This is a genomic window from Mesorhizobium sp. WSM4849 (assembly GCF_055811385.1).
Genome location: NZ_JBVVPW010000004.1, coordinates 53,592 through 156,703, shown reverse-complemented (window position 1 = coordinate 156,703; position 103,112 = coordinate 53,592). Strand labels below are relative to the sequence as shown.

Below are 103,112 nucleotides of genomic sequence, written 5' to 3'. Positions count from 1 at the left end.
CCGACACCTTCGTCTACACCATCATGGACGGCGACGGCGACCTGTCGACGACGACGCTGACCATCACCCTGTCGGACAGCGGCCTGGCGGCCGCCAATGACGACGCCACGGTCAACGAAGCAGCACTTGCGATCGGCAGCAATCCGGCCAGCCCGGCCGAGACGGTGACCGGCACGGTCGCCGACAACGTCTCCGGCGGCAGCGGCCCCTACACCTATGCGCTGCTGAGCAGCGCGACCGGCTCGCACGGCACGCTGACCTTCAATGCCGACGGCAGCTACAGCTACACGCTGACCGCACCGGTCGACGGCGCCGATGCCAACAACGGCACCAACACGGTCGACAACGTCGAGAGCTTCACCTACCAGGCGACCGACGCCAACGGCAACACGATCACCAGCACCATCACCATCGACGTCGTCGACGACGTGCCGACGGCGAACGCCAACACCAACAGCGTGGCCGAGGGCGCCATCGCCACCGGCAACGTGCTGAGCGACGGCACCGACGACGTGTTCGGCGCCGACGCTGCAGCCGCCGGTGGCGGCGTTGTCGGCGTGGCCGCCGGCAGCAACACCGCCAGCCCGGTGAGCGGCGGGCTCGGCGGCGCCGGCATTGCCGGCACTTACGGCACGCTGACGCTGAACGCCAACGGCTCCTACAGCTATGACGGCTTTGCCAACGTCGTGCCGGCCGGCGGTGCCACCGACACCTTCGTCTACACCATCATGGACGGCGACGGCGACCTGTCGACGACGACGCTGACCATCACCCTGTCGGACGTCAACAATGCGCCTGTTGCGGCCAACACCCAGAACTGGATGTCGAGCGACCCGGCACAGCAAACTTTGAGCACGCCGAGCTATCCCGACGGATATCCCTTGCTGGTGACTGTCCCGACCGATGCGGATGGCGATAACCTCATCGTCACCGCGACGGGGACGATCCCCACAGGCACGTTCTATTTCGATGGCGCCACCTACGTCGCCCTGACGGCCGGCACTGTGCTCTACGATCCGGCCGGCGGCATCAACCTGCTGGACGACCTGGTCTACAGGCCGACCACAACGGTAACCGACACCGTCAACGTCAATCTATCGCTGGACGTCTTCGACGGCACCGCCCACGCCACTCAGACCGTTGGCATCCACGAAGTCCCGCCGACCAGCTTGCCCAGCGATACCGCACAGGTGGGTAATGGTAACAGCCCGCTCACGTCAGGAAACGACCAGACCCAGAACCTGAGCCTCTCCCAAGCCACGGTAAGCGCCATAACGGCCGATCCTCATGGCTCGACGCTAGTAGTCTACACCGATTTCCAGGAGTCGCCCTTCGTAACTCCGATCCCGCTAGGGGAACGCAATCCAGGCGTCTTCGGAGACGACAGTGCGGGATCGCATCGCGAAGAGGAAGTTCAAGTCGAGATCAGGATCGGAGCGAACCGTTTTGCAGTTGTTGAAGACGATTTGACTGCCGGAACATTTGAGCAGAGTTGGACCTACGACCCGGCCACCGGACTGATGAAGGCGACCGTCGACTACGACCATATCTTCCTTCTCGACGGCGCCGGGGTCGCAACGACGACAACGCTCGCGGACTATCTGATCGCAAATCCACCGGCCGCCGGCGACACATGGACAGTTTCCTATTTCGACAATGATGGCGGCAACTACCAGGCCCGCGCAGTCAGATTCGAATTCTTCTCCCATGATCCAGGCGATCCTGGAATAACGGTGAATGGCGATGCCACCTTGGCCGACCAGATCTATGGCACATCCGGTATCGACCACCTCAATGGCAATGGTGGCAATGACGTCATCATAGGCAGGGGAGGCAATGATTTCCTCAGCGGCGGTGGTGGCAGCGATCTTATCAGCGGTGGCGACGGCAACGATCTCCTTGTTGGAGGTTTCGGCCAAGACACGATGACTGGAGGAAACGGCGCTGATACGTTCAAACTCGACCAGCTGGACATCAAGGATCTCATCCCCGACTACAGCGGCGCCGGCGGCCAGGGCGACGTGATCGACCTGACGTCGTTGTTCGACACAGCCCCGGGGGGAGCCAATATCGGCGAGTTCGTGAACTACGACGCGGGGACCGGCACGCTAAGCGTCGATGCCGACGGTACGGCCAACGGCACCAATTTCGTCGACGTGGCCACGCTAACGAACGTGCCGGTGTCCAGCACGATCACGCTGCTTTATGACGACGGAATAACCCAGCATACGACCGCGGCCAATGCGGTTTAGGGGGAATAGTGCACGGGCTAGGTGCTATGCTATACATTCGAATGGTAGAGGGGAATTCATCATGAAAAAGTCTGCAAGACTTCTGGTTGCCGGTGCAACACTGTTCCTGGCTGTTGGATCGACGGGGTATGCCGCCGACATCATCGAAGCTCCGTCGGTCGATTATTGTCGCGTCGTCGGCACGTCCAACCTGGTGCAGACCGACAACATCGTCGATCTCAAGAACCAGGTAGTGCAACTGATGGACGAGTCTGTCGCCGTCGCCAACAGTTCGGAATGGATCCATTCGTCACGGCCTGTCTTCGTCTGGGCCTCCGAGGCCAAGGTCGCCTGCGGCAAGGCTTACGGCTATTTGAAGACAAATTATCGCGACGAAGACTACCTGAACAAATGCGAGTGTTTCCACGACCGCATGGTCGAGTACATGAACTGATCAAAAAGGCGGCGACGCGCCGGCTGGCTGACAATGATGGCCGCCCGAACACTGCTGCGGGCGATCGCCGGAACGATCGCCTTGGTAGGTTCTTGCCATGCTGCCGGCGCAGGGTGAGTCGGAACAATCCACTAGAGCACAAAATGCTTTGCCCGAGCGGTTGCGGCCGACGCGCCGCGATGCCACCCAGGAATGGACGAGAGAAACGCTGAAGGCATTTGCGACCTGCCAGTCGTCGATCTACGGCCTGGAGCCGCGGCTCGCACACGCCATGATCAAGGCGCTCAGAGCCCGGCTTTTGCAGGCTAAAGAACCACAAGACGGCGCAACTCAGCCGTGACATGACTGGAAGATCAGACCGGGAAGTGATCCGGCGGCACGCAGGGTGGAAAATCATGGAAGCTGGCCGACAGGTCCTTTGGCTGCGGACGAGGGCAATTGCCTTTGCGCTCGCCGTGATATTGTCAGGTTGCCAGTCGAAGGGCAGCGTTTCCAAAGCGCTCGATCCGGCTGCAATCGCCGCACCCGCAGTGCAGAATGACGCCGCAGTTGCGGGCCGAGCCCAGGCGACGCAATCGATCGGCAGTGGTTCGGCGAAGATCACGATGCTGCTGCCCTTGTCCGCCCCTGGAGCCGCGGGGGAAACCGGCAGGAAGATGCTCGATGCCGCAAAACTCGCAATGGCGGATCTTGGCAATGGATTGCTCACACTGACGGTCGAGGACACGCAGGGCGACAGTGCACACGCCAGCCAATTGTCGATAAAGGCGATCACGACGGGGGCGAAAGTCGTCATCGGTCCGACCGAACTACCCGCGGCACAGCACATTGCCAAATTGTCGGGACCGAAACGGCCGCCAGTGTTGGCACTTGCCAACAATTTCACAGGCGGTCCCGGCGTTTATGCCGTGCGCCTCAGCGAGGCAGACAGCGCGGCGGCGGGCGCCGCAGGCATCGCGGCGAAAGGCAGCAAGAAGTTCGTATTGCTTGTCGCAGCTGGCTCCAACAGCAGTGCCGTCGAAAAGCGGGTCGCGAACAGCCTAAGCATCTATGGCGCAACGCTGGCGGTCACTATCCCGTACTCGGCAGGCGACGGCGGCACCAAAGCGGTCACCGACATGAGCTCACTCGTGGATGCTCCGGACGCCGTCATTGTCGCCAGCGGAGACGACAGCCCGCTGCAAATCCTTGCCGCCCTGAAATCGAAGGGTATCCCGGGAAGAACAATCGCTGTGGTGGGAACAAACCGCTGGCTGGAACGCCCGATCGAACCGCTGTTTGAAGGGGCCCATATCGCCACGCTCGATCCGCGCGAAACCGGACCAATCGCCGACCGCTTCAAGACTACCTATAACTATCAGCCCGACGTCAATGTCGCCTACGCCTATGATATGGTTGCGCTGACTGCTGGGATCGCCAGCGCAGTTGGACCCGATGGCTTCAGCAAACAGGTACTCGAAAATCCGAGCGGGTTTCGCGGATCCACAGGTCTGTTCCGGTTTCGCGCCGACGGATCCAGCCAGCGATCGATGCCGTTCTATCGAGTTGAAAAGGGTGCGCTCAAATTGGTTGCCAGATCGACGTCGGGTTTTTGACCCGGCGCGAGCCCGTAGGACCTTCTCGACCTGATGGACAGGCCGAGCCGCATCCGCTTGGCTGTCGCGCTCGCAAGCCTGGAGCTTCTGGCCGGGCTCCTCCTGATCATCCAGGGCGGGGCTTTGCTTTCGGTCGACCGACCTGTTGCTGCGCCGTCTCATGATATTCGCGGCAAGCAGCCAACCCGACCGGGCGCAACCGTTCTCGACGCTCAACGGCGAGAGCCGGCACGCAAGATTGCTCAGGACCTCATCGCTCCGCCACAACTTGATTCCTGGGAAGTCGAACGGATCGAGCCCCGTCCGCCACTCAGCGAACTCGGTCTCGCCGTGCCCCCGAAAACGCCGATGCCGCAAGACTGGCGGGAGGTCCTGCTCTACGCTCCGATTGCGAGTTCGTCCGCGATCTTCGAATCGATGGGACGGACGGTGGTCATCAGCGGGGTCCAGAGCATTGCCACTGACAAGACCTGTTCCTTTGATGACGTCGTCTGGCCTTGCGGCCAACGCGCGCGCGCAACCTTCAACTCCTGGTTGCGCGGACGCGCGCTGAAATGTTTCGTGCCACCGGAAATTGATCGTTTCGCTATCGCCGCGCCATGCAGCCTCGGCAGGCAGGATGTCGGCGCCTGGCTGGTTTCCAATGGCTGGGCCCTGTCATTGCCGAGCGGTATCTACGGCATGGCGGAGGTGACAGCTATGAATACGGAGATGGGTATATTCGGCCCGCCTCGATAGTCAGCTCGTCGTTTGAGCCCTCAGGGAACCGTACTTGCCGACGCTGGAGCATGATCCGAAAGTGGAATCCGGTTTTCGGAAAGATCATGCTCAAACAAAAAGATAGAGCACCATCCCGATTTTATCGGGGCAGGCTCTAGCGCAGCATGCTGATACAGGCGGTTGCCTGCGCTGCTGGTTGTTCAGCCTGCGCCGACACTTAGTTTGTTAACTGTTGTCTTCCATCTTTCTCGCGGGCAACTCCAGCTTCATCTGTGGTCAGCCAGAGCTCGTTCAGTCAGATCGATCAAATTGTATTGGCTTTTGAGACGGAATTTGTAACTTGCCGGCCTTATGCCAGCCTATCTGACAGGAGATCGGTTAGTGACAAAATCGATGGCGAACAGCTCTGCCCAGGCGTGGAAGAGTATCGCATGGCTGACGCTTCTGGGAACCGCCGGGAGTTTGGGCTTTTCGCTGGCCCTCAACTATCTGCTCCTGTTCGCCGATGGGCTCACGCCGTTCGGACGCGGCGTTGTCACGGCAACGCTCGTCCCCCTCGCCATTGGGCTACCGCTTTTCCTGTTGATCGGCTGGGGTCGGGTTGAGATCCACCGCTATCGGCAAGAGCTGAACAAGTCAGCGACCTACGACGGCCTGACGGGCTGCTTGAACGGAACGGTTTTTACTTCGATCATCGAACGGAGAGTAAAGAAGCCATCTGAGCATGGCTCTCGTTCGGGCGCCTTCCTGGTCATCCATCCCGAACACCTTCGATCCATCAACCTGCGATTTGGTATTGAATGGGGCGACGAGGCCTTGCGGCTCATAGCCTCGACCATAAAGTCATCAGTGCGCGAGGAGGATCTGATCGGCCGCATAGGGACATCCATCTTTGGGGTATTTCTACCTGGTGCCACCGAAGAAGACGCCAAGGAGGTCGGTGAGCGTATCCGGGCGCGCGTTGCGAAAGTCTATTTCGCGCCAAAAGGGGCGGAGGATGTCCTGAGCATAGGCGTCGGAGGGGTAGTCTTCGAGAATGAACTCGCGTTCGACGACATGTTCCGGTCCGCCGAGCAGCTGCTATCCAGAAATGGAACCGACTTCGAGCTGTCTCGTCTGCCCAGTTGACGATCACAGAGGGGCTAGGACGCCAATCGGAATTTTTGGTCTATGGATCTCCTCTAACCAGATATCTGCACCTGCTTTGGACCGCGGCCGATTGGAAGGTTAATGCATGTCGCGCAAAAGTGTGCAGCGGTTTTGCGACAACGACATGCATAAAAACAACAACCTAAAGCGCGTCGCATGAGGCCGGGCAAACGCGACGCGCTTTAGATCATCCGCTGGGATGATGGGAGGCTGACCGATCTGCCCAGACCGTGCAGCCGTCCTGGCCAATCGGCTTCCCCGCTTGCAGGGCGGCAACTTGCTCCGCCTGCGGTGTGAATCGCCTGAAGGACAGGCCAAGGCGGACGACAATGAGGATACACCCGATCGCCCCAGGCGGAGCCATCCGCGAGAGTCGCCTCCACCAGCTTTTACACCCTTCGTTGGCAGCCGACAGACCGCCGGAATCAACAATTTTAAACTGAAGGTTGCATGTCGCAGCCGCTACCCGACATGGTACTTGCGCAACCTCTAAAATAATGGGATGTTGGTTCGGGGTATTGAGTACCGAGTATTGGGTTGGGGGAGCCTCTCGGCTGTTGTCAGTTCCGGGACGCTTTGAAAAAACAGATGAATGTTCTGCAGGTCCTGGTGGGGATACTCACTACGTCGTGCCTTGTGTCGATCTCGACGTATTGGGCAACGGGTTCAATCGGCTGGGCGGTCATTAGCCCGATAGTTTTGCAGGTCGGGTATTTTGTCTACATGCTGTGGGCGGTCTACGGCGCAGAAGCCGCAGAAGCTGATCCGGGACCCGAGAGCGTTGGCCCGCTCGACCGTAAAGATGGTATCTGGCTCTAGAGCATGACCCAGATCTGTAGTCTTAATCTGTAGGTCACAGGTTCTATTCCTGTCGGGATCACCATGTTTTTCAACCACTTAAAAAACGAGGCCGCCGTACTTTTCGCGGCAATTTAGTACGGCTTTTTTGCCGGCCGGCTCAGACTCGTATGGATTTGCTGATGATCAACGCCGGCGGCGACCGTGGTTGCTGCGAAGCAGTCCGAGTGCTTGCCGACGATCTCGTCAGCATGCGCCAACCCGAATGCGACGGCGATCTCGTCACGATAGTCTGGGATTGTTGCCGCGGCCCGAAGGAGTAAGTCAGCGCGCTCCTGAGGCTCAGGGGTAGGCCAACGGTGACAACTGCCCGGACGCGTTTGTCGTCCATGATTCTCTACCCAAATGGGTCATGCGCGGCCCAGGAAAACCACTCTATTATCGAGATGAGCTGGCAGCTATTGGTGGGGCAGGGAAAACTACGATCATTCTACTGCGTAGGGAGTACCCTATGCGCCGTATATTGCGGACCAACCGGTGGAGAGCGTTGTGGGGAAGCATCTGTGGTTAGGCTTGGCGTTAGCCTGCTCGGGAATACTGTTGAACCCGACGATCGCCGAAGCAAAAGCTTTCAAAGATTTCCAGGGCAAGCAATGCAACCGTGATTACAGACGGCTCTGCCCAATGATGCCGATCGGCAAATGCGATCTCGAAAGCAAGATCGAGCAGTTGTCACTCCCCTGCAAGGCATTCGTCGAGCAGCACCGATAAAGTCGCTATTGTATTTGCCACACTGACCGCATTCATCCCGCCGGGTGATGCGACGCCAGCTACGACCGGGATGATGTCCAAGCTCAGCGGTGGCGAGAGAATGCCTCAGGGCCTGCTGCATGATGGAGGGCAACATGCACGCTTCTTTCCGACGTATGTTCATCAATCTGGATCGAGTGCTCTTTAAGCTCGCGTCAGCTGTATTTCTCTTTTGCGCGTGGAGCGGAGATATCCATGCGGGAGAGTTCAAGAAAACGAATTGTTGGTTCGAGATTCCGCGCGACCGTGGAATGACGTGCGGGACTCTCAATGTCCCTGAAAACCGCAAAAAAGCTTCTGAGACTGAAATCACTCTATCGGTGGTGGTCTTCGAACCCGACCGCGAGCGGCATGAGCCCATCGTGTTTCTCACGGGCGGGCCTGGCCAGCCCACCGATATTGGCGACAGGGAAGACATCGAGGCATGGTGGCAGTTCATAAGTGATCAAAATTGGATGATCGGGCGCCGAGTGGTCGTGGTCGACCAACGAGGGATAGGAAAGTCGATCCCCAGGCTCAGCTGTTCGCGATACTTCAAGGCCGATCATTGGAACTCCATTTCGCTAAGTGTCGATGCTGAGATCAGCTTTGACAAGCTCATGAGAGATGAGGTGGTCGCGTGCCGAAGCGCGCTGATAGCAAAGGACATTGACCTCTTCGCCTACAACACCGCCGAAAATGCAGCAGACGTCAACGACGTTCGGAAGGCTCTTGGCATAAGGAAGTGGGTACTCTACGGCGTCTCTTACGGCACAAGACTTGCCTTGGAAGTGATGAACGAGCATCCAGAGGGCATCTCAGCGAGCATTCTGGATTCCGTTCTTCCCCTTGATATCGACTACCTCAAGGAAGATGGGCGAAATCTGGATCGTTCTTTGCGACTGCTGGAACGAGATTGCCAAAAATCAAAAAATTGCATGCGCGGATTGGGAGACGCGCTGCGAGCGATCGTAAAGCAGCTGGACAAACAGCCGGTGCTTTTGCGGAGCGATGACAGAGAAAACGCTCCCGCTCAGTACAGATATGTCTCCGGCGCGGATTTTCTTGAGCTTATATTCGGGTTGCTATATGATCGTTACGCTATCGAAGATCTTCCAAAGCTAGTCGAAAAAACGTACGAAAACGATTTCAGACCGCTTGCGGATATGATCTTTGAACATGACGATACCGAGATTGCCCAGGGCATGGATTTTTCGATCACTTGCTCTGAGACCAACCGATCCGCGCTGCCGGACAAGCGCCTCGAATACTGGACGAAGTGGATCGGAGAGGCCGACTATACCTGGGTTTGCCCGCTTTGGTTTCCTGAAGGAACGACGGTTTCGCAAAAGCATCCCCGCCGCTTGGACATCCCGACCCTGCTGTTGTCGGGAGAGTATGATCCGGCAACACCAACTCACTGGGCATATCGTGCGGCCAAAAGCCTTCCTTTTGGGCAGGTGGTCGTTCTTCGCGGGATTGGGCACGATGTGATCGATTCCGACCCTTGCGGATCGGAGGTTGTCGCCGATTTCCTGGCGAACCCCAGACGCAAGCTGAAGACTGGGTGCATCGGGCGGATGCAGGCTCCGCAGTTTACCGCCGCGGCGGAGGAGCAGCGGCAAGGGCCAGTAAGGCAGCGGGCTAAGGCGGCGATAAGGTCACCAAAGCAGATGAGGTCGCCGTTCCGGTTCAGGCATCGCTTTTCAACATCGCCCAAAAACACTAGTTCCGGCCCTCCTGGCGGCAGCACCGCCAAGCCGCATCACCATCGCGGGCGGCCCTGAGGGCGGCCTGACTCGCTATTCAAGCTTCGCGTCAGCGAACCCGCCGCGCAACCGCGCCGGGTCACAGGCGCCGGCCGGTTTTCGCGTCGAACAGGTGGGCACAGGCGCGGTCTACCTCGATCCGTATCTGGGCGCCCTGCTTGAGCGGCGGCCGCTCGCGGAACAGGCACGAAATTTCCTCGCCGGCACAGTCGACCTTGGCAAAGATTTCCGAACCTGTGGCTTCCTAAAAGTCAGTGTTGACCGGGGTCATATCGGTTGGTGACCTCTACTCCCGAAACGCCCTGTGAACCTGGTCCGACAAAGGCTTCATCACGTAGGACCAAACGTTGCGTTCGCCCGTCTGGATGTGGACCTCCGCGGGCATGCCTGGCTGGAGCCGCCTGCTGCCACGCAGGCATGACTTCTGGTCGTCGAGCGTCGTCCTCGCTACGAAATAGGAAATCTGCCGCTGTGGATCCTTGATCAGGTCGGCAGAGACTCTCTGCACGGTGCCCTTGCATTCCGGGGTCGTATTCGCGTCGAACGCCGAGAAGCGTATCGAAACGGGCTGTCCAGGCTCGACGTCATCGATGCTGGCGGGCGTAACCATGGCATCGACCACGAGCCTGTCCTGTTCTGGAACGATCAGCATGATGGTTTCCCCGGGACTGATCACGCCGCCGACGGTATGCACGGCAAGCTCCTGCACGAGTCCTGCCTGTGGAGCCCGGATTTCGGTCCGCGCAAGCTGATCCTGCGCCACTGTCTTCCGCTCGACGAGTTCGACCTCCTTGCCGTCGAGTTCGCGCAATTCCTCGTTAACTTCCTTGCGCATCTCCTCGTCGACCTGCAGGGCCTGCAGCCTGGTTTCGCTGATTTTGCCTTCGGTTTCGGCGATAGCGGCCGCGAGGCGTCCGGACTCGCCGCGCAGCCGCGACAGCTCGAGCTGAAGCTGGCTCACCCTTTCCAGCGACACCAACTTTTTGTCGTAGAGCGTTTTCAGGCTGTTGTAGTCCCTTTCGACCAGCGCCGCCGATTCGTCCATGGACTTTCGCTGCGCGGCTAGGCCCTCGATCTGCCTTGCCAGCTGCCCAGACCGGGCCTCAAGCTGCGACTTCAGCCCGGCAGCAGCCTTGGTCCGGCTTTCGAACAGCGCTTTCTCCCCGGCAACCAGGAGGTCCACATCAGGCTCCGCCATCCGTTCCACGAGGCTTTCCGGAAACTCGATAGATGGAAGCCCCAGCCGTTCGGCCTGCAGCCGCGCCTGGCGCGCGATCGTGCGGTCGTACTGCTGGGCGATGATCTGGAGGTTCGCGCGCGTCAGGGTCTCGTCGAGCCGGACGATCACGTCGCCCGCTGCCACGCGGTCGCCTTCGCGGACGTTGATGGCTCCGACAATGCCTCCGGTCTGGTGCTGCACTTTTTTGGCGCTGCTTTCGACGACCACGGTGCCCGATGCGATCACTGCTCCGGCAAGCGATGTCGTTGCGGCCCAAGCGCCGACGCCGCCGACAAGCACAACGGAGACTGTCAGTCCCAGCAAGATGTTCGCCCGGATGCCTTCGCCGGATTTCTCGGGAGCGTACACCGAGCTGGAACCCGGAAGCCTGAAGGGCGAGATCAATTCGGACAAGGAAGACCTCCGTCTCTGGAACCTTGCGGCACGCATTCCTCAGACATGGCGCTCGCTCGACGGATGCAACGGAACGACCGTGGAACCACGGCGTTTGGCGGCTGGCTCCTCAGGGCGCTGGGCTGCCGCGGCGCCCGTGACAGCGGCGAGCACGCTTTCCTTGGGACCGAAAGCCTGGACGGTTCCGGCCGCCATGACCATGAGCTGGTCGACATTTGACAGTGCCGACGGGCGATGTGCGACGACGATGACGACCCCTCTCCTCTGGCGCACTCCCTGGATCGCGGTTGCCAGCGAGTCGTCGCCGTCGGAATCGAGGTTCGAATTGGGTTCATCGAGCACGACAAGGAAAGGCTCGCCATATAGAGCCCGCGCCAGTCCGACGAGCTGCCGCTGCCCGGCAGAGAGGGCGGTGCCGCGCTCCCCCACACGCGTCTGGAACCCGTCCGGCAGCAAGAGGATCATCTTGTCCACCCCGGCAGCCTGCGCCGCCGCCAGGATATCCTTCGGCGACGCGTTCCCGTCGAAGCGGCTGATGTTTTCGGCGACCGTCCCGTCGAACAGTTCGATGTCCTGGGGAAGATAACCGATGTCACGCCCGAGTGCCTCGCGGTCCCATTGGTCAAGGGCCGCATGGTCGAGACGAACGGTACCGCGCAGCGAAGGCCACGCTCCGACCAGAGCGCGAACCAACGTGGATTTTCCTGACGCGCTCGGCCCGATCACGCCAAGGGCCGCGCCCGCGCGGAGAACGAACGTCACGTTCTGTATTACAGGCTTCTGCTGGCCGGGCGCGGCTACCGCCAGGCTGTCCACCGAAAGCACGTTGCGCGGACGCGGCAGCGCCATCGGCCGACCGTGGTCGACAAATGCCTTGAGCGTCCTCGAGAGCTGGCCGTAGCTCTGGCGGGCGGAGATGAAGCCGCGCCAGTTCGCGATCGCAACGTCCACGGGCGCCAGCGAACGGCCCAGCATGATCGAAGAGGCAATGATCACGCCCGATGTCGCTTCTCCTGCGATCGCAAGGTAGGCCCCGAGACCCAGCATGAGCGATTGGAGGATCATCCTGAGAGTCCGCGACATGGCACCGGTGAAGCCGACAATGTCGGAAAGCCGCCGCTGGTCCGCTAGGAAGCGGGAGCTCTGTTCGCTCCAGAACGCCGCGAACCGCCCCGAAAGGCCCATCGCCCGGATGATCTCGGCATTGCGGCGGCCCGCGTCGGAGAAGGCCGAGCGCGCGATGACCGATTCAGTCGCCCTGCGGCCCGGACCCCTGCCCAATGCCTCGGCAACGAGCGTGAGCAGCACGATCACCGCTGCCCCGGCCGTGGCGAGGACGCCTAGCCATGGATGCAGCATGAAGATGAACGCGATGTAGACGGGAATCCACGGCATGTCGAAGAAAGCCGTGGGGCCAGTTCCCGACACGAACGAGCGTATCTGGTCGAGATCGCGGACGGGCTGGACGCGCGCTCCATCGTGTCCCGTCCTGAGGGGCAGCAGGAGCGATGCCTCGAAGGCCTGCCGGCGAAGCCTGTGATCGAGCGTGTTGCCTATCCGTACCAGAAGCCGGAGGCGGACGAAATCGAGTAGACCGTAGGCTGCGTAGAGCCAGACCATGATGACGGTGATACCGACCAGCGTCTGGATGCTCCGCGATGGCATCACGCGGTCGTAGACCTGCAGCATGTAGAGCGATCCGGTTAGGCCGAGAATGTTGACCATGGCCGAGAAAGCGCCGACGCAGAGCAGCGCACCCTTGCACTGCGAGAATGCTGCTCTCAGTTCGTTCCCTGGTGTCATTGCGATCTGCCCCGCCCCATGGTGTTGCCCCGCTTCGTCTACGCCACCATGAAATCGGCGTTGGTCAGCGCGAGTCCGGCACCGACATCTGCGAACTGGACCGCTCCGCCTGCCGCGCTGCCGTTGGTGTCGTAGGTGAGCGTTCCTGTCGTGGCGTTGTAGATGATACGGTCGTCAGCGTCGGCCGCTGCCGTTCCTATGTGAAATGACCCGGCCGTCAAAATTCCTGGCCCGCCGAGCGCCGTGAATACAGTGTGGTCAAGCGCGAGCGTGTCGTCGGCAACGTTGAAGTCCGTGACGACGTCGTTGTTGTTTTTGGCGTTGAGGGCCGTGCTGAAGCGGAATGTGTCGGCTCCGAGGCCGCCCGTGAGCGTGTCGTTTCCGGCACCGCCGTCCAGCACGTTCGCCCCGCCGTTGCCCGTCAGCACGTTGTTGGCGGTGTTGCCCGTACCGTCGATGTCAGCGCTGCCCGTCAATGACAGGTTCTCGAAGACGCCGAGGACACGGGCGGAGTTCAGCAGGCTGAACGAAATCGACGCCTGGACAATGTCCGTTCCCGTCGAATTCGCGATGCTTTCGTCGACGGTGTCGTTGGCGCTGTCGACGATGTAGGTGTCATTTCCGGCCCCGCCGCGCATGGTGTCGTTGCCTGCGCCGCCGTCCAGGGTATCGTTTCCGCCTCCGCCATCGAGCAGGTTGTCGCTCGTGTTGCCTGTCAGTACGTTGCTGGTGCCGTTTCCGGTCGCGCTGGTGTTGCCTGATCCGGTCAGCGTGAGGTTCTCGACCGTTCCGATCGCCTGAGCGGAATTGGACAGGTTGAAACTGACCGACGAAAGAACAGTGTCGATGCCTTTCGAGCCTGACTCGTCGACGACGTCGCCGGCGCTGTCGACAATATACGTGTCGTTGCCGCCCCCGCCGCGCATTGTGTCGTCGCCGGCTGCGCCGTCGAGCACGTTCGCCGCATTGTTGCCGACCAGGACGTTGGAGAGGCCGTTGCCCGACGCATCGATGGTTGCCGATCCGGTCAGCGTCAGGTTTTCGATGTCGCCGAAGGAGGCCGCGAGGGCGAACGTGACCGACGACCGGACGATGTCCGTGCCGTCCGATCCTGCCGCTACCTCGTCGATCGTGTCGTTGCTGTTGTCGACGATGTAGATGTCGTCGCCGCCGCCGCCCCGCATTGTGTCGGCGCCTGCTCCGCCGTCCAGGACATTGGCCCCGCTGTTGCCAACAAGAACATTGGCGAGCGTGTTGCCCGTCGCGTTGATGCTGGCTGTTCCGGTCAAGGTCAGGTTTTCGACGGCCCCGAGCACTCGGCTGGCGTTGGCCAGGCTGAACGTCACCGATGAACGCACCGTATCGGTTCCGCCAGAGCCCGCGACGCTCTCGTCGACGGTATCGCTTGTCCTTTCCACGACGTACGTGTCGTCGCCCGCGCCCCCGCGCATGGTGTCGGCTCCGGCCCCGCCGTCGAGGATGTTTGCGCCATCGTTGCCTGTCAGGATGTTCGCCAGCGCGTTGCCCGTGGCGTTGATAGCGCCTGATCCCGTCAGGGTAAGGTTCTCGACCGCGCCAAGAACGTGTACGGGATCGGCCAGGCTGAAGCTGATCGACGACTGGACCGTGTCGGTGCCGCCTGATCCGCCCACGCTCTCGTCCGCGGTGTCGCCAGCGTCATCAACGACATAGATGTCGTTTCCGGCTCCGCCGCGCATGGTGTCGGCGCCAGCGCCCCCGTTCAGCGTGTCGTTGCCCGCGCCTCCATTGAGGATATCGGCGCCGCCAAGTCCGTTGAGGATATCGTCGCTCCCCAATCCGTTGATCGTGTCCGCGCCGGCCGTGCCGTTCAACGTGTCGGGGCCGGGTGTGCCGTTGATCACGCTGACCTCGACAACGTCCGTCACCGTGATGGCGACAGCCCCGTTGGACGACAGGGCGCCGTCGGAAGCAGTGACGACGATGTCGTAGACGTTGTTGCCGCCGGCGTCGGTCGGTGCCTCGAAATCCGGCGCAATTTTAAAGGTGACCGCCCCGGTCGCGGCGTCGACATTGAACAGTGCCGCGTCAGCGCCCGACAGCGAGTAGGTCAGCGCCCCGAGATTGTCTGCATCGGTGGCTTCGGCGTCGTACGCAACGCCGATTCCGTTTTCGGCAAACGTTGCCGCGGCTCCCGAAGTGAACACGGGGCCATTGTCGTTCTGGTTGGTGACCGTGATGGCGACATTGCGGTTCGTGCTCAGCGTTCCGTCAGAAGCCGTCACGACAATATCATAGACATTATTGCCCCCGGCGTCGGCCGCGGCTTCGAAATCAGGGGCCGCCTTGAAGGTGACCGCCCCGGTCGCCGCGTCGATGTCGAATAGCGCTGCGTCAGAGCCGGAGAGCGTGTAGACCAGCGCCCCGAGGTTGTCGGGGTCGAGAGCATCTGCATCGTAGACGGTTCCGACCCCGTTCTCTGCAAAGATTGCCGTCGTTCCGGAAGTGAACGCGGGCGCGTTGTCGTTGGCGTTGGTTACCGTCACCAAAAGTGTCTGGGTGTCGAAACCGCCGTGGCCGTCGGCGACCTGGACCTGCACCTCATAGACATTGTCGCTATCGGCATCGGCGGGAGCTTCGAAATCCGGTGCTGAAAGGAAGGTGAGCACGCCTGTAGAAGCGCCGATGGTGAACAGATCGGCGTCGGCCCCACCGGCTTTCGAGTAGGCCAGGGTGTCCCCGGCATTCGGGTCGGTGGCCACCACGGTAGTCACCGTTGCCGTGTTCTCGGCTACGGACACTGCTGCCGTATCGCCGCCGCCGTCCGATGTTATCGCGGGAGCGTCGTTCAAAAGGTCCCCGGGGGCGAATGTCCCGTCGTCGAACTTGAGGAATTCGATACCGTAAATCGTGTCGATCCCGTCCGGTCCCGACACCAGGTAACTGGCCACCGGGCCGCCTGGATTCACAGTAGTCACTGAGTATTGCGACCGCAGTCCGCTGAAAACCGCTGTGTCGATGCCCATCCCGCCGTTGATCGTGTCGTCACCTGCGCCTCCGATCAAGGTGTCGTCATCCACGCGGTCGGGGCCTGCTTGCAGGTAGTCGTTGCCTGCCCCGCCATCGAGGAGGTCGCCGCCGCCAGTGCTGAGGACCTGGTCGTCGCCGTCACCACCGATCAGGATATCGTGGTTATAGCTGTCCTGAGGTAGGCCGCCTTGGATCGTTCCGTCGCCAACGTTATCGGAATCGTAGACGGTGTCGTTTCCGGCCCCGCCGTCCAGGTAGTCGTTGATCCCTTGCCCGCGTAGGGCGTCATCTCCTTCGCCGCCGTAAATTTCGTTCGTGTGGCGGAACGCGCCAAAAAGCGAGTCGTTTCCGTCACTTCCGTGCATCAGCGTGTTGGTTTCCATATAGGACGCTTCGAAATCGTCGACCCCGGCCGAGCCGTTAAGGACGATCCGGTCGAGGTCGGCGACGAACTGGCCGAACGGCCCGAGAGGCGGCAATGGGGCGTTTGGGCTGCCATGGATTCCGAGGAGCCATCCGCCGTTGCCGTCCGGCTGGGCGAAGTCGCCGCCGGAAAGAGTAGATTCATAGTAGAATGGCGGCATCGAGCCGGTCGCCACGGTGACATGCTCCCCGTTGGGACCAAGCTTGAACATCGTAAACGAGCCATCCAGTGAGGCGGAGAATGAGACAACATTCCCGTCAGCGTCCGTCTGGACATCCGTAGCGCCTGAGAAGCTGACGCCGTACCCGCCGAAGAACGCGCCCCACCCCGCCCCGGCTTGTCCGTTGTACTCGAGTGGCAACCCCCAGTATTGGCCGTACCCACGGACGTCCATGAGGCCGTTCGAGTCGATCACCATTTCCCTGGGTTGGTTGGCATCGGTCACCGCGATTGCGACATTGCGGTTGGTGCTTAACGTGCCGTCCGAGGCGGTGACGAGTATGTCGTAGACATTGTTGCCGTCGGCATCGAGCGGACTGTCGAAATTGGGGGCCGTTTTGAAGGTGGCTACACCCGTCAGCGTATTGATGTTGAATAGGGCGGCATCGGCGCCTGATATCGAATAGTTCATGCTTGCGAGATGGTCAGGGTCATTCGCGTCGGCGTCGTAGGCGATGCCCGTTCCATTTTCCGCAAAGCTTGCCGTGGTCCCGGAAGTGAACACGGGGGCGTTGTCGTTGGCGTTGGTTACCGTCACCAAAAGTGTCTGGGTGTCGAAACCGCCGCTGCCGTCGGCGACCTGGACCTGCATCTCATAGACGTTGTCGCTATCGGCATCAGCGGGAGCTTCGAAATCGGGGGCCGAAAGGAAGCTCACAGCACCCGATGCACCATCGATCGTGAACAGATTCTCATCCGCGCCGCCGATTTTGGAGTAAACCAACGTCTGACCAACATCGGGATCGGTCGCCAACACTGTAGTCACGGCCAAGCCGTTTTCAGCAATCGAGATAGCCGCTGGGTTGTCGCCACCGATAGTGGGGGCGGTGTTGCCGATATCCGCAAGCACAATGTCGCCATCGGCGAATCGGAAAAGTTCCACATTCGTTACAGTGTCGATGCCTTCGGGCGCGCCAGCCCGCAAATCGGTAATGGTTAGGCTGCCGTCTGGGTTCTGGTCGACTTGGTAATCTGCCCGAATCCCCTCGTAGATCGCGATATCGGAACCTGCGCCGCCGTCGAGAACATCATTGTCCGCCCCACCCTTCAGAATATCGTCGCCTGCGCCGGCAAATAGCGTGTTGGCATGGGTGCCGCCGTAAATCTCGTCGTTGAATTGCGTGCCAATGGCGTTTCGAACGTTGGCGACGGAATCGGTGTAGCCAAACGAGTCGATTGCGGTATCAGCAGCGAGACCAGCCTGGGCAGCGTTGCCTAAGAGATTGATCTTAACGCCCATCGTCGCGCCGGACTGCACATCCCGGCTGTAATCCACGGTGTCGAGGCCGGATCCGCCGTCCATTATGTCACTGCCCGCGCCGCCAATGAATGTGTCGTCGCCGCCGTTTCCAATCAGCGTGTCGTCGCCAGCTTCTCCGATCAAGAGATTATCGGCGGAGTTGCCAAAGAGATAATCGGCAAAATCCGATCCGCGGGCGTCCTCTATGTTGGTCAGAGAGTCGGTGTCGCCAAAGAGATCGATCGCGCTATGAGGTCCGACAGTTCCGAGGAAGGACGTCTGCGTCGTCCCCGAAAGATTGACGAACACGCCGTGGCTGGCTGTTCCATCATTGTCCCGCGAATAGTCAATCATGTCCTCGCCGTCGCCGCCGTCGACGAAATCGCTGCCTGCACCCATCTGGAACTGGTTGAAGGATTGGTCGCCGTAGGCCGTGTCGCCGAACATGGTGCCGCGAACGTCTTCGATACTTGTCAACGTGTCGGTGTCGCCGAATCCGTCGACAGCGCTGCCTGTGCCCAGATTGACGGTTATCCCCTGGTTGCCGCCGTACCGCGCGTCTTGGCTGTAATCCGCCATGTCGCGGCCGCCGGCGCCATCGATCAAATCGGCGCCTGCGATGCCCCGGATTGTGTTGCTTCCGCCGTCGCCCGTGAGTGAATCGCCACCGAGGCTTCCTCGGATCCGCTCCATCCCGGCGAGCGTATCGGTGGACGTGCCATCCCCATAGAACTCCACCGCCGTGCCGGTGGTCAGGTTCACTGTCACGGAGATGAGATTCTGGTCGTTGGTATAGTGCGCTTCGTCGCTGCCGTCGCGTCCGTCGATGATGTCATTGCCGCGGAAGGAACGGATAATGTTGTTTTCGCTATCACCGAGAAGCGTGTCCGCGAGATCGGAGCCGGCAATGCCGGAAATGCTGGTCAGAGTATCAGCGTCACCGAACGTGTCCGTCGCGGTGCCTGCAGCCAGATCGACGGTAACCCCAAGCAGGCCACCCTCACCGGCGTACCAGACGTCGTCGAAATCGCCCTGGCCGTCAAAAGTGTCATTGCCCGCCCCGCCGTGGAACACGTCCGAACCATCGCCGCCGAGCATCGTGTCGTTGCCGGCGTCCCCAATCAGCGTGTCGTTGCCGCCGAAGCCAGAGATGGTGTCTGCTTCGGCCGTTCCCACTAGGTAGTCCTCGAAAGGAGTGCCGTTTATGAAGTTTGCCTCATTTACGTTGGCCACTGTCACCGCGATGGCCTGGGTGTCGCTCAGGGTGCCGTCGGAGGCCTGCACGACGATGTCATAGACGTTGTCTGCCCCGGCATCGCCGGGCACCTCGAAGTCGGGCGCGGCGACAAAGCTCAGCGCGCCTGTCGTGGAGTCGATAGTGAACAAGTCGCCGTCCAAGACGTCGACAATGGAATACGTCAGTGTGTCGCCCAGATCCGGATCGGACGCCGTCACTGTCGTGACGGTGGTCGTGTTCTCCGCGAGCGAGATCGCGGCCGTGTCGCCACCACCATCCGAGTTGATCGCGGGCGCACCGTTGAGCGAGGCGAGCTGCAGGATTCGCGCGTCTATTGACAACGCTTCATTGCCGACGAATGACGACCATGCTGCGACGACATTCCCGTCGGCCAGCGCGGCGAGGCTGGGGTTTACCTGATCGCCCGATAAGGTCGAATTGACGACTAGCTCTGGTTCGGTCGCTACCCCATTTGCGTCGAACGCCAAGGCATGGATGTCCATGCCTGATGCACCTCCTTCAGTCGTGGTCCAAGCCGCGATGAAGCCGCCGTTCGGCAGGGCTACGAGACTTGACTGAAATTGTGTCCCGCCTGTCGAGGTATTGATCGTGAGATCGCCGGTTCGGGCGGTTCCATCCGACTCGAAAACGCGACCGAGAATGTCGTAGGTCGATGTTGCCGGGTTTATGGCGGTCCAGGTCACGACGAATGCGCCGTCAGCCAGCGCTGTAATCGCAGGATCGCCCTGCTCACCGATGAAGCTGCTGATGGTAAGCTCGGCGCCGACTCTCGTTCCGTCCTCAGCGAACACCTGTCCGAGAACACTTGCCTGACCAGTTGTCGTGTAAGTTGTCCAGGTCACGATGAAGCGCTCATTCAAAAGCGCTGTCACGGCGGGATTGACCTGCTCCCCTATGACATCGGAGTTGACGATAAAGTCGTTACCTGCGGGCGTCCCGTCCGCGTTAAATATCCGCGCGCTCACATCTCCGTAGCCATTCGGCGTGGCTGAGCTTGACCGCCATGTCACGACGAACTTACTGTCGGAGAGCGCCTCAACCTGCGGCTCGACCTGCGTGAATGCAGTTGGCGAGTTGATAATAAAGTCTGAGCCCGTTGGAACGCCGGTGGCGTCCAGAAGTCGCGCTCGGATTGCGTAAGTGGTGCCACCGCTACCCGCGAACTCGTCGGATTGCCACACCACGACAAGGCGGCCGTCCGACAGGGTCGTGACGCCTGGGAGCGCCTGATGCTCGGTCGTCGTCGTGTTGATTGTGAAATCGGCGCCATTGGGCGACCCGTCCGCATTGAACAGTCGCGCGCGGATATCGTCGTCGACAGAGGGCGCGTTCTCACGCGAGGCCCAAATGACAAGGAAGCCCCCGTCTGACAAGTTCGTTATCGACGGATTGCGCTGAGCGTTAGTGGTCGTCGTGTTGATCTGGATCTCGGGGCCAACGGGTTGAAGGACAGCGGGGTCCTCGTTGACATTGGTCACCGCAATGGCGACGGCCTGGCCGGTACTGAACGCGCCATCAGAGGCTATCACTATGACGTCGTAGACGTTGTCGCCGCCGGCATCGGCGGGGGCCTCGAAGTTCGGCGCCGCCTTGAACGTGACCTCGCCCGTCGACGCGTCGATGTCGAACAGCGCCGCGTCTGTGCCGCCCAGTGAAAAGGTCAGTCCGCCGAGATTGTCCGCATCGGTGGCATTCGCGTCATAGGCGACGCCGATGCCGTTCTCCGCGAAGCTTGCGGTCGTTCCTGAACTGAACGCCGGGGCGTTGTCGTTGACGTTGGTCACAGTGATGGCGACACTGCGGTTCGTCGAAAGCGTGCCGTCCGAAGCGGTGACTACGATGTCGTAGACATTGTTGGCGCCGGCATCGAGCGGGTTCTCAAAGTCGGGCGCGTTCTTGAACGTGATCACGCCGGTCGAGGCATCTATGTCGAACAGGGCGGAGTCCGCCTCCGACAGCGTGTAGGTCAGCGCTGCGAGATTGTCGGCATCGCTGGCATTGGCGTCGTAGACCATGCCGGTAGCGTTCTCGGTGAAGTTCGCCGTCGCGCCTGATGTGAACACTGGCGCGTTGTCGTTCTGGTTGGTCACCGTCACCGCGATCGTCTGGGTGTCGGTGAGGCTGCCGTCGGAAGCGGAGACGACGACGTCATAGACGTTGTTTCCCCCGGCATCGCCTGGCGCCTCGAAGTTAGGCGCATTGACGAAGCTCAGCACCCCGGTTGTAGCATTGATGCTGAACAGCGCGGCATCGGCGCCACCCGTGATGGAATAGGCCAGCGTCGCTCCCGCATCGGGATCGGAAGCGGTGACCGTTGTCACCTCTGTCGAGTTTTCCTCGACCGAAACCGATGCCGTGTCGCCACCACCGTCCGAAGTGATGGTCGGCGATTGATTGACCGCCTCGTCGACATCGCTAACGGTGATCGCGAACACCTTAGAGTAATAGTTGCCCGTGCTATCGAGGACGCGAATGGTGACTTGGTGTTCAGGGGCACTCTCGAAATCGAGCGCGCCGTTGACCACCAAGTGATCGCCGACGATCGCAAACAGACCTCCGGCATCCTCGAGAATTGAATATGTGAAGGTGTCACTTGCATCCGGGTCTGTTGCAGAAATCGTGGCGATCACGGTACCAGACGGGCTGTTTTCCGCCACGGTCGAATCCGACAAGGCAAGACCTGTTGGCGAATGGATAACTGCATCGAAACTACGCGACCCGTCGCTGAACTCAAGGAATTCAGTCCTGACGATGCTAGTTATTTGCCCGAATGTCGCAGCGCGTTGGTCGACAAGCTGGATGAATTCCGGAGTCAGGACGGTAACAGCATAATCGCTGAGCATGCCTGAAAGCACGGCTGTGTCGATGCCGTCGCCACCATCGAGAGAGTTTGTGCCCTCGCCGCCGACGAGCCTGTCGTTACCCGCTTCTCCCAAAAGCCAATCGTCACCTGAGCCTCCGTCCAGCAGATCGTTACCAGCATCGCCCCGGAGATCGTCTGCGCCGTCGCCGCCTGACAGGATGTCGTCACCCAGATATCCGAACAGGTTATCGTTGCCGTCGCCGCCCATCAACGTGTCGTCACCTGCCCCTCCATTGAGGTAGTCGTTTCCGCCAAGACCGTCGATCGCGTCGGTTTCGTCAGTTCCGAATAGCGTATCGTTTCCCGGTGTCCCTGTGATTGTCCCTCCTACGTTCGTGACCGTGATTTCGACATGGCGGTCCGTCGAAAGCGTGCCGTCCGAAGCGGTGACTACGATGTCGTAAACATTGTTGGCGCCGGCATCGAGCGCGTTCTCAAAGTCGGGCGCGTTCTCGAACGTGACCACGCCTGTCGAGGCATCTATGTCGAACAGGGCAGAGTCTGCCCCCGACAGCGTGTAGGTCAGCGCTGCGAGATTGTCTGCATCGCTGGCATTGGCGTCGTAGACCATGCCGGTAGCGTTCTCGGTGAAGTTCGCCGTCGCGCCTGATGTGAACACTGGCGCGTTGTCGTTCTGGTTGGTCACCGTCACCGCGATCGTCTGGGTGTCGGTGAGGCTGCCGTCGGAAGCGGAGACGACGACGTCATAGACATTGTTTCCCCCGGCATCGCCTGGCGCCTCGAAGTTAGGCGCATTGACGAAGCTCAGTGCTCCGGTAGCGGCATTGATGCTGAACAGCGCGGCGTCGGCGCCGCCGGCAATCGCATAGGCCAGCGTCGTCCCGGCATCGGGATCGGAGGCCGTCACGGTCGTCACCGCCGTTGTGTTCTCGCCCAAACTGATCGTCGCTGTCGCCCCGCCGCCGTTGGAGGTGATGACCGGCGCTGTGTTCTGGTTGGTCACCGTCACAGCGATGGCCTGGGTGTCGGTGAGGCTGCCGTCGGAAGCCTGCACGATGACGTCATAGACATTGTTGCCGCCTGCGTCGCCGGGCGCCTCGAAGTTCGGCGCATTGATGAAGCTCAGCGCCCCGGTCGTCGCATTGATGCTGAACAGCGCGGCATCGGCGCCGCCGGCAATCGCGTAGGCCAGCGTCGTCCCGGCGTCGGGATCGGAAGCGGCAACCGTCGTCACTGCAGTTGTGTTTTCGGCAGCCGAGGTTTGAGCCGTGTCTCCGCCACCGTTGGAGATGATGACTGGCGCTTCATTCTGGTTGGTTACCGTCACCGCAATCGATTGGGTGTCGGTGAGGTTGCCGTCAAAAGTCTGCACGATGACGTCATAGACATTGTTGCCGCCTGCGTCGCCGGGCGCCTCGAAGTTCGACGCATTGACGAAACTCAGCGCCCCGGTCGTCGCATTGATGCTGAACAGGGCGGCATCGGCGCCGCCCGCGATGGAATAGGCCAGCGTCGTTCCCGCATCAGGATCGTTAGCCGACACCGTCGTCACCGCCGGCGTGTTCTCGCCCAGACTGATCGTCGCCGTCGCACCGCCGCCGTTGGAGACGACGACCGGTGCCTCATTCTGGTTGGTTACCGTCACCGCGATGGACTGCGTGTCGGTGAGAGTGCCATCCGAGGCGGAGACGATCACGTCATAGACATTGTTGCCATCTGCATCGTCGGGCGATTCGAAGTTTGGTGCGGTGACGAAGCTCAGCGCTCCGGTCGTCGCATTGACACTAAACAGGGCGACATCGGCTCCCCCGGCGATCGCATAGGCCAGCGTCGTTCCCGCATCGGGATCGGCCGCTGTTACCGTCATTACTGCAGTTGTGTTCTCGGCAACCGAACCGCCACCGTTGGAGGTGATGACTGGCGCTTCGTTTTGGTTGGTCACCGTCACCGCGATGGCCTGGGTATCGGTGAGGCTGCCGTCGGAAGCCTGCACGATGACGTCGTAGACATTGTTGCCACCGGCATCACCGGGCGCCTCGAAGTTCGGCGCATTGGCGAAGGTAAGCGCCCCGGTCGTCGCATTGATGCTGAACAGGGCGGCATCGGCGCCGCCGGCGATCGCATAGGCCAACGTCGTCCCGGCATCGGGATCGGAAGCCGACACCGTCGTCACCGCGGTGGTGTTCTCTACTACCGAGATGGCAGCGATATTGCCGCCGCCATTCGAGGTGATGACTGGCGCCTCGTTCTGGTTGGTCACCGTCACTGCGATGGCTTGGGTGTCGGTGAGGGTTCCGTCCGAGGCGGAGACGATAACGTCATAGACATTGTTGCCGCCTGCGTCGCCGGGCGCCTCGAAGTTCGACGCATTGATGAAGGTGAGCGCCCCGGTCGTCGCATTGATGCTGAACAGCGCGGCATCGGCGCCGCCGGCAATTGCATAGGCCAACGTCGTCCCGGCATCGGGATCGGAGGCCGTCACTGTCATCACCGCCGTTGTATTCTCGGTCAGGTTGATCGTCGCCGTCGCCCCACCGCTATTCGAAGTGATGACCGGCGCCTCGTTCACATTGCTGACATTGATGGTGAAGGTCTCGTCATATGTGTGGCTCTGACTGTCGGTGACCCGTACCGTCACCAGACGGGTCGGACCCGCCTCGAAGTCGATCGGACCGCTGACGACAAGATCGTTGCCGGAGATTGCGAATGTGCCGCCGGCGTCGTCGGGTAACGTGAAGGTTAGCGTCTCCCCCGGGTCGGAGTCTGTCGCTACGAGTGCGCCGATGACTGTGCCGGGCGCGCTGTTTTCAGCGACAGCATTCGCTGAAAGCGAAATATCTGTCGGTGCCTGATTCGCAGTATCATCGACGTCAGTGACGCCGATCGTAAAGATTCGGTCACTGGTGTTTCCAGCAGTATCGGCGACACGCACGCGGATCTGATGGTAAGTCGCCGCTTCGAAATCCAGCGGCCCATTGACCAACAATTGATCGCCGGAAAGTGCAAAAAGGCCGCCCGCGTCATCAACAAGACTGTAGGTCAGCGCATCGCCAGCATCAGGATCGATCGCCGACAGAGTGCCTATGACAGTGCCATTTGTGCTGTTTTCCGCAATTGTTGCACTAGAGAGGGCCAGACTGGCCGGCGAATGGCTCAACGCATCGAATGTTCGCGTTCCATCGGAAAACACAAATGCTTCGACCGCATAGGCGGTTGTATAGGTGGCTGTCCTGAGGTCGAGAAGCTGAACATCGGTGCCTGAAAAGGCGGTGATCTGATAGTCTCCGAGCATGCCCGAAAGCTGGATGGTGTCGTGACCTTCCCCGCCCAGGGCGGTGCCGCCATCCGCGCCGACGTCCAGCGTGTCGTCGCCCGCGCCACCGTCGAGATAGTCCTGGCCAGCGCCGCCGCTCAGCGTGTCGTTGCCTTCGCCGCCCAAGAGTTGGTCGCTACCAGCGCCTCCGCTCAAAGTGTCGTCGCCGGCGCCGCCCGTGAGCTGGTCGTTGCCGTCAAGCGCCGTGACGACATCGTCGCCCGCGCCCCCGGTGAAGTTCAATGTCTCGACATTGACGAAGCTTGTTCCGTCCCCCACCGTGGTCGGGCTGGTGGTGCTGGTCATGTCGATGTTGAATGCCGTCACCGCCGTCGAGCGGTCGATCGTTGACGTGTCGTTGCCATCGCCGCCGTTGATCGTGTCGGCGCCGCCATAGGAATAAATGGTGTCGTCGCCGGCTTCGCCGTTCAGTATGTCGTTGCCCGTCGAACCCAGACCATTGTCATCGATCAGGGTGTCGTTGCCGGCTCCGGCATTGATCGTGTCATTGCCGTCGCCACCAGCGAGATAGTCGTCGCCGTCACCGCCGGTCAGCGTGTCGTCGCCGTCGCCTCCATACGCCTGGCCGCTGCCTGAGCCTGTGTCGAGACTGTCGTTGCCGATCCCCCCGTCGAGAAAGTCATAGCCGGCGCCGCCGATCAGCGTGTCGTCGCCCGCTTCGCCGTAAGCTTGACCACCATCGGCACCGGTGTCGATGGTGTCGTTGCCTTCCCCACCATAGAGGTAGTCGTAACCTGCATCGCCAGACAGCGTGTCATTGCCTTCGCCGCCCACCAGTGAGTCGCCGCCGTCGCCGCCGTTCAGCGTGTCGTTGCCCGCGCCGCCGGACAGGGAGTCATTGCCGCCGAGTGCGGTAATGATGTCGTCGCCGGAACCGCCGGTGAAGTTCAGGTTTTCAATGTTGACGAACGTCGTCCCGTCGCCGAGGGCGGTCGGGACAGACGTGTCCGTCATCACCACGGTCATGCCTGCGACAGATGTCGACCGGTCGATATAGGCCGTATCGTTGCCGTCACCGCCATCGATGGTGTCCGCTCCGCCGTAACTATAGATGGTGTCGTCGCCGGAGCCGCCGTTCAGGATGTCGTTCCCCGTCGAGCCGATGCTGTCGTCACCCAGGAGGGTGTCGTTTCCCGCCCCAGCGTTGATGGTGTCGTTGCCAGCGCCACCGGACAGGTAGTCATCGCCATCCCCACCCGTCAGTTGATCGTCGCCGTCGCCTCCATACGCCTGGCCCCCGCCCGAGCCCGTGTCGAGACTGTCGTTGTCGATTCCCCCGTCGAGAAAGTCATAGCCGGCGCCGCCGATCAGCGTGTCGTCGCCCGCTTCGCCATAGGCTTGACCACCGTCGGCTCCGGTATCGAGAATGTCGTTGCCTTCGCCACCGTAGAGATAGTCGTAACCTGCACCGCCGCTCAACGTGTCGTTGCCGCCAAGCCCAAGGATGGTGTCGTTGCCACCATCGCCATTGATTTCGTCGTCGCCGACCTCGAGCGCCGGGTCCCCGCCCTCGGGGCCGCCAGAGATGAAATCGTCGTCAGCCGTGCCGTTGATGACATCGTCGCCAATCGTTCCGAATTTGTCGGCCATTTCACCCTCCCAACGACCTTAGCGGTCGGCTTGTACATTCGGGGACATGCATGACGTGGCGGAAGCCGACTCTTCACCCTGCCAAGGTGAAGTCTCGATTGCCCCTCTCCGATCTCCCTGGCCTTAGCGGTCAGGTGATTTTTTTGCCCCAGCGTTTCTTCGCTCACGGCACTTTTCAGGAGACTGGAACGCCGCGAAACCCCCATTTGGGTAGTTTCAGCACACGATGGGGCATCATCTCGGAAAACGACATCGCCAGCCCGCAGAAATCGCCCCGCAGGTCTTGGAAAAGCGGTAAAATTCAATGGACGGTATCGGCAAACTCGCCCAAAGGTCGCGCCTACCCCTTTCGGCGATCCATAATTGGTCGAACAGTCAGTTGAAAGTGGGTGGCATCAGCCCGGGGCGCCGCCGGCTTCCTTCTCACAGATCTGAGCAGCCACGCTCGATCCCAGTGAAAATAGAATAAAAAGCGCGACCCTTCTCGAATAGAGAAATATACAATGATACCGCAACGCAGAGAAGATAGTGGTTCTCACGTGCACCTATGCGCGCTTCACGTAACCACACGTCTTTGTGTCAACAGTAACATTGACGCGGAGGTTACTAAAGCGGCTTCCCCACGAGATCGCACGTTTTCCGATGCCAAATCCAACAATGATAGTTGACGCATCAGAAAACCTCGGAGCCTCGGTGGACATTCGTATCGAGGGCGGCCCGACTCGCTAATCAAACTTCATTGTGTTTAAATAGTTATCTACCAAGGGGCTAGGGGTGGGCGCAGCTTTTGATTTTGACGCGATCGGTATCGCCTTTGCCGAGGCAGCAGTCGATCCTTCGCGCTGGGATGCCGCTATGGAGGTCGCGGAAAAGGCCACGGGTAGCGCCGGGGCTCTACTCTTCGATCTGAGGGGACATCTGCCGCTCGTACCATGCAGCCGCGCTATGGCCCCCGTTTTGGAGACCTACGTCCGCGATGGCTGGATTTATCGCGACGAGCGGTATCGCGGCCTCAACGTCCTTGAGCGGCAAGGGGTCACCACGGAATTCGACTTCGTGACAACCGACGAGATTGCCAGGCATCCATATTACCAGGAATTCCTCGCCCCCTTCGGCCTTCAGCGTTACGCAGGAGTGAAGATTGCTGCCGGCGATGATTTCTGGGCACTGTCGCTGCAACGGTCGATCCAACAGGGTCCGTTCACGCCAGACGAAATGAGACAGCTGGCGGAACTTTCAAAACAGCTGGGTTCTGCAGCCGCAGTTGCGCGAGCAATCGGTTTCGGGAAGGCCGACGCGGCACTGGATGCCTTTAGCGCAACCGAAACGCCCGCTATCATGCTGGACAGGAGCGGCAATGTACTCCGGGCAAACGCTTCGGCGGAAAGGCTTCTGGGACGAGGCCTGCAGATCACGCGCCGACGTCTGGCCTCCTTTGACCGAACCGCGACAGACGCTCTCGACCGATCGCTGAAGGCGCTCCTGTATTCCTCGGATACTGCCGCATCGATGCCACCCGTGCCGCTGCCCAGACTCGAAGGGCGCCCGCTCCTTGCCTATCCGTTGCGACTTCCGAAGGTCTCCTACAACGCGCTCGCGCCGTGCCAGGCGATCGTCGTTCTCATTGATCCGGACGCGAGACCTCCTCCTCCTGAAGCCGTGCTGCAGTCCTGCTTCAGGCTGACAGCGTCCGAAGCGAGGCTGGCGAGAAAGATTTGCTCGGGACACGGCGTTGAAGCGGCAGCCGACGAACTTGGCGTTTCCTATGAGACTGGGCGCAACCAGCTGAAATCGGTCTTCGCGAAGACGCAGACGCATCGGCAGTCGGAGCTGGTCGCGCTTCTCACAAGGCTCTCGAACGGCCGATAGTTCGCGTGAATATCGTCTTCACGTCAGCCACCCCCGCGCAGGCCACACCGTCACGCACGCTGGCCGGTTTTCGCGTCGAACAGGTGGGCGCAGGCGCGATCGACTTCGATCCGCACCTGCGCGCCCTGCCTGAGCGGCAGCCGCTCGCGGAACAGGCAGGAAATTTCCTCGCCGGCGCAGTCGACCTTGGCGAAGATTTCCGAACCCGTGGCTTCCAGAAGCGTGACCGTGCCCGGCATGCCCTGGGCAGTTGCGCGGATGTGCTCGGGACGGATGCCGTAGACAAGTTCGCGTCCTGCAGCGTCGGTCGGGCGGGCGCCTTCCGGCAGCGGCAGGATCAGCCCGCCGGCGCTGCGGAACACGCCTTCCTCGATGCGGCCGGCAATAAAGTTCATGGCGGGCGAGCCGATAAAGCCGGCGACGAAGAGATTGGCCGGCTGGTCGTAGAGGTCGAGCGGCGCGCCGATCTGTTCGACCAGGCCGTCATGCAGCACGACGATCTTGTCGGCCATGGTCATCGCTTCGATCTGGTCATGCGTGACGTAGATGGTGGTGGTGCCCAGCCGCTGGTGCAGCGCCTTGATCTCGCCGCGCATCTGGACGCGCAGCTTGGCGTCGAGATTGGAAAGCGGCTCGTCGAACAGGAAGACCTGCGGGTCGCGCACGATGGCGCGGCCCATGGCGACGCGCTGGCGCTGCCCGCCGGAGAGCTGACGCGGATAGCGCTCAAGCAGCTTTTCAAGGCCGAGGATGCTGGCGGCATTCCTGACGCGGCCAGCGGTATCGGCAGGATCGGCTTTCTTGATCTTGAGCGCAAAGCCCATATTGTCGGCCACCGTCATATGCGGATAGAGCGCATAGTTCTGGAACACCATGGCGATGTTCCGGTCCCGCGCCCGCAGATTGTTGACCATGCGTTCGCCAATGGCGATCTTTCCGCCCGAGATCGTTTCAAGTCCGGCGATCATGCGCAGCAGCGTCGACTTTCCGCATCCCGACGGTCCGACCAGGATGACGAACTCGCCGTCGGCGATGTCGACGCTGACGTCGTGAATGATCTTGGTGGCTCCGAAAGCCTTCTGCACGTTATTGATGGTTACCGATGCCATTGGATTTCTCCGGGGAAAAAGAGTGATGTCCAGCTGGAATGCGGCCTCAGCCGCCCTTGACCGCGCCGGCGGTCAGCCCGGCGACGATCTGTTTTTGCGCGAACATGGTCAGGACCAGCACCGGCAGCGTCACCACCAGCGCCGCGGCGGCGAGCGGCCCCCAGCTCACCTGCTCATAGGAAAGCATGTTGTAGACGGCGACCGGCAATGTGCGCGTCTCACGACTGGCGAGCACCACGCCGAAGACGAAATTGTTCCACGAAAAGATGACTGACAGGATGAAGGCGACAACGATGCCCGGCTTGGCGATGGGCAGGGCGACCAGCCGAAATATCTGCCAGGAACTGGCGCCGTCGATGTTGGCCGCCTCTTCCAGTTCCATCGGCGTGGTCTCGAAATAGCCGATCATCACCCAGACCACGATCGGCACCGTCACCACCAGATGGATAATGATCTGCGGCCAGAGCGTTCCGAGGATCCCGATCCATTGGAACAGCAAAAACAGCGGGATGAGATACGATAGCCCCGGCGTCATCCGGGCGATCATGATGACGATCGCCGATCTTTCAGCCTTGAGCCGCGCTATGCCATAGCCGGCCGGTACGCCGATCAGCAGCGCCAGCAGCGTCGCCGTGCCGGTCACCAGAACCGAATTCCAGAGATAGAGCAGGAAATTGTTCTCCTCGAACACCTTCACATAGTTCGACCAAGCGAAACGTTCGGGGATCAGGATCGGCGGATAGGCGCCGTTGTCGATCTCGAATTTCAGCGAAAGCGAGATCATCCAGAGGAAGAACAGGATTGCTGGCGAGACGATGACCAGAGCCGCGAAAAACAGGCCGATCTGGTTGAGCAGACGTGAGCTCATCTATTTGCCTCCGCATCGTTCCACTGCGAGCGCTGGCGCAGCATCAGGAGAATGAAGGACAGCGCCACGATGACGATGAAGAACACCACGGCCATGGCCGAGCCATAGCCGATGTCGTAGTAGGAAAAGGCGGTGTTGTAGAGATAGATGTTGATGGTTTCCGACGCCGTGCCCGGCCCGCCCTGGGTCATCGCATAGATGATGTCGAAGCTCTTCAGCGCATCGATGGTGCGGATGATCAACGCAATCATCAGGAAAGGCGCGATCATCGGCAGGGTGAGGTAGCGGAATTGCTGCCAGGCATTGGCACCGTCGATCTCGGCGCTCTCGAACGGCTCGCGCGGTACCGAGGCCAGCCCACCGAGCACGATCAACATCACCAGCGGCGTCCACTGCCAGGTCTCGACCGCGACCAGCGAAGGGATGACCGTGTTGGCGTTGAATATCCATTCCTGCGCCGGGATGCTGACCAGCGATAGAAGGTAGTTAAGCACGCCGAGCTGGGGGTGGAACATCATGGTCCAGACCAGCGCCACGGCAACTGGCGTTGCCATCATCGGCATGACGAAGACGCCGCGCAGCAGGCCGCGCAGCGGAAACCTGGCGTCGAAGATCAGGGCGGCGACAGTGCCCAAGAACATCGGCGCTGCCACCGACAGCGAGGTGTAGGTCAACGTATGAACAAGCGATTCCCAGAATCGCGGGTCGCTGGCCAGACGGAGATAGTTTTCCATCCCGGCAAAGCTCCGCGACTGGCCGAGCGTCCAGCGGTTGACGCTCATCCAGAGCGTGAAAGCCCAGGGAAAGACGATCACGGCGCCAACGACGACGAGAGCCGGAACGACGAAAGGCCAGTAGTTGGGAGCCAGCCGGATCGTCTGGCTCCCTTCGATGGCCTGTTCAGTCGTCACCCCGGTGCGTTCTGGGGCGATGGCGGACATCAGCCCTGCTCGCTCCTGTCGAGAACCGGCTGGAACTGCGCGGTGGCCTTCTTCAGCTCTTCGGCAGGATCAGCGCCGGCAATCATGTTGGTCAGCGCCACGCCATAGATGTCGCGGAACTCGGTGACCGGGATGATCACCGGCAGCGCCAGCCTGCTGATGTTGCCGGACTGAACCACTGCATCGAGCCAGCTTGCCGGCATGGTGACGCCTTCGCGCACCTTGGGGTCTTCCAGCACCGACTTGCGGAAAGGCACGCCGGCGCCGGCCTGGAGCAGGCGCGCGCCCATCGCCGGGGAAACCGCCCACTGACAGAACAGATAGGCAGCTTCCTTCTTTTCGCTGGAGGCGGTCACGCCGAGGCCGTCGCCAAACGTCCCGGAGGCATGCGCCTTGGGCCCCTTGGGCATGACGCCATAGCCGACCTTGCCGACCACGCGCGACTTTTCGGGATTTTCCATCGGCGGGGCAAATCCGACGCCATCGAACCACATGCCGATCTTGCCTTGCAGGAAGGCGGACTGCGCTTCAGCCCAATTGAAGCCGGTGACGCCCGGAGGGGCGGACTTGGTCATCAGCCTCTGGTAGAGGGCAGCGGCCTCGATCGCCTCGGGCGTTTCGGTGCGCAGCTTGCCCTTGTCATCGAGCGGCGTCATGTCGTAGCCGAGCATCAGCGATGTCCACACCGGCGTGTTGGCATTCTTGAGGCCGCGGGCAACGAAACCGAACGTGCCGGCCGATGGATCGGTCAGCGCTTCGGCGGCGGCCACCAGCTGGTCGAAAGTCTCGGGATAGTTGAGGCCCTTGGCCGCGAACAGCTCCTTGTTCCAGTAGACGATCCAGTAGTCCACCGAGAAAGGCAGCGAACGCAGCACGCCCTGGTTGTCCTTGGCGAAAAGCATGCCGGCCTCGGCGAAATCGCTTTCGACCAGGCCGGGGTCGGTCAGGGTCGGATCGGCGAGATAGCCGGCGATGTCGGCCAGCCAGCCACCCTTTTCGAACTGGCGCTTCTGCACGTGATAGCTCAAATGCACGACATCGAAGCTCGGCTTGCCGGAGCTGAGCTCGATCACCGTCTTCTGCCGCTGCTGTTGTTCCGGCGTCGCCTCGGCATTGACCTTGATGCCGGTCAGCTCCTCGAATTCGGCGATATATTTCAGGATGGTGTCGCTGCGCGGGCTTTTCACCAGATTGACGTCGAGCGTGGTGCCGGCAAAGCGCTTCCAGTCGATGCTGGCGGAAAAGCTCGGGCGAAGGCCCGCCAGGCCCGCGGCGGCGAGCGCCGTGGTTCCTGCAAGGACTTGCCTTCTTGTTGGCTTAAACGGATTGGACGACATTTCTTCCTCCCTGGGTTGCTGTCGTTGTGGCTAGTGTCGCGGCAGCCGCGAACCGTACGTCCTCAGATCTGGAGCGCCAACCGGCGCGCGTTGTCGATATGCCGGCTGATCGCCTCGACTGCTTTTTGCGGATCGCGGCTCTCGAGCGCTTCAATCACCGTCAGGTGCTCCTGCATTACCGGCACGACGCGCCCGTCGATACGGAAACGCTCCTGGTGGATTAGCCTGATCTTTACCGAATTGACCAGATACGCCTTGGCGATGATCTCATTGCCCAGCGCATCGATAAAGGTGTCGTGCATGGCCCAATCGATGTTCTGGGCCCTGGCTTCCATTTCCGGCGTCGGCGCCTGCGCCAGCGCTTGAGCCAGCATGTCCTCATGCTCGTGCCGCAGGCGCGCGAGCTCGGCGTCGGAGGCGTTGACGGTGAACAGCGCCACCGCCTCGCGCTCCAGGAACAGGCGAAACTGGAAGGCCTCGCGGATCAGGTTGATGTCGATATGGGCGATCTGCATGCCGCGCTGCGGGATGGTCGTCAAAAGCCCCTCGGCCTCGAGACGCGGCACGATCTCGCGGATGGCGCCAAGCGGCAGCCCGGTAAAGGCAACCAGTTCACGCTGCGACACGAACTGTCCCGGCCTGAGATCGCGGGCCAGCAAATGCCGCGTGAAACTGGCATAAGCTCTTTCCCTGAGGGTTGCCGGTTCGCTGCTGTCGTCCATTTCAACGCACTTCCCTTGCCGGTCAGGCCGGCTCTGTCGCAAACAGCCTGTCATAGGCGGCAGCAAGCTGTTGCCGCCCCTGCGAAGCGATCGGCTCCAGCGGCGGACGGACAGCCAGCCAGCGCTCGTCGCCGGTCTGGCGCGCCACCATGACCTTCACCGCCGGGGTGACCGGATATTTGAGCAATTCGAGCACGAAGCTCTCGACACGGGAATCGTCGCGCCCATCCTCGGCCATGGCACGGATTTCGCCGGTGACGAAATTGGCCATGCCGGAAATGGCGCCCTGCCCGCCCTGGTGCACACTTCTGGCCAGGTGCCGCTCGTCGCCGATCAGGATCACCAGGTCGCCATGAGCTCTTAGCAGCGCCTCGCTGTAACTCCAGTCGCCACCCGAATCCTTGACGCCGGCGACCACGCTGGGGAAGGCCGCACGCAGTCGACCGATCAGGGCAAGCGGGAGCGGCACCATGGTGACAGAAGGGATGTTGTAGAGGAGGACGCCGCGGGCCAGTGGGCCGAGCGCAGCGAAGACGGCGGAAAACCATCCGAACAACCCGTCCTCGCTGACATTCTTGAAGTAGCTCGGTGGAGCCAGCAGAATGTTGCGGACGCCGCACTGCAAGGCGTGCCGCGCCTGTTCGGCAGCGTCTTCGGCCGCATCGACCAGCACGCTGGCGATGAGCTGATGTGCCGGAATGCCGGCGGCCAGCATGGCCTCGGTAACAATCCGCCGCTCTCCCGTGCCCACCGAGGCGCCTTCCCCGGTGGTGCCGAAGAGCGTTGCGCTGCTGCAGCCGGCGCCAAGGCAAGCCCTGGCCTGCGTGATCATGGGAGAGATGGCGATTTGCCCGGAAGCCTCGAAAGGCGTGGTGAGGGCAACCGAAAGACCAAAGCGCGAGGCCACTGCTATTCTCTCCAGATATCAATGTGCACGCAGCACTAGCACACTAACATGTTAGTTGTAAATTGCGGCGTCGCCCTTTTCGAAACAACGTCGACATCGGACGGATATGAGGCGGATTTGGGCGGCTGCCGTCTTTCCGACAAACGATCCCTACTGTCCCGTCGCGTCCGCGTAGATATCGAGGACACGGGTGATGCTGCCGATCAGGAGGTCGTGCGCGACGGGCTTGACCCGGCCTGCCGCAACCTCGGCGTCGAGTTGCCCCAGATACTGGCTGATCAGTGGCCGGGGAATGTCCTTCTCGCTCAGCACGTCCAGCAGCGTCTGTGTCGTGCGCTGCGCCGACGGCGTCGGCCAGTAATAGCGGATGCGGTCGCTGAACGAGAAATGCCGCTGCACGCGCTGCTCTTCCGTGTTCCCCGGATAGTATTTCTGCCAGTTGTCCGGCGACGCCAGCATGATGCGTTCCATCGCGGCAGGCAGGCTTTCGCGCGAGGGGTCCGGCGCGAGCACATCGGCGATATGGCCGAGCCCATACAGCGCTTCGCGAAGCGCGAAGGTCAGCCAGGGGCCGACCTTGAGGATGGCAAAACCGTCGCGAACGAGAGCGTTAAGCGCTTCGGCCGGCTGGTAGTCGGTCGAATGCGCTTCAAAAACGACTTTTGGCATGCGGTCGAGCACGCCCACCAGTTCGGTCGCCTTGGCTGGCGCATAGGGCATGATCTCGATGTTGCCGAATTCGACGCCGGGCTGAACGACGACGCCGAGCGTACGGCCAAAAGCGGCCTCGAGGCCGGCGCGGGAAAACGCTCGGGCGTGTACCTCTACCGTTCGCAAGGCATCGTCCGGCGCAGTCACATGCAAGTGGTCGAGCGCCTCCAGTGCACCGCCCGGCACCGGCACTTCGGTGCCGATGACGTAGACGGGTTTCTCGCTGCCGGCGCGCTCGACCGCCGCCTCGGCGATTGCAGCAAGTTCGGCCGCGCGTGCGGCGATGATCTCATCGGCAAGCACGGCTGGATCGTCGGCGCAGGCCATGCTCGTGTCCAGATGCATCTTGGTGAAGCCGGCGCTCGCATAGGCGTCGATCATCGCCCCCGCCTTCTTCATCGCGGTAGCTGCTGCCATGTGCTTCCACGGATTGGGTCCGAGATGATCGCCGCCAAGGATCAGGCGATCGACTGGGAAACCCGCTTTCAGCGCATGCGCCTCGACGAAGCTGCGGAAGTCGGCGGGCGTCATCCCGGTGTAGCCGCCCTCGTGGTTGACCTGGTTGCAGGTGGCCTCGATCAGCACATCCGCGTGCCGCGCGGCGCCGTGGCGCAGGGCAGCCTCGATGACCAGCGGATGCGCCGAGCAGACCGAGGCGATGCCGCTTCTCTCGCCTGCGGCGCGCCTGGCCGCAATGTTCGCAAACCTTCGCGTCGCGTCACTCACTGGGTGTTGCCCGTGGCGATGAATGCCTCGACCGCTTCAAGCGGGAAAATGCCTTCCATCGGCCCCTTGCGGGTGACGGCAAGCGCACCGCAGGCATTGCCGATCCGCAGGGCTTCGGCAGGAGCCGCCCCGCGCAGCCAGAACGAGACGAAGGCAGCACCGAAACAATCGCCCGCGCCGGTCGGATCGACCTCGTCGACGGCAAAGCCGGACGAGGCGACCGCACCGTGTCGATCATGATAAACGGCGCCGGCGGCGCCTTTCTTCAGGACGATGCAGGACAGGCCACGGGCCAGCAGTTCGTCGACTGCGCCCTTCTCGTCCGTGGCTGATGAAAACAGGAAGAGTTCCTCGCCGCTCGGCAGGAAGATGTCGGCTTGCGCCAGCACTTGGTCGAGTGCTGCGCGCATGCCGGATGCCTGCATGATCTCGCGGCGGATGTTCGGATCGAACGACACGGTTCCACCTTTGGCCTTGACCGTCTCGATCGCCGATAGCGCCACCGCGATGGCGCGGTCGGAAAACAGCGACGAGCCCATGACATGGACATGATCGGCGCCGGCGAGCAGCTTTGTCGCCGCCGCGTTTGTCTCGATCAGGCCGGCGGCGCTGTTGCGGATGTTGAAGACGAAATGCCGGCTGGCGTCGGCCCGGTAGGTGACGAAAGCGGTGCCCGTTGCATGTCCCTTGTGCACCGCGATCGCCGACACGTCGGCGCCCAGTGCCCGCAGCCGCTCTATATTCAGCCTGCCGAAATCGTCATCGCCGACGGCGCCTATGAGACCGGCCGGCTGGCCAAGCGCCGCCGCCTGGCCGATGAAGATGGCAGGCGCTCCGGACGGGTAGGGTCCAAGCAGCGGACCAGGCTCGAGAAAGCTCTGGCCGATCCGCTCGGCCATGATCTCGACCAGAATCTCGCCGGCACTGACCAGCTTCCTCATCTCGCGGAATCCCTCCCGGCGTTTCGCCTCGGCCTCGCTTCTGATGAACCGCGCGAGCACTTTCCGGGTGACATGAATTTCGAATTCGCCCACGAGGTGAATACGGCTTGTGCTTTTTCGCGTCAATTAATAAATTGACGCATGAAAACTATCAAAATTGTCTGTAAAGTTTCGCCTTGCAGTTGCGCGCTGGCGCACCGTATGTAGAGACCGGGCAGCGCTCGTAGCCGCGCGGGGGGCTTTGATGTCGATGACACACAAGACGATGGAGGATTTTGCTCGCTCTTGCGGCGTCTCCAGGCCGACACTGTCGAAATATTTCGACGATCCGACCAGCGTCAAGCCGGCGACACGTCAGCGGATCGAGGTGGCGCTGCGTTCGTCCGATTACCAGCCCAATCTCTTTGCGCGAAACCTGAACCGCAAACGGACCCGCAGCATCGGCATTGTCGTGCCGACGGTCGCCGATCCCTTCTATTCGGAAATGGTCAGCCGAATCGAGCTCAGGCTGCGCGACGAAGGCTACTGGCCGATCGTGATCTCATCGCACGGCTCTCGCGAGCTCGAAGTGGAAGCAGCGCGAACCATTCTTTCCCTAAAGGTTTCCGGCGCGCTGATTGCGCCGCTCGGCCTGCGCTCAGACCACCGCACGCTGGAGAAGCTGACACAGACCATACCGATCGTCTATTTCGACACTTATCTCGAGGGCGACACGCCATTCGTCGGCAACAACAACAGCCAGAGCGTCTCGACCATCGTCGATTATCTATGCCGTTCCGGCGATGCCCCGGTCTATTTCGACATCCCGCACGTCAACCACAATTCGCGCGAACGCCTGAACAGCTATGTCGGCGCCATGCAGCGGCTTGGGCATGAGCCGGTGCTCATCGGCAACACCTACGACTACACCTGGGATTTCGAACGGATCGGCTATGAGCAGATGGAAGCGATGCTCGCCCGTGGCGGTCTGCCGGGCAAGACCATTCTGTGCGCCAACGACCGTCTCGCCTTCGGCGTGATGGCCGCCGCCTACTCGCAAGGCCGCAAGGTCGGCCGCAAGGGCGATTGCGACCTGCGGGTCGCAGCCCATGACGACCATCCGCTGAGCCGCTACACCTGCCCTGCCCTCACCACCATGGCGCAGGATTTCGCTTCGATGGCGGGACGCAGCGTCGAAACGCTGCTGGCCTTGCTGGACGAGGACGACGCGGCAGTTGCCCCCAAGGTCAGTCTCGACGCGACGCTGGTGATGCGTCAGTCGGCCTGAGCGTTTCCAAAGACAGGATCGAAGCCGCGCCATGCGGCAACCGCCGCGCCGACCGCTTGCCGCGCCGCCGGACCATGACGGCCCATCGAGACGAAGCCGTGGATCTGGCCGGGCCAACGCCGCAGGACGACCGGCACACCGTCATCTTCCAGAAGCTTGGCATAAGCCTCGCCTTCGTCGGCGAGGATGTCGTGACCGGCGATGGCGACAAAGGCCGGGGCTGCGGCGGCAAGGCTCGCGGCTTTGAGCGGCGATACGCGCCAGTCGCCAATGTCCCTGCCATCGCGGATGTAGTGGTCGCGGAACCAGGCCATGGTCGCCGCGGTGAGACCATAACCCTCGGCAAAGCGGCGATAACTGTCCGCCGCCTGCGAGGCGTCCGTGTTCGGATAGAACAGCAGTTGCGCAGTCGGCGGGTTCTTATCACCGCGCGCAAGCAGGCAAAGCACGGTAGCGAGATTGCCGCCGGCACTGTCGCCGGCGACAGCGAGTCGCTCTGCATCGATGCCGAGGTCGCCCGCGCTGTCCTGCATGAAGGAAAGTGCGGCACGGCAATCTTCGATCGCCGCCGGAAATTTGTGCTCCGGCGCCAACCGATAGTCGGGAGAGACAACGACGCAGGCCGCCATATTGGCAAGCCAGCGGCAGATCTCGTCATGCGACTCGAGATTGCCGATCACCCAGCCGCCGCCATGCAGATAGAGCAGCGCCCGGGCAGCGGCCCCGCTCACGCCCTGTCCGCGATAGATCCTGAGCGTCAACGGGCCGCCTGGCCCGGCGATGATGCGCTCGGTCAGCGAAGCGACAGGCTCACGCTCACCTTGCAATGCCGGAAAGCCCTGCTCATAGGCGCGGCGCGCTTCTTCGGGAGTGCCAGCTTCGAATGGCGGGGCAGCCGCCTGCCGGTCGAGCCCGAGCACATGCCAGGCCTCCGGATCGAGCAAGGGCGAAAGCGTTGTCGTCACAGCAGGTCCCCTCCGATATCAGGCAAGCAGGCTGGCCGCTTCGTCTTCCCCAAGAAGCGGCGGCTGATCAACCTTTGTGTTGACGGCGACGGACTCACGGCTCTCTGCCGAAGCGAGAATCGCCTCCATGATCTCCAGCACATGCAGCGCAAGGTCGCCGGACGCGCGCGGCCTTCTGCCGGTTGTCAGCGCGCGTGAAAGATCGGCGACCCCGAGCATGCGATAGTTGCCGCGGTCCGGCGCGGCGAAGGGCCAGTTGCACGCGCCATAGAGTTCGCTCTCACTGTGGAATTCGGCCCAGTCGGCCCCACGTTCCGACAGCGAGACGGTGCCGCCGAACGTGTCCGGATCGGGCAGCCTGAGCGAGCCTTCCGTCCCATGCAGCTCGATCGGGTGGTTGGAGTGCCTGAAGACATCCCACGAGGCGCCGAAGGTGACGATGGAGCCCGAGCGGAACTCCAGCAGCGACAGGATGCTGGTCGGCGTGCCGACCTTGAAGCTGGTGTTCCTGTAGGGGCCTTCGGCGGTGATCAGACGCTCCTCCTGGCCCCGCGTCGCCATCGCCATCACGCGGGCCACCGGCCCGAGCAAATTGACCAGCATCGTCAGGTAGTACGGACCCATGTCGAAGACCGGTCCGCCGCCGGGCTGATAGTAGAATTGCGGATTGGGATGCCAGTGCTCCATGCCGCGCCCCATCATGAAGGCGGTGCCGGTCACGGCGCGGCCGATCGCGCCCTCGTCCATGAGGCGGCGCGCCCGCCGTCCGGCGGCGCCGAGGAAGGTGTCCGGGGCCGAGCCCAGCAGCAGCCCGCGCTCCGCCGCCTCAGCGACAAGCCGCCGCCCGTCGCTGGCCGAGGTCGCCAGCGGCTTTTCGGTGAAGACGTGCTTTCCCGCCGAAAGCGCCGAAAACGAAATGTCGAAATGCGCCGCCGGGATGGTCAGATTGAGGACAAGCTCTATCTCCGGGTCGGCCAGAAGCGCATCGACGCTGAGAGCCCGGATGCCGTAGTCGCTGGCACGCAGGGCCGCCATGTCAGGCGATATGTCGGCGCAGGCGCGCAGCTCGACCTCGCCGAACAGAGCCGCATAGCGCAAATAGGTCATCGAGATGTTGCCGCACCCGACAACGCCGATGCCGAGCTTAGCTGCTGGTCTGTCCAGCATTTTCTATTCCACCTCCCGACGTCGCAACGCTCTGGTTGACCCATTGCACCAGCAACGGATCACATTCGAAAGCAGGCTTTACAGCATTTTTAAATGTTGACGCGCGTAAAATTTTTATGGAACATGCGGAAATGCTGTCTGGAAGGCTGCCAGAGCAAGGAGGAGAAAATGACTGATATCGTCAGGCTCGCCATCGCTGATCCCCGCGCTCGAGCCCTGCTACAACGCTGGCCACGACATTCCTGTGCCTCTTCGCCGGGTCGCCAGCTGCCTTCGCGCTGTCACGGCTCAACGTCAAGGGCCGCTTCGGCATCCTGACGGTCTTCCTTTCGGTGTCGATGTTTTCGCAGACCGCGCTGGGTCGGGCCCTAGGGTGACATCGCCGCAGCTTCGGCCGTCGCCACCGTCCCTTTGATCGTGCTGGTGCTGTTCTTCCAGCGGCACATCATCGAAGGGCTGACGCAGGGCGGCATCAAGGAATGAAAGGACGATCGTGAAAGACCTGAAAGTCGGATGCCAGACCTTTACCTGGGAAATGCTCGGAGACCGGTTTGCCGGTGGTCCCGACGATCTGCTTAAGGCGATCGCCGATGGCGGGTATGCCGGCATCGAGATCACCGACACGATGATCGGCTACTATGCCGACAGGCCGGCGGAATTCGCCACGGCACTGAAATCGGCCGGGCTGGCGCTCGTCTCTTTCGCCTTCGGCTCGAACAGCGGCTTCACGCTGAAGGAGAAGATCGGCGCCGACCTAGAGGCGGCGCAGCGCTGGATCGAATTCGCGGCTGCCTTTCCAGGCGCGCTGGTTTCGATGGGCTCGGCCACCGTCATGTCCGACGGCCCGCGCGACGATAAGTTCAATATTGCTGCGGAGTTCTACAACAAGGCCGGCGAATTCGGACACAAGGCCGGCGTCGACATCGCTGTCCATCCCAGTTCCCACCACAACACGCTGCTGTTCGACCGTGCCGACTATGACCGGATTTTCGCACTGATCGATCCGTCGCTCGTCGGCTGGGTGCCCGACACCGGCCACATACTGCGCGGCCATGAAGACATGATCGACACGCTCACCACATACCGAGACCGCATCCGCTACATCCACTTGAAAGACGTCGACGCCGGCGGCACCTGGGCTATGCTCGGCAAGGGCATCTGCGACACCCAAGCGGTGATCGATATCGCCAGCGCCGCACCTCGTTTCAACGGCTGGCTGGTGCTGGAAGAGGAATCCGAGATCGCCGCCGCCGATCCGGCCGCCGCGGTCAAGACCAACCGCCAGACCATGCGCGGCTACGGGGCGTGAGGAAGAGACCATGATCCGGAAGCAAGACCGTCGCCTTCGTGTCGGCGTGCTCGGCTGCGGGCCGATCGCCCAGTTCGCCCATCTCGAATCCTGCGTGAAGGCCAGGAACGCCGATCTCTATGCGATCTGCGATGCCGCCCCCGATCTTCTGGCGCGCATGGGCGCGACCTACGAACCCGAAAAAATCTATCGCGATTACGATGAGATGCTGGCCGACCCGCAACTGGAAGCGGTGATCGTCGCGACCTCCGACGCCTATCACGTGCCGACGTCGATCAAGGCGCTCGAGGCCGGCAAGCACGTGCTGTGTGAAAAGCCGATCGGCGTCTCGGTCGAGGAAGGCGAGATGCTCGCCGATGCGGTCCGGCGCTCCGGCAAGGTGCTGCAGGTCGGCCATATGAAGCGCTTCGACCCGGCACTGGAAGCGGCGCGCGATTTCGTCCGGGACGAGATCGGCGAGATCCTGGCGCTAAAAGCCTGGTATTGCGATTCCACTCACCGCTACACCAACACCGACGCGGTCCAGCCGCTGCCGGTCACCAGCAAGCTGGCGCGCAAGCCGGGCGGCAATCCGAAGGCCGATCTCAGGCAGTATTTCATGCTCGCGCACGGCTCGCACCTCGTCGACACAGCGCGCTTCCTGTGCGGCGAGATCGTTGCCGTGCGCGCCCGCCTCAACGAACGTTTCGGCGCCTATTGCTGGTTCGTCGAAACCGAATTCGCCAATGGCGCGCTCGGCCATCTTGATCTCACCGTGGCTGTCCGCATGGACTGGCATGAGGGTTTTCAGCTCTATGGCGAAAACGGCTCGGTGATCGCGAAGACCTTCAATCCCTGGTATTTCCGGGCGAGTGAGGTCGATATCTTTCACGAGAAGGATGCGACGTCGCGAAGGCCGCTCGGCGCCGACGGGCATTTCTTCAGGCGGCAGCTCGAAGGCCTCGCCGAGACAATCCTTGACGGCAAGCCGATGCGCGGCGCCAACGTCGAGGACGGCCTTGCCTCGATCCGCGCCATGGTGGCGATCGCCCGCTCGGTCGAAAGCGGTGAGCGCGTCGAGATCGCCAGCGTCACGGGAGCGGTCTGATGCAGATCGGGGTGTTCGCCAAGACCTTCCCGGGCAGCGAACCGGCCGGCGTACTGGCAGCGGTCCGCGACGCGGGATTTGCCGTCACCCAGTTCAACCTGGCCTGCGCCGGCCTGCCGTCGATGCCGGATGCAGTGCCGCAAGACGCCATTAATGCCATCGCGGCCGCGTCCAATGCTTGCGGTGTCGCGCTGGTGGCGCTCTCCGGCACCTACAACATGGCCCATCCCGACAGGGCTGTGCGCGACGACGGCCTGCGCCGGCTTGGCGTGGCCATCAAGGCCGCGGCATCCCTGTCCGTTCCCTTGGTCACCTTGTGCACGGGAACGCGCAACGCGGACGATCAGTGGGCGTATCACCCTGACAATGCTGCCCCTGAGGCATGGGACGACATGGCGAGCGAGATGGAAAAGGCGTTGCAACTCGCCGAGCGCCACGGCGTTGATCTCGGCATCGAGCCCGAACAGGCCAACATCGTCACCTCGGCGTCGGACGCGATGCGCCTCATCGCCGAGATGGGCTCGAAACGGCTGCGCATCGTGCTCGATCCGGCCAACCTGTTCGAACAGGCGAGCCCGGCCGAAGCACGCGACATCGTCGCCGCCGCCGTCGAAACCACGGCAGGCCATGTCGCCATGGCGCACGCCAAGGACCGTTTCGCCGACGGCCGCTTCGCCACCGCCGGGCAAGGTGTCGTCAATTTCCCGGATTTTGTCGCTCGACTAAAGGTATCAGGCTTTGACGGGGCGCTGGTCACCCACGGCCTTTCGGCCGACGAAGCGCCCGGGGTCGCCCGCTTCCTGAAGGGGCTGACCTGATGCGCCGCCTTGCCAAGCTGCTTCGCGATGACGCATTGCTCCAAGTCTGCGACCACGGCGACGGGCTTGCGGTTGTCTTTCAGCACGGCCTGGGCGGTGGCGAGGCGCAGGTCGCCCAGGCTTTCCCTTCCGGGCCGGGGTTGCGGCGCATCACGCTGGAATGCCGCGGGCACGGCGCCTCCGGACTGGGCAGCCGCCGGCCGTTTTCCCTGGAGATGTTCGCGGACGATGTTGTTGCCGCCGCCGATCGGGCCGGTCTCGACCGTTTCGTCGCGGGCGGCATTTCCATGGGCGCCGCGATCGCCATGCGCCTTGCCTGCCGTCATTCTGACCGCGTCGCGGGCCTGCTGCTGGTGCGGCCGGCCTGGATTTTCGACAGCGCGCCGGTGAACCTGCGGCCGATCGCCGAGGTTGCCAAGCTTATCCTGGACCACGGCCCCGACAAGGCGAGGGCGATCTTCGCGCAATCGGAAACCGCCGCGCGCCTGCAGCGCGACGCGCCCGACAACCTTGCCTCGCTGTTCGGCTATTTCGACCGGCCGGACGCCGCGCCATTCACGCAGGTCCTCGCCGACATTGCCGCCGACGGCCCGGGAGTTTCAGCGAGTGACGCCGCTGCCCTTGGCATCCCCACGCTCGTCATCGGCAATGCCATGGATGCGGTGCATCCGCTGACGGCGGCCCATACGCTCGCGGCGGCGATCCCCGGCGCCACGTTTGCGGAGATCTCTTCCAAGGCGCTCGACAGCGTCAGGCATTTCGCCGAGCTGCAGGCTGATATCACGACCTTCCTTCACACCTCCTCGAACTTCCGGAGCCTCATTCCGTCATGACGACCAAAACCCTGTCCGGTCCCGCCGCCATCGCCGCCCTGCCGCGCAACCGGCTGCTCGGCGAGTTTTCGCTGTGGTCGGCCGACCTTGCCAATATGGAGCGCGACCTGAAGCGCATAGAACCTCATGTCGATCTCCACCACATCGACGTCGCAGACGCCCGCTTCACCCCCGGCTTCCTGTTCTTCCCGGATCTGGTAGCGCGGATCGCCGGGCTGACGGCAAAACCGATCCATGTGCACCTGATGGTCGAAGCGGGGATCGTCGAGGAGCAGACGCGCCAGTTCATCGAGGCCGGTGCCGACCTAGTCAGCGTCCATGCCGAAAACGGCGAAGCCGGCCTGCGCGCCGTGCGGCTTGCGCATCAACTCGGCGCCGAGGCCGGCGTGGTGCTCAGGCTGGAAACGCCGGTCGCTGCGGTCACCCCGTTCCTGCCCGAAGTCGCGTTTGTGACGCTCCTCGGCACATCCATCGGCGTCAAGGGCCAGAGCCTTTCCGACCAGGCTTGCCCCCGCCTGATTGAGGCACGCATGCTGATGCAGCAAGCCGGTCGTGAGGCCGATCTCATCCTGGCTGCCGACGGCGGCATCCGCCACGAGACGGTGCCGCGCCTGCGCGCCGCCGGGGCCGAGACGGTGGTGCTCGGATCGCTGGCATTCGGCGACCCTGACCTCGCGCAGCGCATGGCCTGGCTGCGTGGACTGAAGGTCGCCGCCTGATGACAAGACTGGCCCTCGCCTTCGATCTCGGCGGAACGGAGCTGCGCGGCGCGCTGGTCGAGAGCGGCGGCCGCATTGTCGCGCAGGTTTCGGCGCCGACGATGGCGATCGCGGGATCGGATGCGGTGATCGGCCAGATCATTGCACTGGCCGGGGCGCTTCTGACACAGCGCCCACAGGCGGATGTCGCCGGGATTGGCATCGGCGCGCCGGGACCGCTCGATCCCAAGGCCGGCATCGTGATCGCGCCGCCGACGCTGGCCGGCTGGCACGACGTGCCGTTGATCGACATTCTCGGCAAGCATTTCGGCCTGCCGGTGCGGCTGGAAAACGACGCCAACGCGGCCGCCCTTGGCGAATGGCGCTTCGGCGCCGGCCGAGGCAGCGGATCCCTGGTATTCGTCACCGTGTCGACCGGCATCGGCGGCGGGGTCGTTGCCGACGGCCACATCTATCACGGCCGGCGCGGGCTGGCGGCCGAAATCGGCCACATGACCATCACCGGCGAGGGCGACCGCTGCTTCTGCGGCGCCGTCGGCTGTTTCGAGGCGGTCGCCTCCGGAACCGCGCTCGGGCGGCGTGCCACAGCGCTGACAACGCCGGGCGACGGCTCCCGGCTCAGGCGCCTTTCGGCTGACGGCGATGTTTCAGCCAGGCACGTCGTCGAAGCCGCACGTGCCGGCGATATCAGCGCGCTCGAATTGATCGAGGCGGAGGCGAAGTGGCTCGGCATCGGCTTCACCAACCTGCTTCACCTCTATTCGCCGGACCTGATCGTCATGGGCGGCGGCCTCGCCAATGGCTTCGACCTGTTGGCTCCAACCATCAGGGCAACCGTCGAGCAGCGGGCGATGCCGGCCTACCGGGATGTGCCGATCGTGCCGGCGCAGCTTGGCGACCGCGCAGGACTGATCGGCGCGGCCAGCCTGATCCTGTGGGAAGGCGAACCGGGCGCGCCATTGGCGATGGCGCAGGACGAGGACAACAAAGACGGCGCGACTGAGCGTGCCGGCGCCAGGGAGACAAGCCATGGCTGAGCTCAAGCTGCGCGGTGCGCGCAAATCCTACGGGTCCGTCGAGATCATCAAGGGGCTTGATCTTGACGTCGAGGACCGCGAATTCGTCGTCTTCGTTGGCCCGTCCGGCTGCGGCAAGTCCACGCTGCTCCTGCTGAAGCTGAAGGTGGCGTCAGCCGTCCCCGAAGGCGTAACCGTGACCCTGCCGGGCGGCGAGGCGTTGACCGTGCCGGTCGCCGCCGGCGCAAGCAAATCCGGCGACGATCTGCTGCTCGGCATGCGGCCGGAACATCTCCGCATCTCGGCCAACGGACAATTCAAGGGGCAAGCCGTGCTGGCGGAGCGGCTTGGCAGCCTGACCATCCTGCATGTCGAGATCGCGCCTGACATCACTTGGTCGTCCAGGCCGAAGGCAGCGACAGGACGCCGTTGCACAGCCCGATCGCGCTCGACATCTCGCCATCGGCTTGCCACCTATTTCGCACCGATGGGCCAGCGCTGGCGCCTCTGCAACCGGCCTGACGGCGTGCACTTGCAGTTTGACCCGGACCACTGACGACGCCGCATCGAGCCTGCTTCGACTTCCCAGCAGTGTCGATTTCTGCTGCATCGCAGCACATCAAAAACCACTGCACACCATTTTAAATCTTGACGCGTGTCAAATTTTTCTAAAACATGCGGAAATGCCGAAAGGTATCGGTCAGCGCTCTGGGAGGAGAAATGCCCGACACGAACAATGACCCGGAACGGTCCCTGAACCGGCGAGCCGCATGGCAATCGCCCAGTGGTCGGCAGCTTTTCGCAAGTGCCGGGCTGGCCTTCGCCGGCACAGGCATTCCGTTCGCCGAACAACGGGTCAATTGCGGCACAACCAACAATTAGGAGGAGGCAGAAGCATGCGTATGTTCAATTGCCTGTCGCTTGGCGCAGGCCTGTTTGCAACCGTTATTTCCATGTCGGCCCAAGCCCAGGACGCGGCCCGCGTCGCGGCTATCGTCAAGGGTCTCGACAATCCCTTCTTCCAGTATATGCACCAGGGCATCGAAGAGCAGGCCAAGGCCGACGGCGTGGCCGTCACTATCCAGGCAGCCGCCAATATGGGCGATGCCACCGGGCAGGCCGATCGGTTGACCGCCATGGCCATGCAGGATTTCGATTGCTATCTGGTCAATCCGATCAGCGTCAGCAACCTCGTCCAGGCACTTGTGCCTGTCGCCCAGAAGAACAAGCCGATCGTCAACATCGACAGCACCATCGACGCCGAGCAGGCCAAGGCCGCGGGCTTCACCATCTCAACCTATATCGGCACAGACAACGTTGCCGCCGGCGTGCTGGCAGGCGAGGAGATGCTGAAGCTGGTTCCTGCAGGCTCCAAGGTCGCGCTGGTGGCCGGCATCGTCGGCGATGTCGGCAGCAACGCCCGCATCAAGGGCTTCAAGCAGGCTGTCGAAGGCAAGCTCGAAGTCGTGGTGATGGTCAGTGCCGACTGGGATCGCGAGAAGGCACTCACCGCTGCCACCGACATCCTGGCCGCGCATCCCGATCTCGCCGGCTTCTTCGCCGCCAACGACATCATGGCGCTCGGCGTTCAGCGCGCCGTCCAGACCTCGGGCAAGGACGTCAAGGTGATCGGCCTCGACGGCATCGTCGACGCGTTGAAATCGGTCGCGGCCGGCGAACTCGCCGCGACCGTCGCGCAATATCCCTATGTCGTCGGTGCCATGGGCGTGGAAGCCTGCAAGGCAGCGGCCATGGACAAGGAACTGCCCGCCAACGTGCCGGCGCCGGTTCTGTTGATCAACAAGGACAATGCCGAAGCCTCGCTGAAGAACTTCCCGCGTCCGGGCGGCGACTATCCCGATCCCTTCCGCGAGATGTTGAAGTGAGCATTCCTGAACAAAACGCGCCCGTGCATACCGCGGGCGCGGCGGAGGAGAGCCGCCCCTCCCTGTCGGCTCTCCTCCTGGATCCTTCCTTCTGGGCCGACTGGGCATCGGTCGTCGGCCTTGTCGGCCTCGTCATCGTCTTCGGCATTAGTCAGCCGGTCTTTCTCAGCATCGCCAATTTGCAGGCCCTGCTGCTGGCCGCGGCAATTCTGGTCGTGCTGTCGATCGGCCAGACCTTCGTCGTCGCCACCGCCGGCATCGATCTCTCCTTGGCGGCAGCCGTCATGCTGGGCGCCATCATCCTCGGCCTCGTCGATGCCGCGGGCTATGGCATCTTCCTCGCCTGTGTGCTCGCCGTAGCCGCCACCAGCGCGGTCGGTTTCCTCAATGGCGTGCTCATCACAGCCGGGCGAATACCCGACTTCGTGGTAACGCTCGGCACGCTTTCGGGCGTCACCGGGCTCGGCCTGATCTTGTCGGGCGGCGAGCCGATAATGGTCGGCTCGCCTTTCCTGCTGCGGCTGGCCTCGGGCTCCTTTGGACCGTTCGGCTATCCCGTCTGGGTGGCGATATCGGCCGTTCTGGTGGCGCATATCGCGCTCTACCACACCCGCTTCGGCGTGCATCTGCTGGCGACCGGCGGCCAGGTCGAAAGCGCCAGCGCGCTCGGCATCCGCACCAACCGGGTCAAGATCGCCGCCTATACGATTTCAGGCTTCTGCGCCGGCATCGCCGCACTGCTCCTGGTGGCACGCATCGGCTCGGCCGAACCGCAGATCAATACCAGCCTTCTGCTCAATTCGGTGGCGGCAGTCGTCTTGGGAGGCGTCAGCCTGTTTGGTGGACGCGCCAGCATTCTCGGCCCGGCGATCGGAGCGCTGATGCTCACCGCTCTCGTCAACGGACTGACGCTGCTCAGCGTTTCGGCCTTCTACCAGCCCCTGGCCGTTGGCGCCATCGTGGTGCTGGCGGCACTGATCATGCGGTATCAGAAATGAGCGCCGTCAATCACTCCCCGTCGGCCGACGCGATCCTCGCCTGCGAAGGGCTGAGCAAGCATTTCGGCGGCATCCGCGCCTTCACCGATGTCGCCTTCCAGGCCCGCCGTGGCGAGGTCACGGCTGTGATCGGCGACAACGGCGCCGGCAAGTCGACACTGATACGCTGCCTGGTCGGCGTGCATGTGCCGGATGCAGGAGACATCTTCTTCGACGGGCGGCCGCGTCCCTTCGCCAATCCCGACGAGGCGCGTAAGGCCGGCATCGAGACGGTGCACCAGAACCTGGCGCTCATCGACGAACTGACCGTCGCCCAGAACCTGTTCCTCAACCGCGAGATCGTGCGCCGGATCGGTCCCTTCGCCCTGCTCGACCGCAAGGCGATGAAACAGCAGGCGCGCGCCATGCTGTCGCGCCTGTCGATCAACATGCCTTCGGTCAACCAGCGCGTGCGGCGCCTTTCGGGCGGACAACGACAGGCGATCTCGATCTGCCGCGCCGCGGGTTCCGGCGCCAAGCTGGTGGTGATGGACGAACCAACCGCAGCGCTCGGCGTGCAGGAGACGGCCAATGTCGAAGCCCTTATCCGGCGCCTGCGCGAACAGGCCGTCAGCGTCATCCTGGTCAGCCATAACTTCGATCAGGTGCGACGCCTGTCCGACCAGATCTGGGTGATGCGGGCGGGACGGATGGTGGCGACGGTGCGTGCCTCGGAGACCACCGGCAACGAACTCGTTGCGCTCGTCACCGGCGCCGCATGACGGACGGCCGGGTCGAGCCGCACCTGTCGCTATAACGAGCTGTTGGCTGAAACAATTGGTTTGCAAAGGGAGTGTGCCGTGGCGGTGATCCGTGTCGGGCTAGTGGGTCTTGGAGAGGTCGCGCAGTCGATCCATCTGCCGGTGCTGAGCGACCAGCGCGACCGCTGGATCATATCAGGCGTTTATGATGTGTCACCGAGCCTGATAGCGCTGTGTACATCCGAATACCCGACTGCCAAGGCCTTCGAAACGGCAGAGGCGCTGATCGGTTCGCCGGATATCGACGCGGTTTTCATCCTCTCGTCCGACGAGACCCACAGCCGTTTCGTCCGTGCTGCCGTCCAGGCGAACAAGCATATCCTCCTGGAAAAGCCCGCCTGCCTGACGGTGCGCGAGATCGACGAGCTTCTGGCGCTGACGCCAAACTACGCCAAGACGATCTTTGTCGGCTACATGCGCCGCTACGCGCCGGCCTATCTGGCAGCGATGGAGGAACTGCCTGACTTCGCCGACATCACCCATGTCCGAATCTTCGACTTGATCTCCGAGGGCCGGCATTTCCTCAAGAAGAGCCAGAACGTCCTCTATCCCACCGACATCGATCCGGCCCTTTTGGCACGCGGCGCCGAGCAGCGCGAGGCGCTGATCCGCGAAGTGGTGGGCGGCGATGCGCCCGCCGATCTCGTACGCGCCTATCGCGGCCTGACGGCGCTAAGTTCGCACCATATTTCGGCGATGCGCGGGCTGCTCGGCGAACCGGCCCGTGTGCTGGCGGCGCACCGCACCAATGGCGGCGCCAACACCAGCGTGACATTCGACTACGGACATTTCGCCGCCTGCTACGATGCGGTCGTCGACGATCTCGGCCTGTTCGACGCGATGATCGAGGTGCGCTCGAACACCAAACGGGTCCGCATCATTTACGACACGCCCTATATCCGCAGCCTGCCGACGCGGCTCGAAGTGACGGAAACCGGAGCAGCCGGCCCGGTGACGCGGACACACGGGCCGCTCTATGGCGACGCCTTCTCGAATGAACTTGAGACCTTCCATCGCCACATCACCGACGGGACGAAGCCGCTGACCGACCTCGCCGATTCACGTCGCGACCTGGCGCTGATGGCCGAGATCATCGAGCAGATGAAGAAGACTGGCGGGCGCTGAAGCCTGCCGCCTACTTCCCGCAATGGTGATCGTTGATCTTGTTCAACGCATTCGCGTCGGGTCCGACCCTTTGGTAGGAGCAGGCTCCTGCGGCTGTCGTGAACAACTGCTGGTCATAGTAGCGCGGGCCGCCGAACAGGATGTCGATGATGTCGCCTTCGGCGGGAACGTAGCGTTCAGGGTCAGCCCGTTGGTCGCGACTTCCAGCGAAGGCCGCGGCGGACATGCTGCAGCCCATCGCGAAAGCGAGCGCGCAGATCGCAAAGCGTTTTGTCGTCATCGGCAACACCCTTCTGGCCGTTCGGGTTCCCACCATACATCCAAAATCGCCAGCCGAACAAAAGTTCCCTGAACGGCACTCTGGCCAACCAGCTCAACCTGTTTCTCGACCAAGCTGGTCACCACCGGCATCGTCTACAACAGCAAGGCGCCCCTCGTGCCGGCGAGCGGAGAGGATCTCACCAAGGTGGCTACGCCCGGCCTACGCGGCAATCTATCCCGCGATGTCCAGCAAGGACGATACCAGCAACCGGCGTTCGTCGACCGAAAGGACGTCCGAATCGAACAGGTTCATGCTGCGAAGTCCTTCGATGGCGAGGTAGCAGACCAGCAGCGCCTTGAGGTCCGGCGTCTCTCCCTTGAGGCGCTCGAAAACCTGGCGCCTGAACGATTTTATAGGTGTCAGGAAATCGGGATCCTCGGCGATCGCTGAAAATATCCAGGAAGCCGAAGGTTTCGATTCCTCGGCATGTTCGGCCGAAAGCTTGATGTAAGTCGCAAGCGGGCTTTCGCCGTCGACGCCGGCCGTGCGGGCGGACTCCAGCGCCTGTTCGAAGGCGCGCAGGTAATCCTCTACCAGCGCCTGCATCAGTTTCGCCTTGGTCGGAAAATTGTACAGCAAGCCGCCTTTCGACACGCCGGCTCGGCTGGCGACGGCGTCCAGCGACAGGCTGCCGGGCCCTGTCTCGCGTGCCACATCGGCGGCGGCGGCGAGAATTTTATCACGCGAATTTGTTCTGCGGGCCTTCATCATTCGCTCCCCATACTTAGCCTACGCGGAATTGACAAGACCGTCCAGACGGTACAGTAAGATCGCCGTCATTTGAAATCGGGACCCGTCACAGGTATGTGTTTCGGTCATCCGACCGTTATGCCGGGCCATGGCCAAGGGGACTGTTCGTGATCAAGCGTTTCATCATTGCCTTCATTCTGCTCGTGCTGGTGTGCGGCGGCATCGTCGGCTTCAATTTGTTCCGCGACAATGCAATGCAGCAATTCTTCGCCACGATGAAACCGCCGGCCGCGACCGTGTCGACGACAATCGTCAAGCCGACGGAGTGGACGCCGGGCGTCGAGGCGATCGGCACTGTCAGCGCGGTCCGCGGCGTCGACCTGACCGTCGAAACCGCCGGCATCGTCAAGGACATCCTGTTTCACGCCAATCAGAAGGTTGAAGCCAACGCGGGTCTCCTTCAGCTCGACGATGCCGCCGAACGCGCCGATCTCGATGCGACGAAGGCGCAAGCAGCGCTCGACCAGACGGCGTTGACACGCGCCCTTGAATTGCAGAAACGCGATGTCGGCTCGGAATCGACGCTCGATACGGCGCGGGCAGCCGCATTGGCTTCCGCTTCGCGGGTCAACAGGCTGCAGGCGGTGCTCGAGCAGAAGCTGCTGACAGCGCCCTTCAGCGGCACCGTGGGTATCCCCAGGATCGATCTCGGCCAGTATCTCTCACCCGGTACTTCCGTAGTCACCCTGCAGGATCTGGAGACGATGCGGGCCGATTTCTCGGTTCCCGAACAGCAGCTTCCGCTGCTCAAGATCGGCCAGAAGGTACGGCTTGGCGTTGGTGACGGCGAGCTGCCGTTCGCTGGCACCATCCGCGGTATCGACCCGAAGATCGACCCGACCAGCCGGCTGGTGACGGTCAGAGCCGAGGTCGCCAACCCCGAAGGCAAGCTGACCCCTGGCCAGTTCGTGCAGGTGCGCGTCGAACTGCCCGAGGAAAACAACGTGCTGACGGTGCCGCAGACCGCGCTGACCTCCAGCCTGTACGGCGACTTCGTCTTTGTGGTGCGTCCGGCAAAGCCCGCGGACAACGGCGCCGCCCCTGCTGCTCCTGCGAAGCCGGAAGAAAAGCCCGCCACGGATACTGCGAAATCCGCGGCCGAGGCGCGCGCGGCAAAACCCGAGGAAGAACCGGCGGCAACGCCGGCCGAACCGACGGCGGAAGAACAGAAACCGCAGCTCGTGCTTGCCCAGGTGTTCGTCAAGCCAGGCCGCCGCAATGCCGGCCTGGTTGAGATCCTGGAAGGCATCGCGCCCGGCGACGAAGTCGTTACCGCCGGCCAGAACCGCCTTTCCAACGGCATGTCCGTTGCCGTCGACAACACGATCGATCCGACCAAGCCGGCAGGCCAGCAGGCAGCCCAGAAATGAGCTTCTCCGACATCTTCATTCGCCGTCCGGTCCTTTCGACCGTGCTCGCCTTGATGATCCTGCTCCTGGGTTTCCAGGGCATCTTCAGCCTCTCGATCCGGCAGTATCCGGAGGTTGAAGAAACGGCCATCACGATCACCACGGCCTATCCCGGCGCCAGCGCCGACCTGATCCAGGGGTTCATTTCCGCGCCGATCGCCCGTGCCGTCGCTTCGACGGAAAACATCGACTATGTCACGTCGGCAAGCCGGGCGTCCTCCAGCACCGTGACGGTGCAGATGAAACTCGGCTCCAACCCCGACGTCGCGCTGAACGAAGTTCTCTCGAAGGTACAAGGCGTGCGCGGCGACCTGCCGGACGAGTCCGAAGACCCGGTGATCGTCAAGGGCACCGGCGAGCAGTTCGCGATGATGTATATCTCGATGCAGAATCCGAACATGACGCCGGAACAGCTCACCGAATATATCGAGCGCGTCGTGCGGCCGCGCATGTCGACGGTCGAGGGTGTCGCCGACGTGCAGATCTTCGGGGCCGCCGAATATTCGATGCGCGTCTGGATCGACCCGATCAAACTGGCGGCGCGCGGCGTGACGGCGGCGGAAGTGCTGACCGCCATCAACGAATCGAATTTCCTGTCAGCACCCGGCAACACCGAAAACGAATACGTCGCTTCCTCGATTACCGTTCGCTCGACGCTGCAGACGCCGGAAGCTTTCGCCGCTCTTCCGCTCCGATCGAAGGACGGCAACGTGGTGAGGCTGCGCGACGTGGCGCGCGTCGAGCTCGCCGCGGCGAACACCGACACCAGGGTCACTTTCAACGGCAAGCCCGGCATCTTTCTCGCCATCTTCCCGACGCCGGCCGCCAATCCGCTGACGACGGCGGAGGCGATCCACGAAATTGTGCCGACAATTCAGGAGACGCTGCCGCTCGGCATGACGATCGAGATCGTCTACGATTCGACCGAGCAGATCAGCGCGTCGATCGAGGAGGTGTTCAAGACCATCGGCGAGGCGGTCGCCATCGTCATCGTCGTCATCCTGCTCTTCCTCGGCTCGTTCCGCTCGGTGCTGATGCCGATTGTAACCATTCCGCTGTCACTGATCGGCGTCTGCTTCCTGCTGTTTTCGCTGGGCTATTCGATCAATCTTTTGTCGTTGCTGGCCATGGTGCTGGCGATCGGCCTCGTCGTCGACGATGCTATCGTGGTTGTGGAAAATATCCACCGCCACATGGAGGAAGACGGTTTGTCGCCGATGCAGGCGGCCTTCAACGGCATGCGGGAGATCTCGTCCGCCGTCATCGCCATGACGATAACGCTGGCCGCCGTGTTCGCGCCGCTGGCCTTCACCGGCGGCCTGACCGGCGCACTGTTTCGCGAATTCGCGGTGACGCTTGCCGGCTCGGTGGTGCTTTCGGGTGTCGTTGCCCTCACCGTCACGCCGATGATGTCGGCACGCATCCTGAGGGCCGGCTCGCACAGCCGCTTCCAGCGTATTGTCGACAACACGTTCGGGCGCGTCGAAAACATCTATGAGCGGCTGGTCAGCGGCTCGTTGAAATATCGCCCGGTGACGCTGATGATCGTCATCGCACTGGTGGCCACGACCGGTTTCATGTTCACCAAGACCGCGAGCGAACTGGCACCGGAAGAAGACCAGGGCTTCTTGCTGTCTATTGTGAATGCGCCGCGCTATGCCACGTCGGACTACACCGAGACCTATGTGAACCAGATTCTCGGGCTGATGAATGATATCCCCGAAACCAGGGCGCGGTTCTCCGCTGTTGCGTTCCAAGGCCCGACGAACAACGCCTTCGTCGGCTTCGCATTCAAAGACTGGGCCGAGCGCGCGCGCAGCTCGAAGGAACTTCAGGAAGACATCACCGCCCGCCTTGCCAAGGTGGCGGGCGTCGAGGCTTTCGTCTTCGCCCCGCCGACGCTGCCCGGCTCCGGCGGCGGCCTGCCGGTCACGATGGTGGTGCGCTCGACCGGCGATGCCTCCCAGGTGTACGAAGCGGCCGAGGACATCAAGAACAAGGCGCAGGCCTCCGGTCGCTTCCTCGCCGTGCAGAACTCGATGTCCTACGACGCGCCGCAAGTGACGGTGACGATCGACCGCGACCGCGCCGCGGCGCTCAACCTGCCGATCGCCGACATCGGCCGGACGCTGACCCTCTTGGTCGGTGGCGCCGAAGTGGCGCAATTCGACCGCGAATCCAACAGCTACGACATCATCCCGCAGGTGCCGCAGAACTTCCGCGACAACCCTGAAAAGCTGGCCGAGTATTTCGTGCGCAGCGCGTCGGGGGAGATGGTGCCGCTCTCGGCGGTGGTGAAGATCTCGAACAACGCCTCGCCGGCCGTGATCGAGCAGTTCAACCAATTGAACTCCGCCACGATTTCCGCTCTGCCATTGCCAACCGTCACCACCGGCGACGGGCTGAGGACCATCGAGGACATCGCCAGGGAAAGCCTGCCCGAGACGTTCTTCATCGACTATACCGGCCAGTCGCGGCAGGAGAAGGAACAGGGCTACACGATCATCATCGCCTTCGCGGCAGCCGTTCTCGTTATCTATCTGGTGCTGGCGGCGCAGTTCGAAAGCTTCCGCGATCCGTTGATCATCATGATGTCGGTGCCGCTGTCGATCTTCGGCGCGATCGTGCCGCTCAATCTGGGGCTGGGAACGCTCAATATCTACACGCAGGTCGGTCTGATCACGCTGATCGGCCTGATCACCAAGCACGGCATTCTTCTGGTCGAGTTCGCCAACCAGCAGCGCGAGCTCCACGGGATGCGGCGGCGCGATGCGATCGTCGCCTCGGCCAGGGTGCGGCTAAGGCCGATCCTGATGACGACGGCGGCGATGGCGCTCGGCGTGGTGCCGCTGATCATCTCCAGCGGCGCGGGTGCGGCGGCGCGCTATTCGATGGGCCTGGTGATCTTCACCGGCATTCTGGTGGGGACCATGTTCACCCTGTTCGTGGTGCCGATGTTCTACACCTTCATTGCCAGCAAGGACCTGCCGCATCACGCCGAGAAGCCGGATCCGAAGCTGATGCCGGTCCCGGTTGATTGATTGACAAAAAAGGCCGGAAATTTCCGGCCTTTTTCTTGGGCAGTGATATCCGACCCGCAATATATTTATACCCGGCAGGCGGATAGTCTTTGGTTATCTATTTGACGATGACGATCCGGGTGTTGGCCGGACCGAAAATCTCGACAAGCTGGTAGAAATCGGCGGCATTGTCCGGATGCAGCCGCACGCAGCCATGCGAGGCCGGGCGGCCGAGACGCTTGACGAAATTGGTCGCATGCACGGCGTAGCCACCCTTGAAGAAGACCGAATGCGGCATCGGCGCGTTGTCATATTTCCTCGAATACCACATTTGGTGCATGCGGGTCGGCTTGAACGAGCCGGTCGGGGTGACATGCCCCTTGCCGCCGGTCGAGACTTTCCACGCGAAGGTCGGCCGCCCGTCGACCAGGACCTCCATCGTCTGCTGCGAAAGCGAAATCCGCGCCACGATCTGATTAGCGGCCCGATTGGCGGCATGGGCAACGCCGTTGCCGGCGCCGAACAGAAGAACCGTACCCGCGGTGACGGCGGCGGCGATGTTGATGAGCTTGGCGGAAATGCCAGTGTACATGATATCCCCTGTCTGCCGGGCACGGCCGGCTCCAATTCGATGAGTGGCTTATCGTTGGGTCACGTTTCGAATTGATTTCGCACGGCAGACGTTTCTGTTTCGAATCTGTTTCCTCTGGTTAACGGACGGAAGCCCATCCGAGGGGTTGCAGGGGTGAATCAAGGACACAACGCCTCGGCTGATCGAGCCCGGATTCCGCAAAAAGCTACCGCCATCTCCAAGCGAAAGTGCGGTTTTCGCTCCTAGGAAAGAAACTTGACTTGGCTCGAAACCAATCTGCAACAAAGCGCGGACTCTAGCGGCATGAGTTGGATACAGGCCACCCCCAGAGTTGACCCAACGAAAACAGCCGGCACAAACGAAGATGAACATGCAATCGAACGCGATCTCCTGGCTCTTTAGGATAAGCATAGCCGCAGCGATCATTGGCGGTGTCGGCACCTTCGCCGGCAACCCGATGACGAAGCTTGCGGAGATGACTTCAGGCGAAGGTTCGACGCTGCATGCCGCACTGTTTTTCGCCACGGTCTGGATCGTGTCCAGTCTGCGCATTAACCGGCTCAAGACCCTCTGGCGGGTCGGTTTTGGGCTGAAGAAGATGCGCGGCCCCTCCGGCAACTTGCAGCCGAGAGGACCGAAGGCCCGCGCCGCGACGGGGGGCTCCGCTGGCGGCGCGGGCACTTCGGGGGTTTCCCTGAAGCGAACCTAAAACCTAATTTGCGGGACGAAAACGATGAACACGAAATCTGCAGCTTCGGTGCTTTCCGCACTGCTCTACGCACAGGGCCTGCTCGGCTTTGCCGGCCTCGCTACCGTGCTTCTTAGGGATCGTGCCCATGCGAGCGAATTCGTCGCGGCCAGCGAAATGCCGTCAGGTCCGTCGCTTCTCGTGGTGCGCTGAGCGCCTGGGCCTGTGGACAGTACGGTGAGGGCCCCGGCCTCAGTCGGCGAACTGCGTCGGCGGATCGAACCGGTAGCCCGCACCCCTTATGGTGGTGATGGTTTCGGTGTCGAGCTTGCGGCGCAGCCGCACGATACGCGAATCGATCGAGCGATCGAAGGCATCGGCATTTTCGGCGGGCGCGGCGGCAATGATGTCGTCGCGCGTCAAGACCTTGCGCGGACTGGCCAGGAACAATCTGAGCAGCGCCACCTGACCCGGCGACAATTGTTCTTCCGTGCCGGACCGATGCATGACCATGGCCGACCGGAGGTCGACCGTCGCGTTCTCCAGCACGACCAATTCCCCGGCATTCCTGCCGCGCCGTGCCAGCAAGCCGCCGATACGGGCGGCGAGTTCCCTGACGTTGAGCGGGCTCTCGACGACGTCGGCGGCGCCGAGTTCGAGCGCCAGCACCTTGTCGACGAGATCGGCCGGCCGGCAGATCAGGATGAAATCCGGCCCGCCCTCGCCGCCATGGCGCCTGAGCAGATCACGCCCTTCCGCCTGGCTCAGGCTGTCGCCGACGACGACGACATCGATGCCCTTTCCGGAAAGCAAGGATTCGGCCTCCCACGGCTGTCGCACCGCGCGCACCTCATGACCACGCCGTTCGAGATGGTCGGCGAGATCGGTCGCGACCACTTCCGCGACCGAAACAAGCGCGATGACGGATCGTGCAGCCATTTTTTTCCACCCTGCAACCGGCAACCCAAGATGAGTGCTGGACATGATGTTTATACCCAATCTACTTTCCGCTGAAAGCGGGAGCGAGAGCATAGTGCGGGCACGAATTGTCGTCGTCGAGGACGAGCCGGATCTGAGGGACGCGGTCGCCGAGTATCTTGGCGCCAGCGGCTACGATGTCGCGACGGCCGAGAGTGCCAGCGCCGCGCGAACCTTGCTGGAAACGCAGTCGTTTCACCTCGCCATCCTCGACATCGCCATGCCGGGCGAGGACGGCCTGTCGCTCGGCCGCTGGCTGCGCTCGAAAATGCCGATCGGCATCATCTATGCCACTGCCGCGGGCACCGCGCTCGACCGCATCGTCGGGCTGGAACTCGGCGCCGACGACTACATCGTCAAGCCTTACGAATTGCGCGAGGTGCTGGCGAGGGTCCGCAGCGTGCTGCGCCGTGTGCCGCAGCCGGCCGAGCCGCAGAGCGCCAAGGCTGAAACAACTGCCAACCGCCGTTTCATGAGCTTCGGCCCTTTCCATGCCGATCTCGACGGCCGGTTCGTTACCGGCACCAATGGGACGGTCATCGACATGGCCAAGAGCGAATTTGACGTGCTGGAGGTCTTCCTGACACGTGCCAACCGATTGCTGACGCGTGCGGCGATCTCCGAGGCGATCGGCTTCGTGGAAGATCCGGAATCGTCACGCGCGGTCGATATCCGCATCATGCGGCTGAGAAAGAAGATCGAGGCGGACCCTGCCAATCCGAAATTCCTGCGCACGGTCCGCGGCGAAGGCTATATCTTCTCGCTGCCGACCGGCGAAAGCAACTGAGCGGCGCGACCACTGGTACCACTGTGGCCGGGCACGACTGTGAAATGACGGCTGACCATGACGGCTGAAGCAGCACGCAGCGGTATGCAAGGCGTCAGGCAGGGCGCGGCGATGGCGGCTGTCCATGTCGTTCGCCGGCTTCGCGAAGCCGGCGACTGGCAGCGCGAGATGGACGGCATCCTTGAAAGGCTTTGCGGGGCCATGGATTGCCAGCGCGGCATCCTGTTTCGGCTGCGCGAGCTGCCCGGCCAGGGCTTTGCCCAGTCGGTCGCGGCCTACTGGATCAACCCGCGATTTGGCGGCGAACTGGCATCGCCAACGGTGATCTTGCAGTCGGTTGTCAATTCGGACCCACTGCTGGAACGGTTGGCGGAGGACGAGCGGCAAGGCAAGATCTTCGCGGGACACACGCGCGACCTCGAAGGTTTTCTGAGAACCGACTTCGAAAAGCAGCACATCAAGTCGTTCCTGTCGGTGTCGGTCTTTGCGCATGGCCATCTGTGGGGCACACTGGCGGTCAACGACTGCGTGAACGAGCGCGAATGGACCGGCGAGGAAGAGGCAACGCTGCACATCGTGGCACTGGCCATCGGCGACGCCATCGAACGATCGCTTTCCGATGCCCATGCCAGCGAAGTCATCCGCCGCACCATGCTGCAGGCCTCGCTCGACGCCATCATCGTCATCGACGAGACCGGTTCGATCATCGAATTCAATCCGGCCGCCGAAAAGATGTTCGGCTACCAGCGCAGCAACATCCTCGGCAAGGACCTGCTCGACACCGTCGTTCCGGAATATTATCGCAAGGGCTATGTGTCGGGCGCCGAATACATGTCGGGGCGCGGCGCGCCGATGGTCGGCCAGCGGATCGAGACCGTCACCCAGAATGCGGCCGGCGAGGTCTTTCCGATCGAACTGACGGCGACCGAAATGCGGGTCGCCGACCGCCGCCTGATCTTCGGCTCGATCCGCGACCTGCGCGACAAATTGCGCGCCGAAGAGGAGATCGGCCGCCAGCGCGAAAAGCTGCACCAGAACGAGAAGATGGCGGCGATGGGCTCGCTGCTTGCCGGCGTGTCACACGAACTCAACAACCCGCTCGCCGTGGTCGTCGCCCAATCGACGCTGCTGCACGAGTTCGCCTCAGACCCGCAGACCAAGGTGCGGGCCGAGAAGGTGCGAGCAGCCGCCGAGCGGTGCGGCCGCATAGTCAAGAGCTTCCTCTCGATGGTCCGCCTGCATCCCGCGTCGCAGGCCGAAACCGACCTCAACCAGGTGGTCCGCGCGGCACTCGAAGTGACTGCCTACGGCGCCAGGTCGACCGGCATCATTATCGATACCGATTTCGCCAGCGGCCCGCTGCTGGCCATGGCCGACGCCGACCATGTGACGCAAGTGGCCGCCAACTTCCTCATCAACAGCCAGCACGCTCTGGCCAGCATCGGCGGCGACCGGCTGATCAAGGTTCGCACGTTTCGCAGCGATCGCGGCAATCCCTGTTTCTCGGTCGAGGACAACGGGCTGGGCGTGCCGGAAGCGATACGCTCCCGCATCTTCGAATCCTACTTCACCACCAAGCCGGTCGGCGTCGGCACCGGCATCGGCCTGTCGATCTCGAAATCGATCATCGAACGGCACAATGGCGATGTCTGGTTCGAGGAAGTTCTGCCGAGGGGCGCCCGTTTCGTCGTCCAGTTGCCGGCGATCGCCGCCGGCGCGGCCGCCGCCGGCGAAACCCCGTCGCGCTCGAGCGGATTGCGCCATGCGCTGATCATCGACGACGAGCCGGATGTCGCCGCCTCGCTGTCCGACATTCTGGAATTGATGGGCATCAAGTCGCGGATCGTGCCGGCCTGGGCATCGGCCGCCGCGACCTTGACCGGCCACATGCCACCGGACATCGTCTTTTCCGATCTGCGCATGCCCGGCACCAGCGGCATATCAGTCTATCGCGAACTGCTCGCCGAAAAGCCTGATCTGGCGCGGCGCTTCGTTCTGGTCACCGGCGACCTGATCGGCGCGAAAGCCGAAATCGAGGCGTTGCCCGCGCCGCAGCGCCCGCAGATCCTGGAAAAGCCGTTCAGCACGCTGGACGTGCGCGGCGTGCTGTCGGCCATTGCCGAGCAGGCCGCATTGGGCGGCTAGAACTTCGGACTGGTGGAAATCGGTTTTCGAAAAAATCCGATCCTCAAACAAGGGGCTAGAGGCCAGAGAAAGAAAGACTCCCGGCCGAGGATGCGGCGGGAGCCTGCCTGGAGCGCTGGAGGGTCGCTCGGGGGCATCAAAAAACGTTCGGCGTATGGGTCAGCGGCGCGGCATTGGCGATCACGCGGACCGCGCGAGCCTTGTGAATGCCGGATTGCTCGGCGATGACGCGCAGGCAGTCCGCACTTTCGGCGCCCCAGGCCTGCCCCTTGCAGACAAAATCGATCTCCGGCATCGGCAGGCGCGCGGTCTTTGTCGTGGTCGGCGCGCCGTCGACGATATTTGCCGGCGGGTTCAGTGAAGCAAAGGCTGGACCGACCGTCGGCGCGAAGGCCATGCCGACGAACGCGGCGGCGCCCAGCACCACGAACAGCGCCATCGGATGGTCGTTGGCGCGCCGGCGCAGCGCCAGCTTCGGCCGCCGATCGTTGCGCTCCGCCTGCAGGCGGCCGCTGTAGGCAGTCTGGATTTTCGTATGCATCGCCATTCCCTTCATCGATTTTCTTTTTCTGTTGAAAGGAACTTAGCCGCACCCGGTAACGGACGAACGACGCGCGCAAACTGACCGTGTAACAGATTTGAAACGGGAATTCGGGCAGTACCGGGCATATTCGATCATGCGAGGGCGAGGGAGTTCTTTGCCGAACTGTTCATGCAGTCGCATGTTCACGGGATCAAATCACGCCGCCGCTCTGGCCCGGCGACGTCCGGTCCCACCTTGAGACGCCTCGCCTGCGACCATGAGGCGCTTGTGACTATTGCGGATTAAATTCCGAGAGGATTTTCTGTGCAGCAATGCGCCCAGCCACGATTGCGCCTTCGACATAGCCCGGAAATGACGGAGACAATTCCGAGGATGCGAAATACACTGGCGGCGCGCCGGCCAGGATGGTTTGTTCGGCGTCGGTGGCACTCGTATCGATGATGAGATCGCTGTAGCCGCCGCCGCTCCAGCGATCATCGGTCCAGTCGCGACATGTGAAATCGGTGAAGCTGCCTGCATCCGTGCCGAGCGCCTCCTTGAGCCGCGCCGTAACCTCCGCGCGCAACGCGGCATCTCCCAATTCCCGCCAGCGTAGGGCAAGCGGGCCGCCGACGAAGACGACCAACGCAGGGTGGCCGCCATCCTTGCTGACGTCACAGGCAAAAAGGGCCGGCGGATCGCGCCACATCACCATGCCGCTCAAGCCCTTGGCGCGCCAAAAGGCTGTGGGGTAGCGCACCTGCATTTTGATCACCGCGCCGCTTTGCCAGACGCCGAGGGCCTTTTCCAAGGCAACCGGCAGCGGCGGCGCGAAATCCAGCTTCGAAGCCATCATCGGCGGTATGGCGATCAGCGCCGTTCGCGCCGTGATCGAGCCCGTCGTCGACGCGAGACGAACGCCTCCCAGTCTGCGCTCGATCGTTCTGACCGGCGTGTTCAATCGCAGGCGGTCGCCGAGATCGCCAGCCAGATCATCCGCCAGAGACTGCATGGTTTCGTGCACGAAATACTGCAGTTCCGACATTTCATTGGTGATACGACGGTCATTGTCGATGAGGTGCCAAAGCGGCAGTTTTTCGAGCGCCTGGCACCACAGGCCCTCGATCATCGAGCGAAAAGCCGCCTTGGCCTCACCGGGATCGTTCTGGCGATCGAGCCATGCGGCGACGGTCAAGCCGGCAATAGTCGGATCGGCCGGTGCAATCGCGTTCATGCGGTCGCGGATCGCCATCGAGGCGTAGTAGATTCGCTCGGCTCCCTTTTCGCCCGTCAGCGGCTGGGCAATGACTTCGCCCTTAACATAGGTCTCGACCAACGTCTTACCGCGCGTTCGCACCAGGGCCATCAGTTCCGGCATGTCCTGGCACAGGAACTGACCGCCGCTGTCGATCAGCTCGCCAAGCCCATTCCACCTGGACTCGACCCGCCCGCCGACGCGGCCGCGCGCCTCGAGCAGCACAAAATCAATGCCGGCCCTGTTCAATTCATGCGCGGCCGACAGGCCGGTAAAGCCGGCGCCGACGATGGCGACATCGGTTCGTACGGTCTGGCGCTTCAAGAGCCGGCCCTGAAGTTCTCGAAGTCCGCAATCATCCGCGGCTTGAGCTCCGGAGACAACGGTCTTGTCGAGATCATCAAAACCCCGCTCGATCGATATATTGCAGGTCGCTGGCTACTCTGCCGGGCGACACGCTTTAGCCGATGGTCTTTTCCAGCATACTGATCCAGTTGCGATAGGCGATCTTCTCGATCAGCGCGCGACCGAAGCCGCGCTCGGCGAACGCATCGAGCAGCTTCGGCAGGCCGGTGACGTCGCCGATCACAGCCGGGATCATGGCGCCGTCGAAATCGGACCCGAGGCCGACGCCGTCTTCGCCCAGCGCCTGCAGCAGTGAATCGACATGGCGCACCATGATGTCGAGACTGGTATCGGCATTCATCCTGCCGTCCTCGCGCAAAAACCCGGTGGCGAAATTCAGTCCGACCATGCCACCCGACTCGCGGATCGCGCCGAGCTGCCAGTCGGTGAGGTTGCGAGAATGGCCGCAGATCGCATGGACGTTCGAGTGGGTCGCCACCAGCGGTGCGTCGCTGATCTCGGCGACGTCGCGAAACCCCTTTTCGTTGAGGTGCGAAAGATCGACCATGATGCCGAGCTGGTTGCAGGCCTTGACCAGTGCCTTGCCGGCATCGGTCAGGCCAGGTCCGGTGTCGGCCGTCGACGGGAAACGGAACGGCACGCCGTGGCCGAAAGCGTTCGGGCGGCTCCAGACGATGCCGAGCGAGCGCAAGCCGGCCGCATGCAGCACGTCGAGCATCGTCAGTTCGGGGTCGATCGCCTCAACGCCTTCTATATGGAACACCGCCGCGATCGACCCTTGCGCCATCGCGTTTCGCACGTCGCCGGCGCTGCGGCAGACGGTGAGCGCCGAAGCCCGCTCCAGCCGGAACAGAATCGAGGCCATGGCGATGGTGGAGGCGAGCGCGTCGGCGCGCGGAAGCTCGGGCGGCAAGGGCTCAGTATCGCTCGGCGCGGGTGGAACCGCACTGCGCTTGGATTTCTCGAGCGGCGGCGGAAAGATCGCGAACATGCCGCCGGCAAAGCCGCCCTTTTTCGCACGCGGCAGGTCGATGTGGCCGCCCGATGTTCCCTCGATGAACAGTTTTTCGACATCCGCATCCTTCGACTGATGGAGCCTGAGCAGCGTATCGTTGTGGCCGTCGAAGACGGGAACGAGGTCGGTTTCGGTCATCAAGGGATCATTCGGTTCGATTGGTCGGGCGGCAATATACCTACTTAGGCAAGGCAATACCTACTAGGCAAGACAACCCACTAGGCAAGACAGGCGATCTGCGCAAATGCCACAGCGATGGACGCCCTTGTGGCTGCCCGCCCTCAACCGTCACCGCGGGCTAAGGCCTGTGGTAGGACCAGCGCTATTGCTTCAGCACGTCGGCCCATTCCGGGTGACGATGGAACTGGGCATTGGCGAACGGACAAAGCGGGATGATCTTCTTGCCCGCCGCGCGCGCGTCCTCGACGGCGCGGGTAACGAGGCGAAGCCCGGCGCCCTGGCCGCGAAACGCATCCGGCACCTCGGTGTGGTCGATGATGATCTGGTGCTCGCCGATCTTGGTGAAGGTCATCTCCGCCTCGGCGCCATCAGGCCCGCGCAAGAGATAACGGCCCTTGGAACCGCGATCCTCCAGTTCGATCTCCGGCAATTGGTCAAGCATTGCTTACGCTCCTTCTACCGGCGTAGCGGACAGGAACCGCCGCGCCGCCTCGATCTCGTTCGACTGCACCTCATGGCCGCCGTCGTGCCACTCCACTGTGACATCGGCGCCATCGGCGCGCAAATAGGCTTCGAGCCGAGCGGTCAGGTTGGGCGGACAGATCGGATCGCGCCTGCCTGCTGTGACCAGGATGCGGCGGCCGGCGAGACTTCCCTCGATTTCCGGCTCGAACGGAATCAGCGGATGCATCAGCACCGCCGCGTCGAACAGAGAGGGCGCCGCGAACACCACCGAGGCCAGGATGTTGGCGCCGTTGGAATAGCCGAGGCCAAGCACCGACGAGGGCTTTGCCGCCTCGACATGTGCCTTGACGAAGCCAACCATCTTGTCTGTCGCCCGCGCCAGATCGTCCATGTCGTAGACGCCCTCGCCGGTGCGGCGAAAGAAGCGCGCGGCACCGTGTTCCGAGACATCGCCGCGCGGCGATACGATGGTCGCCTGCGGCGCGAGATCACGCCCGAGCGACAGAAGCTGGCTCTCGTTGGCCCCGGTGCCATGGAAGACGAAGAGCAGCGATCCATCAGGCGAACCGGGCAGTGTCTTGTAGATGTAAGCGTCCTTGCTCATTGCCTTGTCCTCAGCCTTCCAGCTTTTGCAGATGTTGCTCGAGATAGGGCCGCAGATGCTGGTGCTGCGACGGCAGCTTCAACGCCTCGCCGAGATGGGCGGTGTCCTCGTCGCGGTCGAAGCCCGGCTCGTTGGTGGCGACTTCGAACAGCACGCCGCCCGGCGTGCGGAAATAGATCGCCCAGAAATAGTCACGATCGATCACCGGCGTCACCTGATAGCCGGTGTCGATCAGCGCCTTGCGCACTTCGAGCTGCTTGGCGCGGTTTTCGACGGCGAAGGCGACGTGGTGGACGGAGCCGGCGCCGAGATCGGCAAAAGCGGCGCCCGGCAGCGATTCGATGTCGACGATATTGGCGCCGTTGCCGTTCTTCACCGCCAGCCTTTTTACAGTGCCGGATGTGTCGACTTCTTCATAGCCCATGAATTTCAGCAGCTCTTCCGTGGCGCCGCCATCCTTCAGCCTGAGCGACACCGAGTGAAAGCCGCGGATCGCCTCGTCGGAGGGAACATCGCCCTTCGCCCACGGCGTACGGGTGTCGGCGTTGTTCTCGACCAGCGCAAACCCGTCGCCGTCGGGACCGGCGAAGCCAAGGCGCTTCTCGCCGAAGCTCTCGTCGCGCGAGAGGCCGGCGACGCCCTCATCGGCAAAACGCTTTTCCCAATAGGCAAGCGTGCCTTCGGGCACCGAATAGATCGTTGTGCCGACTTCGCCGACGCCGTGGCGGCCCTTGCCGATGTTGGGGAAAGGAAAATAGGTCATCACCGAACCGGGCGTGCCGACCTCGTCGGCATAGTAGAGATGGTAGACATCCGGCGCGTCGAAGTTGACGGTTTTCTTGACCCGGCGCAGGCCGAGCTTTTTTGTGAAGAACTCATTGTTCTGGCGTGCATCCCTGGCCATCGAAGTGACGTGATGCAGGCCCTTGATCTGGTCGAGCATTTCCTGCTCCTTCCCTTGTCCTGTGCGGCCCATGCCGCGCTCCACGCCAATATGAGGACCCGCCGGCCGACGGCAAAGGTCGCAAACACAGAATGGACTGTGCTCTATAAGTGAACAATAAGACAACTTTTGTTCACCGTTTCGCGAACACCTCAGGCTTGCGTCGCCACAAAAAATTCGGCTCCATGAGCGGCACGTTCTCAATGAAGGATACAGCATTGGTCAGAAAAGACAGACGCCCGAATGTTCTCCTGATCACCTGCGATCAGTGGCGCGGCGAGTGCCTGTCGGCGGCAGGCCACAAGGCGGTGCGGACGCCGAATGCCGACGCGCTCGCCGCCGAGGGTGTACTGTTTCGACAGCATTATGGCGGCGCGGCGCCGTGCTCGCCGGCACGCGCCTGCCTCTACACCGGCCTCTACCAGATGAACAACCGCGTCTGCCGCAACGGCACGCCGCTCGACGCCCGCCATGGCAACATCGCGCTCTCGGCGCGCAACCTCGGCTATGATCCGACGCTGTTCGGCTATACCGACGTATCGCCCGATCCGCGCACGCTGGCGCCGGGCGACCCGCGGCTGAAAAGCTACGAAGGCGTGCTGCCCGGCTTCACCGTGCGCCAACTCCTGCCGGAGCACCAGAAACCATGGCTGTCGTGGCTCAAGGCGCGCGGCATCGATAGCGGCGCCGGCTTTCCCGACATCCATCGCCCAGCCGACGAGCAGGGAGGCACGACCGACAGCGCAGTGACCAACGCGCCACCCGTCTACTCGAAGGACGAATCCCCAGCCGCTTTCCTGACCGGCGAATTCCTCCGCTGGCTTGGCGAACAGGAGCGCGATACACCGTGGTTCGCGCATCTTTCCTTCCTCAGCCCGCATCCGCCGTTCATCGTGCCAGAGCCCTACAACAGCAGGTATGATCCTGCCGAGGGACCGGCTTTCCACCGCGCCGTGAGCTGGCAGGCCGAGGCAGAATGCCATCCCTACCTTGCCTACAACCTTAACCTGCAGGAGCGTTCGAATTTCCGCCCCGGCGCCGAGGGCAAGGTGCGCGATTGGGGCGACGACGATTTTCGCCGCATCCGCGCGCTCTATTACGGCATGATCTCGGAAGTCGACGCGCAGCTTGGCCGTATCTGGCAGGCAGTCAAGGCAGCGGATGCCTGGGATGACACCATCGTCGTGCTGACCTCCGACCATGCCGAAATGATGGGCGACCATTACATGCTGGGCAAGGGCGGCTTCTTCGACGGCAGTTATCATATTCCGCTGATCGTCCACGACCCGCGTCGCCGCAAAGCGGCCGGCGCCAGCGTCGACCGCTTCACCGAGGCGGTGGACATAGCGCCGACCTTGCTCGATCTGCTTGGCGAGGAAACCCCGCCGCATCTCGACGGACAGTCGCTGAAGCCGTTCCTGGATGCCACGGAGCCGGACAACTGGCGCGAGGCCGCGCATTGGGAGTTCGATTTCCGCTCGATTGCCGATGGTCATGCCGAGCGCCATTTCGGCATCGGTCCGCGCCAGTGCAATCTGGCCGTCATCCGCACGAAGGAATTCAAATATGTACATTTCGGCGGCGGCCTGCCGCCGCTGCTGTTCGACCTGGAGCAGGATCGGGACGAACTAACCAATGTCGCTGCCGATCCGGCCTATCTGCCGGTCCGGCTGGAGCTTGCCGAAAGGTTGCTTGCCTGGCGGGCCGAACATCTCGATCAGTCGCTGGCGCTTGCCGAACTGACCGAGGACGGCGTTGTCGGCCACGTCGCCGGCCTGCCACCTTTCCAGTCATAAGAAAGGCCCGCGCCTTTGCCGGCACGGGCCTCCTTCGTCGTTGGAGTAAACTAGCGCATCATCATGCGCTGGGTGTCGCGGTTTTGCGCATATGTGGCCTTGTCATAGGGGGCCTGCGCCTCGAGCTGCTCCTTGGTGAAGTTCGTGTAGAGATAGCGCTTGCCATCCTTGTCGGTCATGAATTTCAGGTTGTCCATGCCGATCGCCACTTCCTTCTCGCCAACGCCAAGGAAACCGCCGACGTCGATGATGACGGCATCGACCTTCTTGTCGCCCGTCAGCACGACGTCACCAATCTCACCGACGTTGACATCATTGGCGCCATAGACGGTGGTGCCAACCAAATCCTCGGACCGGATTTTGTCGACCGGCATTTCGGTCAGCGCCGACTTGTCGATCGCCGCGGTCTGTGTCTGGTCGGGGGTTGCATCAGGCGCTGCTGCAGCCGGAGCCTCGGCTGTCTTGTCCATTGGAGCCGGAGCAGCGGGTTCAGGCGTTGCCGCCGGAGCTTCCGCGGTCTTCTCCGCCGGGGCTGGAGTGACAGCAGGGGTGGTGGTCACCGGCGCCGGCGTCGCCGCGTCAGTCGATGCGGTTGTCGCCGGGGCGGGATCATAGGGCTCGCGGTTGAACTCCGGCAACGCCTCCAGACCCTCCCTCGTGGTCTCGGCTACCAGCCAGCGATCGCCATCCCTTTCAGCCCACTTGGCCTTGTCGAACTGATAGGCCACATTCTTTTCGCCAATCTCAAGGAAGCCGCCGACGCCGATGATCAGCGACTCGGCCTTGCCATCCTTGGCCAGGACGATGTCGTTCACGTCACCGATGTTTTGAGCGTCATCGCCAGTGCCGTTGTAGACGGTTTCGCCGATGATATTGGTGGCAAGGTTACCGTCGGCACGCTTCACGGGTTCGGCCGGAACCGGTTCGACCGGAGCCGCCGGAGCGTTCTGTGCGGTGGTATCGGTCGTGCCAGAAGGGGCTGGAGGAGCCGTAGCCGTGGTGTCGGTGGCCGCAGGAGGCGGATCGTAAGGCCTGCGGTCGAAGTCCGGCTGAGCCATCAACTCATCCTTTGTAGTTTCGGCGATCAGCCAGCGGTCGCCACCCCGTTCGGCCCATTGCAGCTTGCTGTAGTCGAAAGTGACATTCTTGGCGCCGACGCCAAGAAAGCCGCCGACACCGATGACGACGGATTTCGCCTGACCGTTTTCATCGAAGACGACATCACTGACATTACCGATGTTCTCGGCATCGTCGCCTGTGCCGTTATAGACCGATTCACCGACGATGTTGGTTACCAGGCTGCCCTCGGCGCGTGGAATGGGCGCAGCCGGAGCGGTCTCCTGAACCGCCGGATCCTGGGTCGGCGCCGGGGTTGTGGCTTCCTGCGCATACGCACCAGTCGCAATCAACGCTGCCAGTGCGGTGGTGGTTAAAAGGGTGCGGATCATCATAATCCTCCTCGAGCGTTATTTCGTTCACGCCACGAGCCGCCGGGTGGGAGATTGGTCGCGGCGTTACATATTCACAACGTCGTGACCGCGCCGTTGTTCCGACACCATGGCGAGCGTCGTGAAAAAACCACCCGAATCGCGCTCAATCATGCGTTCGGCCGGTGAGATTCGCTCCTGTATTTTCGTCAGAGCTGCGGAACTTTTTTTCAGCCGCCCCGTTCCAACCTGTGGCTGGGTCTGTCCTGGCCGATGATTATCCAATGGTTGGCAAGAAAAAACGGAGCGGGGGGATGAGATTTGCGGCGGTGCTGAACCAGGAGGGCGGCACCCTGCGTACGATTGATCTTTCCGCCTTCACGGACCGGATGCGCCAGACGTTGGAGGCAGCAGGTCACTCCATCGATATCGACATCGTTGCCAGCAAGGACATCGTCGCAACGCTGGACCGCATCGCTTCGAAGCACAGCGTCGACATTGTGCTGGCCGGCGGCGGCGACGGCACCATTTCGGCCGCGGCGGCTCGGTTGATGGGCAGGAAGAAGGCACTTGCCATTTTACCGGCTGGCACGATGAACCTGTTCGCGCGCGGGCTCGGCATTCCACAGACCCTGGACGCGGCCGTGAAATCTTTTGCCGACGGCGAGGTGATCGCAGTCGATATGGCAACCGCCAACGGTAAGCCATTCGTGCATCAGTTCTCGATCGGCATGCATGCCAGGATGGTTCAGCTTCGCCAGACCATGGAATTTGGCTCGCGGTTGGGAAAGATGCGGGCTTCAGTGAAGGCTGCCTGGGCGGCGATCAACAACCCGTCGGCAATGAAGGTGACGCTGACCATCGGCGAAGCCGAGATCGTGACGCGCACCACCGGCATCGGCGTCACCAACAATCTGTTCGGTGAGGGTCACCTGCCCTATGCCGACAATCCCGCCGGCGGCGTGCTCGGCATCTATGTCACGGTGGCGCGGCGGCGTGGCGAACTGGTCAGGGTCCTCTTCGACATGGCGCGCGGCAAATGGCGCGGCAGTGAACATGTGGAAATCCACCAGGCTGACCGGGCCGTTTTGAAAGTCCACTCGGCTGCGAAGAAATTCCGCGCCGTCATGGACGGCGAACTGGTCAGGCTTGACCGCGAAACGACGATCGAAATTCATCCTGGCGCGCTGAACGTTCTCGTCCCGGCGCGCGCCGTCCAAGCGAAGGCCGCGTGATGCAGCCCGGCATAGTCGATTGGACAGCTTCAGCCTTTGGGAATCTCGCCCTGTTCGTCCCTGGGAAGCTCGCCCTGTTCGGTTGTCGACCTCTTGTCTATCATGTTGCCGTAAATCTCCGCGATGCCCCAGGCGATAAACGCCAACAGCAGCGCGGCGATCAAGATACGGAAAGTATGCCACCCCCAGCGTCCCTGGCGGGCTTTGTCTTCAGGAACGATCCTGGGCATGATCGGCCTCCATTTCGTTGGGCGCCGGCACGTCGTTTAGCGCCGGCAAGTCGTTTGGCGCCGGCGGGCGCGGCTGGCAAAACGTGGTTGGGTAACGGCTCCTCAAGGCGAAGGTTCCGGTTTCGGAGCCAGGCAACTGGCCTGGCGCGAATGGCTGCAAGCCGATGCATTTGGGGGCCTTGTGGATAGCAGGGTAGTGAAAAAGCCGAATCTGCCGGTCGATGTCCTTGGCGTGGTAAGGGCGCAGGACCGGCTTGCCGTACTCCACGGTCTCGATGCAATCGACACGGCGGCCGATCCTGACTTCGACCATATCAGCCGTCTTGCCGCCGCGGTGATGCAAACGCCTATCGCGCTCGTCACGCTGCTTGACGTCGAGCGGCAATGGTTCAAGTCCTGTGTCGGCCTGGATGAGACCGAGGTCGCGACAGATACATCTTTCTGCGCCCATGCCATTGCCGCCGGCGACGAGCCGATGGTGGTGACCGATGCGACCACGGATCTACGTTTCAACGCCAGCCCGCTGGTCACTGGCGAGCATCATGTCCGTTTCTATGCGGGTGCGGCGATTGTGGTGGCCGGCGCCCGGATCGGCACGCTCTGCGTGTTCGACCGGAAGCCGCGCGCGTCCCCGTCTGCCGCCCAGCTCGAACAATTGACGGCGCTCGCCAGCCTCGCGGCCAGCCTGTTCGCATTGAAGGACGCCACCCGCAACGGCGCCAGCGTCGCTGCGGCGCTGGCGCGCGAGGAAAAGCGGCGCGGCATCGCGCTCGATGCCGCCTCGCTCGCCAGCTGGGCATGGGATATCCACACCGATATGATCGAATGCGATGTCCGGTTGTCTGAGCTGTTCGGCCTGCCGCGCTCGAACCGGCTGAGGGCGCGCGATATCCTTGCCGCCATCGACCCGCGTGATGTCTACCAGACCGAGACGCGCTTTCGTGACGCGCTGACCGGCGGCGACGACTATTTTGGCGAATACCGCATCAAGGGCTTCAGTCCGCCGCGCTGGCTCGCTACGCGCGGCCGTGTCATCGAGCGCGACGGCGACGGCAAGCCGACGCTGATCTTCGGCGTCAATTACGACATCACTGAACGCAAGCTCGGCGACGAGCGGCAACGGCTCTTGCTGCGCGAGCTGAACCATCGCGTCAAGAACACGCTGGCGACCGTGCAGGCGCTGGCGACGCAGACCGTTCGCCATGCCCGCCAGCCGAGCGAGTTCCTTGAAGCTTTCAGCGCCAGGCTTCAGGCGCTGGGCGCCGCCCACAGCCTGCTGTCCGACCGCGAGTGGCGCGGCATTGGCATCCGCGAACTCGTGCAGATCGAGGTCAAGCCGTTCGACACCGCCGAACGGCCGCGCATGACGATCTCAGGCGCCGATCTGCTGCTTTCGCCCGACCAGGCAGTCGGGCTCGGCCTGATCCTGCATGAACTGGCCAGCAACGCGTTGCAATACGGAGCGCTGTCGGCGGCTTCGGGCAAGGTCGATCTCGACTGGCAGGCACAGGGCCGGAAAGGCGCACGGCGCCTGGTGCTGACCTGGCGCGAAAGCGGCGGGCCTGAAGTTGCCTCGCCCGAACGCCACGGCTTCGGCTCGATCCTGATCCGCCGCAGCCTGGCCAAGGTCATCTCCAGCGAAGTGACCCACGAATTCCGGCCGGAAGGCGTGTTCGCCGAAATATCGATGCCGCTGGAGGATCTGCCGAAGTGACGGCCCGGCCATGATCCCGAACCGAAGGTCCGCGTCAGCGAAAAGTGGGAGCCCGCTTTTCGGATAAGATCATTGTCAAACAAGGAGAAGAATCGCTTCGAGCTATTTCGCTTCGCCGGCATCCGGATCGTCGGCATCGGGCTTGGTGTTCTCGCGGTAGATGGCGTAGGCGGCGAGTGCAATCGCCGGGCCGAGTATGGTGCCCAGGCCGCCTTTCCCCTTGAGTAGCGCCGGCAGTACGGCGAGCGCGGCCGTGATGCCGACCGCCTTCATGTCGGCATTGCGCCTCCGCGCCCGGCGTCGGGCGCGCGCGCCGGCCGACAGCTGATGGATGAGCAGGAGGAGCCCTGCGATCACCAGGAAGCCGACCCCGAACCCAAGGCAGGCTGCCATCGGCCCGTAGTGACCCGCCACCCAGATATAGGCCGCTCCGACGAGGAAAACGACGCCGCACAGTGCTGCAAGTGCTGCGAGCGCATAGACGATTGCAGCCGTGCGCGCGCGGCGCACGGCTGCAGCGGCTTCACCCGAGACGAGGCCCGAGATCAACGATGCCAGCATTCCCATCTGGGCTGAGACTAGCGGCGCGCGAGAAGCGCGAACAGAAAGCCGACGCCTGCCGCGATTGCCAGCGACGTCACCGGCTTTTCGCGCACGCTCGCCACCACTTGCGCCTCGATGTCCTTGGCGTTGCTGCGCAGGGTGTCGAAGGCTGCTTCGCCCTGGGCGCGCAATTGCTCCACACCTTCGGTCGCGGCGCGGCGGGCCGTCCCATAACCATGTTCGCCGGTCTTGGCCAATTGCTTGGTGAGTTTTTCGATATCGGCTTTCAATTGCCTGATGTCGGCCTCAAGATCCGAATCCGCCCGGCTTGCGTTCGCGGCCTTTCCTGCAGCAGTCGCCATTGCTTAACTCCTTGCTTGCTTGGCTCCAAACGCTCGATACACGCCAAGGTTCCGAAATCGGAATGAGGTCCATGAAAGGGTGTTTCCGCGTATGAGTCCAGCCCGACCCGAGCGTCCCGGGACCGGCGTCAGATCAGCGGCCGGCGATCCTCGCTCAACCCTCCCAGCGAGTTGAGCTTTCGTTAAGGACCGAGATTTCTGTCATCTGCGACGGGCATGCCTTTAGATGACAGGATGCCAAATAACTTTAGATGACAGGAAGCCAAATAGAGATCATGACTCCTCTGTTCCCTGCGCTTCCCCTTTTCCCTGCGCCCCACGGAGACATTGCCACGTGCCCTTGCTTGACGGATTGCGGATTCTTGTTCTGGAGGATGAATTCCTGATCGCCATGGATGTCGAGCAGCTTTGCCGCGACTACGGCGCCGGCGACGTGATCGTCGCCCGCAATCTGGGTGAGATCGATCGGAAGAGCGTTGCCTCGCAATTCGACGCCGCCATCGTCGATCTCATGCTGGGCGGCGCTTCGACGCTCGATTTCGCTTCGCGGCTGCGCGAATCGGGCGTGCCTTTCGTCTTCGCCTCGGGCTATTCCGACATGGACGAAATCAAGGTGTCCTTTCCCGATATCAGATTGGTCACCAAGCCTTATTCGGGAGACGATCTCGTGCAGGCAGTGGCGGCGGCGTGCGGGCGCGGCCCTCTTATCTGATGTCCGGAAACCGGGGCCCGCATTACCGGGGACCATATTATCGGGGTCGGTATTTCAGGCGGCGTTCGACCCCGTCACCTGAGCCGATATCGCATCCGGCCCAAACTCGTCATCGCCGGAAATCTTCAAGATTTCCTGCAGCCGCGTGCGGGCGCGGCTGACGCGGCTCTTGATCGTTCCGACCGCACAGCCGCAAATCTCAGCAGCTTCCTCATAGGAAAAACCCGAAGCGCCGATGAGGATGATGGCTTCGCGCTGGTCCTCGGGCAATTGCTCGAGCGCGCTACGAAAGTCCTTGAGGTCGAGCTGACCGTGCTGGGCCGGATGGACGGCTAGCCTGGCCGTCATGATGCCGTCGCTGTCCTGCACCTCGCGGCCGCGCTTGCGCATCTGCGAATAGAATTCGTTGCGCAGGATGGTGAACAGCCATGCCTTGAGATTGGTGCCCGGCTCGAAGCTTTCATGCTTGTCCCAGGCCTTCACCAGCGTTTCCTGCACCAGATCGTCGGCCTTGTCGGCATTTTGCGTCAGCGACACGGCAAAGGCCCGCAGGCTCGGAATCGAGCCGAGCAGATCCGTCTTGAAGCTCTGGGACACGGCCGCCATGCCTCAGTCCTTTTTCCGTGCAGGTTGGGCCCGTTCCAACTGGCTGAGCAATTGGGCGAAGCGATCCGGCACATTGTCGGAGACCAGCTCGTCGTAATATTGCTTGAGTTTGCGACCGATTTCCGAATTTGGCCCAAGCGGGTCGCCGGAAGCTGCCCGGCGCCTGTTTGCAGCGCCAGCCGTGATATCTTTCGTCATGTCTTCATTTCGCCCTTTGTTCCCAGCACCCTGCCGCCCTTCAATACACGATGCAAAGCAGGCGGTCCCCTCGTCTGGTTGCCCGTCCCGACCTCAAACGCCGTCCTCTTACATTAGTTCCAAACCATCGGAACTTTTTCGGAAAGCCGGCGTTTATGTTTTCAGGGTTTATTTTCGGGGCTTGTAATCACCTTGGCCTGCAATCTATGCAATTACGTCGGAGGGAGACGTCCATCATGAGCCTATCCGCAACCATCGCTCCGCACCTGCCGTTCCTGCGCCGCTTCTCGCGAGCCGTTTCCGGATCGCAGGAGAGTGGCGACGCGCTGGTCGCCGCGATGCTCGAAGCCATCATCGCCGACATCGACATCTTTCCGGACGCGTCGAACGACCGCATCGCGCTCTACAAAGTCTTCGCCAGGCTGTTCACCTCGGTCGCCATCCGCGTTCCGCAAGAACACCCGCAGTCGGCGTGGGAACAGCGCGCCGCCGCCAATCTGAACGCGATCTCACCCCGCCCCCGCCAAGCCTTCCTGCTGGTCGCCGTCGAAGGTTTCAGCGAAGACGAGGCGGCGGAGATTCTCGACGTCGACGATCAGGAGTTCTCCGAACTTCTCGCCGAGGCCAGCAACGAGATTTCCCGCCAGGTGGCAACCGATGTGCTGATCATCGAGGACGAGCCGCTGATCGCCATGGACATCGAGCAAATGGTCGAAAGCCTCGGCCATCGCGTCGTCGGAACTGCGCGTACCCACGCCGAGGCGGTGGCGATGTTCACAAGGACGCGGCCGAAGATGGTGCTGGCTGACATCCAGCTTGCCGACGGCAGCTCGGGCATCGAAGCGGTGAACGAGATCCTGTCGTCCACGCCGGTGCCGGTGATCTTCATCACCGCCTTTCCCGAGCGCCTCCTGACCGGCGAGCGGCCGGAGCCGGCCTTCCTGGTCACCAAGCCGTTCAATCCGGATATGGTCAAGGCCCTGATCAGCCAGGCGCTGTTCTTCGACCGGCATGCGAAAGCCGCTGCATAGGACCGGGCAGGCCCAGCCTCGCGCTGCCCCGTTCCACGGATCGCCCGTTTTCCCACTGATCGAATGATGCTGGCCGCTTGCGGCTGGCAACGTCACTTGCGCCTCGAACTTCCCCCTGCGCATGACGATTCAATTCGGGCCGGAAAGATTTCCAGGGATCGTCTTTTTCGGGAAATGGTGGAACAAACGGTAGCGAAAGACGTTTTTGCCGTACCATTTGAAGGAGATGGATCATGCTTTACTGGGCGCTCGTATTTCTCGTCGTCGCGATCATTGCAGGCGCTCTTGGTTTCGGCGGTATCGCCGGCACCTCGGCCGGTATAGCGCAGATACTGTTTTTCATTTTTCTCGCTTTCCTGATCATTTCGCTTATCGCGGGCTTGTTCAAACGCGCGTCGTGAACTGCGATCGAACACTGGGAGCCGCACCCCTCAAGCGGTTTCCAGCTACCGCCGGGCGGAGTCCTTACCGGACGTCGCTCGGCGGACCTCTTTTGGGAACCCATTTTTCCGTCAGCCGTTCAGCCTGCATTGGGCGGGTGAACTGAACAATGCAACCCAGAGCCGGAGACATGAAAGACAGCGGACGGAGCGATGAGATCATCGCTTTGCAGTCCGCTGAGAGTGGAATGCAGCTTGGCCGGGCCCTTCTCCATGCGCTGCACAATGCCGGCATTTCGGTTCTCTATCAGGATCGCGAGATGAAAACCGTCTGGGCCCGCAACATGCGCCCGCCATGGGCTTCCGATACGACCGACAGCAACGGCATCCTGCCGCTGACGCAGGCGGAGCGTATCGGTGCGGCCAAACGCAATGTCGTCGCATCCGGCAATCCGGAACATCTTGAGCTCAGCATTCCCGCCGACGATGGCGTTCGCTGGTTCCAAATATGGGTAGACGCGGATCACGACGACGGCGGCGCCGTGCAGGGCGTCGTCACCACCATGGTCGAAACGACCGAGCAGAAACGTCGCGAGCAGACCCTGAAGACGCTGCTGCGCGAGGTCAGCCACCGCTCAAAGAACCTTTTGGCAATCATCCAGAGCATCGCCACCCAGACCAGCCGTTATTCGGACACGCTCGGTGATTTCCTGACACGCTTTCGCGGCCGGCTGCAGTCGCTTGCCTCATCCCAGGACCTGGTGACCTCGTCGAACTGGCGGGGAGCGGCACTACGCGAACTGGTGTCCGGCCAGGTCGGCCGCTATGGAGCCGACCCTGTGCGCAGCTTGCGTTTCCAGGGTGCAAATCCCTACCTCAACCCCAATGCCGCCCTGCATATCGGCTTGGCCATGCACGAGCTTGCCGTCAATTCGGTCAGCTACGGCGCTCTGTCGCGAGCCGACGGATTCGTCGAGGTGACGGCCGATCTGACGGCCGCTTCCGCTGGCGAGACCGCACTGTCGCTGACATGGGCCGAAGCCATCGGAGCCAATGACAATCAGCCCAGTGAGAAGCGCTTTGGCAGCGTCGCGCTGGAGCGCGTCGTGCCTGCGTCGTTGAACGGTACGGCGACACTTGAAATCACCGGGGACCGCCTCGAATATCGTCTTGTCGTTCCTCGCGGCAATTTCGAGACGGATTGAACGGACAGCAGCCGGGGCCAAGAGGGCTGGGGATCGATACCGGCCGCGCCGGCTTAACCATCTGTTCACCATAAAGTCCGATGCTGTTTTTCCCAGACACCGCTCCATGAGGTTTTCGATCGCAGTTGCTGCGCAGTACGGGAGGAATGGCTTTGACGGTTGCCGACATCAACAGGCTGGAACAGGCCGCGCGCGTTTCGATGGGCGGGTTTCAGGATCTCGAAGCATCCGCGATGCCGTCGCCCCGTACTTCCCTCCCGACCCCCGGCGTCGCCGCGATCGGGCTGGCTGCAGTGGTCGTCCTGGTCGCCGCGTTCCAGTTGATCTAATGCATGTCGCGCAAAAGCATTCCCTCGGGCCTGACCCGAGGGTGTGCAGCGGTTTTGCGATAACGACATGCATAAATACAATTTAAAGCGTCGGGCCCAAAGTGGCCGGCGGCTTGTGCTTGCCTCATGTCGACCTGTTCTCCAATCAGTCGCGCCAGCCTGCATGGCAGGAACTTTGACGGATGTGGCCCGTTCTTATGGCCGGAGGACCGTCGCCATGGAACACATCGCTGCCGTGTTGCTGGTCATTGGCTGTTCGAACGCGATGACCGAGTGTCGCGAACTGCCCGTATCGGTGAGCGTTTTCGAAACCGCTCAGGAATGCACCGCCGCGCGGCCCTTTGCCTTGAGCGATTTGCAGGGTCAGGCTCCGCGCATAATTGCCAAATGCCTTTCCGTCGATCCGGCACTTGAGGATGATTACGACCAGATCGTCTGGAATGTGCGTCCGGACGGCACGCTCGACGCGTCCGTGGAGATTTCCGATCTTGAGGTTGCCTCGAACGGCGCGCGCCCCGAAAAAGATTCCCTTAGCCAACAATGAAATCGAGCAGGCAAAACGCTTTTTCGCATGATACATGACGGGTAGAGCTACAAGTGAGGACAAAAAGGCGAGGAGTGACCCTATGCGGAAGATGATTATTGCCATGGTTGCCGTGATCGCAGTCAGCGGTTGCAGCACCACTGAGAAGGATGTCGCCGTCGGCGCCGGTGTCGGCGCTCTGGCCGGCGGCCTGATTGATGGCGGCAAGGGTGCGCTCGTCGGCGCAGCCATCGGTGCCGGTACCGGCCTGCTGGTGCGCAACCTGCGCAATGGCTATTGCCAGTACCGCGACAACCGTGGCCGTCTGTTTACGGCTCGCTGTTGATCCGTTTCAAACGCATGAAGCAATAGAAGCGGAGACCGGACGAGCCGGTCTCTGTTTACTTGCGCCTTCGAAAACGGTCGGTTTGCGGCAGCGTTTCAGTCCGACAGTGGAATCCTGATTTCCACGCTCAACCCGCCATCGTGAAAATCGCGATTGATCGTACCGCGCAATTCGCGCGTGACGTTCAGATCGATCAGCTTGGTGCCAAAACCGGTTTTGACAGGTGGTTCGAGCTTCTTCTGGCCGGCTTCGCGCCAGTTGAGGACCAGCGTCCGGTCGCTCCTGCGGCCCTCGACCGACCAGTCGACCTTGAGTGACCACTCGCCCGTTCTAGCATTGACCGAATTGCCGGTTTCGCCATATTTCAGCGCGTTCGTTGCCAGTTCATGAAAGGTCAGGCCGAGCGCTTGCGTCGTCGTCTCGTCGAGCAACACCTCTGGCCCCGACAATATCCCCTCGGGAAGCTCCTTGCCGAACACCTGGCCAAGTTCGATGCGCAAGAGATCGCCGAGATCGGCCTTCTGCCAGCGCGAGCGCGTCAGCATGTCCTGGGAAGCCGCCATCGCTTGCAGCCGGGCCGAAAAAGAGGACGAGAACTCGTGGACGTCGGTGGCGTGCGACGCCGTCTGGCGCGCGATCGCCAGCACCCGCGTAATCGAGTTCTTGATGCGGTGCTTCATCTCCTGCAGCATCAGGTCTTTTTCGAGCAGGCTTTTTTCCGTCGTTTCATGAAGCAGCGAGACCGCGTCATAGGCCCGTTCCTGATAGCGGGCCACCAGCGCGATGGTTCCCGCAAGCAGCAGCCCGAACAGGCCGAGCATCACCGGAATGGCGCGCGAGGAGGGTTGCGAGAATGCGCTTGTCGGTCTGAACAGGACGGTCCATGGACGTCCGGCGATGGTGATCTCGCGAGAAACCACCAGCCTGTCACCGAAGCTCGACGCCGGCGGCGTTTCCGACTGGAACAAAAGATGGTCGGCATCCACCTTGCCGTCATAGATTTCGATGTTCACCGGCAGCAGCGGCGTTCGGCTCAGCGCGGTCTGGAACAGATCGCGGGCGCGGAAGGCCGCATAAAGAAAGCCTGATGTCGAGGATCTGGACGCATCGATGCCGTCCTGGGCGGTTTCGACGTTGAGCCGCACGAAGACCAGGAAGCCGGTGAAGGTCTGCGCAGCACCTGTTTCCTGGCCTAGCTGCACGCGCCCGCTCGCGTGCTGCTGGTTGTCGGCCATCGCCCTTTCGATCGCCTCGCGCCGCACCGGTTCGGTGAACATGTCGTAGCCGATGCTGGACTGATTGGAAGGATCCAGCGGCTCGAATAGCGTGATGGGCGTACGCCATGGCAGCGTTGTCGTAGCCGGATAGATCGCATCGCTGGCGCCATAGTCGTGCAGGATGGCACGCTCGACAGCTGCCTCGTCGCCGGCTCTCACCAGCCGGAGAAAGCCGATACCGCGCAGGCCGGTAAAATTGTCGTTGATACCAAGCGCTTCGAAGAACGCCTTGAACTCGCCCCGCGAAATGCCACCACTGCGCGCCTCGAACAGCGCATGGGTCGATCGCAGCAGCGACAGATGCAGGTCGATGCGGCTATCGATCCGGTTGAGCGCATCGTCCGCCGTCGCCTCGAACTTGATGCGCGCCGCTTCCTGCGTGGCGAAATAGGCGAATCCCGCCATCGTCAGGCTGATCAGCGCGACGGCGATGAAAGCGACGATCGGGAAGAACTTCTTCAAGTTGCTGCTGCGGCCCATGGTTCCCCATCTTATGGGCAAGTCCCCGTGGCAACACAATGGCGCGGCCAAACCATCATGACGACTGGCATATCACATGACAGGTATTTGACGCTTCAGGCGGCGATCTTCAGTGCACCTGGGCCCGGAATGGCACCGGGCGGGCACTTGCCCAAAATGATCATGCCGAGCACCTCGTCCTGGGTCACGTCGCTGGTGCGCGCCGTGCCGACGACCCGACCATTCTTCATCACGCAGACGCGGTCGGCAAGCTCGAACACATCGTGGATGTCGTGGCTGATCAGGAAGATGCCGATGCCGTCGGCCTTGAGCTGCATGACCAGTTCGCCGACCTGTGCCGTTTCCTGCGGCCCCAGTGCCGCCGTCGGCTCATCCATGATCAGGATGCGGGCGTTGAACAGGATGGCGCGCGCGATTGCCACCGACTGCCGCTGGCCGCCCGAAAGCTTGACCACCGGCTCCTTGAAGCGCTGGAAACGGGGATTGAGCCTGCCCATCACCTTGCGCGCCTCGGCCTCCATGGCGCCGTCGTCCAGCGTGCCCCAGCCGGTCATCAGCTCGCGTCCGAGGAAGAGATTGGCGGCGGCGTCGACATTGTCGGCGAGCGCCAGCGTCTGGTAGATCGTCTCGATGCCGTATTTCTTGGCGTCGCGCGGATTGGCGATCGAAGCCTCTTCGCCATTGACGAAGATCTGGCCCGAATCGCGCTTGTAGGCGCCGGACAGGATCTTGATCAGCGTCGACTTGCCGGCGCCGTTGTGGCCAAGCAGTGCCACGACCTCGCCCGGGAAAAGGTCGATCGACGCATCGTCGACAGCACGGATGCCGCCAAAGGCAATCGAAATGTTGCGCATATCGATCAGTGGCGTGGGCGCAGTTGTGTCAGCCATGATCGTTCCTCCCTATGGTTTTTGCTTGAGCACGGTCTTGTCGAAACCGGCGTCCAATTTTCGCTGACGCGGCGCTTCGGCTCGGGATCATGCTCAGACCCGCTTGCGGTAGACGGTGTCGAGCCAAACGGCGACGACCAGGACGGCGCCGACGACGACGCTCTGAAGCGGTGAATCGATGCCGAGCAACACCATGCCGGACTGCAGCGACTGCATCAGAAGTGCGCCCAGCATCGCGCCGAGCACCGTGCCGGAGCCGCCGGCCAGCGACGTACCGCCAATGACCGCAGCCGCGATGACCAAGAGCTCGTCCAGCGTACCCAGCGCATTGGTCGAGGCATTGAGGCGGGCCGACGCAATCGCCGCGCTGATCGCGGCCAGCACGCCCATGATCATGAACACCTTCATGGTCACCCAGCGCGTGTTGATGCCGGCGAGTTCGGCCGCTTCCGGATTGCCGCCAATGGCGAAGACATAGCGGCCGAAACGGGTGCGCCTGGTGATGAAGGTCATGACGATGCCGACTGCGACCGCGATCAGCACCGGTATGGCGATGCCATGGGCGATGAACAGGCCGCCTTCGGGAACAGTGATGCCGGTCCGCTGAGCGTACTGGCGAACGATGCCGATCGGCCAGGGGTAGGAATTGGCGATCCAGACGGCGCCAAGGATGGCGGCGCAGGCGACAACACCAAGCAAGCTCTCCGCCCAGACCGGGCGCAGCGGGAATTTGAACCGCTTGCGCTGTGACCGGCCGTTGAGCAGCATCAAGGCGACGGCCACACAGGCGAGAATGCCGACGATCCAGCTTGCGGTTGCCCCGATCGAGCCACGCGGCCCGCCACCCATGAGCTGGAATGTGGCGTCGAGCGGCGCGACGGTGCGCCCGCTCGTCATCAGCCACGCCATGCCGCGCCAGATCAGCAGGCCGCCCAGCGTCACGATGAAGGCCGGAACCTCGAGATAGGCGATGATGAAGCCCTGGAGCGCGCCGATCATGAGGCCGAGCGCTACGCCGGCAGCCAGTGCGATGATCCATATCCAGGGATTTCCAAGCTGGAAGCCCATGACCCGGATGAGGAATTCGGCCTGCGCGACGCCCATCACCATGCCGATCACACCTTCGACGGAGCCGACCGAAAGATCGATGTTGCGCATCACGATGACCAGCACCATGCCGGTCGCCATGATCGCGACCGAGGAGGTCTGCACCGACAGGTTCCAGAGATTGCGCGGCGTAAGGAAGAGCCCGCCCGACAGGATGTGGATTCCAACCCAGATGACCAGCAGCGCGCCGACCATGCCGAGCATGCGTATGTCGAGCTCGGTTGCCTTGAGGAAGCGGCCGACGGGGCTGAGCTCGGATTCACGCGCCCGATCGGCAGCTGTATCGGCGGCCGGCGTGTTGGAAGTCGCGTCGGTCATGATGTCCTCCCACCGGGTTGCCGTCTGCCGCGGATGCCGGAAGCAGCTTGGAAGTTAGCCGCGAGAAGCGGAAAAACAATTCTTTCTGAAAAAACGCCGCGGCGTGAAGCCGCGGCGTTTCAGGCTTCTTGCGAAGGCCGGATCAGTTGCAGACCGGGACAGTGCCCGCTGCCACGCCGGCGCAGACCTCTTCCTTCTTGATCCAGCCCGCGTCGATGACGACGTTGAGATTGTCCTTGGTGATGGCAATCGGCGTCAGGAACAGCGACTTGACGACATTGCCGCCCGGCGTGGTGAAGTCCTTGACGTCCGCAATGTCTGTCATCTGCTTGCCGTCGGCCAGCTGCGAGGCGATCTCGGCAGCGTTCTTGCCGAGCTCGCGCGCGTCTTTCCACACCGATACGGTCTGCGTGCCGAGCGCGATACGGTTCAGCGCGGCATAGTCGCCGTCCTGGCCCGACACCGGCACGGATCCGGCCAAGCCTTGCGCCGTCAGCGCCGCGACGACGCCACCGGCGGTGCCGTCATTGGCAGCAACCACGGCATCGACCTTGTTGTCGTTGGCGGTCAGGAACTGTTCCATGTTCTTCTGAGCGTTGGCGGGAAGCCAGCCGTCCGTATAGGCCTCGCCGACATTCTTGATCTTGCCGCTGTCGATCGCGTCCTTGAGCACTTCCATGGAGCCGGCGAACAGAAAATCGGCATTCGGATCGGCGCCCGAGCCCTTGATGAAGACGTAATTGCCTTCCGGCGCCACCTTGAACACTTCGCGGGCCTGCATGCGGCCGACTTCCTGGTTGTCGAAGGTCAGATAGAACACGTCCTTGTTCTCGATCAGCCGGTCATAGCCGACGACCGGAATGCCTTCGTCCAGCGCCTTCTGCACCGCCGGCCCGATGGCCGAGGCATCCTGCGCAAGGATGATCAGCGCGTTGGCACCCTGCGAGATCAGGCTCTCGACGTCGGTCAGCTGCTTGCCGGGATTGGACTGTGCATCGGCGGAAATATACTTGTCGCCGGCGGCCTCAATCGCCGACTTCATGGCGGCTTCGTCGGTCTTCCAGCGCTCTTCCTGGAAGTTCGACCACGAAACGCCAATGACCTTGTCCTTGGCCTGTGCGACCGACGCGAGCGTCAGCGACATGGCGACCCCCGCCAGCATGGCGGCTGCGAATCTCTTCATGATTTTCCTCCCTGCGCCGCGTACGGCGCGACCAACTGGCCCGAAGGCCGGCACAAAGGCCCCTATTTTTTCGAGGCTCGAAAAAATACTGGTCCAACCGCGAAGCGCTGTCAACATCAATTCCGATGGATTTTGATGTCCCTGCCGACTTATTTCGAGCCTCGGAATAAATAATGACAGGGTCCGCTGCTTCTGCCACTATTTGTCGGACATTACCGACGGCCTCCGATTCATGAGCGGCCGCGGCAATAGGGAGGAAGCAAAAGAATGTCGGTTGGAATCCGTCATGACGATTTGCGCCGGCGTAACCGGGCGATGGTGATTTCTGCGGTACGCCGGGCCGGCCAGCCGTCGCGGACCGAGATCGCCGCAACCACCGGCCTCAGCCATTCGACCATATCGGCGATCTCTTCCGACCTGATCCAGGAAGGCATCCTGACCGAGAGCAAGGCGAGCGAGACCGTTTCGATGAAACGCGGCCGACCGCAGGTCGGCCTCAGCCTCAATCCGGAAGCCGCTGCGGTATTGGCGGTCGTGTTGTCGCTGAATTTCCTGTCGGTCGCTGTCATCGATTATGCCGGACAGGTCGTCGCCGAGGAACAGCGCCGGCTGGACACGCTGACCATGTCGCGCGACGAGCTGATCGACGAATGTGTCGCCATCGTGCGGCGCCGGATCGAAGACCCCGACCTCGACGTCCAAAGCGTCGCCCGCATCGCGCTGGCGATCCAGGGCATCACCGATTCGCATGCGCGCGCCATGTTGTGGTCGCCGATCACGCCGCAGACGAACATCGCCTTCGCCGACATTCTGGAACGCGAGTTCGGCATCCCGGCCATCATGGAGAACGACTGCAACATGATGGCCGTGGCGCTGCGCTGGCGCGACCCGGATCGCTACCGCGACGATTTCATCGCCATCCTGCTCTCGCACGGCATCGGTATGGGGCTGGTGCTGAAGGGCGAACTGTTCACCGGCACCCATTCCTCGGGCGGCGAATTCGGCCACATGATTCATCGGCCGGGCGGCGCGCTTTGCCGCTGCGGGCGGCGCGGCTGCGTCGAGGCCTATGCCGGCAACTACGCCATCTGGCGCAACGCAAGGCAATTGAGCGAGAACGCAGAGCCGGTCGCCGATGTCAGCGACGCCGAGATGCAGGCACTGGCGGCCCGGGCGCGTCAGACGGACGGACCGGAGCGCGAAGCCTACCGCAAGGCCGGCGAAGCGCTCGGCTTCGGGCTTGGCAGCCTGTTCGCGCTGATCGATCCGGCGCCGGTCGCCATGGTCGGCGCCAGCGCTGCCGCCTTCGACCTGATCGAACCGGCCCTGCGCGAGGCCATCGCCCAGACCGCCGGCGGCCAGCATTCGGGTTCGATTTCCTTCGACACCGAGACGAACGAGCTGCCGCTGATCCGCGAAGGCTGCGCCTTGCGGGCGCTGAGCTTCGTCGACCAGGAGATTTTCGCGCCGGGCGCGCAAGGGAAGTCCGGCACGATCAGGAAGGACGTGGCCTGAGTCCGAAGGCAAGGAACAAAGGCGGAATGCGACTTGGGGATGTGTTGAGATTCAGGTCAGGCCGCGCCGGGCTCGAAGACGGGCGCGAGCCGACCAGACTGGGTGAGTTCCGAGAACCGGAACGGAGCGTACTTTTGGGTACGTACCGGAAGCGCAGGAAATCGCCGGTCGCAGGCCGGCATCACCTGAATATCAGCTAGTCTTCCCTGATCGCATAGCCCGCACCGCGGATGGTGCGGATGACGTCGGGCATGCGACCATTGTTGACCGCCTTGCGCAACCGGCCGACATGGACGTCCACCGTGCGCTCGTCGATGTAGATCGTCTCGCCCCAGACATTATCGAGCAACTGGCTGCGCGAGAAGACCCGACCTGGGTGCCGCATCATGAATTCGAGCAGCCGGAATTCGGTCGGCCCGAGCCGGATCTCGCTCTTCTTGCGATAGACCCTGTGCGATTCGCGATCGAGCATGATGTCGCCGACCTTCAGCACGCTGGACAGCACTTCGGGCTTGGCGCGGCGCAGCAGCGCCTTGATCCTGGCCATGAATTCCGGTGTCGAGAACGGCTTGACCAGGTAGTCGTCGGCCCCTGTCGAGAGGCCGCGCACCCGGTCGCTCTCCTCGCCGCGTGCGGTCAGCATGATGATCGGCAGCCGCTCGGTTTCGGGGCGCATCCGAAGGCGTCGGCAAAGCTCGATGCCGGAAACCGCCGGCACCATCCAGTCGAGCACCAGAAGATCGGGCACGTTTTCCTGCAGCCGGATTTCGGCCTCGTCGCCGCGCGTCACCACCTCGACCTGATAGCCTTCGGATTCCAGATTGTAGCGGAGGAGGACGCCCAGCGGCTCTTCGTCCTCCACCACCATGATGCGTGGCGCGATCATCGACCGGTCACCCCCGTCATGTCGCCGGCGCCGACATCGTCGTTTCGTCGAGCTTCGGGCGATCCGCCGGCAATTGCTGCCCGGTCACGACATAGTAGGCGTTTTCGGCGATGTTGGTGACGTGATCGCCGATACGCTCGAGATTCTTGGCGCAGAACAGAAGATGCGTGCAGGCGGTGATGTTGCGCGGATCCTCCATCATGTAGGTCAGGAGTTCGCGAAAAACCGCCGTGTATTTCACGTCGATCTTCTGGTCGTCGGCGCGCAGTTCTTTCAACGCGCCGGCATTGCGCGACACATAGTGCTCGACCACGCCGCGGAGCTGCACAAGAACGAGATCCGCCATCGCGTCGATACCGTGCGAGAGATTACGCGGCGTGGCGCTCTGCCCGACTGCGCTGACCCGCTTGGCTATGTTCTTGGCCAGGTCGCCGATGCGCTCGAGATCGCCGGCCATGCGGATTGCGCCAACCACGGCGCGCAGATCTTGCGCCATCGGCTGCCGCTTGGCGATCAGCGTGATCGCACTATCGTCGAGTTCGCGCTGCCGCGCATCCATGATGGCGTCGTCCGAGACGACGCGCTGCGCCATCGCATTGTCTGATGCAAGCAACGCGCGGATCGAGGCTGCGACCATCGCGGCGGCGAGCTCGTCCATATCGCGGATCAGCCTGTCGATGTGCTCCAGTTCCTCGTCGAAAGATGCGACGGTGTGTTCACCCATGATACTGTCCTCGTGTTCGAAATTCGCCGCCGGACCGCTCAGCCGAACCGGCCGGTGATGTAGTCCTGGGTGCGCTTGTCGTCGGGGTTGGTGAACATCTTGTCGGTCGCGCCCTCCTCGACCAGATAGCCGAGATGGAACATCGCCGTGCGTTGCGACACGCGCGCTGCCTGCTGCATCGAATGGGTGACGATGACGATCGTGTAGTTCTGGCGCAGTTCGTCAATCAGTTCCTCGACGCGGGCGGTGGCGATCGGATCGAGCGCCGAACAGGGCTCGTCCATCAGGATCACTTCCGGCGATACGGCGATGGCGCGCGCGATGCACAGGCGCTGCTGCTGTCCGCCGGAGAGACCGGTACCCGACTCGAGCAGGCGATCCTTGACCTCGTTGAACAGGCCGGCCTTCTTCAGGCTCGATTCAACGATGCCGTCCAACTCGGCCTTGCTCCTGGCCAGGCCGTGAATGCGCGGACCGTAGGCGACGTTTTCATAGATCGACTTCGGAAACGGGTTCGGCTTCTGGAATACCATGCCGACGCGGGCTCGCAGTTCGACGACATCGATCTTCGGGTCGTAGACATCTTCGCCGTCGAGCGTGATCTTGCCGCTCACCCGCGCGATATCGATGGTGTCGTTCATTCGGTTCAGGCACCGCAGGAAGGTCGACTTGCCACAGCCCGATGGGCCGATCAACGCCGTCACCTGGTTCTCGCGGACATCGATATCCACATCGAACAGAGCTCGCTTCTCGCCGTAATGAACAGAGACCTTTTCGCCCTTCATCTTGATCGAAGGGGCATTGGTTCCGCTGCTCAGTTTCTGTTCGACGCCAGCTTCCGTCATGATGTTCATATCCTCTACTCCTTACCAGCGCCGCTCGAAGCGCCTGCGCAGTATCACCGCGATGGCGTTCATGATGACCAAAAACAGCAGCAAAATCAAAATCGCCGCCGAAGTCTTCTGCTGGAATCCAGCTTCCGGGAAATCCGCCCACATGAATATCTGCACCGGCAGGATCGTCGCGGGATCGGTGAAGCCGCCGGGAATGTCGACGATGAAGGCGACCATGCCGATCATCAGCAACGGCGCGGTTTCGCCCAGCGCATGCGCCATTCCGAGGATGGTGCCGGTCATGATCCCCGGCATCGCCAGCGGCAGGACGTGATGGAATACGGTCTGGACCTTGGACGCTCCGATGCCGAGCGCCGCCTCGCGGATCGACGGCGGCACGGCGCGCAACGAAGCGCGCGAGGCGATAATGATGATCGGCAGGGTCATCAGCGCCAGCACCATGCCGCCGACCACCGGGGCTGAGCGCGGCATGCCGAAGAAATTCAGGAATACGGCAAGTCCAAGCAGGCCGAAGACGATCGAAGGCACCGCCGCCAGATTGTTGATATTCACTTCGATGATCGTCGTCAGCCGGTTCTTGGGGGCAAATTCCTCAAGATAGATCGCCGCCGAAACGCCGATGGGGAAGGCGATGGCGAGCGTAACGATCATGGTCAGGAACGATCCGACGACCGCGCCCCAGACACCGGCCAGTTCCGGCTCGCGGCTTGCGCCGGTGAAGAAGAAGATCGAGTTGAACCGGCTTTCGATCAGGCCGGCGCTCTTCAGCGTGTCGAGCCAGACGATCATCTTGTCGGAAATCTTTCGCGATTCTTCCGGCGTGTCGATGACGCGCAGGAATGCCTGGCCGCTCGCGGCGGGCGCCGTGCTGTCCAGCGCCTCGATCACCGTGCCCTTTGCGACCGCCGTCCCGTTGGCCCCAGGCGACAGCGCGGTCAGCTTGACCGTACCGCCATTGAACGCGACCAGCAGCGACGACGCACCGCTCGTCAGCGTGAGCATACCGTTTTCGCCCTCGGTCGCACCATTGCCACGCGCCAGCGTCAGCATGGCGTCGTCGCCGAAGGTCAGATCGATGTCGCCGCTGGTTTCCGAAGGGGTGACGCTTGTCGAAATCGCTTCGTCCGAACCGACGTCGGCAAGCAACCCCTTGAGATAAAGGTCGGCAAAATCGTCAAGTGGAACCGCATAGTCCACCGTTCCTCCGAGCATCGCCGGATCAGCCGCAATATCTTTGCGCAGGAAGACGCCTGTGCCGGTGGAAATCAGTCCGCGCAGCAGGCGCTTGTCCTGACGGCTCGTCACATCAGGAAATTTTGCCGTAAGCGCTTCCTGGGCGATGGCGTCGTAGTTGGCGGCGTCGAGTTTCGCCGGGTCGACCTTGGCCGCCGAAAGATCGATCGGCAGCGTCAGATAGTTCTGCCGCAGCGCCGGGATCGCCTGCGTGACGATCGTCGACAGGAGCAGCACAAGGAATAAGCCGGCCAACGCGACGGCTGCGGCGCCAAGCCATTTGAACCACGTTTCAGTGCGGTAACGACCCTTCAGCCGCGCCTTCGCGGCATCGTCGGTATGAACGCTGACCGGCCGCCGGCCGGCGCCGAATGACGCGATCGCATCAGTCATATTGCTCTCGGTATTTCTGGACGACGCGCAAAGCGACGATGTTGAGGGTAAGCGTGATGCAGAACAGCACCAGGCCGAGTGCGAAGGCTGCAAGCGTCTTGGCGCTGTCGAACTCCTGATCGCCTACAAGCAGCGTCACGATCTGCACCGTCACGGTGGTGACCGCTTCGAGCGGGTTGGCCGTGAGGTTTGCCGCCAGGCCCGCCGCCATGACCACGATCATTGTTTCACCAATTGCGCGGCTGACGGCGAGCAGCATCGCCGAAACGATGCCCGGAAGGGCAGCGGGAAGGACCACCTTGCGGATGGTTTCCGACTTGGTCGCGCCGAGGCCGGCGGAACCGTCTCGCAGGGATTGCGGAACGGCATTGATCACATCATCGGAAAGCGAGGAAACGAAGGGAATGATCATGATACCCATGACCACGCCCGCGGCGAGCGCCGATTCGGACGCGACGTTGAGGCCCAGGCTTTCGCCCATACCGCGGAAGTAGGGCGCAACTGTCAGCGCGGCGAAGAAGCCGTAAACGACGGTCGGGATACCGGCGAGGATTTCCAGTACCGGCTTTGCCACCGCGCGGACGCTTTTGGAGGCGTAATCCGAAAGGTAAATCGCAGCCATCAGCCCGATAGGTGCGGCCACCAGCATGGCGATGAAGGTGATGAGCAACGTGCCGGCAAAGAGCGGCACCATGCCAAAAATATCCTGGTTGACCGCCCCGGCTTCCGTTCCGGCGCCGGTGAAGGCGCTCTGCGGCGACCAATGCGTGCCGAACAGGAACTTATAGAACGGCACCTGTTGGAAGAACCGCAAGGATTCGAAGATAAGCGACAGGACGATGCCGATCGTCGTCAGGATCGCGACCACCGAACAGGCGATCAAGAATGCGCGAAGAACGCGCTCGACCACGTGGCGCGCCCGGTAGGCCTGTGCGATACGCGAATAGGCCCAGTAAAATCCGGACGCGGAAAGCACGAGCGCGACGGCCCAGATGATCCAGGTGCTGGTTGTATGGATCGATTTGTAGACGGCCGCGGCTGCCTCTTTCGTCGGATCGGCGAAGCCGACAAGCCCGCCAAAGGCCATCGCGCGAGCGTCGCGGATGAAAGCTTCGACCTGCGGAACGCCCATTCCCGACAACTCGGAGGAGAAGCGGTCGGCAATGATCGACGATTCAATTCCCGGCGTCACCAGCGACCACAACACGATCGTAAGCAGCGCGGGACCGGCAGCAAAAAGCGCCAGAAACATGCCATGTTGGCCAGGCAGCGAATGCAATCGCGCGACGTCGCCATTGACACTGGCAATTGCGCGTGTCCGGCCGATCCAATAGGCCGCAGCGGCCACAATTAACAGTAGAACAACGAGATAACCGACCATTCAGGACGTCCCCTCGACCGCCGGTCATTCACCGGCTCAAAGCACGGGACCTTTGGTCCCGCGCTTTGGGCTTTTAGAGCATGAGGGGTCAGAGCGGATATACGCCCGGACCCCGAAACATCAAGAGCCCATGCCCTTCAGGGCCTTGGCGTTTTCGGCCCACTTGGCGCGCTCGGCGTCCGGCAGCGGGATCAGGCCCTTGTCGGCCAGATAACCATCAGGACCCCATGCGCCGTCCGAGGTGTACTCGGCGATGAACTCCTGCATGCCGGGGATGACGCCGACATGCTCTTTCTTGGCATAGATGTAGAGCGAGCGGGAAACGCCGTAATCGCCGGATGCGATGTTCTCGAAGGTCGGCTCGACGCCGTCGACCTTGTGGCCCTGGAGCTTGTCGGCGTTCTGGTCAAGGAACGAGAAACCAAAGATGCCGAAGGCATTGGCGTTGGCTTCCAGCTTCTGGACGATCAGATTGTCGTTTTCGCCGGCCTCGACAAAAGCGCCGTCTTCGCGGATTTCGCCGCAGCCCTTTTCATTAGCCGCCTTCACTTCTTCCTGGCAGGCTGCATCCATGACGAGTTCAACGAACGCATCGCGCGTGCCAGACGTGGGCGGCGGGCCAAGCACCTCGATCTTTGTCGCGGGAAGCGACGCGTCGACATCCGACCAGTTCTTGTAGGGATTGGGGACGACCTTTCCGTCAACAGCGACGTTCTTGGCGAGCGCCTTGAAAACCTGTTCCTTGGTCAGATCAACGACAGCCCCTGCCTTCGAGTTGGCGAGTACGATGCCGTCGAAGCCGACCTTGATCTCGACCGGCGTCACGCCGTTTGCCTTGCAGGTTTCAAGTTCGCTGTCCTTGATGGCGCGCGAGGCATTGGTGAAGTCAGGGGTATTTTCGCCGACGCCCTGGCAAAACAGCTTCATGCCGCCGCCGGTGCCAGTCGATTCGACGACCGGGGTCTTGATCTTTCCGCCCTGGCCGAGCTTTTCGGCGACAGCCGTCGTGAAAGGGAACACTGTGGACGAACCGACGATTTGAATCTGGTCGCGCGCGGCGGCATAACCAGCCGACGCGGCGAGCGCAAGCGCCGCGGCCGACGCCGTAAGGAGGAATTTCTTCATGTGGCCTGCTCCTGTTCGGAAAATGGTCTCTCGGCGCCATTCCTGCGGCGCCCGCTGAGGCCAATAGCCCCCGATTATTACAGTCACATGACAGTTTGATGTCAGCCCGGTAACGCCGCATTGCCGTGTCGAAATGGAAGCGCCGCGGGTCTCGCCGGCACAGCCGTGGTTTGCCGCTGGAATCAGCAGCTTGCGCGATTTCCTGCCGGCATTTGCCCTCGACAGGCGAGACAATTGGCGCCGAAAAAGAAAATCCGGGCGGGAGCGCGTTGCATGCGGCCAAGGAGGTCATGGCCGCGCCATCGCCGAAACAGGTCCGTTGGGGTAAATCTGACCCTGCTTCTTGCCGGCGGTCGCTTGCTCCCGCCCGTAACCGGAGGGGCGGAACTCGAATGCGCTTATTGTCCCAACCGGACGCACGCTTTGGTATGGTGCGATCGCACCATAGTCTTGCTCGCAACGCGTCGCCGAATCGCGGCTGAACTCTACGGCCTGACGGGGATGCCAATCCCGCGTTGCGCTGGATTTCTCCGTCCGCGCCGAGCCAGCGCTCGACCTTTTCGAGCAAGGCCCTGGGGCTGATGGGCTTGGGCAGGCAATCGTCCATGCCCGCCTCCGGTCGCGCTAGTCTAGGGACATTGCGGCACTTTGATTTTGCCCATGATCCCCAGCGAAATCGATTCCGATTCTCCGGGTCATGCGCTAGCCTTGCCCGCGGTGTATTCCGACGGTTGTCGGCAGAGCCGAAGCCGCGTTATAAATCCCGCAAGGGTGTTGCCGATGTTGGGACGGATCCTGCCTTTTATCCTGTGCCCGATGCTGCTGTTCGGGAGCGGCTGCTCGCGCAGCTACGACGGAACCGTCGTCATTCCAAGGCCGCTCGATGTCCGGCGGTTCTGGGACAGGCCGCCGCAGCAGGCGCAAGCCGAACAGCCGCAGTTGCTGCAGACCGATGTCTTTCCTGTGGCGCCCGAAACGCCGAAAAGAGCGACGGCCCCCGGTATCAAGACTCCCGTGGCGCCGAGAAGGCACACCCGGAGGATTTCCAACGATCCGCCGATGCCGTCATCCGAGCCGACAAAACCGCTCACCTGCAGGAACGTCAGCCAACCCGGAAAACGGGTCCGCATGGTCTGCGAATAGCCGGCCGGCATTCAAACGGTGGCAGCCAAAATATCCGTCCTCAGACGTTGCTGCGCACCTGACCCAGCGGTTCGGTCAGACGCGCACGCGATCGCATAGACCGACTTGTGGGTTTCGGGCTGCCCGATCGATCCGGTGCCCCGACAATCCAGGGTTACCGGCCGCCACGTTGAAACCTTATCCCGCCTTCGCCGTTAAACAGCCATTGCAGCGCCGCGCGTCCCTTTTGCGGCGCCGCGCGTCTCTTTGGACGCAGAAAGGACGCTGTGACGTTGGTTTGGTTCATGGACCTTGCCAAACCGAAGGGCAGCGTAGCGAAGGTTGATCCCGATTTTTAGGTCACGCGCTGGATGGTCAAAAGGAGACCGCACATGTCGATTCACTTCACTGTCTCGGGCCTGACCAGAAATCTGTTTCACTCGCTGGGACTGGACCATGAGCGCGCGCCGAGACCTCTCGGTCCTGAGCAAAGTCTTTTGCTGGAATGTTATCTGGCCGGCCAGATTCCGGAATCGGCCTGGAGCGACTACGTCTTCGAGACGCCGGAATTGGCACGCCATGTCAATGCGAGACGCGCCCAACACTGACATCTCGTGAACCGGGAACCGTCCGATCGCTTGAGGTGACGCCGCCTAGCGACGCTTGGCCGAATGGCCCGCCGGGTAACGACCGGGGCTTTGCCTGGGATGACGCCCGGCTACTGTTTGGGCGAGCCGAATTGCAGGGTGAAGACGCTGCCTGCGATCCCTTGGGCGAGCGCCGGCGAAAAGCTAAGCGGCAAGCAGCGTTCCAGGGCGGCGATCGCTGCATCGACAAAGGATTGCCGCGCCTTCGCGTCGTCGGTCACATTGATGGCAGTCGGCCTGGCGGGCCGATCAGCGTGCCGTTGCGCTTGAAACCCAAACTCAATGTGACGGTTGAATTCCCGGCATTCGCCGGCGGGGTCCAGCACACGTGGATCGCAACCCCGACATCGTCCATGGTGTTCAGCGATGCGGCATTCGATTGACAGCTGGCGCCTGCCAATATCGAGCCGGCAATCACCAACAGTCCTGCCGTGCGTTTCATTGCAAGTCCTCGTCCCTCCGCCTTGCCCGCACAGCAAGGCCGGATGTTTTGAAGGCTTGACGCCAGACGACAATCGCGAATGTCAGGCCGCAGCTTCCCGGGAAACGAAACAAAAAGGCCGGCACATGGCCGACCTTTCCTTTCCACCTCGACCGCGCCAGTACATCCGTGGTCACGAATTGGAGGTGAATTGCCAATCAGTAGATAGGGATTTGGTTAACGAATCCTTAACCGACCGGATCTGCTCATCTGCGCGTCATGGCAAATCTGATCTGCGTTTTGGTGATGAGTGCGGAAAGTCCTCTTTAAATGCGGCACATATTATTAATCGTTGTACACCAATGTGTTAGCATGTGAAGCATATCCAAGTAACGATCGTGTTCTGGGGTTTATTATGGCCGTACTTGGCGCTCTCCCTCCCGGCGTTCGCTGTCGACCAATTCGCGAAGCCGATTGGGAAGGAGTAGTCGACTGCCTGTGCCGGGGCTTTCCGGAGCGTGACCGGAGTTACTGGATACAAGCGCTGACCCGATTGTCGCAGCGGCCTGCTATCGCCGAATGCCAACAATACGGCTTTGCTTTGGAGGAGACTGGTCGGATCGTCGGCGTCGTGCTGACCCTTTATACCCGCTATCGCAGGCAGGTAGGCGATGAAATCCGCTGCAACCTTTCGAGCTGGTCCGTCGACGAAGAATTCCGCCCCTATGCCATCAAGCTGATTACGACGATTCTCAAGCAAAAAGACGTGACCTACACGAACGTTTCGCCGGCGCCTGCTACATTAAAGCACAATTTGGCGCTCGGCTTTCGCCTCTTTTCCAGCGGACAATTTGCCTTCTTGCCGGCTTTTAGTTCGGTGCCGCGGTCATGTCGCGTGCTCGAAGCTCGTCCCGATCTTGCGGAAATGGCGATGCTGTCCGACAGTGAGAGATACATACTCTCGGAACACTCCGCGCTGGGCTGCCTGTCATTGATTTGCATTTGCGACGGAGCAGTGTTTCCTTTCGTATTGATGCCGCGCCGGATATTGCGCGGTCTTATCCCATCCTATCAGATTGTCTATTGCCGCTCTCTCGCAGATTTGAGCCGGTGCGCCGGTGCCATCGGACGCTTTCTCTGGCGAAGCGGCATCCTGCTTTGCGTCGTCGACGCCAAGGAACCGATTGCAGGTCTGTTCGGGTGGTACCGCCCCAACAGAGGGCTGAAGTACTTCAAGGGCCCCAGACCACCCTCGCTCGGAGATCTGACGTTCACCGAGCTCGTGATATTCGGCCCCTGAACGACAAGCGCAACATCAATCAGCCCGCGCCGATTTGCGACCGCGATGCCGAAAGCGAACCCCCGCCTCGGGCGAGGGTTCTATTTTTTGAACTACGATCTGCTACTGAACAGGGGCGGTCTGAGCTGGCGGCGGGGTTGCGGGTGCCGGCGTCATCGTGTCGGCTGGAGGTGGCGGCAATTGGCCAGCGGTCGTCGCCTGCGTTCCTGCCGATTGAGTTTGGTCACACGCCGCCAGGGCAGCAAGCGCCAGACCGAACGCGGCGAATAAGGGTAGTTTGCGGGTCATATACAGTCCCTTCCATGGACGCCACCCGCGCAGGCCCGATCATCAGGACCGCTGCCGCCAGGTCAACCGTCGCTTCGTCGTCGACGCTTCAAACATTCTTACGTCCCGTAAAAGGCGGCGGGCCTTCGGTCTCGGTTTAGGTCGGCCTGGGCAACCAAGACCGTTAGAGCGAAAGCTTCACGCCCCGGCCTGCGACTTCACATAGGCGATATAGCCGCGCACGTCGGCGGCCGGCTCGGCGTAGGCCTTGCCGAGCTTCTTCTCGATCGCCGCCATGTAGTCTTTTGCCCACTGGGGCAGCGCGTAGTCGATGACGGCCAGGAATTCGAGCGTCGCCGCCAGGCGGATGTCGGCGATCGACGGGTTCTTGCCGCCGATGAACGGCTTGCTGTTCCTGAAGAAGCTGTGAAAGACCTCCAGCGGCTCGGCAATTGCGGCCGCCGCGGCCTTCTGGGCTTCCGACTTCCTGTTGGGGTCGGCGTCGCTGTAACCGACCTCGCCGGCATATTGCGGGAAGTTCAGCGCAGGATAGGTGGCGCGCGCCACATAGGGGTAGAGCGTGCCGATCAGATAGAACATGGCGCTGTCGATCATTGCCCGCTTGGCCGGCGCCTTGGGATATAATTTGTCCAGCCCATGCTTGTTGGCGAGATACTGCATAATGGCGCAGCTTTCCCACAGCACGCCTCTCGGCAAGTCCTTGTCCTCGATCATCGGGGTGAGATGGGCTGGGTTTCGCGCCATGTATTCAGGCGAGCGCGTGTGGCCCCATACGTCGGTCTCGGAATGATCGAGCCCGGCCGCGCGTGCAAACACCCGAACGCTCATATTGTTGACGCTCGGCTTCAGCATGCTGAGCGTCAGCGCGGGCTTCTTTCCTGATTTCGCCTTGGTCTTCCGCGCGGATTTCGCGGATGCCTTGGCTGCAGGTTTTGCGGCGGCTTTCGCTGCCGGCTTGGCGGAAGCTTTCGCCGCCTTGACTGCAGGCTTTGTCGCGGCCTTGGCAGCTGGTTTCGTAGCGGTCTTGGCGGCCGGCCTCTTCGCACTCTTCGTTGTCATCTTTGCCATTGTGTCCTCCCTTGTTTGGCCTGTCGTCAGTATGGATTTTTCGGCGTGCGGTCCTCCGACAAGGTCGCGCGGGAGTGCTCGACGAGCGCCTGGATCGCGTCGGCAAGATGCACTTCGGCTATTGCATAGTCGCCGCGCGCAACGCGAATCTTGTGCGCCTGCATCAGCACGTCGGCATGAGTGAAGCCCGCTGGCGGCTCGAAACGGTAGGAGGCGAGCTCGATCAGCAGGCCGAGCGGATCCTCGAAATAGATCGAATCCATAAAGCCGCGATCCTTGACGCCGCTGTGCTTGATGCCGCGCTCGTCGAGCCGGGCGACCGCCTGCAGGAAGGTGACGCGCGACACCGCAAAGGCGATGTGGTGGACGCAGCCCGTATCTGTCGGCGTGCGCCGTTTGACCGGCGTGCGGCTCTCGTCGCTGAAGATGGTGATCAGCCGGCCGTCGCCCGGATCGAAATAGAGGTGGCTTTCGCTGGCCTTGTCGAGATTGGGCTGCTCGAAGATGAAAGGCATGCCAAGCACGCCTTCCCAGAAGTCGATGGAGGTCTGACGCCCGGCACCGACCAGCGTGATGTGATGGACGCCCTGCGATTGCAGTTTCTGCATTTGGCCCTCTCCCAAGGTTTCCCGCCTCTGTGCCGAACGGGTTCGACGTCGCATCCACCGCGCTCTATTGGCACCGGATATGCTCGGCCGGCCCACAGGCTTGATGAGGCGATGCTAATTCAATCGGCCGCGCTGCGCCAGAAGCGGCGAATGACCGCTGCACAAAGGGGGCGGTTTGCTACGGTCCGCATCCCAATTGGTGGAGGCCCAATGGGTAGGCCCTACGCCCCGTCCTTCACCCGATGGTAGGCCATATTTCCCAACCAGATGGCTACACCGGTGCCGATTGGACCGACCCACCAGGCGTCGTGGCCGTATATCGAAAATAGCCCGACGATAAGGCTGACGGTAATGGCAACAAATCCCGCCGCGCCGAGGGCTACTGCTACTCGACCCGTTGTGGGCCGGGTCGGTTTATCTGCTGCCATATTGGTTTTTCCAGGTTCGCCCAAAACGCGCGCTGCACTCTTCGTGGCAGAGAGGATGCCGCAATTGCGGTAAGCGGGCAACGTGCTTTCAGTGTGACCGCGGCAGCACCGGCCCGGTCGTTCCCCAGGGCACCCAAGGAGCGGTCTTTCCGGTGACTTCCTTCACCGTCTGCAAGAGCGTTTGATTGAGCGCCACCAATGCCCTGTGATGATCGCTGCTAGGCGATATAGTCAACTGACTACGGTCCATCTGTGCGACTCGCTGACACGTGCTGGAAAGAATCGGCGCTATGACAAATCTACATGGGAAAGAGCGCCAACTACCAGGTTCTGGAAAAATCGAATTCCGCAAACGTTGGATAAAAAACTTGTCGGCCAGCTAAGTGCTTGAAATTCTTGGTACGCCCAAGGGGAATCGAACCCCTGTTCCCGCCGTGAGAGGGCGGTGTCCTGACCGCTAGACGATGGGCGCGTTCAAGAACCGGCGATATAGGCTGACGGCTGGGAAAAAGCAACTGGGCTTCGGACAGTCGATGGTGCCGGGAAACTATCCGTTGCAATCCTATCGTTTTGGTTCGATCAGGTCCCAGAGATTTCCGTGGAGATCGGCGAAAACCGCCACCGTGCCATAGGCCTCGTGGTGGGGCGCCTCTCGGAATTCGACGCCCTTTGCGAGCATTGCCGCATGGTCGCGGACAAAATCGTCGGTTTCAAGAAACAAAAAGACGCGGCCGCCGGTCTGGTTGCCGATGCTATCCCTTTGCGCATCATCGGCCGCTTCGGCCAGCAGCAGCCTCGCGCCTTGTCCGTTTGCCGGCGCCACCGTGACCCAGCGCTTGCCACCGCCAAGATCGACGTCCTCGATGAGCAGAAAGCCCAGCCTGTCGACATACCAGGCGATCGCCTCATCGTAATTCGCGACGACAAGAGTGACGGTCGCGACGCGGCGATTTTCGGCGAAACCAGTCATTTGTTGCGGATCGAAAAGCGACCGATGATACGGCGCTCAGTGATGTCGTAGACAAAAATGGCACGGCTGCCGTCGGCAAGCTCCGCATCGATGGAGACGCGGTTGCCGGCAAGCGACTGGCTGATGACCTTGGCGCCGACCGGCAGCACGATGTCGCCGGTCAGCGGCTCGCCTGATGGCGCTTGGATGTCGTCGGCAAGTGATGGATTATTGGGCGGCGAGCTGGCCGGCGGCGCGGTGCGCGTTTTGTAGACAAGGGCTGCGATCACCACCATAAGGGCGATGAACAGCAGGCCGAGATTGATGGCGACGAAGCGGACGAGCTTCTTGCGCACCTTTTCAACTTCGGGGTCGAGCGGCTTTTCCTCGTCTTCGTCGGCAGCAGCCATGGCAAAACATTCCGGAACGATTTTCTATGAGCGCTCATAACGAAGAGGCCCCCATATTGATAGAGGATGGATTAATGGAGGACGGATCGCCAGGCGGGGGGTCGCCAAACGGGGGATCAATAGTGCTGGAAGCCGGTCCCGATGCGGCCGGCCAGCGCCTCGACCAATGGCTGGCCGGCAAGCTCGGTCCGGACATGTCGCGCAGCCGCGTGCAGATGCTGATCAGACAGGGCGCGGTCAAGGTCGGCGGCCAGCCGGTCAACGAGACGAAGCGCAAGATGGCGGCCGGTGACCGCGTGTCGGTCGACATGCCGGAGCCGGAGCCGGCGGAGCCGCAAGGCGAGAACATCGCGCTCGACGTCCTCCATGAGGACAATGAGTTGATCGTCATCAACAAGCCGCCGGGGCTGGTCGTCCATCCCGGCGCCGGCAACTGGACCGGCACGCTGGTCAACGCGCTGATCCACCATTGCGGCGACAGTCTTTCCGGCATCGGCGGTGTGCGGCGGCCGGGCATCGTCCATCGCCTGGACAAGGAGACCAGCGGCGTCATGGTCGTCGCCAAGACCGATCGCGCCCACAAGTCGTTGTCGGAGGCCTTTGCCGACCATGGCCTGACCGGCGATCTCAAACGCGCCTATCTTGCGCTGGTCTGGGGCATACCGACGAGACCGACAGGCACGGTCGACGAGCCGCTCGGCCGCGCCGCCGACCGCGTGCGCCGTGCCGTGGTGCCGGAGGACCGCGACGATGCCCGCCACGCTGTCACCCATTTCACCGTGGTCGAGCGCTTCGGCGAGCTGCAAAAGGAATTTGCCACGGCAAGCCTGGTCGAATGCCGACTCGAGACCGGCCGCACCCATCAGATCCGCGTCCACATGGCTCATATCGGCCATCCGGTCGTCGGCGATCCCGATTATGGCCAGGCCTTTCGCACCAAGGCGAACCGGCTGCCCGAGCCGCTGAAAGGCCGGGTGAAGGCATTTCCGCGACAGGCATTGCACGCCCGCCTCCTTGAATTTCGGCATCCGACCACCCATTTAACGATGAGGTTCGAGGCGCCGGTACCGAGGGATATGGAGGAACTCGTGGACGGCTTTCGCAAACTCTGAACCACCTTCCATCCACTCAAAACCTGATCGGCAAAAACCTGACCGGCGTTGTTCACTTTAACGTGACACACTGTTTCGTGTTGAACCAATGCTGTCCTTTCTGGTTTTGTTCCTATATACACCGGTTGTCGCGACGAGCCTTTGGCGTCGCGATGTATGCCCGCCGCGTTTCGGGGGCACCACTCCAAGAGAGAGGGGCGCTATCATGGCCCAATCATTACCCAGTATCGTTTCCGGCGAAGGCGGCCTCAGCCGCTACCTGGAAGAAATCCGTCGCTTTCCGATGCTTCAGCCGCAGGAAGAGTACATGCTCGCCAAGCGTTACGCCGAGCATGAGGACACCACGGCTGCGCACAAGCTCGTCACCAGCCATCTGCGGCTCGTCGCCAAGATCGCCATGGGCTATCGCGGCTACGGCCTGCCGATCGGCGAAGTGATCTCGGAAGGCAATGTCGGCCTGATGCAGGCCGTCAAGAAATTCGAACCGGAGCGCGGCTTCCGGCTCGCCACCTATGCCATGTGGTGGATCAAGGCCTCGATCCAGGAATACATCCTGCGCTCGTGGAGCCTGGTCAAGATGGGCACAACCGCCAACCAGAAGCGTCTGTTCTTCAACCTGCGCAAGGTGAAGGGCAAGATCCAGGCGCTCGACGACGGCGATTTGAAGCCCGACCAGATCACCGAGATCGCCACCCGCCTCAACGTGTCCGAAGCGGAGGTGGTGTCGATGAACCGCCGCCTGTCGGGCGACGCCTCGCTCAACGCACCGATCCGGGCGAGCGAAGGTGAATCAGGTGAATGGCAGGACTGGCTGGTCGACGACCACGAAAGCCAGGAAGAAGCGCTGATCGAGCAGGACGAGCTGGAAAACCGGCGCGGTATGCTGTCGGGCGCTCTGGCCGTGCTCAACGAGCGCGAGCGGCGCATCTTCGAGGCGCGCCGCCTGGCCGAGGAGCCGCTGACGCTGGAAGAGCTGTCGGCCGAGTTCGACATCAGCCGCGAGCGCGTGCGCCAGATCGAGGTGCGCGCCTTCGAGAAGGTGCAGGACGCAGTCAAGGCCGCGGCCAAGCGCCAGATGCAGGCCCTGCGCACCATCGAGGCGCAGCCGGCGGCATAAAGCTTCCGACGGCAACAAATAACGGCGGCGTCAGGCAACTGGCGCCGCCTTTTTTATTGGTCCTCGGACTGCCAGAGGAACTGTCGCTTGGTGTCATATTCTAGCTAGGGTTGCCGGTTCCGCCGCACCTTCGCGAACGCCCGATCCGTCGCCATAAACCACTCAATCATCGGTGTGATCAGCCTGGCCGGCTCATAGCGGCATTATAGCAATTTTCCCCAAGCCCTGGAAACCGCAACGCTGCAAATTGTGGCGGCAATGTTCCGGCGCCGACACGGCTTCCGTCGCGAAATTTCACAAAGGTGGCGCTTGCGGCAAGCGGGCGCGACAATGGGCCGTCGGGGCTGCGCTGGGCAGTTGAGCTCGCCTGTTTAGAAACCAAAGGCAGTATGACGATGACGATTTCTCCGTTTCTAACCGCTCTCGGATCCGAAGGTCCCCCAGCCGACCGAGCGAAAGACATGGACCTGTATGGATGGCTAATTGGAAGCTGGGAAATGGACACGGTCCACTACCTCGACGACGGCACAATCCAGAAGTGGAATGGAGAATGCCATTTTGGCTGGGTGCTCGAAGGCCGCGCGATTCAGGACGTCTGGATTAGGCCCAAGCGCCCTGCGCCGTCCACGATGTATGG

The 103,112-nt window shown here is 62.2% G+C and carries 89 protein-coding genes, 2 tRNA genes and 2 pseudogenes (1 of these 93 only partly in view); 47 read left to right on the top strand and 46 right to left on the bottom strand.

The window, feature by feature from the left end; all coding sequences use genetic code 11:
- The 10 genes from AC0L3L_RS05815 to AC0L3L_RS05770 all read left to right on the top strand — a co-directional run.
- Positions 1–2,252, top strand: a 2,252-nt coding sequence (locus tag AC0L3L_RS05815) for an Ig-like domain-containing protein (protein ID WP_473636875.1), incomplete at its 5' end; no start/stop codon positions are given.
- A gap of 61 nt (positions 2,253–2,313) precedes the next feature.
- On the top strand, positions 2,314–2,685 hold the full coding sequence (locus tag AC0L3L_RS05810) for a hypothetical protein (protein WP_473529075.1): 372 nt from the start codon (positions 2,314–2,316) through the stop codon (positions 2,683–2,685).
- Between the two features lie 97 nt (positions 2,686–2,782).
- Positions 2,783–3,025 carry a hypothetical protein gene (locus AC0L3L_RS05805; RefSeq protein ID WP_473636874.1) on the top strand — a complete coding sequence of 81 codons (243 nt, stop codon included), beginning with the start codon at positions 2,783–2,785 and terminating at the stop codon, positions 3,023–3,025.
- 1 nt (position 3,026) lies between these two features.
- Complete coding sequence (locus AC0L3L_RS05800; protein ID WP_473636873.1) at positions 3,027–4,280, top strand: ABC transporter substrate-binding protein; 1,254 nt, start codon at positions 3,027–3,029, stop codon at positions 4,278–4,280.
- A 33-nt stretch (positions 4,281–4,313) separates the two neighbouring features.
- Complete coding sequence (locus AC0L3L_RS05795; protein WP_473636872.1) at positions 4,314–5,018, top strand: thermonuclease family protein; 705 nt, start codon at positions 4,314–4,316, stop codon at positions 5,016–5,018.
- 363 nt (positions 5,019–5,381) lie between these two features.
- Complete coding sequence (locus AC0L3L_RS05790; protein ID WP_473636871.1) at positions 5,382–6,128, top strand: GGDEF domain-containing protein; 747 nt, start codon at positions 5,382–5,384, stop codon at positions 6,126–6,128.
- Positions 6,129–6,911: 783 nt separating this feature from the next.
- Positions 6,912–7,032 (top strand) — tRNA-OTHER (locus tag AC0L3L_RS05785).
- Positions 7,033–7,129: 97 nt separating this feature from the next.
- Positions 7,130–7,270, top strand: coding sequence for a hypothetical protein (locus AC0L3L_RS05780; RefSeq protein ID WP_473636870.1), 141 nt, complete (start codon positions 7,130–7,132; stop codon positions 7,268–7,270).
- Positions 7,271–7,547: 277 nt separating this feature from the next.
- Positions 7,548–7,718, top strand: a complete 171-nt coding sequence (locus tag AC0L3L_RS05775) for a hypothetical protein (RefSeq protein ID WP_473636869.1) — start codon at positions 7,548–7,550, stop codon at positions 7,716–7,718.
- A 134-nt stretch (positions 7,719–7,852) separates the two neighbouring features.
- Positions 7,853–9,523 (top strand): alpha/beta hydrolase, encoded by a 1,671-nt coding sequence (locus tag AC0L3L_RS05770; protein WP_473636868.1) that lies wholly within the window; start codon positions 7,853–7,855, stop codon positions 9,521–9,523.
- A gap of 268 nt (positions 9,524–9,791) precedes the next feature.
- Here AC0L3L_RS05770 and AC0L3L_RS05765 read toward each other — a convergent pair whose 3' ends face one another.
- The 3 genes from AC0L3L_RS05765 to AC0L3L_RS05755 are packed head-to-tail and all read right to left on the bottom strand — an operon-like array spanning position 9,792 to position 26,839.
- Positions 9,792–11,138, bottom strand: a complete 1,347-nt coding sequence (locus AC0L3L_RS05765; RefSeq protein WP_473636867.1) for an HlyD family type I secretion periplasmic adaptor subunit — start codon at positions 11,136–11,138, stop codon at positions 9,792–9,794.
- 39 nt (positions 11,139–11,177) lie between these two features.
- The gene (locus tag AC0L3L_RS05760; protein ID WP_473636866.1) at positions 11,178–12,941 is read right to left on the bottom strand and encodes a type I secretion system permease/ATPase; all 1,764 of its coding nucleotides are present in this window, start codon (positions 12,939–12,941) and stop codon (positions 11,178–11,180) included.
- Positions 12,942–12,979: 38 nt separating this feature from the next.
- Positions 12,980–26,839, bottom strand: a complete 13,860-nt coding sequence (locus AC0L3L_RS05755) for a beta strand repeat-containing protein (RefSeq protein ID WP_473636865.1) — start codon at positions 26,837–26,839, stop codon at positions 12,980–12,982.
- Between the two features lie 774 nt (positions 26,840–27,613).
- On the opposite strand from AC0L3L_RS05755, the gene AC0L3L_RS05750 reads away from it, so the two are divergent.
- Positions 27,614–28,708: a helix-turn-helix transcriptional regulator gene (locus tag AC0L3L_RS05750; RefSeq protein WP_473636864.1), complete on the top strand. Its 1,095-nt coding sequence runs from the start codon at positions 27,614–27,616 to the stop codon at positions 28,706–28,708.
- A 50-nt stretch (positions 28,709–28,758) separates the two neighbouring features.
- Here the strand turns inward: AC0L3L_RS05750 and AC0L3L_RS05745 are convergent, their stop codons facing one another.
- The 8 genes from AC0L3L_RS05745 to AC0L3L_RS05710 form a co-directional block, all read right to left on the bottom strand.
- Entirely contained in the window at positions 28,759–29,817 is a 1,059-nt protein-coding gene (locus tag AC0L3L_RS05745; protein WP_473636863.1) for an ABC transporter ATP-binding protein, read from the bottom strand.
- Between the two features lie 46 nt (positions 29,818–29,863).
- A complete protein-coding gene (locus AC0L3L_RS05740; protein WP_473636862.1) occupies positions 29,864–30,685 on the bottom strand; it encodes a carbohydrate ABC transporter permease in 822 nt (273 codons plus the stop codon).
- The gene (locus tag AC0L3L_RS05735; protein ID WP_473636861.1) at positions 30,682–31,626 is read right to left on the bottom strand and encodes a carbohydrate ABC transporter permease; all 945 of its coding nucleotides are present in this window, start codon (positions 31,624–31,626) and stop codon (positions 30,682–30,684) included. Before AC0L3L_RS05735 ends, AC0L3L_RS05740 begins: the two co-directional genes overlap by 4 nt.
- Positions 31,626–32,963, bottom strand: a complete 1,338-nt coding sequence (locus AC0L3L_RS05730) for an ABC transporter substrate-binding protein (RefSeq protein ID WP_473636860.1) — start codon at positions 32,961–32,963, stop codon at positions 31,626–31,628. The genes AC0L3L_RS05735 and AC0L3L_RS05730 overlap by 1 nt, the downstream gene beginning before the upstream one ends.
- A 62-nt stretch (positions 32,964–33,025) precedes the next feature.
- Positions 33,026–33,685 carry a GntR family transcriptional regulator gene (locus AC0L3L_RS05725; RefSeq protein WP_473636859.1) on the bottom strand — a complete coding sequence of 220 codons (660 nt, stop codon included), beginning with the start codon at positions 33,683–33,685 and terminating at the stop codon, positions 33,026–33,028.
- Positions 33,686–33,707: 22 nt separating this feature from the next.
- Positions 33,708–34,592 (bottom strand): dihydrodipicolinate synthase family protein, encoded by an 885-nt coding sequence (locus tag AC0L3L_RS05720; protein ID WP_473636858.1) that lies wholly within the window; start codon positions 34,590–34,592, stop codon positions 33,708–33,710.
- Between the two features lie 150 nt (positions 34,593–34,742).
- Positions 34,743–36,029 (bottom strand): D-tagatose-bisphosphate aldolase, class II, non-catalytic subunit, encoded by a 1,287-nt coding sequence (locus AC0L3L_RS05715; protein WP_473636857.1) that lies wholly within the window; start codon positions 36,027–36,029, stop codon positions 34,743–34,745.
- Complete coding sequence (locus AC0L3L_RS05710; protein ID WP_473486896.1) at positions 36,026–36,970, bottom strand: sugar kinase; 945 nt, start codon at positions 36,968–36,970, stop codon at positions 36,026–36,028. Before AC0L3L_RS05710 ends, AC0L3L_RS05715 begins: the two co-directional genes overlap by 4 nt.
- Before the next feature lie 244 nt (positions 36,971–37,214).
- Here AC0L3L_RS05710 and AC0L3L_RS05705 point away from each other — a divergent pair, with 244 nt between their 5' ends.
- A complete protein-coding gene (locus tag AC0L3L_RS05705) occupies positions 37,215–38,237 on the top strand; it encodes a LacI family DNA-binding transcriptional regulator (RefSeq protein ID WP_167391492.1) in 1,023 nt (340 codons plus the stop codon).
- Here the strand turns inward: AC0L3L_RS05705 and AC0L3L_RS05700 are convergent.
- Positions 38,225–39,202 carry an alpha/beta hydrolase gene (locus tag AC0L3L_RS05700; protein ID WP_473636856.1) on the bottom strand — a complete coding sequence of 326 codons (978 nt, stop codon included), beginning with the start codon at positions 39,200–39,202 and terminating at the stop codon, positions 38,225–38,227. The two genes, AC0L3L_RS05705 and AC0L3L_RS05700, sit on opposite strands and share 13 nt — an antisense overlap.
- Positions 39,203–39,220: 18 nt before the next feature.
- Entirely contained in the window at positions 39,221–40,369 is a 1,149-nt protein-coding gene (locus AC0L3L_RS05695; RefSeq protein ID WP_473636855.1) for a Gfo/Idh/MocA family protein, read from the bottom strand.
- 535 nt (positions 40,370–40,904) lie between these two features.
- On the opposite strand from AC0L3L_RS05695, the gene AC0L3L_RS05690 reads away from it, so the two are divergent.
- The 12 genes and pseudogenes from AC0L3L_RS05690 to AC0L3L_RS05635 all read left to right on the top strand — a co-directional run bounded on the left by AC0L3L_RS05690 (position 40,905) and on the right by AC0L3L_RS05635 (position 50,960).
- Positions 40,905–41,678: a sugar phosphate isomerase/epimerase family protein gene (locus AC0L3L_RS05690; RefSeq protein ID WP_473636977.1), complete on the top strand. Its 774-nt coding sequence runs from the start codon at positions 40,905–40,907 to the stop codon at positions 41,676–41,678.
- Positions 41,679–41,688: 10 nt separating this feature from the next.
- A complete protein-coding gene (locus tag AC0L3L_RS05685) occupies positions 41,689–42,765 on the top strand; it encodes a Gfo/Idh/MocA family protein (RefSeq protein WP_473636854.1) in 1,077 nt (358 codons plus the stop codon).
- The gene (locus tag AC0L3L_RS05680) at positions 42,765–43,583 is read left to right on the top strand and encodes a sugar phosphate isomerase/epimerase family protein (protein WP_473636853.1); all 819 of its coding nucleotides are present in this window, start codon (positions 42,765–42,767) and stop codon (positions 43,581–43,583) included. Before AC0L3L_RS05685 ends, AC0L3L_RS05680 begins: the two co-directional genes overlap by 1 nt.
- Positions 43,583–44,416 (top strand): alpha/beta fold hydrolase, encoded by an 834-nt coding sequence (locus AC0L3L_RS05675; protein WP_473636852.1) that lies wholly within the window; start codon positions 43,583–43,585, stop codon positions 44,414–44,416. The genes AC0L3L_RS05680 and AC0L3L_RS05675 overlap by 1 nt, the downstream gene beginning before the upstream one ends.
- The gene (locus AC0L3L_RS05670) at positions 44,413–45,135 is read left to right on the top strand and encodes a ribulose-phosphate 3-epimerase (protein ID WP_473525566.1); all 723 of its coding nucleotides are present in this window, start codon (positions 44,413–44,415) and stop codon (positions 45,133–45,135) included. Before AC0L3L_RS05675 ends, AC0L3L_RS05670 begins: the two co-directional genes overlap by 4 nt.
- Positions 45,135–46,172, top strand: a complete 1,038-nt coding sequence (locus AC0L3L_RS05665) for an ROK family protein (RefSeq protein ID WP_473636851.1) — start codon at positions 45,135–45,137, stop codon at positions 46,170–46,172. Before AC0L3L_RS05670 ends, AC0L3L_RS05665 begins: the two co-directional genes overlap by 1 nt.
- A pseudogene (locus tag AC0L3L_RS05660) lies at positions 46,165–46,302 on the top strand (ATP-binding cassette domain-containing protein); the annotation flags it as partial. The gene AC0L3L_RS05665 and the pseudogene AC0L3L_RS05660, both read left to right, overlap by 8 nt.
- Positions 46,303–46,428: 126 nt before the next feature.
- Positions 46,429–46,707, top strand: a complete 279-nt coding sequence (locus tag AC0L3L_RS05655) for a TOBE domain-containing protein (protein WP_473636976.1) — start codon at positions 46,429–46,431, stop codon at positions 46,705–46,707.
- Positions 46,708–47,047: 340 nt separating this feature from the next.
- Positions 47,048–48,037 carry a sugar ABC transporter substrate-binding protein gene (locus AC0L3L_RS05650; RefSeq protein WP_473636850.1) on the top strand — a complete coding sequence of 330 codons (990 nt, stop codon included), beginning with the start codon at positions 47,048–47,050 and terminating at the stop codon, positions 48,035–48,037.
- On the top strand, positions 48,034–49,035 hold the full coding sequence (locus AC0L3L_RS05645; protein WP_123150262.1) for an ABC transporter permease: 1,002 nt from the start codon (positions 48,034–48,036) through the stop codon (positions 49,033–49,035). The genes AC0L3L_RS05650 and AC0L3L_RS05645 overlap by 4 nt, the downstream gene beginning before the upstream one ends.
- Positions 49,032–49,796: an ATP-binding cassette domain-containing protein gene (locus tag AC0L3L_RS05640; RefSeq protein ID WP_473636849.1), complete on the top strand. Its 765-nt coding sequence runs from the start codon at positions 49,032–49,034 to the stop codon at positions 49,794–49,796. Before AC0L3L_RS05645 ends, AC0L3L_RS05640 begins: the two co-directional genes overlap by 4 nt.
- A 78-nt stretch (positions 49,797–49,874) precedes the next feature.
- Positions 49,875–50,960 carry a Gfo/Idh/MocA family protein gene (locus AC0L3L_RS05635; RefSeq protein WP_473636848.1) on the top strand — a complete coding sequence of 362 codons (1,086 nt, stop codon included), beginning with the start codon at positions 49,875–49,877 and terminating at the stop codon, positions 50,958–50,960.
- Positions 50,961–50,970: 10 nt separating this feature from the next.
- On the opposite strand, the gene AC0L3L_RS05630 is transcribed toward AC0L3L_RS05635, so the two are convergent.
- Both AC0L3L_RS05630 and AC0L3L_RS05625 read right to left on the bottom strand, forming a co-directional pair.
- Complete coding sequence (locus AC0L3L_RS05630; protein WP_473486909.1) at positions 50,971–51,240, bottom strand: hypothetical protein; 270 nt, start codon at positions 51,238–51,240, stop codon at positions 50,971–50,973.
- Between the two features lie 213 nt (positions 51,241–51,453).
- Positions 51,454–51,990 (bottom strand): TetR/AcrR family transcriptional regulator, encoded by a 537-nt coding sequence (locus AC0L3L_RS05625; protein WP_123150259.1) that lies wholly within the window; start codon positions 51,988–51,990, stop codon positions 51,454–51,456.
- A 149-nt stretch (positions 51,991–52,139) separates the two neighbouring features.
- Here AC0L3L_RS05625 and AC0L3L_RS05620 point away from each other — a divergent pair, with 149 nt between their 5' ends.
- Together AC0L3L_RS05620 and AC0L3L_RS05615 are read left to right on the top strand one after the other, a co-directional pair.
- Complete coding sequence (locus tag AC0L3L_RS05620; protein WP_473636847.1) at positions 52,140–53,402, top strand: efflux RND transporter periplasmic adaptor subunit; 1,263 nt, start codon at positions 52,140–52,142, stop codon at positions 53,400–53,402.
- On the top strand, positions 53,399–56,482 hold the full coding sequence (locus AC0L3L_RS05615) for an efflux RND transporter permease subunit (RefSeq protein ID WP_473525572.1): 3,084 nt from the start codon (positions 53,399–53,401) through the stop codon (positions 56,480–56,482). The genes AC0L3L_RS05620 and AC0L3L_RS05615 overlap by 4 nt, the downstream gene beginning before the upstream one ends.
- 97 nt (positions 56,483–56,579) lie before the next feature.
- Here the strand turns inward: AC0L3L_RS05615 and AC0L3L_RS05610 are convergent, their stop codons facing one another.
- A complete protein-coding gene (locus AC0L3L_RS05610) occupies positions 56,580–57,053 on the bottom strand; it encodes a L,D-transpeptidase (RefSeq protein WP_473547275.1) in 474 nt (157 codons plus the stop codon).
- A gap of 370 nt (positions 57,054–57,423) precedes the next feature.
- Between AC0L3L_RS05610 and AC0L3L_RS05605 the strand changes: the two genes are divergently transcribed.
- Both AC0L3L_RS05605 and AC0L3L_RS05600 read left to right on the top strand, forming a co-directional pair.
- Positions 57,424–57,762 carry a hypothetical protein gene (locus AC0L3L_RS05605; RefSeq protein ID WP_473636846.1) on the top strand — a complete coding sequence of 113 codons (339 nt, stop codon included), beginning with the start codon at positions 57,424–57,426 and terminating at the stop codon, positions 57,760–57,762.
- Between the two features lie 24 nt (positions 57,763–57,786).
- Complete coding sequence (locus AC0L3L_RS05600; protein WP_473636845.1) at positions 57,787–57,954, top strand: hypothetical protein; 168 nt, start codon at positions 57,787–57,789, stop codon at positions 57,952–57,954.
- Positions 57,955–57,993: 39 nt separating this feature from the next.
- On the opposite strand, the gene AC0L3L_RS05595 is transcribed toward AC0L3L_RS05600, so the two are convergent.
- On the bottom strand, positions 57,994–58,680 hold the full coding sequence (locus AC0L3L_RS05595; RefSeq protein ID WP_473636844.1) for a winged helix-turn-helix domain-containing protein: 687 nt from the start codon (positions 58,678–58,680) through the stop codon (positions 57,994–57,996).
- A 46-nt stretch (positions 58,681–58,726) separates the two neighbouring features.
- Between AC0L3L_RS05595 and AC0L3L_RS05590 the strand changes: the two genes are divergently transcribed.
- On the top strand, positions 58,727–59,506 hold the full coding sequence (locus tag AC0L3L_RS05590) for a response regulator (protein ID WP_473636975.1): 780 nt from the start codon (positions 58,727–58,729) through the stop codon (positions 59,504–59,506).
- Positions 59,507–59,563: 57 nt separating this feature from the next.
- Entirely contained in the window at positions 59,564–61,651 is a 2,088-nt protein-coding gene (locus tag AC0L3L_RS05585) for a PAS domain S-box protein (protein WP_473636843.1), read from the top strand.
- A gap of 136 nt (positions 61,652–61,787) precedes the next feature.
- Here the strand turns inward: AC0L3L_RS05585 and AC0L3L_RS05580 are convergent, their stop codons facing one another.
- From AC0L3L_RS05580 to AC0L3L_RS05555, 6 genes are all read right to left on the bottom strand, one after another.
- Complete coding sequence (locus AC0L3L_RS05580; protein ID WP_473636842.1) at positions 61,788–62,192, bottom strand: hypothetical protein; 405 nt, start codon at positions 62,190–62,192, stop codon at positions 61,788–61,790.
- A 274-nt stretch (positions 62,193–62,466) separates the two neighbouring features.
- Positions 62,467–63,753, bottom strand: coding sequence for a flavin monoamine oxidase family protein (locus AC0L3L_RS05575; protein WP_473636841.1), 1,287 nt, complete (start codon positions 63,751–63,753; stop codon positions 62,467–62,469).
- Between the two features lie 136 nt (positions 63,754–63,889).
- Positions 63,890–64,948, bottom strand: a complete 1,059-nt coding sequence (locus tag AC0L3L_RS05570) for a dipeptidase (RefSeq protein ID WP_473636840.1) — start codon at positions 64,946–64,948, stop codon at positions 63,890–63,892.
- 184 nt (positions 64,949–65,132) lie between these two features.
- Positions 65,133–65,432, bottom strand: coding sequence for a GNAT family N-acetyltransferase (locus AC0L3L_RS05565; protein ID WP_095494371.1), 300 nt, complete (start codon positions 65,430–65,432; stop codon positions 65,133–65,135).
- 3 nt (positions 65,433–65,435) lie between these two features.
- Positions 65,436–66,059, bottom strand: a complete 624-nt coding sequence (locus AC0L3L_RS05560; RefSeq protein WP_473636839.1) for an alpha/beta hydrolase — start codon at positions 66,057–66,059, stop codon at positions 65,436–65,438.
- Positions 66,060–66,069: 10 nt separating this feature from the next.
- Complete coding sequence (locus AC0L3L_RS05555; protein ID WP_473486991.1) at positions 66,070–67,002, bottom strand: VOC family protein; 933 nt, start codon at positions 67,000–67,002, stop codon at positions 66,070–66,072.
- Positions 67,003–67,220: 218 nt separating this feature from the next.
- Here AC0L3L_RS05555 and AC0L3L_RS05550 point away from each other — a divergent pair, with 218 nt between their 5' ends.
- Positions 67,221–68,798: an alkaline phosphatase family protein gene (locus tag AC0L3L_RS05550; RefSeq protein WP_473636838.1), complete on the top strand. Its 1,578-nt coding sequence runs from the start codon at positions 67,221–67,223 to the stop codon at positions 68,796–68,798.
- Positions 68,799–68,848: 50 nt separating this feature from the next.
- Here the strand turns inward: AC0L3L_RS05550 and AC0L3L_RS05545 are convergent, their stop codons facing one another.
- On the bottom strand, positions 68,849–70,246 hold the full coding sequence (locus AC0L3L_RS05545; RefSeq protein WP_473636837.1) for a PRC-barrel domain-containing protein: 1,398 nt from the start codon (positions 70,244–70,246) through the stop codon (positions 68,849–68,851).
- A gap of 293 nt (positions 70,247–70,539) precedes the next feature.
- On the opposite strand from AC0L3L_RS05545, the gene AC0L3L_RS05540 reads away from it, so the two are divergent.
- The gene (locus tag AC0L3L_RS05540; protein WP_473636836.1) at positions 70,540–71,460 is read left to right on the top strand and encodes a diacylglycerol/lipid kinase family protein; all 921 of its coding nucleotides are present in this window, start codon (positions 70,540–70,542) and stop codon (positions 71,458–71,460) included.
- A gap of 29 nt (positions 71,461–71,489) precedes the next feature.
- Here AC0L3L_RS05540 and AC0L3L_RS05535 read toward each other — a convergent pair whose 3' ends face one another.
- Positions 71,490–71,690: a hypothetical protein gene (locus AC0L3L_RS05535; protein ID WP_473486921.1), complete on the bottom strand. Its 201-nt coding sequence runs from the start codon at positions 71,688–71,690 to the stop codon at positions 71,490–71,492.
- Positions 71,691–71,886: 196 nt separating this feature from the next.
- On the opposite strand from AC0L3L_RS05535, the gene AC0L3L_RS05530 reads away from it, so the two are divergent.
- Positions 71,887–73,404, top strand: a complete 1,518-nt coding sequence (locus AC0L3L_RS05530) for a sensor histidine kinase (protein WP_473486922.1) — start codon at positions 71,887–71,889, stop codon at positions 73,402–73,404.
- Between the two features lie 102 nt (positions 73,405–73,506).
- Here AC0L3L_RS05530 and AC0L3L_RS05525 read toward each other — a convergent pair whose 3' ends face one another.
- Both AC0L3L_RS05525 and AC0L3L_RS05520 read right to left on the bottom strand, forming a co-directional pair.
- Complete coding sequence (locus AC0L3L_RS05525) at positions 73,507–73,971, bottom strand: hypothetical protein (RefSeq protein ID WP_473486923.1); 465 nt, start codon at positions 73,969–73,971, stop codon at positions 73,507–73,509.
- An 11-nt stretch (positions 73,972–73,982) separates the two neighbouring features.
- Positions 73,983–74,309 carry an ElaB/YgaM/YqjD family protein gene (locus AC0L3L_RS05520; protein WP_123150242.1) on the bottom strand — a complete coding sequence of 109 codons (327 nt, stop codon included), beginning with the start codon at positions 74,307–74,309 and terminating at the stop codon, positions 73,983–73,985.
- Positions 74,310–74,649: 340 nt separating this feature from the next.
- Between AC0L3L_RS05520 and AC0L3L_RS05515 the strand changes: the two genes are divergently transcribed.
- Positions 74,650–75,021 (top strand): response regulator, encoded by a 372-nt coding sequence (locus AC0L3L_RS05515; protein ID WP_473486993.1) that lies wholly within the window; start codon positions 74,650–74,652, stop codon positions 75,019–75,021.
- A 54-nt stretch (positions 75,022–75,075) separates the two neighbouring features.
- Here AC0L3L_RS05515 and AC0L3L_RS05510 read toward each other — a convergent pair whose 3' ends face one another.
- On the bottom strand, positions 75,076–75,627 hold the full coding sequence (locus AC0L3L_RS05510; RefSeq protein ID WP_029348707.1) for an RNA polymerase sigma factor: 552 nt from the start codon (positions 75,625–75,627) through the stop codon (positions 75,076–75,078).
- A gap of 3 nt (positions 75,628–75,630) precedes the next feature.
- Entirely contained in the window at positions 75,631–75,825 is a 195-nt protein-coding gene (locus AC0L3L_RS05505; RefSeq protein ID WP_473636835.1) for a NepR family anti-sigma factor, read from the bottom strand.
- A 236-nt stretch (positions 75,826–76,061) separates the two neighbouring features.
- On the opposite strand from AC0L3L_RS05505, the gene AC0L3L_RS05500 reads away from it, so the two are divergent.
- The 6 genes from AC0L3L_RS05500 to AC0L3L_RS05475 all read left to right on the top strand — a co-directional run bounded on the left by AC0L3L_RS05500 (position 76,062) and on the right by AC0L3L_RS05475 (position 79,639).
- Positions 76,062–76,856, top strand: coding sequence for a response regulator (locus AC0L3L_RS05500; RefSeq protein WP_473636834.1), 795 nt, complete (start codon positions 76,062–76,064; stop codon positions 76,854–76,856).
- 233 nt (positions 76,857–77,089) lie between these two features.
- Positions 77,090–77,257, top strand: coding sequence for a DUF1328 domain-containing protein (locus tag AC0L3L_RS05495; RefSeq protein ID WP_023797107.1), 168 nt, complete (start codon positions 77,090–77,092; stop codon positions 77,255–77,257).
- 149 nt (positions 77,258–77,406) lie between these two features.
- The gene (locus AC0L3L_RS05490) at positions 77,407–78,441 is read left to right on the top strand and encodes a sensor histidine kinase (RefSeq protein ID WP_473636833.1); all 1,035 of its coding nucleotides are present in this window, start codon (positions 77,407–77,409) and stop codon (positions 78,439–78,441) included.
- Between the two features lie 146 nt (positions 78,442–78,587).
- Positions 78,588–78,770 (top strand): hypothetical protein, encoded by a 183-nt coding sequence (locus tag AC0L3L_RS05485; protein ID WP_473636832.1) that lies wholly within the window; start codon positions 78,588–78,590, stop codon positions 78,768–78,770.
- Between the two features lie 217 nt (positions 78,771–78,987).
- The gene (locus AC0L3L_RS05480) at positions 78,988–79,314 is read left to right on the top strand and encodes a hypothetical protein (RefSeq protein ID WP_473636831.1); all 327 of its coding nucleotides are present in this window, start codon (positions 78,988–78,990) and stop codon (positions 79,312–79,314) included.
- Positions 79,315–79,396: 82 nt separating this feature from the next.
- Positions 79,397–79,639: a YMGG-like glycine zipper-containing protein gene (locus tag AC0L3L_RS05475; protein WP_473636830.1), complete on the top strand. Its 243-nt coding sequence runs from the start codon at positions 79,397–79,399 to the stop codon at positions 79,637–79,639.
- A 95-nt stretch (positions 79,640–79,734) separates the two neighbouring features.
- Here AC0L3L_RS05475 and AC0L3L_RS05470 read toward each other — a convergent pair whose 3' ends face one another.
- The 4 genes from AC0L3L_RS05470 to xylF all read right to left on the bottom strand — a co-directional run bounded on the left by AC0L3L_RS05470 (position 79,735) and on the right by xylF (position 84,894).
- Complete coding sequence (locus AC0L3L_RS05470) at positions 79,735–81,378, bottom strand: CHASE domain-containing protein (protein ID WP_473636974.1); 1,644 nt, start codon at positions 81,376–81,378, stop codon at positions 79,735–79,737.
- Between the two features lie 113 nt (positions 81,379–81,491).
- On the bottom strand, positions 81,492–82,286 hold the full coding sequence (locus tag AC0L3L_RS05465; RefSeq protein ID WP_128175415.1) for an ATP-binding cassette domain-containing protein: 795 nt from the start codon (positions 82,284–82,286) through the stop codon (positions 81,492–81,494).
- 93 nt (positions 82,287–82,379) lie between these two features.
- Positions 82,380–83,711: a sugar ABC transporter permease gene (locus tag AC0L3L_RS05460; RefSeq protein ID WP_473636829.1), complete on the bottom strand. Its 1,332-nt coding sequence runs from the start codon at positions 83,709–83,711 to the stop codon at positions 82,380–82,382.
- A 142-nt stretch (positions 83,712–83,853) separates the two neighbouring features.
- Positions 83,854–84,894: a D-xylose ABC transporter substrate-binding protein gene (gene xylF / locus AC0L3L_RS05455; RefSeq protein ID WP_473636828.1), complete on the bottom strand. Its 1,041-nt coding sequence runs from the start codon at positions 84,892–84,894 to the stop codon at positions 83,854–83,856.
- 267 nt (positions 84,895–85,161) lie between these two features.
- Here xylF and AC0L3L_RS05450 point away from each other — a divergent pair, with 267 nt between their 5' ends.
- A complete protein-coding gene (locus AC0L3L_RS05450; protein WP_473636827.1) occupies positions 85,162–86,409 on the top strand; it encodes an ROK family protein in 1,248 nt (415 codons plus the stop codon).
- A gap of 196 nt (positions 86,410–86,605) precedes the next feature.
- On the opposite strand, the gene phoB is transcribed toward AC0L3L_RS05450, so the two are convergent.
- From phoB to AC0L3L_RS05420, 6 genes are all read right to left on the bottom strand, one after another.
- A complete protein-coding gene (gene phoB / locus AC0L3L_RS05445) occupies positions 86,606–87,295 on the bottom strand; it encodes a phosphate regulon transcriptional regulator PhoB (protein ID WP_123150227.1) in 690 nt (229 codons plus the stop codon).
- Positions 87,296–87,311: 16 nt separating this feature from the next.
- Positions 87,312–88,019, bottom strand: coding sequence for a phosphate signaling complex protein PhoU (phoU, locus tag AC0L3L_RS05440; protein WP_123150226.1), 708 nt, complete (start codon positions 88,017–88,019; stop codon positions 87,312–87,314).
- Positions 88,020–88,057: 38 nt separating this feature from the next.
- Complete coding sequence (pstB, locus tag AC0L3L_RS05435; protein WP_077373276.1) at positions 88,058–88,873, bottom strand: phosphate ABC transporter ATP-binding protein PstB; 816 nt, start codon at positions 88,871–88,873, stop codon at positions 88,058–88,060.
- A gap of 12 nt (positions 88,874–88,885) precedes the next feature.
- Positions 88,886–90,499: a phosphate ABC transporter permease PstA gene (pstA, locus tag AC0L3L_RS05430; RefSeq protein ID WP_473636826.1), complete on the bottom strand. Its 1,614-nt coding sequence runs from the start codon at positions 90,497–90,499 to the stop codon at positions 88,886–88,888.
- Positions 90,492–91,880 (bottom strand): phosphate ABC transporter permease subunit PstC, encoded by a 1,389-nt coding sequence (gene pstC, locus AC0L3L_RS05425; RefSeq protein ID WP_473636825.1) that lies wholly within the window; start codon positions 91,878–91,880, stop codon positions 90,492–90,494. Before pstC ends, pstA begins: the two co-directional genes overlap by 8 nt.
- A 120-nt stretch (positions 91,881–92,000) precedes the next feature.
- Positions 92,001–93,005, bottom strand: a complete 1,005-nt coding sequence (locus AC0L3L_RS05420; RefSeq protein ID WP_473636824.1) for a PstS family phosphate ABC transporter substrate-binding protein — start codon at positions 93,003–93,005, stop codon at positions 92,001–92,003.
- Between the two features lie 780 nt (positions 93,006–93,785).
- Between AC0L3L_RS05420 and AC0L3L_RS05415 the strand changes: the two genes are divergently transcribed.
- Both AC0L3L_RS05415 and AC0L3L_RS05410 read left to right on the top strand, forming a co-directional pair.
- Positions 93,786–94,148, top strand: coding sequence for a hypothetical protein (locus AC0L3L_RS05415; protein WP_473636823.1), 363 nt, complete (start codon positions 93,786–93,788; stop codon positions 94,146–94,148).
- A 371-nt stretch (positions 94,149–94,519) separates the two neighbouring features.
- Positions 94,520–94,735 carry a hypothetical protein gene (locus AC0L3L_RS05410; protein ID WP_473547281.1) on the top strand — a complete coding sequence of 72 codons (216 nt, stop codon included), beginning with the start codon at positions 94,520–94,522 and terminating at the stop codon, positions 94,733–94,735.
- Positions 94,736–94,845: 110 nt separating this feature from the next.
- Here AC0L3L_RS05410 and AC0L3L_RS05405 read toward each other — a convergent pair whose 3' ends face one another.
- Entirely contained in the window at positions 94,846–95,100 is a 255-nt protein-coding gene (locus AC0L3L_RS05405; protein ID WP_473486937.1) for a hypothetical protein, read from the bottom strand.
- Between the two features lie 510 nt (positions 95,101–95,610).
- Here AC0L3L_RS05405 and AC0L3L_RS05400 point away from each other — a divergent pair.
- Complete coding sequence (locus AC0L3L_RS05400; protein WP_473636822.1) at positions 95,611–96,495, top strand: hypothetical protein; 885 nt, start codon at positions 95,611–95,613, stop codon at positions 96,493–96,495.
- 465 nt (positions 96,496–96,960) lie between these two features.
- On the opposite strand, the gene AC0L3L_RS05395 is transcribed toward AC0L3L_RS05400, so the two are convergent.
- From AC0L3L_RS05395 to AC0L3L_RS05375, 5 genes are all read right to left on the bottom strand, one after another.
- Positions 96,961–97,851, bottom strand: a complete 891-nt coding sequence (locus tag AC0L3L_RS05395; RefSeq protein ID WP_473636821.1) for a glutathione S-transferase family protein — start codon at positions 97,849–97,851, stop codon at positions 96,961–96,963.
- Positions 97,852–97,877: 26 nt separating this feature from the next.
- On the bottom strand, positions 97,878–98,459 hold the full coding sequence (locus AC0L3L_RS05390; RefSeq protein WP_473486940.1) for a VOC family protein: 582 nt from the start codon (positions 98,457–98,459) through the stop codon (positions 97,878–97,880).
- A gap of 825 nt (positions 98,460–99,284) precedes the next feature.
- Positions 99,285–99,359, bottom strand: a tRNA-Glu gene (locus tag AC0L3L_RS05385).
- A gap of 90 nt (positions 99,360–99,449) precedes the next feature.
- The gene (locus AC0L3L_RS05380; protein ID WP_473636820.1) at positions 99,450–99,857 is read right to left on the bottom strand and encodes a VOC family protein; all 408 of its coding nucleotides are present in this window, start codon (positions 99,855–99,857) and stop codon (positions 99,450–99,452) included.
- Positions 99,854–100,246 carry a fimbrial protein gene (locus AC0L3L_RS05375; RefSeq protein ID WP_473636819.1) on the bottom strand — a complete coding sequence of 131 codons (393 nt, stop codon included), beginning with the start codon at positions 100,244–100,246 and terminating at the stop codon, positions 99,854–99,856. The genes AC0L3L_RS05380 and AC0L3L_RS05375 overlap by 4 nt, the downstream gene beginning before the upstream one ends.
- Before the next feature lie 26 nt (positions 100,247–100,272).
- Here AC0L3L_RS05375 and AC0L3L_RS05370 point away from each other — a divergent pair, with 26 nt between their 5' ends.
- On the top strand, positions 100,273–101,358 hold the full coding sequence (locus tag AC0L3L_RS05370) for an RluA family pseudouridine synthase (protein ID WP_473636818.1): 1,086 nt from the start codon (positions 100,273–100,275) through the stop codon (positions 101,356–101,358).
- 205 nt (positions 101,359–101,563) lie between these two features.
- A complete protein-coding gene (rpoH, locus tag AC0L3L_RS05365) occupies positions 101,564–102,475 on the top strand; it encodes an RNA polymerase sigma factor RpoH (protein WP_029348727.1) in 912 nt (303 codons plus the stop codon).
- A 104-nt stretch (positions 102,476–102,579) separates the two neighbouring features.
- Here rpoH and AC0L3L_RS05360 read toward each other — a convergent pair.
- Positions 102,580–102,669: pseudogene (locus tag AC0L3L_RS05360) on the bottom strand (DUF2274 domain-containing protein); the annotation flags it as partial.
- A 303-nt stretch (positions 102,670–102,972) separates the two neighbouring features.
- On the opposite strand from AC0L3L_RS05360, the gene AC0L3L_RS05355 reads away from it, so the two are divergent.
- Positions 102,973–103,112 carry the beginning of a hypothetical protein gene (locus AC0L3L_RS05355; RefSeq protein WP_473636817.1) on the top strand. The gene runs 268 nt beyond the window's last position, so 140 of the gene's 408 nt are visible here — the first part of the coding sequence; it begins with the start codon at positions 102,973–102,975; the stop codon falls past the right edge of the window.

Bases quoted from the DNA above. Each gene is read 5' to 3' on its own strand.
- AC0L3L_RS05760 (WP_473636866.1), bottom strand. From the start codon at position 12,941: ATGACACCAGGGAACGAACTGAGAGCAGCATTCTCGCAGTGCAAGGGT.
- AC0L3L_RS05415 (WP_473636823.1), top strand. From the start codon at position 93,786: ATGTTGGGACGGATCCTGCCTTTTATCCTGTGCCCGATGCTGCTGTTC.
- xylF (WP_473636828.1), bottom strand. From the start codon at position 84,894: ATGAAGAGATTCGCAGCCGCCATGCTGGCGGGGGTCGCCATGTCGCTG.
- AC0L3L_RS05500 (WP_473636834.1), top strand. From the start codon at position 76,062: ATGAGCCTATCCGCAACCATCGCTCCGCACCTGCCGTTCCTGCGCCGC.
- AC0L3L_RS05570 (WP_473636840.1), bottom strand. From the start codon at position 64,948: ATGACCGAAACCGACCTCGTTCCCGTCTTCGACGGCCACAACGATACG.
- AC0L3L_RS05485 (WP_473636832.1), top strand. From the start codon at position 78,588: ATGGCTTTGACGGTTGCCGACATCAACAGGCTGGAACAGGCCGCGCGC.
- AC0L3L_RS05745 (WP_473636863.1), bottom strand. From the start codon at position 29,817: ATGGCATCGGTAACCATCAATAACGTGCAGAAGGCTTTCGGAGCCACC.
- AC0L3L_RS05655 (WP_473636976.1), top strand. From the start codon at position 46,429: ATGCGGCCGGAACATCTCCGCATCTCGGCCAACGGACAATTCAAGGGG.
- AC0L3L_RS05810 (WP_473529075.1), top strand. From the start codon at position 2,314: ATGAAAAAGTCTGCAAGACTTCTGGTTGCCGGTGCAACACTGTTCCTG.
- AC0L3L_RS05605 (WP_473636846.1), top strand. From the start codon at position 57,424: ATGCAATCGAACGCGATCTCCTGGCTCTTTAGGATAAGCATAGCCGCA.
- AC0L3L_RS05665 (WP_473636851.1), top strand. From the start codon at position 45,135: ATGACAAGACTGGCCCTCGCCTTCGATCTCGGCGGAACGGAGCTGCGC.
- AC0L3L_RS05705 (WP_167391492.1), top strand. From the start codon at position 37,215: ATGTCGATGACACACAAGACGATGGAGGATTTTGCTCGCTCTTGCGGC.
- AC0L3L_RS05585 (WP_473636843.1), top strand. From the start codon at position 59,564: ATGACGGCTGAAGCAGCACGCAGCGGTATGCAAGGCGTCAGGCAGGGC.
- AC0L3L_RS05525 (WP_473486923.1), bottom strand. From the start codon at position 73,971: ATGGGAATGCTGGCATCGTTGATCTCGGGCCTCGTCTCGGGTGAAGCC.
- AC0L3L_RS05410 (WP_473547281.1), top strand. From the start codon at position 94,520: ATGTCGATTCACTTCACTGTCTCGGGCCTGACCAGAAATCTGTTTCAC.
- AC0L3L_RS05615 (WP_473525572.1), top strand. From the start codon at position 53,399: ATGAGCTTCTCCGACATCTTCATTCGCCGTCCGGTCCTTTCGACCGTG.
- AC0L3L_RS05520 (WP_123150242.1), bottom strand. From the start codon at position 74,309: ATGGCGACTGCTGCAGGAAAGGCCGCGAACGCAAGCCGGGCGGATTCG.
- AC0L3L_RS05625 (WP_123150259.1), bottom strand. From the start codon at position 51,990: ATGAAGGCCCGCAGAACAAATTCGCGTGATAAAATTCTCGCCGCCGCC.
- AC0L3L_RS05680 (WP_473636853.1), top strand. From the start codon at position 42,765: ATGCAGATCGGGGTGTTCGCCAAGACCTTCCCGGGCAGCGAACCGGCC.
- AC0L3L_RS05740 (WP_473636862.1), bottom strand. From the start codon at position 30,685: ATGAGCTCACGTCTGCTCAACCAGATCGGCCTGTTTTTCGCGGCTCTG.
- AC0L3L_RS05545 (WP_473636837.1), bottom strand. From the start codon at position 70,246: ATGATCCGCACCCTTTTAACCACCACCGCACTGGCAGCGTTGATTGCG.
- pstC (WP_473636825.1), bottom strand. From the start codon at position 91,880: ATGGTCGGTTATCTCGTTGTTCTACTGTTAATTGTGGCCGCTGCGGCC.
- AC0L3L_RS05755 (WP_473636865.1), bottom strand. From the start codon at position 26,839: ATGGCCGACAAATTCGGAACGATTGGCGACGATGTCATCAACGGCACG.
- rpoH (WP_029348727.1), top strand. From the start codon at position 101,564: ATGGCCCAATCATTACCCAGTATCGTTTCCGGCGAAGGCGGCCTCAGC.
- AC0L3L_RS05540 (WP_473636836.1), top strand. From the start codon at position 70,540: ATGAGATTTGCGGCGGTGCTGAACCAGGAGGGCGGCACCCTGCGTACG.
- AC0L3L_RS05610 (WP_473547275.1), bottom strand. From the start codon at position 57,053: ATGTACACTGGCATTTCCGCCAAGCTCATCAACATCGCCGCCGCCGTC.
- AC0L3L_RS05670 (WP_473525566.1), top strand. From the start codon at position 44,413: ATGACGACCAAAACCCTGTCCGGTCCCGCCGCCATCGCCGCCCTGCCG.
- AC0L3L_RS05565 (WP_095494371.1), bottom strand. From the start codon at position 65,432: ATGCTTGACCAATTGCCGGAGATCGAACTGGAGGATCGCGGTTCCAAG.
- AC0L3L_RS05375 (WP_473636819.1), bottom strand. From the start codon at position 100,246: ATGGCTGCTGCCGACGAAGACGAGGAAAAGCCGCTCGACCCCGAAGTT.
- AC0L3L_RS05710 (WP_473486896.1), bottom strand. From the start codon at position 36,970: ATGAGGAAGCTGGTCAGTGCCGGCGAGATTCTGGTCGAGATCATGGCC.
- AC0L3L_RS05480 (WP_473636831.1), top strand. From the start codon at position 78,988: ATGGAACACATCGCTGCCGTGTTGCTGGTCATTGGCTGTTCGAACGCG.
- AC0L3L_RS05725 (WP_473636859.1), bottom strand. From the start codon at position 33,685: ATGGACGACAGCAGCGAACCGGCAACCCTCAGGGAAAGAGCTTATGCC.
- AC0L3L_RS05795 (WP_473636872.1), top strand. From the start codon at position 4,314: ATGGACAGGCCGAGCCGCATCCGCTTGGCTGTCGCGCTCGCAAGCCTG.
- AC0L3L_RS05600 (WP_473636845.1), top strand. From the start codon at position 57,787: ATGAACACGAAATCTGCAGCTTCGGTGCTTTCCGCACTGCTCTACGCA.
- AC0L3L_RS05695 (WP_473636855.1), bottom strand. From the start codon at position 40,369: ATGCTGGACAGACCAGCAGCTAAGCTCGGCATCGGCGTTGTCGGGTGC.
- AC0L3L_RS05650 (WP_473636850.1), top strand. From the start codon at position 47,048: ATGCGTATGTTCAATTGCCTGTCGCTTGGCGCAGGCCTGTTTGCAACC.
- pstB (WP_077373276.1), bottom strand. From the start codon at position 88,873: ATGAACATCATGACGGAAGCTGGCGTCGAACAGAAACTGAGCAGCGGA.
- AC0L3L_RS05395 (WP_473636821.1), bottom strand. From the start codon at position 97,851: ATGGCAAAGATGACAACGAAGAGTGCGAAGAGGCCGGCCGCCAAGACC.
- AC0L3L_RS05675 (WP_473636852.1), top strand. From the start codon at position 43,583: ATGCGCCGCCTTGCCAAGCTGCTTCGCGATGACGCATTGCTCCAAGTC.
- AC0L3L_RS05770 (WP_473636868.1), top strand. From the start codon at position 7,853: ATGCACGCTTCTTTCCGACGTATGTTCATCAATCTGGATCGAGTGCTC.
- AC0L3L_RS05380 (WP_473636820.1), bottom strand. From the start codon at position 99,857: ATGACTGGTTTCGCCGAAAATCGCCGCGTCGCGACCGTCACTCTTGTC.
- AC0L3L_RS05730 (WP_473636860.1), bottom strand. From the start codon at position 32,963: ATGTCGTCCAATCCGTTTAAGCCAACAAGAAGGCAAGTCCTTGCAGGA.
- AC0L3L_RS05465 (WP_128175415.1), bottom strand. From the start codon at position 82,286: ATGGCTGACACAACTGCGCCCACGCCACTGATCGATATGCGCAACATT.
- AC0L3L_RS05580 (WP_473636842.1), bottom strand. From the start codon at position 62,192: ATGCATACGAAAATCCAGACTGCCTACAGCGGCCGCCTGCAGGCGGAG.
- AC0L3L_RS05510 (WP_029348707.1), bottom strand. From the start codon at position 75,627: ATGGCGGCCGTGTCCCAGAGCTTCAAGACGGATCTGCTCGGCTCGATT.
- AC0L3L_RS05690 (WP_473636977.1), top strand. From the start codon at position 40,905: ATGCTCGGAGACCGGTTTGCCGGTGGTCCCGACGATCTGCTTAAGGCG.
- AC0L3L_RS05400 (WP_473636822.1), top strand. From the start codon at position 95,611: ATGGCCGTACTTGGCGCTCTCCCTCCCGGCGTTCGCTGTCGACCAATT.
- AC0L3L_RS05685 (WP_473636854.1), top strand. From the start codon at position 41,689: ATGATCCGGAAGCAAGACCGTCGCCTTCGTGTCGGCGTGCTCGGCTGC.
- AC0L3L_RS05460 (WP_473636829.1), bottom strand. From the start codon at position 83,711: ATGACCGACGCGACTTCCAACACGCCGGCCGCCGATACAGCTGCCGAT.
- AC0L3L_RS05490 (WP_473636833.1), top strand. From the start codon at position 77,407: ATGCAACCCAGAGCCGGAGACATGAAAGACAGCGGACGGAGCGATGAG.
- AC0L3L_RS05390 (WP_473486940.1), bottom strand. From the start codon at position 98,459: ATGCAGAAACTGCAATCGCAGGGCGTCCATCACATCACGCTGGTCGGT.
- AC0L3L_RS05420 (WP_473636824.1), bottom strand. From the start codon at position 93,005: ATGAAGAAATTCCTCCTTACGGCGTCGGCCGCGGCGCTTGCGCTCGCC.
- AC0L3L_RS05805 (WP_473636874.1), top strand. From the start codon at position 2,783: ATGCTGCCGGCGCAGGGTGAGTCGGAACAATCCACTAGAGCACAAAAT.
- phoB (WP_123150227.1), bottom strand. From the start codon at position 87,295: ATGATCGCGCCACGCATCATGGTGGTGGAGGACGAAGAGCCGCTGGGC.
- AC0L3L_RS05370 (WP_473636818.1), top strand. From the start codon at position 100,273: ATGAGCGCTCATAACGAAGAGGCCCCCATATTGATAGAGGATGGATTA.
- AC0L3L_RS05595 (WP_473636844.1), bottom strand. From the start codon at position 58,680: ATGGCTGCACGATCCGTCATCGCGCTTGTTTCGGTCGCGGAAGTGGTC.
- AC0L3L_RS05640 (WP_473636849.1), top strand. From the start codon at position 49,032: ATGAGCGCCGTCAATCACTCCCCGTCGGCCGACGCGATCCTCGCCTGC.
- AC0L3L_RS05475 (WP_473636830.1), top strand. From the start codon at position 79,397: ATGCGGAAGATGATTATTGCCATGGTTGCCGTGATCGCAGTCAGCGGT.
- AC0L3L_RS05800 (WP_473636873.1), top strand. From the start codon at position 3,027: ATGACTGGAAGATCAGACCGGGAAGTGATCCGGCGGCACGCAGGGTGG.
- AC0L3L_RS05780 (WP_473636870.1), top strand. From the start codon at position 7,130: ATGATCAACGCCGGCGGCGACCGTGGTTGCTGCGAAGCAGTCCGAGTG.
- AC0L3L_RS05495 (WP_023797107.1), top strand. From the start codon at position 77,090: ATGCTTTACTGGGCGCTCGTATTTCTCGTCGTCGCGATCATTGCAGGC.
- AC0L3L_RS05505 (WP_473636835.1), bottom strand. From the start codon at position 75,825: ATGACGAAAGATATCACGGCTGGCGCTGCAAACAGGCGCCGGGCAGCT.
- AC0L3L_RS05630 (WP_473486909.1), bottom strand. From the start codon at position 51,240: ATGACGACAAAACGCTTTGCGATCTGCGCGCTCGCTTTCGCGATGGGC.
- phoU (WP_123150226.1), bottom strand. From the start codon at position 88,019: ATGGGTGAACACACCGTCGCATCTTTCGACGAGGAACTGGAGCACATC.
- AC0L3L_RS05735 (WP_473636861.1), bottom strand. From the start codon at position 31,626: ATGTCCGCCATCGCCCCAGAACGCACCGGGGTGACGACTGAACAGGCC.
- pstA (WP_473636826.1), bottom strand. From the start codon at position 90,499: ATGACTGATGCGATCGCGTCATTCGGCGCCGGCCGGCGGCCGGTCAGC.
- AC0L3L_RS05450 (WP_473636827.1), top strand. From the start codon at position 85,162: ATGTCGGTTGGAATCCGTCATGACGATTTGCGCCGGCGTAACCGGGCG.
- AC0L3L_RS05555 (WP_473486991.1), bottom strand. From the start codon at position 67,002: ATGCTCGACCAGATCAAGGGCCTGCATCACGTCACTTCGATGGCCAGG.
- AC0L3L_RS05590 (WP_473636975.1), top strand. From the start codon at position 58,727: ATGTTTATACCCAATCTACTTTCCGCTGAAAGCGGGAGCGAGAGCATA.
- AC0L3L_RS05560 (WP_473636839.1), bottom strand. From the start codon at position 66,059: ATGAGCAAGGACGCTTACATCTACAAGACACTGCCCGGTTCGCCTGAT.
- AC0L3L_RS05535 (WP_473486921.1), bottom strand. From the start codon at position 71,690: ATGCCCAGGATCGTTCCTGAAGACAAAGCCCGCCAGGGACGCTGGGGG.